The sequence below is a fragment of the Chitinophaga varians genome, assembly GCF_014529945.1.
GTDB classification, from domain to species: domain Bacteria; phylum Bacteroidota; class Bacteroidia; order Chitinophagales; family Chitinophagaceae; genus Chitinophaga; species Chitinophaga varians.
This window is the reverse complement of sequence record NZ_JACVFB010000004.1, coordinates 1-115,343: the sequence shown is the minus strand read 5'-3', so window position 1 is coordinate 115,343 and position 115,343 is coordinate 1. Positions and strand designations below refer to the sequence as shown.

Below are 115,343 nucleotides of genomic sequence, written 5' to 3'. Positions count from 1 at the left end.
TTCCTACGCTAAAAACTGGAAAAACGCCAACCTGTTGGGGAGCATTTACTTCCGCAATGTCAACAATATGATCTCCACCATCAGCACGCCGATTGGGGCAGATACGCTGCTCACCCAGTTTATCAACGCCAACAGAAGCAATTCCTATGGCGCAGAGATCACGCTGAAAAACCAGATCATCAAAGGCTGGGACCTTACTTCGAACCTGAATCTGTACCAGACAGACATGAAGGTGAACAGCAACGGCCAGAACTTCAACAACAGCGGTTTCAGCTGGCTTGCGAAGATCAATTCCGAAACCAAATTGCCCGCTAATTTCACGTTACAGGTAACCGGTTCCTATCAGGCGCCTACCATTGCATTACCGTCTTCCGGCGGTGGTGGTGGAGGTGGTGGCCGTGGCGGCGGTGGTGGTGGTTTTATGATGATCCCCACTTCTTCACAGGGTACCATCAAAGGCTTTAGCACCGTGGATGTGGCAGTACGCAAAGACTTCCTGAAAAACAAAGCAGCTTCGCTCACGCTTAGCCTGTCAGATGTTTTCAATACACGCCAGTATGAACTGAACCAGGCTACGCCCGCTTTCGCACAGGATTATATCCGCAAGCGCGAATCCCGTATCCTGAAACTCAACTTCAGCTACCGTTTCGGTAAGTTCGACGCGTCCCTGTTCAAAAAGAAAAGACAGAATAATAACAACGACACGCAGATGGGCGACCAGATGCAGAGTTTCTAGTTGATAAAGAGGGTGAATGCAAAACCACAGCCGGCAGGCAGCGCCTTGTGCCCCTGCCGGCTATCTTTTTGAATATACCATTCATCCCAATTAGTCAACATTTTAAGGACCGGCAGTTATTTTTATAGTCATAGATCAGCCAGAATAAAGGATGCTAACATTACGGATGCTAAGATTAATTGCAGGGGTAACCCTGCTGTTTGCTATTATGCCTAACGGCTACGCACAAACGCCGGAAGGCGCACCGGTAAAAATGACCGGTAAAGTAGCAGACGCCGTGACCGGCAAACCGGTGGAATATGCCTCAGTGGTATTGCTCCGCCAGGCCGACTCCTCCATGGTCACCGGTATGTACACCACGCCCGCAGGTACTTTCGCTTTTAATACAGTCGTTCCCGGTATTTATGTGCTGCGTGTAACTTTCATGGGTTATGAGAAACTGGAGAAAGCCGTGAAGGTCGCCGCCGGGAAACCCGCGTTCGCCGGTACCCTGCGCCTGCAGACAGCCGGCAAAGTGCTGAACGCAGTGGAAATCAAAGCGGAAAAACCCGCTTTCTCCATGCAGATAGACCGGCAGGTATTCGACGCCGGCAGCATGATCAATGCGGAAGGCGGCACCGGTACAGACATCCTGAAAAATATTCCCAGCGTAGATGTAGACATCGATGATAACGTGACCCTGCGCGGTAAAAGCGTCACCATCTATGTAGATGGTAAACCATCCCCCTTCGGAGATGCTAAAACAGCCCTGCAGATGATTCCCGCCGAAAGCATCGACCGGGTGGAAGTCATTAACAACCCTTCCGCCAAGTTTGAAGCACAAGGCGGCGGCGGTATCATCAACATCGTCCTGAAAAAAGATAAAGCGATCGGCTACAACGTGATGTTCAACGCCGGCGTGGCCACCCGCGGGCAGGTCAACGGCAGCGCCAATGCCAGTCTGCGTATGCGCCGCTTTAACTTCTTCGGTAACTACAACGCCCGCTACGAGTCCATCGGTGGCAGCGGCTACAGCTCCCGACAGAACCTCGTGCCCGACAGCAGCCATACCACCTTCTTCTCGCAGGACAGCCGCAACAACAACCGTAATGGCAACAATGGCGGCCGCTTCGGCTTCGACTATTTCCTCGATGACCACAACACCTTTACCGTCGCGGAAGGCCTTAACCATAATTTCAACCGGAATGAGGATGACATCTTCCTGAATTATCTCGATGAACAAAAACAAACCCTCCGCACCGGCGAACGGCATAACACCAGCCGCAATGACGGCTATAACAACAATACCAGCCTGAATTACAAACGCACTTTCAAAAAACAGAACCAGGAACTGACCGCCTATGTGAGCTACAGCGGCAACCGGTCCGGCAGCAACAGCGACTATCGCACCCAATACCAGAAACCAGGACTGGACACGCTTCCCAATCCCAACTGGCAAGAGAATACCGGCAAAAACGGAAACCGCTTCTGGAACCTGCAGTCCGACTATACCATGCCCCTCGGCAAAAAAGGAAAGCTGGAAGCAGGGGTGAAAAGCACTTTCCGGCATATCAGTAACGACTATACGGCCATGCTGTACAACTGGGACATAAAAGATTTCCGCAAAAGCAACCAGCTGTCCAACCAGTATGACTATGAAGAAGACATCCATGCGGGTTATCTCAACTTCGCCAATGCCATCGGTAATCTGGGCTATCAGATCGGCGTAAGGGCCGAGCAGTCTTTCCTGAAGGGCTATTCCTTTACCCGCGACACGACGGTGGACAACAGGTTCTTCAATCTCTTCCCCAGCGTGTTCCTGAAGTATAACCTGCCTAAAAACCAGAACCAAAGCCTGGTCTTCAACTACTCCACCCGTATCGACCGGCCCAACTTCGACCAGCTGCTGCCGTATATCAATAACTCCGACCCGCAGAATATCCGCATCGGCAACCCGGAGCTGAAGCCTGCGCTGTCGCATAAGTTTGAAACCAGTTATTCCGTCTATTATCCCAAATCCAATAATTATTTCAGCACCAGTACGTACTATGCGCAAACCAATGACAACATTGACCGTATCAGTACGCTGGACACCATAACGGGCGTTACCACCACCAAACCCATGAACCTGGCCACCCAGCAGAACATTGGCGGCAACGTGTCTTACAGCCTGAATATCTATAAATGGTGGAAAGTTAATGCCAACCTGAACCTGGAGTACAACCGGCTCACCAGTACCACGCTCAATAATGAGAATTTCAGCTATGGGCTGAACGCCAATACACAGTTCAGGCTGCCGTCCCGCATCAGCATAGAGCTGAGCGGACATTACCGCTCCCCCCGGATACAGCCGCAAGGCACCTTCCGGGCCATGAATGGCATTGACCTGGGTGTGCGCAAGGAAGTCCTTAAAAACAGGGCACTGGTGATAGCGCTGAATATTTCAGATCTGCTCAATACCCAGCAATTCAGCTCCCACTACGAAACACCGGTGTTTATTCAGGATTATGAGCGTAAACGTGCTACCCGCTTTATCCGTATCAACATAAGGTACCGTTTTGGCAAGATGGACCCTAATCTCTTTAAAAAGAAAAAACAACCAACGCAGGAAGAAGAAGAGAAGCCACAGGAGGAAGAGGAGAAGCCCAAAGAAAGAGGACGACTTTAGAATGACGAATTGGGGGTCCAATATCAGGCTTTAGTGCTGCACTATCGCTTCATATTGAACCCCCAATTCGTCATTCGTAATTCGTAATTTGTAATTTATTTTTTACCTGCCAACATCGGCACAAAAGAGAAGTTATCGAACAGCTCCTGCTCTGTTTCTGTATCACTGATTTTGGTGATACGCAGCATCCGCTGCACTTCCTGGCCACCTACAGGGATCACCATTTTACCACCGATTTTTAATTGCTGTACCAGCTTCTCGGGGATATGTGGTGCTGCCGCAGTCACCAGCACCTTATCAAACGGTGCATAGGAAGGCAGTCCTTCGTAGCCGTCGCCATAAAACAGGCGCAGGTTGGGGTATTTGCTTTTAAAAGGAAAGGCTTTTACCTGATCGAACAGGCGTTTCTGGCGTTCGATGGTGAAAACGTTCAGTTTCAGCTCCGCCAGCACGCATGCCTGATAGCCGCTGCCGGTACCGATCTCCAGTACCTTCTCAAACGGCCGGGGCTCCAGTAGCTGCGTCTGATAGGCTACCGTATAAGGCTGGGAAATCGTTTGCCCCTCTCCGATAGGAAAGGCCCTGTCATCATATGCAATGCTCTCGAAAGCCGTATCAAGGAAAAAATGCCGGGGGATATTGCCGATAGCCGCCAATACGTTTTCATCAGTAATCCCTTTCTGACGGATACTATCCACTAACTGTTTGCGTAATCCTTTTTGTTTATAAGTATCTTCATACCGCCTCATAGTGCAAAATTAACCATTACCTACGATTTTCAATGATTTTGACCAGGTGGAATTTCCCACATTCGTTTTTTTATTTTTACTTTACAGCCTGACCGGGCTATAAGGGCCCGGAAAAACAACACGATTATGGATATAAATATTCAAAACAAAGTATCGCAATGGCTCAACGGTAACTATGATGCTGAAACCATTGCCACACTTAAAAAGATGCAGGAAGGCAACCCCGACGACCTCAATGATGCTTTTTATCGTAATCTCGAGTTTGGTACCGGTGGATTGAGAGGAATTATGGGCGTAGGTACCAACCGGATGAATAAATATACCGTCGGCATGGCCACCCAGGGCTTTGCCAACTACCTGAAAAAGACTTTCGAAGGCGAAGTAAAAGTGGCCATCGCACACGACAGCCGCAACAATTCCCGTTTTTTTGCAGAAACCGTTGCCAACGTATTTGCAGCCAATGGCATTAAAGTATTTCTCTTTGAAAGCCTCCGCCCCACGCCGGAGCTCTCTTTCGCCATCCGCCACCTGCAATGCCAGGGCGGCGTGGTACTCACCGCCTCCCACAACCCGAAAGAATACAACGGTTATAAAGCTTACTGGAACGACGGCGCCCAGCTGGTGCCCCCTCACGATAAAAACGTGATCCGTGAAGTGGAAAACATCCTCTCCCCTGACGATGTGAAATGGAGCGGCGGCGAAGCCAATATTACCCTCATCGGTAAAGAAGTGGACGAGGCCTACCTGAAAGAACTGCAGGGACTGTCCATCAACCCGGAGATCAACAAACAACAGCACGACCTGAAAATTGTTTATACACCCATCCATGGCACCGGCATCACCATGGTACCGGAAATATTGCAACGTTTCGGCTTCACCAATGTGAACATCGTGGAAGAACAATCCACCCCTGACGGCAATTTCCCAACCGTGGTATATCCTAACCCGGAAGAGTCTGAAGCCCTGAGCCTGGCCCTGAAAAAAGCCAAAGAACTGGATGCCGACATCCTGCTGGGCACAGACCCTGACGCTGACCGTGTAGGCATCGCCGTGAAAGACCTGAAAGGTGAATGGGTACTGCTCAACGGTAACCAGACCGGCGTGCTCCTGTTCAACTACATCGTGGAAGGCCGCCGCAGAAAAGGGTTGCAAAAACCCAACGACTTTATCGCAAAGACCGTAGTGACTTCCGACCTCATCGATGTCTTTGCCGCGAAGAACGATATCAACTGCTACAATACCCTCACCGGCTTTAAATGGATAGCGGACCTGATCCGTCGCAAAGAACCACAGGAAACATTCATCTGTGGTGGAGAAGAATCATATGGTTATATGATCGGTAATAATATCCGCGACAAGGACGCCATCTCTTCTGTGGCCATGATCTGCGAAATGGCAGCTTATGCGCGCAGCCAGGGTAAGTCACTGTTTGAGTTGCTGGTGAACATCTACATCCAGTACGGTTATTACAACGAGTCCCTGATCTCCATCACTAAAAAAGGAATGAAAGGGGCAGATGAAATCGCTGACATGATGCGGGGCTACCGTGAAAATCCGCCGGCTACCATCAACGGCTCTCCCGTGGTCACACTGTACGACTATCAGCTGCAACAGGTGAAAGACATCAAAACCGGCGAAATCAAGCCACTGGATCTGCCAAAATCCAATGTATTGCAGTTTGTACTGGCCGATGGCAGCAAAATCTCTGCCCGTCCGTCCGGCACCGAGCCTAAAATCAAATTCTATTTCAGCGTGAACGCGCCACTGAACAGCGTGGCCGACTACAATGCTGTTACCGCCGATCTCGACAAAAAGATCGAAGGTATCATCTCTGATATGCACCTGAAATAATAAAACATACTCCCATCACAACATTCAAAGAGAATACTGCCCGGTTAGCCCTCCTCCCCCGCGGAGGAGGGGCCTTGGCAGGAATTCTTCTCGTGCTGATTTCCCTGACCACGCCTGCTCAACAGAAGGCGCCCTTCTTTTCGTTGCCCGACACCACTATCAAAGAAAGGGTATGGATACTCACCGGTACTACTGCCGCCGTTTATGGCAGCGGCCTCGCTGTACTCAGCACCGCCTGGTACAAAGGCTATCCGCGCTCTTCCTTCCACTTCTTCAATGACGCAGGTGAATGGAATCAGATGGATAAAGCAGGACATGTTTTTGCCGCTTACTTTGAAGGTAAGTACAGCCGGGAAATGTGGAGATGGTCCGGCCTGCCGCGTAAACAGCAGATCTGGATCGGCGGCCTCAGTGGCTTTGCCTATCAGTCAGTCATAGAAGTATTGGACGGATTCTCTGAAAAATGGGGATTCTCGTGGAGCGATATGGGAGCCAATGCTGTTGGCTCTGCCCTGCTGATCAGCCAGGAGCTGGCCTGGGACGAACAACGGATACAGCTTAAATTTTCTGCTCATCCTAAAAGTTATCCGGAAGGACCCGTCCGGGAAAAGACGGACCAGCTCTTTGGTCATACTTTCTGGGAAAGAACGCTGAAAGATTATAACGCCCAAACATACTGGTTATCGGTCAATCTCTATTCTTTCCACAAAAACGCCACCTGGCTGCCCCGCTGGCTGAACATTGCCGTAGGGTATGGCGCAGAAGGCATGTATGGAGGAGATGACAACACCTGGACAGATGCACATGGCCAATTCCACGACTACAGCCACGTTCGCCGTGTGCGGCAATTTTATCTGTCGCCCGATATTGACTTCACCAAAATCCGCAGCCGTAAAAAAGGCGTACGCGTATTGTTTCAGGTACTGAACATGATGAAGTTCCCCGCCCCTGCCCTCGAAATCAATTCACAGGGCAATGTAAAACTGCATCCTGTATATTTTTAAAGGAAAAGCTTATTCAAAATAAGCAGCGATGATGTCTTCTCCCTGCATCTCTACCAACACCATGTCCTGCAAGGTAGTGGCGAGGGAATAACCTACGAAGTCAACAGACAACGGGAAAGATTTGTGCCGGCGGTCTACCAGCACAGCTGTTTGTATTTTCTTCGGAAGATAAGCCAGCAGCGGCTTCAGGGCATAGAGCATGGTACGGCCGGAGTTGGCCACATCGTCTACCACGACGACCACTTTGTCATTGAAGTCAATGTCTTCAGAAACTTTTACTTCATCCGGACGTTGTTTATCCAGATGCAGGGATATGATCCTGGTTTTCAACGGAGAGATCTGTTCCAGCACAGCCGCTATCTTACGGGCCACCACCATGCCTCTGTCCCAGATACCGGCAAGGATGATTTCTGTGCCGTCGCTGTTCAGTTCATAGATCTCATAAGCGATCCGCTCAATTTTTTTCTGGATGATATCCTGTGTAAGAATAATGTTCCTGCTTTCCATAGGCGCAAATATAACGTTCATTTGGAAATTTGGCTATTTGGATATTGCGTTATTGAGTTATTTAATTGAGTCCCTGGTAGTAAAGATGCCACACTCAATCACTCAATAACGCAATATCCAAATAGCCAAATATCAAAATAATCTCCCCTTCAAAAGCCGGGAACCAAAAAAAACATAAATTAGGGAGTCAAATCTAAGATAATGCGAATTGTACAAGAGTTACTGTTTATTATTGCCTTCGGGATGGCAGTATACCTATTTTCCACGAAAGTGCGCCAGATAAGGCGGAATATCCTGCTGGGGCGCGACAAAGACCTCAATGACCACCCTGATCTGCGCTGGAAAAACGTATTGTTACTGGCTTTCGGCCAGAAAAAAATGTTCCGAAACCCGTTGGTGGCCGTGCTGCACTTTTTCGTCTACGCAGGCTTTATCATTATTAATCTGGAAATCCTCGAGATTATTCTGGACGGGATACTGGGCACACATCGTTTATTCGTTCCCGTATTAGGCGGACTGTATCCGGTGCTGATCAGTGCTTTTGAGGTGCTGGCCGTACTGGTAATGCTGGGCTGCGCCATCTTCCTCATTCGCAGGAACATCCTGAAGCTACGGCGGTTTATCAGCAAAGACCTGAACGGATGGCCGCGTTCCGACGCCAATTACATCCTCCTCACGGAGATCGTGCTGATGTTCCTGTTCCTGACCATGAACACGGCCGATCAACAGATGCAGTTGCGTGGCAGCGAACATTACATCGCTACCGGCAATTTCCTTATTACCGGCAGTCTGGCGTCTATATTCAACCACACGTCAGACGGCACCCTGATAGCGATCGAGCGTACCTGCTGGTGGCTGCATATACTGGGTATCCTCGCGTTCCTCAACTATCTGCCTTATTCCAAACATCTTCATATTATACTGGCCTTTCCCAATGCTTACTTCGCCAGTCTGGAGCCCGCAGGCGAAATGGAAAATATGCCTGCCGTACAGAGAGAAGTACAGCTCATGCTGCAACCTGAGCTGGCCGCTAACGAATCTGCTCCGGAAGGCATGCCTAAGTTCGGCGCCAAAGACGTGTTTGACCTTACCTGGAAAAACCTGCTGGACGCCTACAGCTGCACCGAATGCGGCCGTTGTAGCGCTGCCTGTCCGGCCAATATCACCGGTAAAGCCCTTTCTCCCCGTAAAATCATGATGGATACCCGTGACCGTGCAGAAGAAGTAGGCCGCAACATCAATAAGAACGGCGCTTTCACCGATGACAGCAAAACACTGCTGCGTGACTATATCACAGAAGAAGAGCTGCGCGCCTGCACCACCTGCAACGCCTGCGTACAGGAATGCCCGGTAAGCATCAGTCCTCTCGATATCATCCTGCAACTGCGCCGCCACCTGGTGATGGAAGAATCCAGCGCACCCGCCGAATGGACCGGCATGTTCAGCAATATCGAAAACAACATGGCCCCCTGGAAGTTCAGTATGGACGACCGCGACAAATGGGCTACCGAAATGAATCAATAACGAAAAGCTAAAAGCGAAGAGCTATGCAGATAAAGACAATGGCTACATATGCCGCCAACGGGGAAACACCGGAAATACTGTTTTGGGTAGGTTGCGCCGGCAGCTTCGACCAGCGTGCACAAAAGATCACCAAAGCATTTGCCACTATCCTCGATAAAACAGGCGTTCAGTTTGCCATCCTGGGCAAAGAAGAAAGCTGCACCGGCGATCCGGCCAGAAGAGCAGGCAACGAGTTTATCTTCCAGATGATGGCACAAAACAACATACAGTTGCTCAATATGTATGGGGTGAAAAAGATCGTCACCGCCTGCCCTCACTGCTTCAATATCCTGAAAAATGAATATCCTGCCCTTGGCGGTAATTATGAAGTGATACATCATACCACCTTCCTCCAGTCGCTGATCGATGAAGGAAAGATCAAAATGAAAGAAGGCGGTGTCTTCAAAGGCAAAAAAATCACCTATCACGATTCCTGTTACCTCGGCCGGGGTAATAATATCTATGAAGCGCCCCGCAAAGTACTCGAAACCCTCGATGCCGAGCTGGTGGAAATGAAACGCTGCCGCAGTAAAGGCCTTTGCTGTGGAGCCGGTGGCGCCCAGATGTTCAAGGAAGAAGAAAAAGGAACTACCCGCATCAACTTTGACAGAGGCCACGAAGCCGTGGATACCGGCGCTTCCGTGATTGCCGCCAATTGTCCTTTCTGCATGACTATGCTGACTGACGGCGTGAAAGAAACCGGAAAGGAAGACGAGGTGAAGGTGCTGGATATCGCAGAGCTGATTGCGATGAATATGGAATAAGCGCACATACGACGACTAATTGACTTAAATTTGCATCATGGATACAAAAGACATACATCTCCCTTCCGGGTTTTCTCCGGCTTCCAGGGTTTGGATATATCAGAGCAACAGGCCATTCAATGAGCAGGAGATCAGGGAAATCGACGAACAGCTGTTACAATTTACCGAACAGTGGAATGCCCACGGCGCGCCTGTAAAAGGCTGGGGCCGTGTGGTACTGGGCCAGGTGGTGATATTGATCGCAGACGAAACCGATACGACCGTTAGCGGTTGTAGCACCGATAGCTCTGTCAGAGTCATCAAAAGCATTGAAAAACAATACAATGTGAACATGTTTGACCGCCTGCTGCTCGGTTTTATTGTGAAAGACAAAGTGCAGTTGCTGCCGATGGCTCAGCTGGGTTATGCGATGGAACAGGGATTCATTGATGAAAACACCCTCTATCTCAATAATACCGTGCTCACCAAAGCTGATCTGGACACCAAATGGCTGATACCGCTGAAAGATAGCTGGCTGGCACACAAAGTGGCAAAAGCAAGCTAAGCACGCAAAGTAGCCAAGTGAGCTAAGCCCGCAAAGAAAGAGCTTGATAAGAGCGAAGACAATAGATTTTATAAACTATTGTCTTCGCTCTTATTACATATTATAAATTCAAAAATCAAAAATAATGGGTGATCCTTTGCGTCTTTGCTGCTTTGCATCTTTGCGTGAAAAAAACGTTGTGTGTGATCCTTTGCGCCCTTTTACAAATCCACAAATTCCTTTGCCCCCTTCGCGTGACAAAAACGTCGTACATGATCCTCTGCGCCCTTTTACAAAGCCACAAATTCCTTTGCCCCCTTTGCGTGACAAAAACGTCGTGCGTGATCCTTTGCGCCCTTTTACAAATCCACAAATTCCTTTGCCCCCTTCGCGTGATGACATAATGTCATTTTTTCCGTTTTAATCCTTATTTTTGCTCTCCAAAATTTTTGTCAGGAATGCTGGACCAGGTTACTAAAGTGCACGATGAGAGCCGTCAGGGTGAAGCTTTTGCTCCCGTGACGACCAATGACCAAACATATAGGAAAAAATTTTATATAGAAAGCTATGGCTGTGCAATGAATTTCAACGACAGTGAGATTGTTGCCTCCATATTAAATCAGGAAGGATTTGGCGCTACCCGGAATGTGGAAGAAGCCAATCTGATCCTGCTCAACACGTGTTCTATCCGTGAAAAAGCGGAACAGACCGTGCGTAAACGGCTGACGGAGTTTCGCCGTATCAAAAAAGAAACGCCCGGCCTGCTGATAGGCGTATTGGGCTGCATGGCAGAAAGGCTGAAAACGAAGTTGCTCGAAGAAGAGAAACTGGTGGATATGGTCGTAGGCCCGGATGCTTACCGTAGCCTCCCTACCCTGATCGCAGAAGCGGAAACAGGCCAGAAGTCAGTGAATGTATTACTGAGCCGCGAAGAAACGTATGGTGATATCAGTCCGGTAAGACTGGACAACAATGGCGTATCCTCTTTTGTGTCTATCATGCGGGGTTGTAATAATATGTGCACGTTCTGCGTAGTGCCTTTTACCCGCGGCCGTGAACGCAGCCGCGACGCGATTTCCATCGTAAAAGAAGCAGCAGAGCTGTTTGAAAACGGCTACCGCGAAGTAACCTTGTTAGGCCAGAACGTAGACTCCTACTACTGGACCAGCGACGACGGCAGTGAAACGGTGACTTTCGCCCAGCTGCTGGAGAAAGTGGCGCTGATCAATCCATTGCTGCGCGTACGTTTCAGCACTTCCCATCCTAAAGACATTACCGATGAGGTGCTCTTTACCATCGCAAGACACGAGAATATCTGCAATTATATCCACCTGCCGGTACAAAGCGGCAGCAACAGGATATTGCAGCTGATGAACCGCACGTATACCCGTGAATGGTATATGAAGAAAGTAGCGCGTATCCGTGAAATCCTTCCCGGCTGCGGCCTTTCAACAGATATCATCTGTGGTTTCTGCAGCGAAACAGAAGAAGAACATCAGGAAACCATGGACATCATGCGGTTTGCCGCTTATGACCTGGCGTACATGTACTTTTATTCCGAACGCCCTGGTACATTGGCACAGCGCCGTTATCAGGACGATATACCGGAAGACGTCAAAAAAAGAAGGCTTGCCGAAGTGGTGGAACTGCACCGGCAGCAATCAGAAAGAAGCATGAAAAACGATGTCGGCAAAACTTTCAAAGTGCTGGTAGAAGGCACTTCCAAACGTTCCGAAGAACACCTGTTCGGCCGCAATGACCAGAACAAGGTGATTGTTTTCCCCCGTGAAAACTTTAAAAAGGGCGAATACGTTATGGTGAAGGTAGATAGCTGCACATCAGGCACACTTATAGGAAATGCAGTACAGTAGCCTGCCCGCTGCTGCCTGCTCATTTTTGGACCATTAAACAATCGGGTTACCACTTATGGACATACAGGCTATCAAAAACAGGTTTGGCATTATCGGAAACAGTCCCGCATTGAACTACGCCCTGCAGGTGGCCGCACAGGTGGCCAATACCGACCTCACCGTACTGATTAACGGGGAGAGCGGCGTAGGTAAAGAAGTATTTTCCCAGATCATTCACGCGCTCAGCGCCCGTAAACATAATCCTTTCATCGCCGTCAACTGCGGCGCCATCCCTGAAGGCACGATCGACTCCGAACTGTTCGGTCACGAAAAAGGCTCCTTCACCGGCGCGGTAGACAGCCGTAAAGGTTATTTCGAAACCGTTAACGGCGGCACCATCTTCCTCGACGAAATCGGGGAAATGCCGCTGGGCACACAGGCCCGCCTGCTTCGCGTACTGGAAACCGGTGAATATATCCGCGTAGGTTCTTCCAAAGTACAGAAAACAGATGTTCGCGTGATCGCCGCTACCAACCGCGATCTGCTGGAACGCACCCAGCACGGCAAGTTCCGGGAAGACCTCTACTACCGCCTCAACACCGTGCCTATCCGCGTACCGGCACTGCGCGACCGCAAAGAAGACATCCCTTTGCTGTTCCGTAAATTCTCCGTCGATTTCTCCGAGAAATATAAAACACCTTCTATCCAGCTGGATGAAGAAGCCCGTCAGGTGCTGGTTAACTATCCCTGGCGTGGTAATGTGCGCGAACTGAAAAATATAGCGGAACAGATCTCCGTACTGTCGTCTGACAAACTGGTCACCGCCAACGACCTGAAAAGGTTCCTCCCGGAAATACCGGAAGTCAACAGACTCCCGATGCTGGCCGCTCCGCAGCAGCAGCCCGGCAGCGGCGGCGACTTCGCCTCAGAAAGAGACATCCTCTACAAGCTTTTCTTCGACATGAAAAAAGATGTAACAGAGGTCAAAAAAATGTTCTTCGACATCCTGCAAAATCCGAATGTTGCACACGCCACGGAATATCATCCGGAGAGCCATGTATTGCACAGCTATCCTGCCGGCAATGAAATGGCCGTACCTTCTTCCGGCATCAGCAATAACCAGCCGATCATTCTGGCCGACAATAAAATCGATCACCATGAGGAAGTGGAAGAAACCCTTTCCATTGCTGATAAGGAAAAAGAACTGATCGTAAAAGCACTGAAGAAACACAAAGGCAAACGTAAGGATGCCGCCCTCGATCTGGGCATTTCCGAAAGAACGCTTTACCGCAAACTGAAAGAATATAACATCGCCGAATAAACGAATTTTCAACAGCATGACCATTACCATCAGAACATTCATCGCCCTTGCCATGATAGCGCTATTCGGCGGTTGCAGTGTACACTATTCCACCACCGGCGCCAGCATCGACAATGAGGCCAAAACGGTGAACGTACGTTTTATTGAGAACAGGGCGCCTATCACCAACCCTACCCTCAGCCAGAAAATCACCCAGAAACTGCGTGATAAAGTCACTTCACAGACCAGGCTGACACAGGTGGGCGATAATGAGCCGCGTGCCGACTATGAGTTCCGTGGCGCTATTACCGGCTACTCCTTCTCCAACGCCGCTGTTACCAACGTAGACCAGGCCGCCACTTCCCGTCTGAATGTGACCATCAATATCACGTTCATCAAACGGGTAGGCGATAAAAAGGGCTTCACCCAGTCCTTTACCCGTTCTGCTGATTTCTCTGCCAACCAGCTCCCTTCCGTTGTGGAAAACGGCCTGCTGAATGACAATATCATCCCCGGCATCGTGGACGATATTTTCAACAGAGCTTTCGCTAACTGGTAATACTATTGGATTATTTTGTTATTTTTTTATTGGGTTATTGGATTTACGGATTTTGAAATGTTTTGATTTTGAAATTTGAGGACCGGAAAGATCACATCATGTCCTATAATGTTGATCGTTCGCTGGATTAAAAATGTGTATATCAAAAAATGCTACCATCCGTAAATCAAATAATGCAATGATCAAATGACCCAATAATAAAATTTACTACATTAGGACTATGATCGCAAACACAATCATCGCACACGTCTTTTTGCAGGCCAGCCTGCACCAGGTAGATGTGGCCGCCATGGACCAGCTGGTAGCGGAATATCCCTATTTTTCTGCCGCCCGGCTCCTGCTGGCCAGAAAGGTATATCACCAGCATGGCGACCTTCATGATCCCGCCATCAGGAAGGCAATGTTGTATAGCGGTCAGCCTCACCATTTTTATCATATCGTTACGCACGAACCCGTGCTGGAAACCGTGGAAGACCGCGTACCGCCGGCTATACCGGCTGATGCCCTCCCCGATGACCTGCCCGAAGTACAGGAAACTCCCGAAGCAACGGTAACAGCCCCTCCGGCTGAAGCCCATGTGGAACCTGCCGCTGCAGCCGCAGAGCAGTTCCCCGAACACCTGACGGAGATACCCGTTACCCGGACGGAAAACGAGCAGACGATCGCTGAAGCAGAGATGGAAACCGACCTACCGGTGACCGGAGAAGCAAAAGTGGAAGAAGAAAAAGAAGAAGTGCAAGAAGAACTTACAAGCGCAGCACCTGCTGCAATACCAGTGATGGAAGAAGAAACGCCCATCCCTGCTGTCATGGAAGCCACTGCTGAAATGCCTCCTGCGACGGTTAACGGTACAGACCATGAAGCAGCTACGCCGGACGCGATACCAGCAGAGATCCCGGACCCGGCTGACATGGTGGCAGCACCGGAAACAAACCATACGCTCCATCAGGAGGCAATAACGGAAGCAACCGATCAGACAAATACAGATATAGCAGACGAACGGCCGATTAAAATATTCCCGTTGGAGATCTCGGCAACAGAAGAGACCACCCTGACGTTCCAGCCGCTGTATACCGATGATTATTTCGCCTATAAACGGTTGAAAGACCCGGAACATGCAGACGAGCTCAGCGCACAAGGCGAAGCGGAAATGAAAAGCTTCACCTCCTGGCTGCGGCAGATCAAAGACAACTTCTCCGGCAGGACCAACAAGGACTGGTATCATCAGCAGCTCCACCGCCTGTACGGGGAAGACGAAGAACCGGAAGTGTCCGAAACCGTCGAAAAAATGGCCATGGACTCCATTACCTTCAATAACGACATTGTATCTGAAACACTGGCAGAAATATGGGTACGTCAACGACAGTACCAACAAGCGATCAGGATATATCAAAAATTAAGTTTGCTTAATCCCGACAAAAACGCTTATTTTGCGCAGAAGATACAAGAACTAAAATCTTTAATAGATAAAAGCAAACATTAATATTTATGTTAATCATTTTTGGTATCCTGATCATATTAGCCTGTGTGTTGTTGGGCTTTTTCGTGCTGATCCAGAACCCTAAAGGAGGCGGGCTGTCCGGTTCTTTTGGTGGTATTGGCAATCAGGTGATCGGGGTGCGTCAGACAACTGACGTTTTGGAAAAAGGTACCTGGATACTGGCAACTATCATTGCTGTACTCTGCCTCACCGCTCCTTTCTTTATCGGTAAATCCGGAAAGGTATCCAACTCCGCACCTACTGCCATTGAAAGAGCTGGTGGTGGTGCACCTGCTCCGGCTCCCGCACCTGCACAACTGCCAGGTACTCAGCCACAACAACCGGCGCCGAACACTCCGGCTCCAGGCTCCAAATAATATTTTTCTGAATAATATTTTATAAAACCTCGCCGTTAAAAGCGAGGTTTTTTTAATCACTACCCGTTACGAATGGCTAAGAAACGAAAACCTACCAACGTTTGGCTTAAACGCAGCCTCGTCATCGCCGGCTGCCTGGCCGCAGGTGTCCTCGTATATTTCTCCTACCGGGTGTTTGGGCCCAATACAAAAGCTTTCGGCGATTCCAAATACTTCTATGTCCGCACCGGCAGCACTTACGATGATGTGCTCGAAGGACTGGAAGACCAGGGCATCATCCGTAACCGCAACAGCTTCAACTGGGTAGCGAAAGAGCTGGGATACCCTTCCCGCGTAAAAGCCGGCCGCTACAAAATAGCCCACGGCATGAGCAACTTCGACATCGCGAAACTGCTCCGCTCCGGTAAACAATCGCCTGTGGTACTGGTGATCAATAAACTGCGTACCAAACAGGACCTGGTCCGGAAAGTAAGCAACAACCTGGAAGCCGATTCCAACGCGCTCCGCGCCCTGCTGTCTGATCAGGTATATCTTCGTCAGTTCAATCTCGACACTAATACCGCCATGTGCGCAGTGGTGCCCAATACATACGAGTTCTACTGGAATACCAACGCCGAAACCGTCTTCAAAAAACTGGAAAAAGAAAGAGAAGAGTTCTGGACCAGCGACCGCCGGGAGAAAGCGAAAGCACTGAATCTCACGCCTGTTCAGGTAACCATCCTGGCCTCTATCGTGGAGGAAGAGAGTAACAAACTGGACGAGAAACCCATCATTTCCAGCGTGTACCTGAACCGCTTCCGCAAAGGCATGCGCCTGCAGGCAGATCCCACAGTTAAATTCGCGCTCCAGGACTTTGGCCTGAAGAGAATACGCGAAGCACATACCCAGTTTGATTCTCCGTATAATACTTACCGTTATGAGGGCTTCCCCCCGGGGCCCATCTGCACGCCATCTGAAAAAACAATAAACGCCGTGCTGAACACACCGGAAACAGATTATTTGTACTTTTGCGCCAGGTCTGACTTTTCAGGCTACCATGCTTTTGCAGCTACATATGCGGAACATTTGATCAACGCCAGAAAATATCAGGCGGAGCTGAACAAACGTGGATTTTAATATTTAGTTATTTGGTTATTTTAGTATTGAGGTTGCATAATTTCATTACAGTAGGCGAATAATAAGATAACTAAATAGCCAAGACAGCCCTAAATAAGAAAATAACTAAATAACTAAATCTTCAAATAGTTTGGTTTTTAAACCCGAAAACATCATCTTCCGTTCACGTCCTTACCGTTGGTTGGTTAACAGGAGTAAAACCCTTATCCTGCCAGGTTTTGAAGGACTACCACTGTATGATGTGCTGAAATATTTCGGCCAGGAAACCAAAGCGAGAGGACTGGGAGACAGGGCCAGAGCTATTTCTTTCAACTTCCTGCTGGCTATTCCGCCCTTCTTTATCTTTCTGTTTACACTTGTTCCCTATGTGCCGGTAAAGAACATTGAGCCTACGCTCTATGATCTTGCCCAGGACCTCACGCCCAACTACAACACCTACATGATCGTACGGGAAATGATCCATGATTTCCTGTACACCCATCGCAATGGCTTGCTGTCAGTGGCTTTCCTGATGGGCTTCTTCTACTCTTCCAATGGCGTGATGGGCATTTTACGCTCCTTCAGTAAAATAGAAGGCGCCGGTTTCCGTAAGCGTAAATGGTGGCAAAACCGCCTGATTGCACTGCAACTGACACTGATACTGGTGGTGTTGTTGCTGGTGACCGTTGCCCTGATCATTATTCAGGGGGCTACCCTCCGCTGGTTGTTCAATCTTACCGGTGTGCAAAATGCGCGGCTGCTCAGCCTCATCGATGTCGCCCGCTGGGTGTTCATCGTATTCCTGTTTTATTCGGTGAATTCAGTGCTGTACCGTATTGGCGCCGCCACCACCAAAAAGTGGAAGTTCATCACCGCCGGTGCTACGGTGAGCACCATTTTTATGATCGTCGTGACCATCGGCTTTTCCTATTTTGTGAACCACTTCGGGAACTATAACAAGATCTATGGTTCTATCGGTACTATCCTGATCCTCATGTTGTGGGTCTTCTTCAACTCGTTCATCCTTCTGGTGGGCTTCGAGCTCAATGCCAGTATCCGCGCGCTCAGTGATGCGCGACAGGAAACGGAGCAGAAAGAGGAAAAGCCGGCCAGTAGCCCGTTACTCCGCTAATATCTTATCTGCCGAAAATTTTTATTTTAACTTTTTTTATTATATCTTTCTAAGAATTTCCTGTCAACTGTCAGGAAAATTACTGTCGCATTGATTATATTTATACTGGACACGAAATTCTCATAATATGATGAAGTCCGCTCTTTACCTTGCCTGTGCCCTCGTTTTTACCGCAGCCATCCCGGCTGTCGAGAATCCGCTTGAACCCGGCGCCGCTCTTCCCAAACCAGATCTGAAATGGATGGATGTTTCCGGAAAGGAAATTTCCCTGAATAGTGCCAAAGGCAGCAACGGCCTGCTGATCATCTTTAGCAGCAATCAGTGTCCGTATATGGTACGCAACCAGGAACGGCTGCACAACATCTGCGCTTTAGCACATAAGAACAATATCGGTGTGGTGATGGTGAATTCCAATGAGGCCAATCGTGCCGACGGGGATTCGTTTTCCGCCATGAAGGCCTATGCCACGCAGCATGCGTTTCAATGTTATTATATCCTGGATAAAAATGCGGAACTGGCAGATGCCTTCGACGCCAACCATACCCCGGAGTGTTATCTGTTCGACAAGAACAACCGTCTGGCTTACAAAGGGGCTATAGATGATAACCCCGGCAATGCAGATGCGGTAAAAGCCCGTCATCTGCAAAATGCCATTACGGAAATGCTGGCCGGCAAATCCGTTACCACCAGCACTTCCAGCACACTGGGCTGTAATATTAAAAGGAACCGCTGATTATTGTCCCACGAGGAACACCGCGTTACTGAACATCAGTTTACCATTTTCCCAGAAACTTCTGAACAGCGGATTATCGGCCAGGATAACCACCGAACCGTTGCCTATTTCTTTTACACCGAAGAGCAATCCGTCTTTCAGGCGATTACGGGTATCTGCTCCCACGAAGCCACTGAGATAATTATCTTTCTTTAAGACGCCCACATTCCAGCCGCTGTTGTCGATGAACTCATACAACCGGCTGTCCTGTTTGAGTGTATAATACACTCCCGGATAACCGAAAGCCAGCGGATGTGTGGTATCCAGCTGTACTTTAAAGATGGCGCCCGGAATGAACTGCCGCACACTTTCCCGCTCCCGGTTAGCATAAGGCTTCAGCGCATCATAAGAAGCATCTTCCAGTTGTTTGTTTTTTTCCGGTGTGCCTTCTTCTTTCTCTTTCTTCAGTTTAATGCCCCATTCGGCCTCGGACACCTGTTCCGCAGCGGTTTCAAGGGCAATTAATTTTCCTCCTTTACTGATCCATTCTTTCAGTCGTTCAGTGGCTGCCTTTTCAGTAAATGTTTTGTACTCGCCGTCTGCCAGGATCAATACATCTATCTGGTCCCACTTCACGTTATTCAGGTTTCGTTCATTCACCACCGTTATCGGGTAATCCAGCTGCTGCTCAAAGAAATGCCATATCTCGCCCACTCCCAGGGACGAAACATCGTCGCCCGTGACCAGCATCACTTTAGGGGCTTTGATATAACGGATCTTATCGGAGCCGAAATCCATCCCTTTTTCTACAAAGCCGGTTGCTACCGCATCGAGTGTGATCTTGTATTTATCCGCCTGAGAAGTAATATAGCTGTCGAATGATACGCCATTGTTATTATTGCCGGTACGGGTAATCACGAGTGTGCCGGCAGGGAATGTTTTACCACCGGAAGTAAAAGGCGCTTCTGTGAAACGTACTTTCATGCCACGTTTAAGCAGTGCTGACAGGAATTTCACATCGCGGACGCTGTTCCATTGTGCCAGGTAGGCATATGGATGTTGCGTTGCCAGGGCTGTATTGGCCGGAGCAGCCGGAGCGTCCGCGGCCGGTGTCAGCGGCTGTTTCACAGCGTAAGAGGTTAATCCGTACACATAAGGCATGGCCCATGCGGTGATATCGTATGTCACCGAATCAGTGAGGCGGGATGTTGGTTCAAACAGCACCCGCAGCATATTGGAGCGGGGCTGGTAAGCGTTGATCACCAGGTCTTCTTTAGTGATAGAGAAAGCCTCTGTTTTACCGGTGAAGTAGTTGAATCCACTGGCGTTGCCGGCGTTGGCGCCGTAGCCGAACGCAATATTATTTCTGCGCAGCAGGTCGGCCAGCCCGTTCAGTTTCTCCGGATTACCACCGGATTTCACTACATAAGATTTATAACCTCCCTGCGGATCTTTTTTAGCGGTTTCAAAGTACTGCACATATTCTTTCAGGATGCGGCCGGCTTGTTGGGAAGCCACTTCGATGGTAGACATGCCGGTGGTAAAGTGGTGCGCGATACGGTCGGTAAGGGTGAGCGTATCTCCGTCCCGCTTCAGTACCGCTACACCGGCGCGGCCACTGCCGCCCTGCTCGTAGGTCATACCGATAGCGCCATTATACATGGGATAGGTATCGCCATAGCTGGGATAGAAAAGATCGAAGCGTTCTTTGGTAAAATAGAGCCATCCTTCCTGATCGAAATATTTTGCATTGTTTTTACCGATCATCACCTGGACTTCGCGCTGCCAGGGGGTGATGGCGTCATGGAAAGGCTCTGCTGCCGGCGCAAAATAGTAGGGCGCTTCGATTTCCTGTTCATGGAAATCGACATGCAGCTGTGGCATCCATTGGTTGTAGCGGGTTACCCGCTGCTGTGATTCACGTTGCGTTTGCCAGGCCCAGTCACGGTTCAGGTCAAAATAGTAGTGGTTGGGCCTTCCGCCGGGCCAGGGTTCATTATGTTCGCGGGAGTAACGGTTCACGTCCGGTTGTACGCCGCGTACTGCGTTATAGAAATTGACATACCGCTCACGCCCGTCAGGGTTGAGGCAGGGGTCTATGACCACCACGGTATTCTGCAGCCATTGTTGCGTTTGTGCGTTGCCGTTATTCACCAGTTCATACAGCGTTTTCATGGCTGCTTCTGTAGAAACAGCCTCGTTGCCATGCACATTGTAGCTAAGCCATACGATCACGGGCTGGTCACCGGCCTGGCCGCCTTTGGCCATAGACATGTCGAGGCTTCTCTGCCGGATCTCGTCCAGCCGGCTGAAATTGGCCGGGGAAGCGATGGTAGCGGTAATCAGCGGACGACCTTCATAAGTGGTGCCATACTGTTCCACCTTCACATTTTTGGCTGTAGCCGCCACTTGTCGGAAGTAATCCAGTACACGGTAATGAGGAGTGAACTGACTACCCAGCGGGTAGCCCAAAAACTGGTCAGGCGTAGGGATCTGGGCCATAGCAGTGGTAAAGCCAAGCAACAGCAGTGCCAGAAGAAGGTGTTGGCGCATAGCAACAAATAGTTTGATACCGTAAGATAGGGATTGTTTTGTTAATTTACACGCAAACAGAAGTATCATGCGTTTCCTGATCATGTTGGGCCTGGCGGTAAGCTGTGGTTATACAGCCAGCGCTCAATCCCCGATTCAACAGCTCCAGCCTTATGATTATAAGATAGAGAAGAATATTACGGTACCGCATGGAGCGGTCGTGTCGGCCCATCCGCTGGCCAGCCGCGTAGGCGCCATGATATTGCAGCAGGGCGGCAATGCCGTAGATGCGGCCATCGCCACCCAGCTGGCACTGGCCGTAGTATATCCCGGCGCCGGCAACCTGGGCGGCGGCGGTTTTATGGTAGCCCGTCTCGCCAATGGCACACAGGTAGCGCTGGACTACCGGGAAACCGCTCCCGCCAAAGCCCGTAGGGATATGTACCTCGACAGTACCGGCAATCCGATCACCACGCTGAGCCTCGACGGTCATCTCGCTGCCGGTATTCCCGGTACCGTGGCAGGCGTGTTTGCCTCTATGAAATACGCCAGACTGCCTTTCGCTAAACTGATAGCTCCGGCCATTTTACTGGCAGAAAAAGGATTTGCCATCACCGCCTCCGAAGCGGCCAACCTCAACGCTTATAAAGCTGATTTCCAGCGACTGAACACCGCCCCTACCGCTTTTGTAAAAGAACAACCCTGGAAAGAAGGCGATACCCTGATACAAAAAGACCTCGCTCATACGCTGACGCTTATACGAAATAAAGGCGCCGCCGGCTTCTATGAAGGAGAAACAGCCGCTAATATTATAGCGGAGATGCAGCGGGGCCACGGCATCATGACGCTCGCCGACCTGAAAAACTATAAAGCACGCGAAAGAAAAGCCCTGTCTTTTAACTATAAAGGCTATACGATCGTGACCATGCCGCTGCCCTCCAGTGGCGGTATCTGCCTGCAACAGATGATGGGCATGATGGAAAAATATCCGGTGGCTGACTGGGGATTTCATTCTCCCAAAGCAGTACAGCTGATGATTGAAGTTGAAAGGAGAGCGTATGCCGACCGTGCACAGTTCCTCGGTGATCCTGATTTCGTGAAAGTACCGGTAGCACAGCTCACCAGTAAAAAATATCTCGCCGCCCGCATGGCTGATTTTGTGCCGGGTAAAGCCGGCAGCAGCGAAACCACCAAAGCCGGCACTTTCCCTGAAAGTGAGGAAACCACCCACCTCAGCATCATCGACGACAAAGGCAATGCTGTTGCTGTGACCACCACCCTCAACGGCCACTACGGCAGCCGCACCGTGGTGGGCAAAGCTGGTTTCCTGCTCAATAATGAAATGGACGACTTCAGCGTAAAACCCGGCGTACCCAACATGTACGGCCTGGTAGGCACCGAAGCCAATGCCATCGCTCCCGGTAAACGCATGCTCAGCTCTATGACGCCGACCATTGTATTACAGGGGCCACAACCGCTTTACGCCCTCGGTACTCCCGGAGGTTCCACCATTATCACTTCCGTTTTCCAGACGCTGATCAATACCCTCGAATTTGGCCTTTCTCCGGCAGATGCCATCAACAAACCCAAATTCCACCATCAGTGGCTGCCCGATGAAATAGCGGTGGAAAAAGATTTTCCCGAAGACGTGATCACTGCCCTGCAACAGATGGGCTACAAAGTAGTGAAACGTAATCCCATCGGCCGTTCTGAAATTATTAAACGGACACCCGGCACACATGCGCTCGACGCCGCAGGCGACAAACGCGGCGACGACAGTGCGGCAGGATTTTGATATTTAGTCATCTGATCATTTAATCAAATGACCATTGATTTAAATAGTCAGCTTTCGCTAACAAAACCCAATAATAAATACCCAAATAAAAAAATAACCAAATGAAATTATATCTCGACAGTGCCTTACAACGGTTCCGCTCCTACTATGATATGGGCACCAAAACCATTGAACGGCTGGATACCCACCAGCTGCACTGGCAGCCCCAGGGAGAACCCAACAGTATCGCGATGATCGTAAAACACCTGCGCGGCAATATGTTGTCCCGCTGGACCAACTTCCTCACCACCGACGGAGAGAAGCCTGACCGTCACCGTGACGAGGAATTTGAAGAAGACCAGGCATCCAAAGAAGCCATCCTGCAACGCTGGCATGAAGGGTGGGCCTGCCTGTTGAATGCTGTCGGCAGCATCACACCGGATGATCTCGAAAAAACCATCTACATCCGCGCAGAAGCCCATTCCGTACTCGATGCCATTAATCGGCAAATGACCCATGTACCCTACCATGTAGGACAAATGGTATATATCGGTAAAATGATCCTTGGCGAAAACTGGCAAAGCCTTTCTATTCCTAAAGGCCAGTCAGATGCCTTCAACAGGGAAAAATTCGGGAACAAATAATTTATGAAACTACGTACTCTCATTACCGTTATCCTGCCCGCAGTAGCGTTGTTCGCCTGCAACAGTGGCAGGACAGACGAACTGCTGAAGCACAAAAAATGGCGTGTATACGATGTAAAAGTGCCGCAGGGTGATCCTTATAACAACACCCAGCTCATTCAGGCCAAAGACCTGAAAGACGGCTACTACACCGATGTATACTACCAGTTTCTGGACAACAATGTATTTGTGGCCACCATCGCAGGCAAACCGGATTCGGGCAAATACTTCCTGCTCAGCAACGGCAAGGTGATCTCCGTCACCGCCTCCAACGGCTCCCGTTCGGCGGAAAATCTGGTCACCGTGGAAAAACTGGATGAATCCCACTTTGATATGAAAGTGAAATCCGGTGACTACCACTTTATTCTGCGTACCCGAAAAGAATAGCTACCTATGCTTCTACACACCGATATCACCCCGGGAAGGACCGTTACAGTTGACAATCGCAGCTGCCTGTTCTTCTCGGGCTTTTCCTATCTCGGTTTACATCAGCAACCTGCTTTTAAAACAGCCTTCACAGAAGGCATCCACCGTTATGGAACACTTTTCCCCTCTTCCAGAGCAGGCAACGTCCGACTGTCGCTTTTTGAAGAAATGGAACATGCCCTCTGCGCCCATCTGGACCAGCAAGCCGCTGTAGTGCTTTCCTCCGGCTATATGGCCGCGCAGGCAGCTATCCATTACGCCGCTACCCGCGGCCAGCTCTGTTATGCGCCGGGCGCCCATCCGGCATTATGGCTGGGCAATCCGCAACTACCGGCCGGTAACAGGGCACAATGGGAGCAGGATACTGTCGCCCTGGTGAACAGTCAGCCTGACCATCATTATGTAATCGTCTCCGATGCGCTGAATCCTATCACCGGAGAGGTATACACTTTCGACTGGCTCCGTCTGCTGCAACGCAAAGTGCTGGTGCTCATAGATGATTCTCATGGCATCGGTATCCTGGGCCCCCGGGGCCAGGGCAGCATTCATTTTCTGCCTCCCACCGATCAGGTGCGCTACCTCATTACCGCCTCGCTGGCCAAGGCCTATAGCGTAGAAGGTGGCGTAGTGGCCGGTCATGCAGCAGATATCGTTGCCCTCAAAAAGAACGGCTTCTTTACCGGCAGCACCCCCATGATGCCTGCCGGCGCCCATGCCTGGTTGCAGTCAGTCGACCTCGTCCGGCAACAGAGAATGCTGCTGCAACAGAATGTGGCTTACTTCCTGCACCTGGCCGCCAATTCCTCTATCCACAACCCACATGGACTGCCCGTGTTCATCCTCCCACAGCCGACAGAAAAACAACCATTGTTAAACTATCTGGCCGAACGAGATGTTATCATTTCCAGTTTCCCTTACCCGTTTCCCCACAGCCTACCGGTAAATAGGGCCATCATATCAGCACTGCATACCCAGCAGGATATCCTGACCCTTTACCAGTTCCTGAAAGAATATGGTTATTAACAACACAAAAAATTTTGGACAAATGTTACGCCTTCTGAAAACCCTCGGTCCCTTGCTGCTGGCGCTGCTGGTACAGCTCTCCGCCAATGCGCAGGGTAAATCCCTGTTATGGAAAGTAACCGGTAAAGGCCTCAGCGCCCCCTCTTACCTCTTTGGTACCATGCACCTGGTCTGTAAAAACGACCTGTCTTTTGCTCCTGCCGTCACCGATGCCTTGCAGGGCGCCCGAACCATGTGTATGGAGATAGACCTGATGTCTGACAACAAAGACAAAATGAAAGCCCTGATATTCAATCAGGACGACAACTACTCCCTGCGAAAATTGTTCGATTCCTCACAATACGCCATGGTAGACCGCTTCTTCCAGGATTCCCTGCATTTCAGCCTTGCCCCGCTCGATAAGGCAAAGCCGTTTATGCTGACCACCCTGCTGATGATGAAACAGGTACCCTGCGAAAATCAGGACATCGCCGCACCAGACAGGGAACTGGCCAACCTGGCCACCAATAAAAAGATACCCATCGCCACACTCGAAACAGTAGAATCACAGATGGCGTTGTTTGACAGCATCCCCGATAAAACAGAAGCAGAAATGATTGTGCGGCTGGTGAAGGATATTAAAAACAATGACAAAGAAGCCCGCATCATGCAGGACACCTGGAAACAACAAGACCTTGATAAACTGTACAAACTGATTGTACAATCCCCCGACCTGAAAGGTTATCAGGACCTGATGCTCTTCCGCCGTAATGCCGCATGGATACCACAACTCGAACAACTCATGTCGAAAGGCCCCGTGTTTGTTGCCGTAGGCGCCGCCCACCTGGCGGGCGACAAAGGGCTTATTATCCTGTTAAGGAAAGAAGGTTACAAAGTAGAAGCCGTCAATTGATTATTTAGCCATTTTGTTATTTGTTTATTTTGATAATTCAGGAGGCTGTAGAGCCCAGAGATACATAAATGACTAAATAACAAAATAACAAAATGGCTAAATAACCCCTATTTTTGCCGGATAAACTTTGCTGCCTGAAAAAAGTTCGGAAAATACTAACTATCATTTTACTGTGTTTGTTAGGCCTGATCATTCTGGTGGGAGTATTAATCAATATACCCGCAGTCCAGAACCTGCTGGTGAGGGAGGTGACATCGCGTTTGTCCGATCAGCTCCACACACGGGTCGAAATAAACCGCGTCACGTTACGGCTGTTCAACAGTATGCAGCTGGAAGGAGCACTCATCGAAGATCAGCATAAAGACACTCTCCTGTACGCGGGCAAATTGCAGGTGCGTATCACTGACTGGTTCTTTTTTCAGGACAAACCCGTTATCAAATTCGTTGGACTGGAAGATGCGCAGGTCAATCTGCTAAGGCCCCGCAACGATTCTGTCTGGAATTATCACTTTCTGGAAGAAGCCTTCTCCGGCCCTCCTCCTTCCAAACCACAGGCCCCGTCCAAAGGCATCTCCCTTGACCTGAAAAAAATAGACCTCCGCAATATCCGTATCAATCAGATTGATGCCTGGGTTGGTGAAGACATGCGCGGCTATGCCAAACGCATTTTCCTCGATGCCAAAAACCTCGACCTGCAAAAACATAATATCGACATACAGGAACTGTTTCTCGATAACCCCTATTTTATTATCAGCAGCTACTCCTCTTCCCCACTGCGGCACAAACGCCCGCACCTCACCGGCAACCCTGTCCCCGACAGTACGGCGCCAGGTGAGCTTCGCTGGAACTATGGCAACTGGAAGCTGTTACTGAAAGAACTGCATATCCGTAATGGCATGTTGGGCGTGGATATGCCGGACGACAGCACCAAAATAGAAGAGGGTTACTTCGCTCCTAACCATATCCGCTTTGGAGCGATCAACCTGTCACTCACCAATACCAGCCTGGTGAAAGACAGTATCATCGGCGACCTTACCCTCAGCACCAAAGAACGGTCCGGCTTTGAAGTGAAAAAGCTCACCAGCCGCTTCAAAATGTCCCCCGTGGAGATGGAGTTCTCCCGACTGGACCTGGAAACGAACCGAAGCCATATCGGTGACTACTATACGATGCAGTACTCCGATATCAGCGACATGAACGACTATGTGAACAACGTGTTCATGCAGGCCCGTTTCAAGGACTGCAGGCTGTCATCAGACGATATCGCTTTTTTTGCGCCACCACTGTCTACCTGGAAAAAAGAAATTACGCTGACCGGCAAGGCCCGTGGCCCGGTGAGCAACCTGAAAGCCTCCGACATAGAACTGGAAGCCGGCGCCACCACCCGCCTGAAAGGCAGCATCGAACTGCGTGGCCTGCCGGATATCTATGAAACTTTCATCGATTTTCATACAGAAGAACTGGTCACCACCGGCGCAGATGTAATGCAGATCATGCCGATCGTAAAAGACGTGAAGGCCATCCGCATGGATAAACTCACGTCTATCCGCTTTCAGGGAAGTTATACCGGCTTTATCAATGACTTCGTGGCCTATGGCCAGTTCCAGACCAACCTGGGCAAGCTCAGCTCCGACCTTAACTTCAAGACCAGCCGTGATGTGCCTGTTTACTCCGGAAGCCTTACCACTACCGGATTTGACGTAGGTACCCTTTTCGATAACAACAACCTGTCTACCCTCACGCTCAATGCCAAAGTAGACGGGGCCGGCTTCAACTTCAAAACGCTCAAAGCCAGTGTGGATGCTGATGTACAGGAAATGAGCCTATTCGGCTATACGTACCGCAACATCAAAACCAACGGTACCATGAGCCGCAAGTTCTTCAATGGCTCGCTGGCTTCCAGAGATCCCAATCTGGATATGGATTTCACCGGTACCATTGACTTCAACGAGGCGCTGCCCGTCTTTAACTTCCACTCAGACCTTCGCAAAGCAGACCTCAAAGCGCTGCATATCGTGGAGGACTCTGTTACGCTGCAAGCTACGATGGACCTCAATTTCGCCGGTAATACCATCGACAACTTCGATGGTACCGCCCGTATGCATGAGGTGTCTTTGTACAAAGACGGTAAACGGCTGGAGTTCGACTCTCTCCGTGTAGCCACCCATATGCAGGACAATCAGAAAGTGTTAAGCCTGAATGGCAGTGAGGTAAGCGGCTATGTAAAAGGGTCGTACAAACTCATGGAACTGCCGGATGCTTTCCAGCTGCTGTTATACAAATACTATCCCAGCTATTTCCTGGCCCCGCAGAACGCGGACATTCAGGAGAATTTCACCTTCGCCTTCCAGTTCGGAGAAGTGGAAAAACTGCTAAAAGGCTTTACCAATAAATTTACCGGCTTCGATAACACCTCCGTTCAGGGAGGCCTCAACACCATGAACGGCGGTAACCTGTCGCTCAACATCAATATCCCCGAAGCCGGGTATCTCGGATACCGGGTGCAGGACCTGCAGGTAAAGGGAGACGGTACTTTCAACAAAGTCAATATCAGTACCAGCATTGGTAAAGTATTGTCCGGCACCAACACCATCCTGCAAAACCCGTTGATACTGGCCAGTTCCGGTAACGACACCTCTTATCTGAAAGTAGATTTGCAGGCGCAGGACACCTCTTCACTGGATGGTTTCTATGCCCGCATCGTCACCGTCCGACAAGGTGTTAAAGTCAATTTCCTCAACAGTGCCTTTACCGTCAACGAGCGGCAATGGAACGTTACCCCCGGCAATGAAATATACTGGAGCAAGGACTTCCTCACCGTACACAATCTGCGCGTCACCCGCAATGATCAAAGCATCACGGTAGAGACCAACGAATTCAACCCGGACGAATCCCGGTTCATCGTTACGCTTAAAAACCTGAACCTCCCTGACGTGATCCCTTCCCAGCTGATCACCACCCGCATTGAGGGCATCACCGATGGCACCATTCACATCACTGACCCTACGCAGGACCTCGATGTGACAGCAGCGCTGCGTACACGGGAGCTGCGTATAGACAATGATTCTATCGGTACGCTTAATATCGATGGTAGCTACCTGCATCGCACCGGTACCGCTACCTTCCTCGTTAAATCTGACAACGAAGGCAAGAACTTCCTGGCACAGGGCAAGGTCGGACTTTCCGCTACCAATAAGGATATCGACGCCTCTGTGGATTTCAACGCCATGTCCATCAATTTGCTCAGCAAATACCTGACAGGATATGTTTCCGACCTCACCGGCGCCGTTACCGGAAAAGTAAATATCTCCGGTACCACCGACCTGCCTTCCATGCGGGGCAGCCTGCAGCTGGACACCGTAGCCGTGACCGTCGATTATCTGGGCACACGTTATAAAATCCCCCGGCTCAATGTCAATATTGACGATAACCTGATTGAATTCGGCAACTTCGCCGTTATTGATAAATACGGCAGCAAAGGCACTGCGAGCGGCTATATCAGTCACGATCATTTCAACAAACTGAATTTCGACTTTGACGTAACCGGCCGCAATTTCCTGTTCCTCAGCACCACTTCCGCCGACAGCGACCTGTTTTACGGAGACGTGCTGGCAGACGGAAAAGTCTATTTCTCAGGCCCCATCAACGATATGCAGATGCATATTCTGGCCCGGCCATTGAAAGGTACCCACTTCTATCTCCCCATGTCTGACAGTAAAGACATCGGTAAATATGATTATATCATCTTCAAAACCTACGGTACAGAAGTCAAGGAGAACAAACGGAAAAAAGATAATACCAAGCTGACCGTAAAGCTGGACATTGCCGCCAACCCCGATGCACAGATCGATGTGATCCTGGATGCCACCACCGGCGATATTATCTCCGCCAACGGTAGCGGTAACCTTCAGATCATTGCCAATACCGAAGGGGATTTCAGTATGTTCGGCAACTACGAGATCAACAACGGGTCTTATAATTTTACGTTCCAGCGCCTGACCAGCTGGAAGTTTGATATCGAAAAGAACAGTACTATTACCTGGAATGGCGATCCGCAGGAAGCTAAGGTGAACATCACCGCCAAATACTCATTGCCCAAAGTCAGTCTGTATAACCTGCTGGGACAAGCCGCCACCGTGAGCTCCAATGACAAACTGGCTACCCGCACAGAACGCGTGGACGTACTGATCAACCTGCGCGGCGCCCTGATGAAACCGGACATCTCCTATACCATTGAGCTGCCGGACGTAGGAAGCCTTTCTTATGAAAGCGGTGTGGCTGCCAAACTGAAAGAGATCAACAACGACCAGAACAAAGCATTGCTGCAGATGTACGGCCTGTTGCTGTTCAACCAGTTCCTGCCTGACGATGCCACCACCAATGCTGCCGCCAACGTAGGCATTACCGGCAAAAACAGCGTAGGCCAGGCCTTATCCGCCCAGGCATCCGCCATCCTCAACAATATCACCGGCGCCCTGCTTAAAGGCAGCGGTATCGGTGTCAATGTCAACTATCGTGCTTATAACGTAGGTGGTCCGGGCGGCCCTGCGGACAACAACTCCGTAGACCGTAACCAGGTAAGCGCCGGTATCACCAGTACCTTGTTCAATAACCGCTTCCGGTTATACGCCGGTGGCGATTATGACTGGGGCAAATCTTCCACCTCCGCCAATGCCAACCGTTTTGCCGGCGATTTCCGTATCGAATATCTGTTGACACCCGACGGGCGTTTCCGCATCAATGCGTTCAGTAAATCGGATTACGACGTATATAACCTCAACAACCGTACGAAATCAGGCGTGGGCATCTCCTATATCCGTGAGTTCAACCGCCTGGGAGAACTGTTCCACAGTCAGCGCCGTGGCCGTACTCCGCTCATGGATTCGCTTCGTAAGGCCGCTGCCCTGAAGCCTAAAGAGGATTCTACCGAAAAAAAATAATGCGCCGTTGAATATGCGTTTGAATTTGGAATGGCAACGGTTCACGCATTCCGAGGTTCCCAGGTTCCCAGGGCTGAAGCCCCGGGCTATGTTTGTTGTTCAAATCCTTTAAATGGTTAGGCTATAAATTTATTGGGGCACTGCCTTTTTAGGAACATTTAGTGAGGGTATGCGGCCCCTAACAAGGCTGCAGCTACGAAGAACGAGCAGAAGCAGTGAAGGTTGTTTGACTGGGGATTTGTTTGCCCGGATAAACACCTTGTTCATGGTAAAAAGCACGCTTTATTGTGAGGACCTGAAACACAACGTAGCCCAGGGCTTCAGCCCTGGGAAAAAAAATCCCGGAGCAGAGCGCTCCGGGATGAATGATATCTATATAATATTATATCAGTATGATCAGCCTTTCAGGATTTCGTGGCCCAGTTTATCCCTTTTGGTCCGCAGGTAATTTTCATTGTACGGGTTGGGATGTATTTCGATGGGCACGTTTTCCACTACTTCAAGGCCGTAGCCGCTGAGGCCAGCGCGTTTGCGCGGGTTGTTGGTGATGAGGCGCAGCTGGGTGATGTTGAGGTGCCGCAGGATCTGGGCGCCAACGCCGTAGTCGCGTTCATCCATTTTAAAGCCGAGTTCCAGGTTGGCTTCCACGGTGTCGAGGCCTTCTTCCTGTAGTTTATAGGCTTTGAGTTTGTTCATGAGACCGATACCCCGGCCTTCCTGGTTCATATAGAGGATAAGGCCTTTTCCTTCTTTTTCCACCATCTGCATGGCAGCGTGCAGCTGTTCGCCACAGTCGCAGCGCAGGGAGTGGAGGATATCGCCGGTGACGCAGGACGAGTGTACGCGTACCAGGACCGGTTCGTCTTTTGCCCAGTCGCCTTTTTTCAGTGCCATATGGATCTCGCCGGAATTGACCTGTTTGAAAGCGATAAGTTCGAAATTGCCGTATTTGGTAGGCATTTGAACCCTTACCCCTTCTTCAATCAGGGTTTCGGTGCTGAGCATATAGGAAATGAGGTCCTGAATGGAGATCAGTTTCAGGTCAAACTTATCGGCTATCTCCCGCAGTTGTGGCAGTCGGGCCATGGAGCCGTCTTCGTTCATGATCTCTACCAGTACGCCGGCGGGCTCAAAGCCTGCCAGTCGGGCCAGGTCTATCGTTGCTTCCGTATGGCCGGCACGACGTAAGACGCCGCCGGTTTTGGCTTTCAGTGGGAAGATGTGCCCGGGCTTGCCGAGTTCTTCCGGTCTGATGTTGGGGTCGATCAGCGCTTGTACTGTTTTGGCTCTATCGTGTGCGGAGATACCGGTAGTGCAGCCATGGCCGCGTAAATCTACCGATACAGTGAAGGGTGTCTGATGCAGGGCGGTATTGTCTCTCACCATCAGTTCCAGTCCCAGTTCTTCGCAGCGTTCTTCTGCCAGGGGAGCGCAGATCAGGCCACGGCCGTGTGTGCTCATAAAGTTGATGATCTCCGGCGTAACGTTACGCGCTGCGGTAATAAAGTCACCCTCATTCTCGCGGTCTTCATCATCTACTACGATTACCAGTTTGCCGTTCTTGATATCTTCTATTGCTGCTGCTATTGTATCTAACATATATTATCCCTCCGGGTCAATGTTGAATGACCGCAAAGTTACGACTTAAACACGGGAAATAGGCAAGGAAACATTCTGTTTGAAATCGGAGCAATTTCCTCTCGATTTGATAATTATACAGTTAGATTTTAACAAATAAGAAATTTGGCGAATAACTTAAGCGTGCAACAATCTGGAACACAATAAAGTTCAGTCTGGATAACGCTTTTATGCATTAGCAAATAGCCCGATTTGAGGATTCATAATTTTTTTTGAAATTCCTGAACAAACATCCGGCAAATGTGAGTTAACCTGTTAAGATATCAAAAAAATTTATCGAGGTTTATGTGTTCTTCCACGACTTAACAATTTGTTAATTCGGCGTTAAAATTTTCCCAAAGTTTTTTGGCACCTTTGCGCCATGAAACAAACTTCTCTAATCATGGGATTTAGAAAATTACTCTTTACCTTTTCCTTATTACTCACAACGATCTTAACCTATGCACAGGTAACCACCAGTAGCATGGTCGGTGTTGTAACGGATTCCAAAGGCGAAGGCCTGATCGGCGCCACCGTAAAGGCAATTCACACGCCATCCGGTACAGTTTATGGAACCACCACCCGTAACGGTGGCGAATTCACCATCCCCAACATGCGTGTGGGTGGTCCTTACAAAGTGGAGGTATCTTTTATCAGCTACGGCACGGAAACTTTCAACAACATTTTCCTGCAGCTGGGTACTCCTCAGAAATTGAACGTAAAATTGACTGAAGGCTCTACCACCCTTCAGGAAATCAATATCACTGCTACCAAAGCGGTAACACAGGGTAACGGCGGTACTGCACTGAACGTTAGCCGTACTCAGATCGACAATATCCCTACTGTAAACAGAAGCGTACAGGATTTCGTGAAACTGAGCCCTCAGGCTTCCGTTTCCACCAGAGGTAGCGATGGTGCACCACTGGGTATCTCCTTCGGCGGCGCCAGCAACAAATACAACCAGTTTGCGGTGGACGGTGCCGTTACCAACGACGTATTCGGTCTGTCTGCTTCCGGTACCAACGGTGGCCAGGCTGGTGCTAACCCGATCTCCATCGAAACAATCGATCAGCTGCAAATCGTTTTAAACCCATACGATGTTAAGCAAAGCGGCTTTACAGGCGGCGGTATCAACGCCATCACCAAAAGCGGTACCAACGATTTCCACGGTTCTGCTTACCTGTACCTCCAGAACAAAAGCTTCGTAGGTAAATCTCCGGACACTGCTCACACGGCGTACGGCGACTTCAACAGCAAAATCTATGGTGCAAGCCTCGGTGGTCCGATCATCAAAAACAAACTGTTCTTCTTCGCTAACGTAGAAAGAACGGAACGTACCAACCCGGTTGACTTCAACCCCGGCACTAAATCCAACGGTGTTACCGTAGACGAACTTTCCCGTATCTACGACTTCGTTAAAAACAAATATAACGTAGACCTCGGCGGTTATACAGACCAGGAGCGTAAAAAGACAGCAACTACTATCTTCGGCCGTATTGACTGGAACATCAATAACATTCACAAACTGACAGTTCGCCACAACTACCTGGACGCTACCGATATCAATACCGGTGGCCGTACTCCCACAGCTGCATCCTTCTACAATAACTATTACTCCTTCCCTTCCAAAAGTAACTCCAGCGTAATTGAGCTGAACTCCAGCTTCTCCAACAAGCTGAGTAACGAATTGAGAGTGGGATATAATAGCGTACAAGACAGAAGATCTTACCTCGGTCAGCCTTTCCCTACTGTTACTATCGTTGACAACAGCAGGACCATTAACCTGGGCAGCGAATTCTCTTCCACAGCCAACGCGCTGGACCAGAAAATCTGGACATTTACAGATAACCTGACCATGTACAAAGGCAAACACACCATCACTGTAGGTGCTAACGCTGAACTGTACAACATCAAAAACACCTTTATCCAGGGTGCATTCGGTTCCTACTCCTACGATTCCATCAACGGATTCCTCCAGGGCCTGAAACCGAAACAATACCAGATCAACTACACTACTGCTGACTCCACCCTTCGTGAAGGCATCGGTTTCAAAGCTGCACAGGTAGGTATCTATGTACAGGATGAATGGAATGTCCGCAGAAACTTCACCCTGACCGCTGGTGTAAGGGTAGACATGCCATTCTTCCCAACTACTCCTCCGGACAACGTGAACTTTAATAAAGATGCTGACTTCGCGGGATACTCTACTACCACCATTCCTAAATCCAGACTGATGTTCGCTCCAAGAGTGGGCTTCAACTGGGATCTGACCAATGATGGTCAAACCATTATCCGCGGTGGTGCAGGTATCTTCACCGGACGCGTTCCGTTCGTGTGGATTTCCAACCAGTACAACACTTCCGGTAACATCTACACCAACATCAGCCTCTCCGGAAAAGATCTGCCTAACGGTGTTTCTTTCCAATATGACCCCAACAGTCCCTTCTATGGTCAGTATTCTGCTACCATGCTGGCGGCCATGGGTGCTAACGTAAGCCCGAAATCCGGCGCTAACATCAACCTGAGCGACAAAAATTTCAAATTCCCGCAGGTGTTCAAAACCAACCTGGCTGTGGAAAGACAACTGCCATGGGGTATGAAGGCAATCGTTGAAGGTAACTTCTCTAAAACCATCAACAATGCCGTTTGGAACAACCTGAACATCATTCCTACCGGTGACAGCGTAGCATTGGGCGGTGGTATCAAACGTCCTGCCTACAAACAGAAATCTGCTGCCTGGGGCAACCAGGTACTGCTGTTGCAGAACACCAGCGAAGGTTATACCTATAACATCTCCGGTGAGCTGACCAAAGTAACCAACAACGGTCTGTTCGTGAAAGTAGGTTACTCTTATGGTGATGCTTATTCCGTGAATGACGGTACTTCTTCTACCGCCAGCTCCAACTGGAGATTTACGCCTAACATCAATGGCCTGAACAACCTGGACCTGGGTCGCGCTAACTACGCTATGGGTCACCGTGTAATGGGTGTAATTGCCAAAACCTTCAAATATGGCAAACAAAAGAACTTCGCTACTACTGTGAGCCTGTTCTACAACGGTCAATCCGGTACTCCTTACACCTGGGTATACTTCAACTCTGTTGATCCTACCGGTGATGACAGACTGGCCAACGGTAACAACGACATGCTTTACATCCCAACTACTGCTGAAGTATCTGCTATGCGGTTTGACATTATCCAGCAGAAAAACGCTGCCGGTACTGTTATCTACCAACGTACAGAAGCAGAGCAGCGTTCAGATCTGGAAAGCCTGATCAGCAACGATAAATACCTGAGCAAACACCGCGGCGAGAACGCGAAGAAAAACGCTTCCCGCACGCCGTTCGAAAACATCTTCGACTTTAAACTGGCTCAGGTACTGCCTATCTGGAAAAACCACAAAGTCGAAATTACTTTCGACATCCTGAACGTGGGTAACCTGCTGAACAAAGACTGGGGAAGAACCTACTTTATCAACAACCAGGTGGCTACACCGCTCACCTTCAGAAAATTCGATGCTACTACCAACGCTCCTGTATTCCAGTATGACTACAAGAGAATCGTAAATGGCGACGGCGACGTAACTCCTTACTTCATCAACAACTTCACTTCTCGCTGGAGAGGTCAGATTGGTGTTCGTTACAGCTTCTAAGCTAATCACCTTACAATAAAAGAGAAGGGCTGACCAAATGGTCAGCCCTTCTCTTTTTTACATAAAAAACTTCGATCCCAAAAACACTGCCATCGCCTTTCCCCACGTCTCTTTATCATGCTGCCCACCGGCGATTTCCAGATATGTAATATCTTCCGGCTCACGGTAACCTCTCTGCTTCAGTTCCGCTATCAGATCCAGCGTATCATCAATACTGTCGATCACACCATTACCATTGCGGTCGGCCGTTTCATCCGCCGTGCCGCATTCAAAAAAGAACTGTAGCCCGGGCTTGTAGGCGCTTTCCCGGATACGCCGGTGCATGATACGGTCGCGTGCTTCCTGATAATGATCATCCAGCGACCGGCTACGCCACCAGAGCGCACCGGAAAACACACCGGCCATGCTGAAGTGTTGCGGGTATTGCCATACGATGTCCAATGCCGACAGCCCTCCCAGCGAAAACCCTGCGAAGGCCCGTTTTACTCCGGCCAGAGCGGGGTACTGATGTTCCAGAAAGGGCAATAATTCCTTTATCACAAACTGGCCGTATACCGCTGCCCGGGAACCATCCCCCTGGTAGTCGGTGACGCCTGCCACCCCATACTCCTGGCGGCGCTGTGGTCCGGCATGAACAGCGACCACCCATACGCCCAACGGCAGCGCGGCAGGCAACGCCGGCAGGTCCTGTCCATCATTCACCAGTAATAAAATACGGGGTAGTCCATCCTGTTTATATACGTCCAGCGTGACTTCCCGTTGCAGTCTGACAGCAGGGAACGTCAGTCGATCCATTTGCATTCCAACAATTTACCGATAAACCAATAATCTTTTTTAAATTTAACTAAACACTTTCCCATGACTGAAAACTACTATAAATGGCATTCGCCCAACCTGGGAAAGGAATTTGAGATGCTGGTATTCGGTGACAGCGGATACCCGTTACTACTCTTCCCGACTTCCATGGGCCGCTACTATGAAAGCAAAGACCGTGGCCTGATAGACGCTATCAAATGGTTTATTGATGAAGGACGCGTCAAAGTGTATTGCCCCGATAGTATTGATGCTGCCAGTTGGTACAATAAGAGCATCGCTCCCCAGTACCGGGCGTATAATCATACCTGTTATGATAAAATGCTGGTGGAGGAAGTGTTGCCGCGCATAGAAGCAGAGACAGGCCGGCAGCGGATTGTAGCCGCCGGATGCAGCTTTGGCGGTTATCACGCAGCTAATTTCGCGTTCCGCTATCCCGGCCGGGTATCCTATCTTTTCAGCCTCAGCGGTATCTTCGATATTAAATCCAGGATGGACGGCTATTACGACGATCAGGTGTATTACCACAATCCGGCCGACTTTATGCCGGACAATCAGGACCCTGATCTGTGGCGGATGGGCATTGTGCTCGGCGCCGCGGAAACCGACGTCGCCCGCCCGCAGAATGAACAATTTTCGCAGCTGCTGGCCGCAAAAAATATTACGCACTGGCTCGACATCCGGCCGCATACCCTGCACGACTGGCCCGTATGGCGCGAAATGTTGCCACACTATCTGTCACTCATCAAGTAAACATATGAAAAAGATCGGCATTTTATTCGGACAGGAAAACTCGTTCCCGCAAGCGTTCGTAGACCGCGTTAACCGCATCAATCCTCCCGGCATCTTCGCGGAGTTTGTAACGATCGATAAAGTGCTGCAGGGCGCCGACAGCGGATATGCCGTCATCGTAGACCGTATCTCCCAGGATGTGCCTTTCTACCGCGCCTTCCTGAAAAATGCCGCCACCGCCGGCTGCGCCGTCATCAACAACCCCTTCTGGTGGAGCGCAGACGATAAGTTCTTTAACAACGCCCTGGCACAAAAGATAGGCGTTACCGTGCCCCGCACCGTGCTGCTGCCCTCCTATTCACTGCCGGACAATACCACCGATAAATCGTTCAGAAACCTTATCTATCCGTTCGACTGGAACACCATCTTCGACTATATCGGATTTCCGGCATACATGAAACCCTTCGCCGGCGGCGGCTGGAAACACGTGTACCATGTGGAAGACAAAGAGGATTTTTTCCGGCAGCATGGAGAAACCGGTCAACTGGTAATGATGCTCCAGGAAGAGATAGACTTTACACAATACTACCGCTGCTTCTGTATCGGCGGCAACCAGGTGCGGATAATGGCCTATAATCCGAAAAACGCGCCCCATCAGCGCTACCAGTCCGACTTTAAAGGCAGCGATGCGCTAATGCAACAGATCACGGAACAGGTGATCGCACTCAATCAATACCTGGGCTACGACTTCAATACCGTGGAAATAGCCGTCAGAGGAGAAGTCCCCTATGCGATCGATTTCTGCAACCCCGCACCAGACGCGGACATCAATGCCATCGGAGAGGAACACTTTGAATGGGTGGTGGAAACCTCCGCCCGTTACGCCATTGAGCGGGCCATCGCACAAAGACCGGGGAAAGACAATCTTACCTGGGGCCGGTTTGTCCGGGACACCGGCAAAAAAGCGGCCACCACGAAAACGGCCAAAGCAACACCCGTAAAAGAGAAAGCCATAAAAGAGAAGAAAGCCGCTGCCAAAAAAACAGCCGCCAAAAAAAACAGCAAAACACCTACCTCTACCCCTAAACGAAAAGCAAAGGGAAACGAGTAACCCATTTCCCCAAGTTATCCTGCCTGTAAAATGACAAGATAATATTAATAATATTTATTATCTTTCAGATGATCCCTGAAGATGCCCGACCGTTGAAGACGTAGTAACCATTGTCATCATATGCACCATATACCGGCACACCTATATTTTTACCTATGAACCTAAACATCATGAAAAAACCTGTTTTATTTCTCCTGCTACTTTTATGTAGTGGTATTGCTTCAGCACAGTACATTATTGATTATAGTCTATTCTCCAGCGATAAATGTAATGTATTCGCCAACGGAGTCGAGGTAAAATATGGCTATGGAACAGATTTTACCCATACCATGTTGCATACCACGGTCCTCGGCAAGCCGACATTCAGTTCCATAGACAAAGGCATTGGCCTATACGCCTTTTACGACGCCAACCTTTCAACATTTTACGGTACGGAATACCGGATTAATTTCAGCTTCAAACAGTTTTACAAATATAAAATCGTCATCACCGCGGCTGGACCGGGGGGCCAATTGCGTGTATATCCCAACAACGGGTATGGGGGCGAAGATGCGTCATGTACCGGACCGAAACCAATTGACGTCACCCTGAATAATAACCTGGTAAAAATAAATAACGTTGCCAGCGATATCTTTCAGGATTATACATTCACCTACGGCACTATTGCCGGAGGACTTCCGTTGCTGAATATTGCTCACCTCCCGGTGACCTCGGGAGGCGCAGGACAGAGTATTATAATCAGAAAGATCACGATTATAGAAGATAATCCGGACCCTACGTTTGAGGTTCTTCCGAAAATAGCAAGCATTCCATGCGGTGCTACCACCCCTCAGACATTCACAGTACGTAATATGTTTAATCATCAGGGGACTACCGGGTACAAATGGACATTCCCGGCCAATTCGGGCTGGACGTATAATGGCGCTCCTGTTCCGACAGAAATACAAACAACGACCAACACCCTCACGCTCGCCCCTGTATGTGGTGTCACTCCGCTCCCATTCCAGGTGGCGGTGACAATCAATGGTACAGTGAAGAACGCTATTCCCAATACAATCACTGTAAGCACACCGGCATATACCATAAATGGCACCGCTATGATCTGCAGCGGACCTGAAACCTACACCCTGTCTCCCGGGCTGTGTAACAGCAACGTTCAATGGTCGGCCACTCCCACAGGAAACGTAACGCTGGCCCCTGCCGGCAACAGCGTTACTGTGACTAAAGTTGCTTCAGGTGTAGTAAATCTTACCGCAACATTTACCAACTGCGCCGGTCAGCAACAAAATATCTCCAAAACGCTCAATGTCGGTATGCCCGTGATTACCAATCTGCTGTTCACCAATCCCAATGGCCAGGACGGGTTTCTCTGCTCCAATGCCGCCGGAAATGTGCTGACGATTGAGACAGACTACAACATACTGGGAGCGGTGTATGATGGAGTGATCAAGTCGTGGCCCAGTATGCAGGTAATCAAAACAATGTCTTTGATGGGACAGGGAGGCGGTATGTACTACGACGCACTGAAACCAGGATGGTACGTGACAACGGTCAGACCCTCCTTTTTAAATTGCGCCAGTGAGTGGTATGAAACAGAATTTGAGGTGAAAGACTGCAGCATTATGGGCATGCAGCAAAATGCGGCCTTTAATGTGGCCCTGTCTCCCAACCCTGCAGCGAATCATATAAATGTTCAGATCAATCATCAGACAGATGCTATGAAGAAAGAAAGTGGTCCTATGAAAGCGAGCCTCTACGATTTTTACACCAATAAGCTGGTAAAAGAGTGGAGTTTACCGGGTGATGCCACCACCGGCAACCTGAATGTACAAGCCGTAAAAGACGGTCACTACATTCTACAGCTGAAAAAAGGACATTTTCAGGAAAGTAAACATCTCATTATTCAACACTAATTTATTTGCCCGGCCGGTATAGGAAGAGCTGCTCTGTTGGGCAGCTCTTTTTTGTTTTTATCAACCAGACTGATCAAAAACAATCTTCTTAATAAATCATCAACCTACATTTCATAATGTGTAATTCGTATTTTCGGGAAAATTTTAATCATGTTCAAAGCGTTTACGCTGGGTATAGAAGAAGAATACATGGTGATGGACCCCACCACAAGGGAGCTCCGGTCCCATGAGCAAAAGATTGTGGAGCAGGCCCACAAAGTGATCCGTGACCAGGTAAAAGCTGAATTTCATCAGGCGGTAGTGGAAGTAGGCACACAGATATGCGCCAATATTGAGGAAGCACGCGAAGATGTAGCCCTGCTGCGCCGTACCATCACCCAGATAGCCGGCGACCTCGGTTTCAGCATCGGCGCCTCTGGTACCCACCCATTCAGTAAGTGGGAAAAACAAATGATCACTGACCATCCCCGTTATTTTGAGATTGTCAACGAAATGCAGGACGCCGCCAGATCTAACCTGATCTTCGGCCTGCATGTGCATGTAGGCATGGAAAACCGGGAAATGGCCCTGCATATTGCTAACTCCGTCCGTTATTTTCTGCCGCATATTTTTGCGCTCAGTACCAACTCTCCTTTCTGGGAAGGTCGTAACACCGGCTTTAAATCCTTCCGTACCAAGGTCTTCGATAAATTCCCCCGTACCGGCATCCCCGATTATTTTGCCAGCATTGAAGAATATGACAACTATATCAAACTGCTGGTCAAAACGAATTGTATCGACAACGCCAAAAAGGTATGGTGGGACCTGCGGGTGCATCCGTTCTTCAATACCGTGGAATTTCGTATCTGCGATGTGCCGCTAACGATAGATGACACCATCACGCTGGCGGCGCTCTTTCAGGCTGTCTGCGCCAAGATCTACAAACTGCGGATGCAGAACCTGAACTTCATTATCTATAACCGCGCACTCGTCAATGAAAACAAATGGCGTGCTTCCCGCTATGGTATTGATGGTAACCTTATCGACTTTGGTAAAGAGATAGAAGTCAACACACGGTCACTCATATACGAACTACTGGATTTTATCGACGACGTAGTGGACGATCTGGGCAGCCGCGATGTGATCAGAGCTACCGGCCATATCCTTGAAAACGGTACCGGCGCTGACAGACAGCTGAAAGTATATGAAGCAACCAAAGACCTCGTAGCAGTAACTGACTACATTCACCACCAGTTTCTACAGAACTGCTGAGCCGGAATGAATGATTACCCGGACGTAATTCGTAATTTTGCAGTATGCATCCAATCAAAAACAAGTGGAAAGTAGCAGTGCTGGATATGTATGAGGGCGTGGCCAATGAGGGAATGCGCTGTATCCGGGAAATACTGGTGCAATATGCAGCGATGCACGCACTGGACCTGCAATTCGATGAATTTGAAGTCCGACTGCAACAACAGGTGCCCGATACCTCCTACGATATCTATATCTCTACCGGCGGCCCCGGCAGCCCGGTAGACAGCGAAGGCAGCGTGTGGGAAGAAAAATATTTTTCCCTGATAGAAGATCTCCTCGCATGGAATCGCACGCAGGAACAGAAGAAACCAGCCTTTTTTATCTGCCACTCCTACCAGATCATGTGCCGGTATTACCAGATCGGCAACGTATGTAAACGTAAGTCACCGGCCTTTGGGGTTTTCCCGGTACATAAAACCGCCGCAGGCCTTACAGAGAAGGTATTTACCGCACTGCCTGATCCGTTCTATATCGTAGATAGCCGCAACTGGCAAGTGATTGAACTGAACCATGAACGGTTGTATGCCATGGGCGGCCAGGTGCTGGCACTGGAAAAAGAAAGGCCACATGTGCCGCTGGAACGCGCCACGATGGCCATCCGCTTCAATGATCACTTCATCGGCACCCAGTTCCATCCCGAAGCCGATGCCGATGGTATGCATATGTACCTCCGTCAGGAAGAAAAGAAAAAACAAGTGGTGGACCATCACGGTATCGAAAAATACAACAGCATGCTGGAGCAACTCACCGATCCGGATAAAATTATGCTGACACACGACCGGCTGATCACGGCATTCCTTGACTACGCCGTTTACGGGCAATTGACCGACAGGCTGGCTGCCATTGAGCATCTGGATGGCGTTCCTGCCCACAACGATGATGAAAACACCTTTTTCTAATCCGTTTATTCCAATATTATGATACCCGAAGTCAGAAAGGCATATAATCAACAGTTTACAGACGACCGCTACCAGGCTTTCCTGGAAGGTATTGCGCAGGATGCCGGCATTGCGCCCGCTTTCCGAGTGGCAGAAACACCGGTGTTTGTACCCGCCGACCTGACCAGCAAGTTGATACAGGCCTGTGAAGAGATTGTCAACGTGATCCTGCGGCCTGACTTTAAAACGATCACACAGGACGCTATCCCGGCCGACCTGAAAGTGCCGCATGAAAATGAACATCCGCACTTTATTGTAATAGACTTTGCCGTATGCCGCGATGAAGCAGGCGCTTATACACCACAGCTCATCGAGCTGCAGGGCTTTCCCACCATGTACGCCTTTCAGGATGTGATGGCCCGCCAGTTTAAAAACCACTTCCCTATTCCGGAACAGCTGAACAACTTTTTCAACGGCATCGATGAAAAAGCCTACTATCAGCTGCTTCGGGAAATGATCGTTGGCCATCTGCCGCCGGAAGAAGTAGTGCTGCTGGAAATAAAACCGGAGGAACAAAAAACACGCATCGATTTTTACAGCACCGAAAAATATATCGGCATCCGCACGGTATGCCTCACTAAACTGATACAGGAAGGCAAAAAACTTTTCTACATGCGTGATGGCGTTAAAACGCCCATCCAGCGCATCTATAACCGAATCATTTTCGATGACCTGCAAAAGCAGGCCGGTCATCTGGAACCACATGTGAATCTGTTCCAGGACCTCGATGTGGAATGGATCACGCATCCCAACTGGTTTTACCGGATCAGCAAATACACCATGCCTTTTATACACAGTGAATTCGTGCCTAAAAGCTGGTTCCTGCATGAATTGCCGGTGCTCCCTACTGATCTGGAAAATTATGTGCTGAAGCCACTGTTTTCGTTTGCGGGCCAGGGCGTGGTAATAGATGTTACCCAGGAAGACATCGACAATATCAAAGATCCGGAGAACTGGATACTGCAACACAAAGTGAAATACGCACCGGCCATACAAACGCCTACCGGTCCGGCTATCTGTGAAATCAGGATGATGTACATCTGGCCAGACAGCTCTCCACGGCCGGTTTTAGTGCATAATCTGTCAAGAATCAGTAAGGGGAAGATGATCGGAGTAGGTTTTAACAGTACTGACACCTGGGTGGGCGGCAGTTGCTGTTTTTTTGAGTTTGCGCCGTAGGGTTTTTATTGGAGATTTATTTAACCACCCCATTTATTTGCGTTAAAATATCCTTTTGCCACCGGCTTCGTTCTTCGGCATCCGAAAACCCTTTCCCGTCTGTTGATGCCACAATACTTTCCAGCACCTGTTGAGTGTGTTTCAGGCCAAAATAGGCTCCGATATGAAGAATATCATCGTCGGGTATTTCATATTCCCACCATCTCAAAATTTCCCGGCAAAAAACACCGTCCCAGGTCAGGCACTCGCTGTCTGCTTCCACGTTGCTTTCTATGTCGTAGGTAATGAAACCTCCCAGCTGTGTATCGTAGGCAAAAATGGTGGCATGCGCGTAAGCTAAAACGGGTTTGTAACGGTCAATGTTATACGAATCCTGTTGGTATTTCTTCAGATCGAGAATACTGTATGGATACGTATAATCCTTATCAAGCCGGTGCTGTTGCATGACGGCATCATGGCAGGTTTCATCGAATAACTCCATGACGTTGCCCGGCAAATTCAGGTGTATCAATAATGCCCGGATGTCTTCTTTGGTGACTCTTTCTTTATCCGCCTCTATTTCCTGTTGCCATTCCCTGTTGGATTTTTCTGCATCCTGTTTTTGATACGCGTCGCTTCGTCTTCTTTTCTTCCGGAACATCCACCAAAAGAGCAGCATCACAGTGAGTAGTACCCAAAGAAACGGGTAAATAGATTTTCCGTCCATAGCTAATGATAAACTTATATACAACAGCCTGCATAAAGCAGGCTGTTGTATGTTCATTGGTAAAAGCCTTTCTTAAAAAAACTGCTTACCTACAATAATGCCATACAGTGACAGCACAAAGAGAATGGCTACTGCCAACAGGTAAAAAGGTTTATACCTGAACTCGATACCTTTTTTCTTTGCGTATTTGTAATAAAGAAAAGTGCCGCCCAGATACAGACTGGTAAATCCTAATACGAGATAATTAACTCCCATGGTTTTGTTTGGTTTATGGTTTTATACTGGTTTTTGATTGATTTTACTTAATTAGCCTGCTGTTCCACTGTCGCGATTCTTTTTTGCAGGTCGATGATATACAGGGTAAGTTCCACTTCCCCATTTATAATCTGAACGCCCCCACAGGGTTAGCCAGCAACTTAGCAATTGAAGAATTTTCCTAAGTACGTCGTTTAACAGAATATTTAATACTTGAGCAGACAAGGTTAACATGCATTCTTTGAACGCCACGAAGTAGCATAAAAAATCAAACTCCCACCATCACACAAAAGTTGTATTTGCAAAAATACACCTGCACACAAATACACTGCGTTGCCCTATTCTATCTTTAGGATAAATATTTAACTTTATAGTTATATGTCAACTAATCAAGTATCCTATGTTTAGTAATCTTGCCATAGATGTGGCACTGGGGCTGATATTCATTTATTTGCTCTACAGTTTGTTGGCCTCCATTGTTCAGGAAATGGCCGCGCGGCTGTTCAACGCCCGGGCGCGGGTATTGACCAAAGCGCTGCGGCGTTTGCTGGAAGATGATGATCGAAGCGGGGACCTCGGCGTTTTCGGCCGGTTCACCTTTTTCAACTGGTTTTACGAACTGGGATGGAGCGTGGTCCACTTTTTCACCCCTTTTCAGAACAGCCCTTTCCTGAAGAAATTTTATCAGTCGCCCTCTATTCGTTATCTCGGGGAAAACAGCGCCTCTGCCAGGCCAGCGTATATCAGTCCACAGATATTTTCGCAGACAATGGTGCACCTGCTGCGCGGAACGCTGGAAGACAATCAGTCGGAGACTGCTGCCATCCAAAACAGCCTGACGCATAATACCCTTCAATTGGCGCCGGATACGATCACCCATCTGCGGAATCTTTTTGAAGACGCTCATCACGACGTGCCGCAGTTCCGGACCAATATGGAAACCTGGTTCAATGAAACCATGACCCGCGCCAGTGGCTGGTACCGGCGTCAAACACAGGTGTGGCTGCTGATACTGGGCCTGGGCCTCGCGGCCATATTTAACGTGGACACCATTGCTATTGCGCGTATCCTGATGAAAGACAAAAATGTGCGGGAACAGATGGTACGGCTGGTAGCCAGTCGCGAACCCTCCTATACGGCCGTTACGGACACGCTTACACGAAAAAACATGCTGCATCGGGACAGCAGCTATTTCAGGCAGGACACGTCTGTAAGCATGATGTTAAAAGATACCGCGCTCATTGGGGTATATGCTATTCTCCGGCAGGATGCCGGCGATGCTAAAAATGTGCTGGGCATCAGCCGTGATTGCGTCACTGACACCACCGGTGGTAAAAAGGAGCTCCACTGTGGCTTTACCCACCCTTATCAGAAAAATGGCTGGCTGGTACTGGCAGGATGGTGCATTACGGCCCTGGCCATCTCCCTGGGCGCGCCTTTCTGGTTCGATCTGCTGGGCCGAGTGGTGAAATTCCGTAACCTGCCGCCACAGCAGTCGGCCGCTAATAATGGGGTATGACAAACCGGCACTGTATCATAGCAGGGAAAACACGGCGCACAAAATACAGGTAACCAATGCCTTTTAAGCGTACTTTTGAACCGTCTTCTTATCCTTCTTCAAAACACAATTTATGAAACGCACCCTTTATTCTTCCGGCGCACAATGGGAAAACAAAGTGGGATATTCCCGCGCAGTACGGATAGGTAATACCGTTGAAGTGTCAGGTACGGTAGCGGTAGATAATGATAAAGTAGTAGCGGAAGGCGATGCCTATGAGCAGACCCGTTTTGTACTGGCTAAAATAGAATCTGTGCTCATCTCTGCAGGCGCCACGCTACACGACGTAGTCAGGACCCGCATGTTCGTGACCGACATTTCCCGTTGGGAAGAGTATGGCCGGGCGCACGGTGAATTTTTCAAAGCCATCAAACCCGCCACCACCATGGTAGAGGTGAGCAAACTGATAGATCCCCGTTATCTGGTGGAGATAGAAGCAACGGCGATCATCAGCGGAGAATAATAAAGTGATATCCATATAAAAGCGCGAAGCTTAGCAGGGACACGGTAAAACATATTACCCCTGCTAAGCTTCGCGCTTTTATATGGCTTCGCTTATTCTGCCTGCCAGTTGAGCATACCGCCAGTCAGGTTCTTCACGTTGGTGAAGCCCATGGTTTCGAGGAGCATGCATGCCTGGCCGCTACGGTTGCCGCTGCGGCAGTAAACGATTACTTCTTCATCTTTCAGGTGTTCAATTTCATCCACCTGCATGGCCTGTACGAGGCCCAGCGGAATATGAAAGCCACCGATATTAAATTCAGCGCGCTCGTGGGGTTCGCGAACATCGAGGATATTCAGTGCCTCACCGTTGTCGATACGCTGTTTCAGTTCTTCTTGAGTGATATTCTGCATGATACTAAGTTTAAGTTCAGTTAAAAATGGTGGTTTTGATGCTTGTTATGGTTGTTGTACCGGTACCTGCGTGGAATCTTTCACCGGTTTGGAGGCAGACAGCCACAGGTCGATGCTTTCGCCTGCCCTTACCATGTTGAAATCGCCGATTTCATTTCTGCGGGTAGGTACCTGCTTGATGATAAACGCATTAGCCGTGTCCGTTACGCCCGGATCGATGATAATGGTACCTGCGCTCAGATTGTTGGCGTTCAGCATTTCACGGGCTTCCGCAAAGGTCAGGCCTACAAAATCGGGCACCGGGTTTTCGATGCTGCCGGTACCACTGCTGATGATCAGTGTAATGTTACTGCCTTCAGCGACGGGTGTCCCTGGTTTGACACGTTTGCCATTGAGCAGCTGCTGCAATATGGTGTTGGTGGCGAAGTCCGGTTTATAGATGGTATCCCCTACATTCAGGCGCACGCTTTTCAGCACCATTTCCGCACTACGGAAGGTCAGCCCTTCCAGGTCCGGCATTTTCACCATGGGGGCCACCACTTTGTTTACTGTCAGGTAGATCGTTCTGCCGACTTTTACCCGCGCGCCTTTATCCGGAGTTTGTACCCATACAGACAAAGGAGGGATGCTGTCTATGTAGATAGAATCTCTTACATCGGCTTCAAATCCTGCCTTTTCCAGGATGGCCATGGCTTCTTTCACACTTTTCCCCCGCACGTCCGGAACGGTCAGCTCTTCATTATGCCGGGTAATGACACCCAACAGGGAGAAAAACAACAGTGCCAGTCCAAAAAAGAACGCTATTACGATCAACAGGTTAATTCCGAAAGAGCGTTTGGTAATAAAGTCGAACACGATAATGATTTGTTTTAAAATTACGAATTACGAACTACGAATTACGAATTAAAAATCCGAAGTTAAGCGTCCGCTTATGTCCGTAATTCGTAATTCGTAATTCGCAATTTATTTTTTCATGCATTCTTCCAGTACTTCGCCGTAAAACGCCTGCAGGGTTTTACCGGCAGCCCTTACCTGTTGCGGCACGAGGCTGTTTTCAGACTGGCCGGGCATCGTATTGGCTTCCAGGAAGTACAGTTTGCCGGTAGCTTCTTCATAGATAAAGTCAATCCGGGTGATCCCTTTACAATTCAGCTGATTATACAGGGTGGAAGCTGTTTTTTGTACCAGTGCCGTAATATCTTCTGACACCGGCGCCGGGGTGATCTCGTTGGACACGCCCGGGGTATATTTTGCTTCGTAGTCGAAGAATTCCTTGCTGCTCACCACTTCTGTGATCGGCAGTACATTCAGGGTGCCGTTGGCCTTATACAGGCCGATGGTCAGTTCCCTGCCTTTGATAAACTCTTCGATGAGCACCTGATTGTCTTCTTTAAACGCTTTTTCGATGGCCGCCGGCAGTTCTGCTGCTGTTTTTACCTTAGACATGCCGATGCTGCTGCCTCCTTCTGCCGGTTTCACGAAAACGGGCAAACGCAGTTGCTGCAGAATAGCGGCAGGATCGTGTGGCTGGTCACGGAAAATATGCACGGATTTGGAGACGTTCACCACATTAAGGGCCGCCACCACTTTATTACAATAGCTCTTATTAAAGGTCAGCGCCGAGGTCACCATGCCGCAGCTGGTATATGGGATACCCAGCATTTCGAAGTAGCCCTGTAGACGGCCATCTTCACCAGGCGTACCATGAATACCGATAAACACCGCATCGAACTTTATCTTGTTACCGCCTATAGTCAGGGAGAAGTCGTTTTTATCAATTTCATACACCGCACCGTCAGTGGCAGTATGACGCCAGCCCTCACGGGTAACGATGATTTTGTAAACAGCGTACTGGCTGCTGTCCAGGTTTTTCTCTATAGTTTCAGCGCTCTGCACGGATATTACATATTCTCCGGAATATCCACCGGCTACCAAGGCGATGTTCTTCTTCATAAGATAAATTACTATAAGCGGGTAAAGTTAAAGGTTATTTGTTAATTGTCAACAGCGGGTCAGCCGGCGTTTTCATTAATTTCCGGTTGCCGGCGGGAGCTGAGCGCCCAAGGTATAAAAAAGCCGTCCGGAAACTACCGGACGGCTTTTAATAAGGTGGCTCGCATATATTAGAGGTGCAGTCTGTCTTTCTTAGCCATCAGCTCATCTACTGTTTCCTGGTACATTTCGTCCGGAACACAGCAGTCTACCGGGCAAACAGCAGCACATTGCGGTTCTTCGTGGAAACCCTGGCATTCTGTACACTTATTAGGCACAATATAGTACGTATCTACACTGATCGGGGCATTACGCTGATCGGCGTCCATCTGGCTGCCATCCATCAGGGTATAAGAGCCTTTTACGGTAGTACCATCGGCCAGCGCCCATTCTACACCACCTTCATAGATGGCATTATTGGGGCATTCCGGTTCACAAGCGCCACAATTTATACATTCATCTGTTATCTTAATTGCCATAGAGTAAACTTTTTTAGTAGTAAGCCATTAATTTTGTGGACAAAAATAAAAATTCCCGGTTTAATTAAGTCAAATATTTATAACAGTTTCATGAACATAGCGGAAAAAGAAGCAGCATTGGTACGCCTGGGCCAGTATTTGGCCGGCAACAGTACGGAGTTGACAGCAGTAAAGGAACGTGCTTACTTGGCCAATGGCTGGTTCACCCCTGAATTTATTGATAAGTCCATTGACAGCATCTGCCGGTACTATCTGGAACCAGCAGCGCTGCAAGCCTGGCTGCAGCAGTATCCTGCCACAGGTGGGGAGCGGACGCCCAAAAAGGTGGGCATCGTCGTGGCCGGCAATATCCCCCTCGTCGGGTTCCACGATTGGCTTTGCGGATTCATCAGCGGCCATCACATCAAAATGAAGCTCTCCTCTAAAGACGAGGTGCTGATGCGTCATATCCTGGACAAAATGACCGAATGGTACCCGGAACTGGCTGAACAGACGGAAATACTGGAAATCCTGAAAAACTGCGACGCCTACATCGCCACCGGCAGCAACAATTCCGCGCGGTACTTCCACTACTACTTTTCCAAATACCCGCATATCATTCGGCATAACCGCACCTCTGCCGCCATCCTGACCGGTCAGGAAAGTGCTGCCGAACTGGAGGCGCTGGCAGATGATGTCATGCTCTATTTCGGCCTGGGATGCCGCAACGTCACCAAGGTAATGGTGCCTGAAGGGTATGACTTCGAGCCGCTGCTCAAAGCCCTTGGCAAATATGACTACCTGGCCGACCATCACAAGTACAAAAACAACTACGATTATAACCTGGCGCTGTTCCTGCTCAATAACAGCGCCTATCTGACCAACGGCAGCATCCTGCTTCATGAGGCAGCTTCCCTGTTCTCTCCTCTCAGCGTGCTGCATTACGGTTATTACAAAGACATACAGCAGCTCCGGGAAGATATGGCCACCCAGGCTGACCTGCAATGTCTGGTAGGACAACAGTTTACCCCCTTCGGTAAGGCACAGCAGCCTTCCCTGTCGGACTATGCTGATGGCGTAGACACGCTGGCTTTCCTGCTGGAACTGTAGTCACGCAAAGACACAAAGCAGCAAAGACCGCAAAGAAAATAGACAAGAAAACAAGAAAGCCAAGGGGCGGAGACCAAATTTGGTTTCCGCCCCTTTTTGTTGCTTTATTTTTCTTATTGATCTTCAAAATCTTTGCGCGCTTTGCTGCTTTGTGTCTTTGCGTGACTAACTTTTTGTCTCTCTTTTTTGTTATATTGTCATTGCCCTGTGTTATCCTGTCAGCCTGTTTTTAGCAGTATTTAACGATTGATATAAAAATCTGTTAAAGTAAATATGCCTTTGTACGTTTCATTCGCTACCGCTACTAAATTTGTATCAAGGGCATATAAATTGATCTTATCTACGTTATTAAAAATATACATTATTTAGTATCACAACGCTAAACACACTATAATATGAAATTCAAGCAAATTGTTACGACAGTGTTGATCAGTGCTGTTACTGCCGTTGCTGCCATATTTGTGTATGGCAAATACTTTGAAGGCAGACGCCCGGGCATTTTTCAAAACGGTTCCAATGACATCCCCGTAAACTATGCAAGGTATAACATGCCCGGTACCGACGGCAAGACGAATGCCGTTCCTCCCTCCGATTTTGTGACTGCCGCCAGAACGGCCGTTCCCGGCGTAGTCCATATCAAAACTAAAATCAATCCCCGACAGGTAACCAACGGACTTCAGAAAAGACGCAGCATCCTGCAGGACCTCTTCGGTGACGAATTTTTTGGCGATGAATTCAACGGAGGCGGAGATGGCCGCCGCTACTATGTCCCCGGCCAGATGGCTTCCGGCTCCGGCGTATTGATCTCCGACGATGGCTATATCGTGACCAACAATCACGTGATCGCTGATGCGGATGAAATCACCGTTTCCCTGGCCAATGAAAATAAAACTTTCAAGGCCAAACTGATTGGCACTGACCCCAGCACCGACCTCGCCGTGATCAAGATCCCGGCTAAGAACCTGCCCTACATGCTGTATGGCAATTCTGACAACGTAGACATCGGTCAATGGGTACTGGCAGTCGGTTACCCGCTGAACCTCGATGCGACCGTTACCGCCGGTATCGTCAGCGCGAAGTCGCGCTCTATCGGCATCAATAAAAGCGGTGGCAGAATCAACAACTCCATCGAATCTTTTATACAGACCGATGCTGCGGTGAACCAGGGTAACAGTGGCGGCGCACTGGTAAACACCGCTGGTGAACTGGTGGGCATCAACTCCGCCATCGCCTCTCCTACCGGCTCCTATGCAGGTTATTCTTACGCTATCCCGGTAAACCTTGTGCGGAAAGTGGTAAACGATATCCTGAAATATGGCAGCGTACAACGGGCTTACCTCGGTGTTAAATACGCTTCCCCGGCCGCCATTGCTGCGATGACCGATGACCAGCTGCGGGAAATCGGGGTTAAACGGGATGTGACCGGCGTTCAGATCACAGAAGTGATGGACAACAGCTCCGCTGCCTCCGCCGGCCTGCGTCAGGGCGATATCATCACTAAAATCAATGGGGTGAACATTGCCGGCTCCTCTCAGATGAGTGAGCAGGTGGCCCGCTACAAACCAGGCGACAAGATCAGCATCACCTACCTGCGTGGCGATAAGGAATTCACCAGCAGCAACGTGACGCTCCGCAATCTGCAGGGCAATACCGATGTGGTACGGATCACCAGCATCGACAGACTGGGTGCGGACCTTTCCGAACTGACGAAAGAAGAGGCCACCAGCATCGGCGTAAAAGGAGGTGTCAGGGTAAATGATATCAGTACCGGTATCCTGAAAAAACAGACCAGCATGGTCCCCGGCTTCGTTATCCTGAAGGCTGGCAATACAGCGGTTACCTCTGTCAATACGCTCAGCTCCATCCTGGACAAAGAGAAAAATATACAGTTGGTAGGTTTCTATCCGCAGCGAGGTGGTAATATCTACTACTACAACATTAATACTGCCGGTGCAGGCGCAGAGAACCTGTAATCTTCCGGAACCTTTTTAAAAGAAAGCCCCGTTTCAATCGAAACGGGGCTTTTCTTTTAAAAAAGTACAAGTAAAGTCTGGACAAACTAACAAGTAATAGCTAGATCTATGAAAACCCATAATGAAAATAAGATAAGTATATGAGGTTCGGTTACATGACCTCGTGAACAGTATATTCCATACAGGGAACGCACAAAAAAGCCGGTTAAGCGCAAGGCCACCGGCTTAAAATCTTCAGTGCAGACAGGCTTACAGGTTAATCACCCCTTTGAGCTGGGTGAAGAACTCATCTTTTTTGCGGGAAGAAATCGGAATATTTTTCTGGTCGCTCATCACCACCGCGGTGCCCAATCCTTTGATAATCTTCACAATATGGTGAATATTGATCAGGAAGGATTTGTGTACCCGATAGAATCCCTTGTCTGATAACATTTCCTCGTATTCTTTCAGGGATTTGGAGATCAGATGAGACACATTGTTGATCAGCTGTATTTTGGTATAGCTGTCGAATGCTTCACAGTAGATAATATCTTTCAGGTCGATGACGTTATACCCGTCATTCACCGGGATGACGATCTTGGAGAAGGCGTTGTCGTTGTTTTTAACGTAGTCTTTCAGAATAGAAGCCAGTTCGTTCAGTCTTCCTTTCTTACTTTTCTTCACTTTTTCCAATGCATCTTCCACCTCGCTTACCTTGATCGGTTTCAGCAGGTAGTCTAATGCCGCAAATTTGATGGCTTGTAAAGCGTATTCCTGGAAGGCAGTGATAAAAATAACCTCAAAGTTCAGCACAGGGAACATTTCCAGCAGCTGGAAACCATTATGCGGAGGCATCTCAATGTCCAGGAACAGTACGTCAATGGGGTTGTTTTTAATCATTTCTGCCGCCTCATTGATATTCTGCGCTTCCCCGACTACCGTAACATCTTTACAATAGTTTTCCAGAATATTGCGCAAAATATGAATGTTGCGGACTTCATCGTCTACAATGGCAGCTTTTATATTACTCATAACATCTTAACAATGGGAATCAGAATTTCAACTAAGGTACCTTCCTTATTGCCGAAACCAGATTTAAATTTATCAATAATTTCTAACTTTCCAACACTTCCATTAAAAGATTTTATAATCTGCAACCTTTCCTTTATCACGCTCAGTGCGGTAGATTCGTGTTTTATCAGCCGCGAGCTTTTGATACTATTGGACTTGTCCCAGCCTATTCCGTCGTCGTCGACAGAGCAATAGAGCAGATCATCCACCATTTCTATCCGGATTTCGAGGTAACCAGCGCTGTTTTTGGGCGCCAGCCCGTGTTTAATGGCATTTTCCACAATTGGCTGTATAATCATGGGCGGAATATAGATGGTGTAATCTTTCAGGGAGTCCTCCATGATGAAATGGTAGGTAAAGGAGTGGGCAAACCGGATTTTCTCCAACTCGAGATAACGGGTCAGGAAAGCGATTTCCTCTTCCAGGGAAATATAGGATTTCCGGGAATTGTTGAGCATCTGACGCATCAGGGTGGCAAAGTCCGCGAGGAAGTTGAGCGCCTGTTTCTCCTCTTTTTCCAGGATCAGGTGCTGTACCGAGTTGAGCGAGTTGAAGATGAAATGCGGGTTCATCTGGTTGGTCAGCGCTTTGGCCTCCAGTTCCGCAATACGGCGATTGTACTCCGTTTTCCGCTTTTCCGCCTGTTTGATCCGTTTCACGATAAAACGCAGCACCACCAGAATAGCGAGTAATCCCGCCAGCAGGAGAATACCGCGGGCCCACCATTGCTGGTACCATTGCGGCAGAATATTGACGTTCAGGGTGAGCGACCTGGACCAGTCGCTTTTGTATTTACGGGCCCTGACCATCAGCCTGTAATTGCCGGGCTGCAGATCGGGGAACGGAATAATATTGGACATGGTGGTCACCCATCCGTTGGTCGTATCGCCGGAGAAATTGTACTGGTATTCCACCAGTTCCGGCAGGTCAAATACGATGGTACCGAATTCCGCCTCAAAAGAGGCTTTCCGCTTATACAGATGTACGAAGTTTTCTCCCGGCAGATAGGTACTGTCGCCATACCGGATGTTGCTGAGATAAATCACCGGTGGCACCGTATCTACCGGCAGATGGTCGCCCTTGAAATAACAGAGGCCGTTGGAGGTAGCGATATACAGCATACCGTCATCTGCATAAACACCCCGGATATCATCAGACATGAGGCCATCGTTGGAGGTGATATTGCGGGTAATGTGTTGTTCTTTCACATTAATCACCGAAACGCCTTTGTTGGTGGCCACGTAGAGGTTCTGGTGACCATCATAATATAGTTGCTGACAGATGTCGCTGGCGAGGTTATTGGCAGATGACAGGTGTTTGATGACCGTGTCGCCATGCATGACGTAGATTCCCTGGTCGCTGGTGCCTATCCACAGGTAACCATCAATCCACTTCAGGTCTTTGATGCTGAGTTTACGCAAAGAGTCGTTGGTAGCGGGTTTCAGTTTGCGGGTACCGTCCGTGCAGGTAAACAGGCCGTTGCTGGTGCCCACAAAATACAGGGAGTCGTTGACGCTGGCAATAGAGGTAACGATCATGTCCAGGTCGCCGATCACATAATCATCCAGTGCGATGACCTGATTTTTGGCTGCTATCCTGATTTTCCCCGCGGGGGAGATGTCCACGTCTTTCAGCATTTTTACCGCCTTCAGCTGAGAAGCTTTCTGGGAGGCGGTATTAAACAGCACCAATCCGTTGTCGGTCCCGATCAGGACTTCATTTTCCTTGTAGGGTAAAATGGAGAGCAGGCTGTTGCGGCCGCTGGCCGTATCGAGCATAAATTGCCGGGTGACACCGTTACTGCTGATGGTATTGAGGATGCCTGCATTTTGCCCGATCAGCAGCATATCTGTTTTTTTGTCTTTACCGATGCTGAAGATGGAGTGGGAATACAGGCCGTTGGTATTGTCGAGGTAGCTGAAATAGAAATTTTTGTAAGGGATGTTATAGACGCCGTCACCGAAGGTGGTGATCCAGATGTTACCGTCCCGGTCTTTCAGCAGGGAGGTAATATTGTGGTTATCGAGCAGTTTGATAATTTTTTTCTCTCCCTTAAAAAACCCTTTCATATAGTATAACGCGCGCTGGGTGCCTACCCAGAGGTTATCGTTATCGATACAAAGGTTGCTGATTTCGTCTTTAATGCCCCAGTCGGCACCGTTGAAGAAGCAGCTGATTTTCTGGGGAGCGTAGGTGTACAGGGAGTTACGGACCATCAATATCGGTCCGTTTCGGACCGCATCAGCATTTTCGCTGTCAAACGGGTACGGACATACGGAGTATATTTCCTGTGTGGGGTTTGTCGGATCACGCAGGTTCTCTACATGAAAGCCTTTTTGCAGCGGGCGGTATACTTTGCCATTGCGGAGCAGGTAGAGAAAATTCGTTTCGATGTCCCGTTTATCGTATTCGGTGCTTTTGCCGTTATAGGTGACAATACGGTTATTGGAATTGAAGAAATACACAAAGCGGGCATCGCCTTCAAAGGCATATTGCATGTAATGGCTTCGGCCATTAAATTTCAGGGAAGAATCATTGTCCTCGTTGTGGATATAGGTATGATCGTAAAAAGAGAGTTTTCCGTTGAGCGTAAAGAACCATAGTCTTCCTTGTGAGTCAGCGGCTAGCTTGACCACATCATTATCAGGGAGGCCGTCCTTCTTAGCGTAGTTTCGAAAACGTTTGCCATCGAATTTGCTGACACCGGTGGGTGTAGCAAACCAGATAAATCCGTCTTTATCCTGTACGGCGGCATAAACAGTAGCGTTAGCTAACCCATCTTTTACATTGTAGTTGCGGATCATCAGGCCCTGGGCCCGTGCGTTGTAACCTGTGCAAAAGATGACCAGCCACCATAACAGTATGAAACGGGTAATGGACATCAATGATGAATTACGAATGACGAATGACGAATTACGAATGTGGGCTGCTAATGACAGCGTGTTCATTAACAGTGGGTCATTTGTAATTCCATTAACTACAAATTACGAACTACGCATTACAAACGGCTTCGCATTCGTAATTCGTAATTCGTAATCCGTAATTGATTTTAGTATGCTCTGGCAAACAATACCCGTTCTTTGGACGGTTTTCCCGAGAAAACGCAGGTACCTGCTTCCTGAGGGTTGTCCAGTGGTATACAACGGATAGTTGCTTTGGTCAGTTCTTTGATTTTCTCTTCTGTTTCAGGCGTACCGTCCCAGTGGGCAGATACGAAGCCTGTTTTTTCGTCCAGTACTTTCTGGAATTCCCCGAAGGTATCCACGCGGGTGATGTGTTCATCCCGGTAAGTTTGGGCTTTGGTGAAGAGTTGCTGTTGGATTTCCTCCAGCAGGTCGCTGATACGGCCGGCCAGTCCATCGAGGGAGAGGCTCATTTTTTCTTTCGTATCGCGGCGTGCTACTTCAGCCACGTTGTTTTCGAGGTCTCTCGCGCCGATGGCTATACGAACGGGCACGCCTTTCATTTCGTATTCCGCGAATTTCCAGCCCGGGCGGTTATTATCGGAGTCGTCGTATTTCACGCGGATACCGGCTTTTTTCAGTTCCGCCACGATCACGTTAACTTTTTCGTCGAGTGCCGTTTTCTGGTCGGCTCCCTTATAGATGGGAACGATCACCACCTGGAGGGGTGCGATGCGGGGAGGCAGTACCAGGCCCTGATCGTCGCTGTGTACCATGATGAGGCCACCGATCAGGCGGGTAGAAACGCCCCAGGAGGTAGCCCATACGTAGTCCAGTTTATTTTCCTTGTTGGAGAACTGTACGTCGAAAGCTTTGGCGAAGTTCTGGCCGAGGAAGTGGGAAGTACCGGCCTGCAGGGCTTTACCGTCCTGCATGAGCGCTTCCACGCAATAGGTGTTGACAGCGCCGGCAAATCTTTCGCTGGCAGTTTTAACGCCACGGATTACCGGTACCGCCATGTATTGTTCCGCGAAGTCGGCATATATGTGCAGCATCTGTTCTGTTTCCGCGATCGCTTCTTCCGCTGTAGCGTGGGCGGTGTGGCCTTCCTGCCAGAGGAATTCGGCTGTGCGGAGGAACAGGCGGGTGCGCATTTCCCAGCGTACCACGTTGGCCCACTGGTTGATCAGCAGGGGGAGGTCACGATAAGATTGGATCCAGTCCTTATAAGTGTTCCAGATGATGGTTTCAGAAGTGGGTCGAACGATCAGTTCCTCTTCCAGTTTAGCTGCCGGGTCTACTACTACCCCACCGCCGTCGGGGTCGTTTTTCAGGCGGTAGTGGGTTACCACGGCGCATTCCTTGGCGAAGCCTTCCACGTGGGCGGCTTCTTTGCTGAGGAAGCTTTTGGGGATAAACAGCGGGAAATAAGCGTTCTGATGACCGGTTTCCTTGAATTTGCTGTCCAGGACATCGCGCATGGCTTCCCAGATCGCGAAGCCATATGGTTTGATCACCATACAACCTCTAACGGCAGAGTAATCTGCCAGACCGCCTTTCACTACCAGGTCATTGTACCATTGTGAATAATCTTCCGAACGGGCTGTGATCTCTTTACTCATAAATAAAAATACTAATTTATATTCCTTTATCTTTTAGCAAAAAATTATCAAATTTGTCTAGTCAAAATTATCTTCCGGCTAACCGGAGGAAGGGCTCAAACTGGCTTAGTTTTTGCCTCAAATATTTAAAAAGAAAATGTTACAAACCTACATGAAAATCATAAAGGTGCAAATAGTCCGGCCAAAATAAAATAACCCGTACTGTAATTGTAACTTTGTTCCCTAATATCCGTTATAAAATTGTAAATTTACTATATAAATCACGCTAAAAATATATTTCAAATGAAACCTATACTATACATTGCACTGGCTGGTTCGTTCGCTCTGGGCGCATGTTCCAGCACATACAAGACGGCCCAGACACCGGACGATGTATATTATTCACCGCGTCAGCAACAGCGTACCTATGCTTCCAACAATGGTTCCAACGGTAATTCTGTACAGGATGAGAACGGCAGATATACGGATGCGCCCGATGATGGTGGCACTTATGTGACATATGACGATGATCAGGGTGATTATCAACGCCGGATCAACCGTTTTGGCAGCAACGCCGGTACTTACAACGGCGGTTACTGGGATGGTTATAATGCAGCCAGCAACCTGTACATGGGCAGTGGCTTCGGTTATGGCTATGGTCCTTACAGCAGCTTTGGCTACAGCAGCCTGTGGGGTCCTTCTATCAGCATGGGCTTCGGCTGGGGTTATGGTGGATTCTACCGTCCCTGGAGCTATGGCTTAGGCTTTGGCTGGGGTGGTTATCCTTACTACGGTTCTTACTGGCCTTATGGCGGCTACTACGGTGGCTACTATGGCCATTACTACCCATACTATGCAGGTGGTTACTATGGCGGCGGCCATTACGGCGGTGGTTATTATACCCGTCCTGCCAACTCCTACGGACCGGTTAGAAATAACAACGAACGTGTTTCCCGCACCAACTACACCAATAACAGCGGTGGCAACGCCGGTGGAGGTGGTTATTACCGTCCTTCCAGAGGTGCTACAGCACCTGTAGGCGGCGGTGGCAACGGAAACTATGCGCCGTCCAACACCGACCGTCCACGTCGTGTGTTCCAGCAGTCCAGCTCAGAAAGACCCGTTATCTCCCGTCCTTCCTATGACAATGGCGGTGGTAACTATAACAATAATGGTGGCAACTATTCCCGTCCTTCCCGTGTGGAATATTCCCGTCCTTCTATGCCGTCTCCTTCCCCCAGCTACTCTGCACCGAGTGGCGGCGGACGTAGTAACACCGGCGGTGGTGGCGGTGGCGGAGGCTACAGCCGTCCTTCCAGAGGCGGACGTTAATACAAACGAATTCAAGATAAGCGTAGCAAAAAAACTACGCTTATCTTTTTATAGGACATAAGTTTTGCCTGTTTGTGAACGTTATATCTGTCGCAGCACGTTATTCAGCAACATTCTGCCAAATACATCTCAATTTTTAAGTCTATAGAATTATGATTAAAAGAATTTACCCTCTTTTAGGAGGACTCTTTTTATCCGTTACCGCAATGGCGCAGAGCTCGAATGACGCCCTGCTCTACTCCCCGAACCAACCATTCGGGACGGCAAGAGCACAGTCACTGGGAGGCGCAGGCATAGGCCTGGGCGGCGACTACTCCTCTGCACACTCTAACCCGGCCGGTATCGGCATGTTCAAAACCGGCGAATTCCTCATCTCCGCAGGTTTAGGTCTCACTAACAACTCCTCCAATTACCTCGGTAATAACCAACTGGACAACAAAGGCAACAAGACCAATTTCCAGATGCCCAGCATCGGCGTGATCTTCGCGTCCAACAAAGGCACCGGCGAACATGCGTGGAACAACGTCAGCTTCTCCCTTGGTTATACCCGTATGGCCAACTATAACAACAAAATAGCCGTAGCGGGTTATAATGATAAATCTTCTTTCTCCGACAGCTGGGTAGATCAGATGTGGTACGACAATGTGGAGGCCATCAAAAACAACTATCCACTGGGTGGCAGCCTCGGCTACCGCGCCGGTCTGATAGACCTCTTCAAACATACCAACGGGACAGAAGAAGTGATGAGCAATGCCTCTCCGCAACGTCCTACCAACAGTCCTACCGACTACCTCACCGCCGTTCAGCAACGCGGTATCGTGGAAACACGGGGAGGCCTGAACGAATTTGCCTTCGCGGTAGCCGGCAACTACGGTAACCGTTTATACATTGGTGGTAGCCTCAACGTTCCGAGCGTGAACTACCGTGAGGACTTCACTGTGATGGAAGACGACGCCACCGACAACGGCGGCAACCGTCCCAATAACGATTTTGGATACTTCGACTACCGCCAGTTCCTGAAAAGGACCGGTCTCGGTATCGGCGCTAAAATAGGCGTGCTCTATAAAGCTACTCCCCGCTTCCGTCTGGGTGGCGCTTTCCACACTCCTACCTACTACAGCCTGCATGACAGCTATACCGCAGACATCGAGGTGAACACAGAGAACTACATGGGCAAACAGTACGTTCACTCCAATGACGTGACCAACGGTTATCCTGTAGAATACGACTACAACTATGTTACGCCACTCCGTGCCATGGCCGGTGTGACCTATTTCTTCGGCGATATCACCCACGTGAGCAATACACAGGGCTTCATCACCGCCGATTATGAATATGTGAACCAGTCCTCCGGCAAATTCAAAATGAGCAATGCCCGTAACGACGAAAAAGTACTGAACGAAAATATCAGCGCTATCTACAAAGCCGTTTCCAACGTGCGCGTAGGCGCCGAACTGAAGTTCGCCACCCTCTACGCCGTAAGGGCAGGTTTTGCCTGGTATGGCAACCCGTACAGCAACGACGCTTACAACGCCAATACAGACGCCTCCCGTAAAGTATACAGCGCCGGTTTCGGATACCGTAACAAAGGCCTGTATGCCGACCTGGCTTACAGCTACTCACAGGGCAACGACCGTTACCGCTTATATACCAGCAACGTTCCTGCCTTAACACCTGCCGCCGCCACGCTGGATTACACCAGAAGCAACGTGGTGCTGACAATGGGATTGAAATTTTAATTTTTCGATTTGAGCGATATATCCTCCAGTCCCAGGGCTAAAGCCCTGGGCTACGATGTTGTTCAAATCCTAAAGGGTGCCAGGGTTTTGAAGTTAGAGATGATGACATTCGATTAAGCGAATGAAGCAAAAATCCCGGATTGAAGCCTGGCGATGATATTAAATAGAAATGAGTGCAGGGCAGAGTCCTGTACTACGAAATGATAAAAAAAGCTGGTCTTACAGACCAGCTTTTTTTATATGATGACATAATTTGATTTGCTTTTTTATTGATGCCGACAGGGATTTACGTTAGTGATGATCAGGGTTGCAGCTGTTGTTGCAGCCAGTTCTCCACTACTTCGGGGTGGCGCGGATCAAACCAGTGGTAATCTGTATCCTTGCGGAACCAGGTCAGTTGTCTTTTGGCGTATTGCCGTGTATGCGTTTTAATATCTTCCACTGCCTTTTCGAGGGGCAGCCTACCATCGAAGTAGTCAAATATCTCCTGATAGCCTACTGTGCGCAAAGCGTTATGTTGCCGGTAGGGCACCACACGCTCCACTTCAGCCAGCAGACCGGCGTCCATCATGAGGTCTACCCGTTTGTGGATATTTTCATGCAGTAGTTCCTTGGGCAGGCTGGTCCCTATTTTGATCACGCGAAAATCCCGCTGCGCTTTGGTGGCGGTGCGGAAAGTGGTGATAGAATGGCCGGTAGCTTCCAGTACTTCCAGCGCCCGGATGAGCCGTTGCGGATTTTGTGTTTCCGCGGTCGCGTAAAATGCCGGGTCGCGCAGCAGCAGCTGTTGTTGTAGCCAGGGCAGGCCATATTCTTCGTATTGGGCATTGAGCTGTTCGCGGATACCGGGCGGGATGGCCGGCATATCATCGATTCCTTCACAGAAGGCGCGGATATACAGGCCGGTACCACCGCACATAATGGCCACGTCGTTGTCCCGGAAAATTTCGCGGGCGTATTGCAGGGCCAGTTGTTCGTAGATGCCGGCATTTACTTCTTCCCGGATGGAGTGGGAATCAATAAAGTAGTGCGGGACAGCCGCCAGTTCCTCCGGGGTAGGTTTAGCCGTACCGATGCTGATTTCCCGGTAACATTGCCTGGAATCGGCAGAGATCACCGAGGTGTGGTACAATTGCGCCAACCGTATAGCCAGCGCCGTTTTACCGGAGGCCGTGGGGCCTGCTATGATAATGACTGTTTTCAGGTTAGATCAGTTGCTAGAAATTATTTTCATCTTCTGCGCCGCCGCCAAATTCATCCGCGCCGTCGTTGGTTTCTTCTTCGCCTTCTTCGCCGAAGCCGTCTTCGTCCATGCCCTCTTTGTTGAGGTCATATTTTTCTTCCATTTCCACGAGTTTATCACCGACGAGGCCTTTGGTGCCGTACTGGCTGGGGGCCAGGCCTTCCTTGCGTACACATACAGGATAGGTCAGTTTAGCGTTCTCATCTTTGGAAACGCCGATCAGTTCCACGAGGAAAGACCAGTTTTTGGCGAAGTCGTAGAGGTAGATGAATTTTTGGTTGGGTGCTTTCACCGCGGCAGCGATCGTCGTTTCTGACATGAGCAGCGGCTCCACCTTGCGGGGCTGTTTATCTTCCTGCAGGATGATTTCCCGGCCGCGTTGCCAGTTGTCGTTACTGCGGAAGAAGGTAGCTCCATGTTTGGTATCAAATTCAAAAGCCTGCAAAATGGCCGTATGTAATGCTAAAAAAGTCTGATTCGGCTTAATGGAAATGTCTCTGTAAACACTTTCATCTTCTTCCCAGTATACTCTGAATTTCAAAACCGGCATGACAATTTGGTTATAAGTTAGATAAATATATTAATTCCCAACGCACGGTCAAGGGCGCTGATAACAATTAATCGTTTCTTAATTCTGGTTATGTAAAATTACCAATTTTATTTAACTGGGGTAAGGTCCAGGGCTTTTGCTTTTTCCAGCATAAAAGCGTAGGCAGCTTCGTAGGTGTTAGCTATTTCACCGTCGAGGATAGCCTCCCGGATGGCGTTTTTGAGGTCGCCCACAACCCGGCCCGGTTTCAAATCAAACGTCTCCATGATCATTTCGCCGGTAACAGGTGGTTGCCAGTTGCGGATACGATCGCTTTCTTCCACTTCCTTCAGCCTTTTGCGCACCAGTTCAAAATTCTCCAGATAACGTTTCACCTTGGATTTGTTTTTGGAGGTGATATCGGCCTCACACAGCATCATGAGTGCTTCGATATCATCGCCGGCATCGAACAGCAGCCTGCGGATAGCCGAGTCCGTTATATTTTCCTTGGTGAGGCTGATCGGGCGCAGGTGGAGTTCCACCAGCTTTTTGACCAGCTTCATTTTATCATGCAGGGGTAATTTGAATTTGGTAAAGATACGGGTCACCATCTTCCCTCCCACCGCATCGTGTCCGTGGAAAGTCCAGCCGTGGCCCGGTTCAAATTTTTTGGTGGCCGGCTTACCGATATCATGCAGCAGGGCTGCCCATCGGAGCCAGAGGTCGCGGGTGTTCACGGAGATATTGTCCACCACCTGCAGGGTATGATAGAAGTTGTCCTTGTGTCCTTTGCCCTCATACATTTCTACCCCTACCATGTCGATCATCTGGGGGAAGATGATTTTAAGCAGACCGGCTTTATAGAGCAGATCGAGCCCCACAGAGGGTTTGGGGGAGAGCATGATTTTATTGAATTCGTCGGATATCCGTTCCTGTGTGATGATACGGATACGTTCCGCATTTTCCTGGATGGCTTTAAACGCCTCGTCAGTGATGGTGAACTGCAGCTGGGAGGCGAAGCGGATCGCGCGCATCATGCGCAGGGGGTCATCACTGAAAGTCTGGGCCGGTTCGAGGGGGGTACGGATCAGTTTTTTCTCCAGATCGGCCATTCCTTCGAACGGATCGATGAGGGCGCCGTAGTCTGCCTCTCTGAGGCTGACAGCCAGTGCGTTGATGGTAAAATCGCGGCGGTTCTGGTCATCTTCGAGTGAGCCGGCCACTACTTCGGGGTTTCTGGATTCCCGGCGGTAGCTTTCTTTGCGGGCGCCTACGAATTCGATTTCAAATTCGTGCCATTTCACCTGAGCGGTACCGTAGGTTTTGAAGAAGCTCACGGGGATATTATCGCCGAGGGCTTCCGCCACCTTATGTGCCAGGGTGATGCCGTCGCCCACGCACACGATATCCATGTCTTTCGTTCTTCTTCCCAGTATTTTATCGCGTACGAAGCCTCCGATCAGATAGGCGGGCACGCCCAGTTCGTGGGCTGCCAGCGCAATCTTCTCCAACACTTTCCGTTCCTGCAGGGAGCAGGGAATGTCTAATGGCTTGCTGCTGATCATATTAGTTTTTTGTTCCTTTCGCCGAAATTCAGGGCGCAAATGTAATAAATAATGGCGTTTAATCCCGGATTATGGCTATTGAACCGTCTTTTCCTATCCTGATAATTCTGGAAGCCACGCCGGTAGCGGCTTCTTCCTGTCGGTATTTTACCACATAATCCACGCCGTTCACGATAGCGGGCGACACTTCCCGGAAACTGGCCGGTGATGGTTGGCCGCTGATATTGGCGGAGGTGGACACCAGTGGTTTACGCAATCGTTTCAGCAGGTGGCGGCAGAAAGTATCCTGTACGATACGGATGGCCACCGTCTGATCATCGCTGATAGCGTTGGCTGCGAGGCCGAGGGCGCCTTCATAGATGACCGTGGTGGGGCGGTTGAAGCCGGCGAGCACCTCCGCCATGTCCGGCCGGGGGTTGGACACGTACTGTAACAAGTCCCGCACGTCCGGCAGCAGTATCACGAGGCTTTTGCTTTCGCTGCGTTGTTTCAGTTCATATACTTTTTTGACGGCTGCTTCATTGGTCGCATCACAGCCGATTCCCCAGATGGTGTCTGTAGGGTATAAAATGAGGCCGCCACTGCGCAGTACCGGCAATGCGGCGTTGATATCCTGTTCAAAATCCATTACTGTTCATTTATTTTTCCAGGTCCACATACACTTTCATCATATCGGCGGCACATTGTTCCGGTGTGAACTTCCGGGCATGTATCCATCCTTTGTCGCGCATATCCTGTACCAGCGAAGGTTCTGCCAGTACGCGGCGCATAGCGCCGGCGATGTCCGTGGCGCTCAGCGGGTCTATATATAAGGCCGCGTCTCCGCCTGTCTCCCCAAAACAAGAGCCGTGGGAGGTGATCACCGGCGTGCCACTCCACAGCGCCTCCAGAATAGGGATGCCAAAGCCTTCAAAAAGCGAAGGATATAAGAGTGCCACGGCGCCCTGATAGAGCAGCGGCAACGCACTGTTGGGCAGCCTTTCCTGCTCATTGAGCCATATCACCTGTTGTGTGAGGCCGTTGGCCGCGAGGTATTCCTTTACTTTCTTTTTATAGCTACTGCCGTTACCCAGTACCACCAGTGGCACATTGACCGCGCCTTTCAGTGTATTCATGGCCGTTACTATGCCCAGCAGGTTTTTCCTTTCAATGACCGAGCCAACATACAGGAAATACTGTTCAGGCAGGCGGTAACGAGCGCGGAACTCCTGTATTTCCCCATCCGTATGCGGTACCGCAAACGCGGGGTCGCAGCTCTGGTATACCACTGCTATTTTGTCCGGGTCGGTATGGTAATAAGTGATGAGGTCCTGCCGGGTCTGTTCGCTGATAGCGACCACTTTATCGGCCATATCGCAGGCGTAGCGGGCTTTGCGGCGGTAGGTAAAAACATCGATGGGGTTGTATTGTTTCGGGTACCGTTCAAAGATCAGGTCGTGCATGGTGACGACCGATTTCACGCCGCTGCCGGGGATACCGAAGGGGATTTCATGGCTGAGGCCATGGTATAGATCAATACCGTACCGCTGCAGGTCTTTTACCACATAGCGGCTCCGCCAGGCCGATTTAAACCAGCGGTGCCAGGCTTTTTCAGGTAATACCACCGGGATGCCCGGTGCATTGTACATATCCGTTTGTTTGGGAGCGAACAGAAAATACTGGTGCTCCGGGAAGCCTGCCGCCAGGGAAGAGATCAGGGTGCGACTATAATTGCCCAGTCCCGTATCATTCTGGAAAGCACGCTTGGCATCAAAACCAATCTTCATATGTTGCGAAAATACGAAGTCCCACGAAAGAAATTCGTTATTCGTTATTTCATTTATTAGATATTACTTTTGCGAAAAAAGCACAAATGGATTTACAACAACAAATACAGGCTGCCTGGGCTGACAGAAGCCTGTTACAGGAAACGCAGTATACCGACGCCGTAAAAGCAGTGATAGAAGCAGTGGACAAGGGTCATCTGAGAGTGGCGCAGCCGACAGAGAACGGATGGGTAGTTAATGAATGGGTAAAGCAGGCTATCCTGATGTATTTCACCATTCAACCGATGGAAACCATGTCGCTTCCTCCTTTCGAGTTCTATGATAAGATGAAGCTGAAGACCAACTATAAAGATCTGGGTGTACGTGTAGTACCGCATGCTATTGCCCGTTACGGCGCCTATATCTCCAAAGGTTGTATCCTGATGCCGTCTTATGTGAACATCGGCGCGTATGTAGACGAAGGGACCATGGTAGACACCTGGGCTACCGTAGGCTCCTGTGCGCAGATTGGTAAACATGTGCACCTGAGCGGTGGCGTAGGTATCGGTGGCGTACTGGAACCACTGCAGGCCAGCCCGGTGATCATCGAAGATGGTTGTTTCCTGGGTTCCCGTTGCATTGTAGTAGAAGGCGTACATGTAGAAAAAGAAGCCGTGCTCGGTGCTAACGTGGTACTGACACAGTCTACCAAAATCATTGACGTGAGCGGTCCTGAGCCGATCGAATACAAAGGCCGTGTACCAGCCCGCAGCGTGGTGATTCCGGGTACTTATCCGAAGAAATTCCCTGCAGGCGAATATCAGGTCAACTGTGCCCTGATTATTGGTCAGCGTAAAGCTTCCACCGATCTGAAGACCAGCCTGAACGACACCCTGCGTGAGTTCAACGTGGCCGTTTAATATATTAAGAAGCAATAAGGCAGCGGGTTTCCGCCGTTTTATTGCTTTTTTTTAAAATAAATTTGGTTGGTAATATAAAAAACCTACCTTTGCAATCCCTTTAACGAGGGACACAGCCCTGCCCAGATGGCGAAATTGGTAGACGCACTGTGTTCAGGTCGCAGCGCCCGCAAGGGTGTGCTGGTTCGAATCCAGTTCTGGGCACAAAAATCCTGCAAGTTTTACTTGCAGGATTTTTTGTTTTTGGGCATGCGTATCCATCCTGCAAACGCCTCCTGCTTAGAAGAGACTTTCGCTCAGTAAGGTGTCTATACAATACAGATACACAACGCGCAACACAACGTATTACCAATATGCCTATCCAGTGAAGGCCTACACTTTATTTTACGTCTCCATATTACCTCAAATTGAATGGTCAATATCCGGATTGTTGCCTATTGTATATTGTGTGGGTTGTCAATCATACAACGCCATATTCCATCTGTTCCTTTACGAACCACATCTGTTGATGTTCCGGAATATTTCGCAGGGTTTCCTTCTTCATCTGTATAGTCTACTGCCCAGTCAAGGACCAGCAGGGCGATATCTTCATTTATTAAGGTGTGCCTTGTTGCGCCGGATATTTTTCCATTCAGGGCAAAATACGGTTCCAAGGCATTTTTTAGTGTTGTTCCCTGTGCCGCCTTGCCCGGACTGGCAGCAATAACAGCATTCTTCTCATAATATGCGTCTATCAAATTATCGATATTACCCTGATTAAAGTAATAGATGAATACCTCCGTTGTTTTATCCGGAGTTGTTGCTTTTGGCGCTTCCTGTGTCATTGTATTTTTGTTATTTGTGAATAGATTTGTAAGATCAAAACTACCTACTTTTACTTTACAAAAGATAGTAGTTTCCCAAAGTATAGTGACCTTTACAATTAAAATTGAAACAAGTGAAAAAAGCGTCAATAGAAGAATGTGCCCGCTCCATCCTTCCCATCCGGGATGTGCTGGATATCTTAAGTGGCAAATGGAAGTTGCAAATTATCATGCTATTGATGTTTGAAAAAAGAAGATTTAAAGATTTACAAAATCTTATTCATGGCATTACTCCTAAAATGCTTACCAAGGAATTACGCCAGCTGGAAATAAACCAACTGGTAAGCCGTACCGTGTATGATGGGTCGCCTGTTTATATTGAATATGCTATAACGCCTTATGGAAGGACGCTTAAAAAAATAATTCTTGAAATGGAGGATTGGGGAAAGAAACACCGGAAAAGGATAATGGCGAAGCCGGTGTAGCCAACACGATATATTAATCATTACAAAAAGCAGTGTTGCCGGGAAAAGAACAGCTGTTCTTTTTCACGTTCCTATATCGTCAATTAAGTTTCCATTCCTAACCAAAAAAATTAACACGCATTGCAATCGTTTTCCAGAGAAGTAAATTTTTTTTCTTTCAACTGACTTCCTATCTTAGCACCAACAGCTAAAACAGTGGATTCATTTTCTTGTGTCATGTGATTTATTTTAGTGCACGTTACCTCAAAACATCATCCCCGTATTTGCTATTCGTTACCTCAAAACTTTTCTCTGTCGCTATTGCTATTCAATGCTAGCAGCAGTGGGAAATTGTAATGCCTATTAATTGTTCTTTCATATTGTTCACCATCAAAGGAAGCATTTATGGCAAACCTCAAAATCACTGATCTCATTGCCGATCTCGCAAAGACCCAAAATCGCTGGAAGGCAAGGGAAACAGCTGTTTCTCAGTTATCAGAAGATCAACAAAGCGCCCTGCTCGGCGTAGTAGTTAACACTGCTGAACTGGCATCCGTCATGAAACCTGTTGCCGGTGCCGCTCCGGTGGCCAATTACGCCAGCGCGGTAGACTGGCGTAATCGCAACGGCAATCACATTACCCCTGTAAAAGATCAGGGCGGATGTGGTTCCTGCGTATCATTTTGCACTACCTCCGTTACCGAGGCGATGGCGTCTATCGAACATGGACAGTTATTAGATCTCTCTGAAGCGGATCTGCACTTCTGTTCCAACCATGGCGCCAATTGCGGCGGTTGGTGGCCTACCGATGCTTTTAACCAGATTAAAACACGCGGTATTCCTGATGAACCTTGTTTTCCTTACGCCACGGCTTTTCCGGACAATAACATCTGGAAGCAACCTCCTCACTGCACTGTTGGTCCCAACAGAGATGCCAGAGCCGTAAAGATCACCAATTCTACTACCCTGGCCAATGTGGTTGACCGTAAAAATTACATCTCCGCCAATGGTCCGGTTTCTGCCGTGATGCATGTATACGAAGATTTCTTTGCCTACGCTGATGGTGTATATAGCCATGTAACCGGCGCAGACAAAGGATTACACTGCGTTACCGTTATTGGTTACTCCGAAGCGGAACATTGCTGGATCTGCAAAAACTCCTGGGGAACAGGATGGGGACAGGGCGGATTTTTCAAAATCGCCTATGGACAAGCAGGCATTGATACTGAATTCCCATTCTGGACAGCCAGCGGCGTCGTATTACCACAACAACAGCATGCGTGGTATGGCTACGAAAACCTCGGCGGCCTGTTATCTTCCAGACCCAATGCGGTGTCATGGTCGGCCAACAGAATTGATGTGGTCGTAAGAGGTATGGATTCTTCCGTATACCATAAATGGTGGAATGGCACTTCCTGGCAGGGCTGGGAGTCTCTCGGCGGACAAATTCAGGGAGCGCCAGCTATCTGCTCCTGGCAGAATGGCCGCCTCGACGTATTTGCCGTAGGCCTCAACCATCACCTGTGGCATAGATACTACCAGGGAGGATGGAGCAACTGGGAAGATCTCGGCGGTATGCTTTCTTCCGAACCGGCCTGCGTAAGCTGGGGTCCTAACCGGATCGACATCTTTGCCCGTGGCATGAACTCTTCCATGTGGCATTTATGGTTTGATGGCACATGGCATGGCTGGGAAGATCTCGGCGGCGTTATTACCTCCGCCCCTGCTGTATCTTCCTGGGCATCCGGCAGGCTCGACTGCTTCGCCCGCGGCACAGATAATAAACTGTGGCATAAATGGTTCGACAAAGGATGGAGCAACTGGGAAAATCTGCAGTCAGAAATGTTTGACAGCCCGGCTGCCGTATCCTGGGGGCCCAACAGGATTGATGTATTCTTCCCTGGTCAACAATATAACATGATGCATAAATGGTGGGACGGCAAAGCCTGGAGCGGAGATGAAAACCTCGGTGGTATTTTGTCTTCTGCCGTAGGGGTATCCTCCTGGCAGGCAGGCCGCCTCGACTGCTTCGTTGAAGGCACCGATTCCGCGATGTATCATAAATGGTACGTATAATAATACATTACGGGGCACAGCCCCTATCCTGTTACACAAAAAATGAAGCGCCTGGTTAAACAGGCGCTTCATTTTTTGTGTTTACTATCTTGTAACTTAACAAAATCAGCATATGGACATCATCGTAAAAACAATAAAAACCGGGAACTCCGTCCCCGTCATTTTACCCGGCATGGGAACCGCAGGTTTCCAATGGTTTTATTCAACAGAAAACGGCGACTGTATTGAAATAAAACCCTATGACTATACACAGGACTCCCTTGTACGGGATGCCGGGACAAGCAATGATGAAGTATTTATGATCACGGGCGTATTACCAGGCCATGCGAAGGTTACATTTGAGCAGCGGAGAGGCTGGGAAAAAAACGGACAGATCATCAATACCCAGACCTTTGATATTACGGTTACCCAGTGATCTTCCTTTTTTATGCTATCACCTATTGCTGCGCTGCTATCGCCTCCTTCAAATTATCTATCGGTGGCCGGTTCATCTCATACCCTGAATAACCGAAATTCTGGTTCAGCCGTCCTTCCCTGTTAGCGTCAATATCTGATTGCGGCACCGGCCATAATATATGATAGGGACTTGCCGTGAATACGGCGCCGTACACGGTTTTTACGCCTTTATTGTAAAAGTTGTTATACCTGCTCACGCGCTCATACCAGTAGCTGCTTCTGGAAAGGTCTTCCACGGTATATGTCTTGCCAAACTCGTCAGCTTTATGGGTTTGTGCGAAGATGTAGGATACGCGGGAAAGTTCCATATGCCGCAGCTCTTCATAGAAAAGTTCCCTGGCTCTTTCGTCCATGATCGTTCCCATGGTTATCTCTCCTGCGGAATACATCTTCGTACAATGTGCCCTGCGGCGAATGGTATTCACATCTTCCGCTGCCAGTCCGAGATCACCTTTCCAGAAATATGCTTCTGCCCGCAGCAGGTAAGTTTCCGCCAATCTGTATATGTACCAGTCGCTGGCGCCGCCGTTATAGCTATCCACGGTTTCATTTCTGGGTGATTCGATCCATAGTTTATAGTGGGGCCAATCAAACCATGTTCTGATAGTATCCGTTACCAATAGTTTGCCGGCGCTGTTATACTTCTGTAGCGGCTTGCCGTAGTAAGGATCTTTGTCTGTAAGCAACGCGGGATTATTATAGACCATGTCTTCCATGCGCATCCAGTTACCGGTACCGGTACTGTGACGGAGGTCTTCCGGATCATCCCAGATGGCATTGGAACTGTACCAGGTAGGTCTTGTAATGGCCACTCCCCTGCCATAGGTTTTGCGCAGGTCTATCTTATCACGCGTCAGCGTATAGCTGGTACTCATGCCTGGTTTACCGGAGGGAGTGCTGATCAGCTGGTTGCCGGAGCCGGAGATAAAAGGAACTGCATTTCTCATGCTGCCGATGTCGATCCGGCTGTTGGCCAACTCTTCCCGGCTAATGATATTAAAGATAGTTTCTTTGTTGGTGGCAATGGACTTATTGGGGCCGCGATGCAAATCCCATATCACGTTCCTGGTAATATTATGAATCGCCGGCATCGGATTGACAAATGTACCGAAAGGCGCTGTCATCAAAGAATACCCGGAGCTGTTAATGAGGGTGTTGGCCACTGCTATCGCGTTGTCGAACTGCCCGGCAGCCAGGTAACATTTGATCAGCAGCTGCTGACACGCACCTTTATTGACCATCCCGTAATCAGCATTGGCTGGCACGTACTTCACAGCGAACTCCATGTCTGCGATGAGCTGCTGCAATATTACTTCCCGTTTGGTAGAACGGAAATTGAACTTGGGGGCAGTGATTTCTCTGGTCAGCAAGGGAATGTCCCCGAAATCAAATATCAGCCAGAGATAGCGGAAAGACCGGTGGAAATAAGCCATTCCCATCATCTGGTTACGCAAGGTAGAATCCAGTCCGGGCACCCTGTCGAGGTTAGACACGATGGTATTGGCGTATTTAATGCCTTTATATCCTTCAAACCAAAAAAAGTTGATTCTATTGGTATTAACGTCATTGTTATTGGAGATGGGGGTGATCATTGCGTTCAGGTCCTGCGCCGGTCCTGATTTGTCTGTAGTACCGTTCACCGCCACCTCTGAAAAAAGCAGGTCCGTGAGTATGGGCGCACCATCTCCGGTCCATACGTAGTTCAGATTTCTGTTGCAGCTGCTGATAGCCGCCTGCAGCCCTTCTTTGGAGGTAAACGTAATAGAGGGCTCATAAAAGGAGAGCGGATCGGGTTTCAACCAGTCTTTTTTGCAGCTTAAAGGTATTTGTAAAGCGACTCCCAGCAAGAGGATACTTACAGCTTTATGAAAAGTGATCTTCATCGTAAAAAAGTTTAATCATTTTAGAAAGTAGCAGTAAGACCTACTGTATAATATCTTGGCATCAGGGAGGTGGTTTCCGGGTCCCAATACTCCCATTCCTTCGCCCATACAGCCACGTTACGCACGCCTGCATATATCTTAAACTGGCTCATGTCCAGCCTTCTTGCTATATGCGCAGGCAGCGAATAAGATACCGCAATGTTATCCAGGCGGATATAAGTTTTATCAATTACCCGTGGCGGCGTTATATTCTGCACGTTGGTAGAATTCAGGCGGGCATATTTATCGGACGGGTTTTCCGGCGTCCAGTATTTTCTGACATAGGAGTTGGTGCGGTCCGTACCGGCGCCAAAATTATTCAGATAGTCGGTAGAGGCTTGTTTATGACCCCAATTCGAATATATATTGAAGGAGAAATCGAAATTTCTGAAAAGGGTGAAATCATTGCGCAGCGTCCAGCGGAAGCGGGGCGTGGTGGAGCCCAGGAACTGCTTGTCCGCATTGGTATATTTCCCATCGTTGTTAACGTCCTGTACTTTCACATCACCGGGTATTTCCCCATAGCGGGCAGCCTGGTCCCTTTCGCTTTCCTGCCATATGCCCAATACACGATAGTTCCAGATAGAACTGATATCATGACCAATGAACCAGCCGTTTGATATGTCGCTGATTTCTTTGGAGCCGACTACTTTACCATCTTCGTTGAGTACATCCTCGTAAGTGTAATAAAGGTGCCGGACCTCATTTCTGTTGAAGAAAAAGCCGAAGGTGGTGGACCATTCGAAATTTTTCCGCTGCATATTGAGCGAGGTAAGACCGAGTTCAAAACCTCTGTTGATGACTTCACCCAGATTAGTGGTAACGGTGCTGAAGCCGGTAAAGTCGGGCAGGGATTGATTCATCAGCAGGTCTGTAGTAGGCATATAATATACTTCCATGTTACCGGTGATACGATTGTTCAGGAAACCGAAGTCCAGCCCCACATTCCAGGAGGAGGTAGCCTCCCACTTCAGGTCATAGTTGGCCATCCGGTCTACGTATAGCTGTGACAGTTCGTATACCGTGCCATTCGTTTGTACGTAGGCGTAACGTCCGGCGCCGGTAGTAAGGTTCGACAGCGCCTGATATATGCCGATAGAGCGATTGCCGTTCATTCCCCAGGACAGCCGTAATTTGCCGGTACTCATGGGTTTCCAGTGGAAGAAGTTTTCGTCTGCAAAGTTCCAGGCAAATGCCAGTGCCGGAAAGGTGGCCCGTGGATTGGACACACCGAAGGCGGAATATCCATCTCTGCGGACGGAGGCCGTCAGCATATATTTGTTATCATAGGAATAGAATACGCGGGCCATCAACGCATCTCCGGTGCTTCGCTGGTCATTGCTGCTGATGGTGGTTTTTAATGGATTGGCGGCGCCGATATTGTGAAAGCCCAATGCATCAGTAGGAGAAAAGTCCCGCGCAGTAACGCTTTCATTCCAGGATTTATGTTCTTCTGCATTCTGTAGCAGCGTTACCTTCACATTATGCTTCTGCGCGAAGGTGTGGTCCCATGAAATAATATTATCTATCTGCCAGTCAAAATTTTTCGTGTTTTCCCGGACCACCTTTCCGTTATCTGACCAAAGGGGATTCTGCGATGACTCATGATACCTGTTATAGAACCATTGCATGCGCGGGGAAAAGTTCAGCTGATACGTAATTTTAAAAGGCAGTTTGATCGTTTGATAGAGGGTGGTGTTTAAAACAGTATATCCTTTTTCCAGTTTCTTGTACTGATTACTGAATGCAGAGTTGACACCCTGACTGACGCTGGCTCCCATGGGATAGGGGTCCAGCTTTCCGTTCTCATCAAAAGGCAGGGCAAAGGGCGAGTTATTGATGATCTGTCCGCCCCAGTCTACTGCGAAGTTACCATCAGAGCGGTCCTGGAAATTGATGTTCACGCCGGTATGCATCCATTTGTTGATTTTTCCGTCCATTTTGATATTGGCCCTGTAGGCGCGGTATTTATCTCCCACCACAATACTTTCGTTGTTCAGGTATCCCAGCGACAAATAGTAATTGAGGACATCCTTGTTTCTGCCGGAAAAGCTGACATTGTAGTCCTGTTGCACTCCGTGTTGAAAAGAGCCATCAAACCAGTCGTAGGTTTGGCCTTTGGCATAGTTCTGTCGTTCTTTATCGAACAGGCCGATGCGGCGCAGCCATATATCATCGGGATCGCCTGTTAATGCGTCATAGGCGCGCCAGTCGGCCATGGAGATTCCATACTTTGCCAGGTTGGCCTCCGTAGGCCGTGTATACTTTGCGGGCGTGGCCCATCTTGTGGTGCTGTTGAAAAGGTCGGTACGATAGTTCAGGTAGCCTTCTGCGTCATACACCTCCCGTTTGCGGCCCTGTGTAGCGATGCCGGTGTTGGCGCTAAAGCGGATGGCGGGTTTGTCGGTAGTGCCTTTTTTGGTGGTAATGATCACTACGCCGTTGGCAGATTTTGCGCCATAAATCGCCGCAGCCGATGCATCTTTCAGCACATCAAAATGTTCAATATCCTGTGGATTGATTTCTGACAGTTCTCCAAAGAAGATGACACCATCGAGTACGATAAGTGGATCATTACTGGCGTTTAAAGACCGTTGCCCTCTTATGAGCATGTCTCCTCCTCCTTTCGCTGAGGTGTTCTGTCCCACGTACAATCCTGGTACGCCGCTTCTCAACAGGTCCTGTACCGAGCGGGGACTTTCTTTTTCCAATCTGGCCGTTCTGAGCTGGCTGATGGAGCCTGTCAGGTCTTTTTTCCGCATAGAGCCATATCCTACCACTACTACTTCGCTGATCCGCTGTTCCCGGCTTTTCAGTGTCACCAGCAGGGAGAAGTCGGCGCCGGGTTTCAGGTTATAGCCGCTCAGTGTTTGGTTTTCAAACCCCACATAAGAAAAGGAAAAAGAGTACCCTGTGCCGGATGGCAATCGATTGAAATTAAAGACACCAATACTGTCTGTTTGTACAGAGGCCGAAAAATTGTTTGTGGCATTTTTAACGGTAACGCTCACCCCCCAGAGGGGTTGCCCTGTTGTTTCATTTTTAACGATACCTGTTACGTCTGCACGTTTTTGCGCATGAAGCCACAGAGGGGAAAGGCAAAGCAGTGCCGCTATGCCCAGCGAGGCATACGTGGAAGTCCATTTTTTCATTGTTGAAAGACTGTCTTATATTAGGCAATAAAGAACCCTTCGTTGCATGAAGCAACGCTACGGAAAATTGATGTCTGTATTATTTTGGTTAATTTTTCTTTCTGATGATATAGCTGCCTTCTTTTTTCTCTATTGTAAGATGGTTGAGCAATGCTATATCGTTTAATATCGTTTCCAGTGAATCGGTTTTATGTAGTCTTCCTGAGAAGTATTTATGTTGTAAGTCAGCAGGATAATAATAAATATCTACCTGATAATAGCTGCTAAGCTGATCAAAAACTTCGGACAGCAACGACGCGTCAAAGGTATACCAGTCGGGCCGATGCACCGTGTAGGCGTTACTGTTGGCAGGACCTGCCTTTACCAAATGCCCGGCAGGCGCATTGCGTTTTAAGCTTGCCAACATCGTGGCCTTATTATAAGTCAACACGTCACCGGGTAACAGCACCACCTTGCTTTTCCATTTAGCATGCAGGGAATCTGCTGCCGCCGCCTGCACCTTTCCTTCATGCAATGTCAATGTGATCACCTTACTTTCAGCAAACGACTGCACTGTAAAAGAGGTACCCAGCACCGTTGTAGCCAGCTTATCTGCATACACCACGAATGGCCGGTCTTTATCTCCCGTTACCTTAAACAGCGCTTCTCCTGACAGGTATATGATCCTTCCCTTATCTGCAACAAAAGGTTCATAAAACCGGATGCTGCTATGGGGCGACAACGTTACCACTGAGCTATCAGCCAGCAGGATGCTCATCGGCCTATTGGAGGTATTCTTCCTTTCCGTCATCTGCTGCGCTGTGCCTGGAAGGGCTCCACGTTTTGCCATCAGCGGCACTGGACCGGGCCGGTATATCCACAACAGCCCTATCAGCAGTCCCGCTACTGCAGCAGCTGCCAGCCAGGCGACTGGCATTTTCCGGCTTTTCCTGAGCGTTTTGCTGCTGACAGCTTTAAACATCTTTTCAGAAAGTGCCGGATCTACCTCCTGGCTGACGACGAAATTGTCCCAGTCTTCTTCGGTCATGTACCTGTTCCACTCCGCGGGACTATCCCGAAAATATTCCAGCACCCGCTTCCTTTCATCGTCACTGCATTCATTCCTGAAATATCTGTCAATTAGTTCCCTTTGTATCATTTCAGCTTGGATAATGAAGAGCCTTCTACCATATATCGTTTGAAAGAAGCGCATCCCCTAATGAGAAGATAAATATTTTTTAGCGCAGGAATAAGAGGATCAACAGTAGCAGAGATTTTCTTAAATGCTTGATAGCAAGCGTCATATGATTTTCTACCGTCTTAACAGACAACGAAAGTAATGCTGCAATTTCTTTATAGGATTTAAATTCATACCGACTGAGCTCAAACACTCTTCTTCTGACAGGGGGCATATTTCCCACAACATCCTTTATTCGTTGCTGCAGTTCTTTGATCTCCACCTCATCGGAGATATGCCATGTATCGTTTTCCACTGGTTTTTCCAGCTTTAGCATCCTTTCCCTCACCGCATCTTTTCTGAACAGATCAATACAGGTGGCCCGGGCAATATGGAATATTAACTTACCCACCTGCTCCGATTCGTGCAGCTGTTGCCGGTAGTTCCATAATTTAATGAAGGTGATTTGCGTGGTTTCTTCGGCGATATATTGGGAATTCGTTTTGGACAGGACATACAGATATACCTTCCGGTGGTATTCGTCGAATAGTTCTCTGAAAACGGAAGTATCCCCTTCTTTCAATGCAAGGATCGTATTGAACGTGGACATGATAGGAAATCAGTATTTCCTATCTAATGTACAAAAAAAGGGATGCGGGCGACAATATTTTTTTTCGGGGCATAAAAAAAGGCCTGTAAGTAATAACTTACAAGCCTTTCCTATTCACCAGGTGAATAATCAGTTCATCATTCTTTCAGGGCAGACAATCCCCTGCTTATATTATTTTCCACCTCACCTACCATCGCCTGATCAACGGTATCATTGGCGATGATGATAAAGCCCAGTTGTTTTTCCGGATAAAAAAGGCACAGCGTATTAAATCCAATCCGTACGCTCCCGTCGTGATAGATATAACGCGCGCCGGTAGTATCGGTATCTATCATCCAGGACAATCCTGAACCGAAGCCGTCAGGCTTGCCAAAGGTCAACTGATGTGTCAATTTCACTGCCGGATCTTTCTCTGTCAGATTGGCTTCCAGGAATTTCAGCATATCCCGGACGGTAGAGTTCATAGACGGTCCGATATAAAAACCTTCCAGGTTCACGAATGGCTGCGGATTACCTGCTTTGTCGTATCCCTGCGCTGCGCGTTTCATATCAGCGGCAGACAATACCTGCCTGGTATCTTTCATGTGGAGGTGTTTATGCAAAAAGTTCGTCAGCAGTTGATTATAGGGCTGATGATACACCCGTTCCAGGATCACCATGAGCAGCATCATACCGTGGCTACTGTAACGGTAACGCGTACCCGGTATGGTATCTGGTTTTACATGATGCAGATCGGCCAGTAAGCTGTCCTGGTTGTAGGCAGCAAAGAAGTCTACCTGTTGCTGCATGGGCAGCTTCTTCCAGTTTTCCCGGAGCGCTTCCGGAATTTCCTTCTTCGGCTGGGGGAGCGCGGCGGTATGGTTCGCCAGGTCCACCAGTTGCACCGCTCTGCCATGATATTCAAGATTGGGATAGTTTCCCGGCAGATACTTCCTGATATCATCTTCCGGCTTTACTTTTCCTTCCACGATAGCCTGTGCGAGCATGGTACCGACAAACGTTTTGGCTACTGAACCGATATTGCAGAAGTTATCCGGTGAAGGAAGTTTTCCGCTTCCTTTTTTTACTTCTCCGTAATTGTAGGTAAGAAAGCGGCCTTTTCTATAAATGCCGATACTCAGTCCCACCGTATTTTTATGACTCATGTAAATGCCGGCAGCGTGGTCCACCACCGAATCTATCGGCGTAAGCAGTTTGTTATCTGTCAACAAGGGCTTCTTCATTTGTGCTACTGACCTCCCTGTATACATGCCTGATAAGAGCAGCGTTGCCGCCGCTCTTACTAATAAATTTCTGGTTGTCATACTTCTGCAACAATTCACATGCGTTAAAATTATTCCGTCTTCAGCCCCTTCACCGTATTTATTCTCACTGCCTTAATCACCTGGAAACTGATGGTAGCCAGCGCAATGAGTATAGAACCCAGTCCGGCTACCGCAAATACTACCCAGTTGATGCTGGTATGGTAAGCAAATCCCTGCAGCCACCTGTACATGAAGAACCATGCTACCGGGAATGCAATCAGTAAAGCGACCAGCACCAGCGATAAAAACTCTTTAGACAGTAATCCGAACAGGGAAGTGGCGGTAGCGCCGAGGGCCTTCCGGATACCTATTTCTTTTGTACGTCTTTCTACTGTAAAGATCGTGAGCCCCAGCAAGCCAAGGCAGGATATCAATATTCCCAGCAGCGCAAACCAGTTGGCCAGTTTGCCGATAATATTTTCGCTTCTGTATAAGTTGTTATACTCTTCATCCGAAAACTGATAGGTGAACGGAAATTTAGGATTCAACTCCCGGGCAAGCGTTTCGAGAGAAGCCAGCGCCTCTTTCGTTTTCCCTGGCTGTGTTTTTATCAGGATCTTACCCCCATCTTCTCCTTCACCAAGATACATCACAAAAGGATTTACCGGCACATACAATGAATTAAAGTGGAAATCTTTCACCACACCGATGATAATGCCCTGTTGGTTCCATAATTTAAACGGTTTGCCTATCGGGTCCGTATAGCCCGTTTTGGCTACCGCCTCTTCATTCAGGATAAAGGCACCGGAGTCTGTTGCAAATTCTTTTGAAAACTCCCGTCCTGCCACCATCTGCATATTCATGGTTTTAACAAAATCATATCCCACGCCGGCATCTCCAAAGGAAATCTTCGTATTCGGATCTTTGCCCTGCCAATCCACATTGGAAGTACTGCTTTTGATATCAGTAGGTATGACGTTGATCCGGGAAACATACTTAATACCCGGCATTTTTAACGCTTCCTCCCGGAAAGTATTGTATTTAGTGGCCAGTTCCCCTTCCACCGGAATATAAATCAGATTGTCCCTGTCGAACCCGAGATTTTTTGTCTGAATATAATTTACCTGTCTTGATACGACAATGGTGCCGATGGTAATGGTAACCGACAAAAAGAACTGAAAGATGACCAGGCCCTTACGGAACACTCTGCTACCTGCGTTCATTTTAAAAGCGCCTCTCAATACTTTCACCGGATCAAAAGAAGACAGGAACAGTGCCGGATAGCTCCCGGATATCAGTCCGGTAATGAGGGTAATGCCTAATACCGACAACCAGAAATCACCATTGAGGAAAGGGAAGCCGATACTTTTTTGTGTGAGGGTGTTGAAGCTATGCAGCAGACAGGCGACCAGTATCATGGCGATGATCATAGATGCCACGGACAGGAAGAGGGCTTCACCCATAAACTGGTAAATCAGCGTCAGGCGCGTTGCGCCAACGGTTTTACGCACACCTATTTCACGGGCGCGCCGGATAGAACGCGCTGTGGTAAGGTTCATAAAATTAATACACGCAATGACCAGAATAAATATGGCTACGATACTAAAAAGCCACACATACTCGATCCTGCCTCCTTCAATTTTTCCTTCTTTGTTGAAGCTGGAATGCAGGTACATCTCATCGAATCGCTGTATGCCCAGTTCCACTCTGTAATTCTCATCGTATTTGTTATAGCTGGCCAGGAAGTTGGTCATTTTGTGTTCAAAACCGGCGGCGTTCACATTTTCTTTCAGCGTAAAAAACGTACGTACGGCGGTGTTACCCCAGTTTTTCAACACCGGGTACTGCCGCATGAGGGCGTCCCAGTTGACCAGGTAGTCAAACTTGATAGAGCTGTTGCGGGAGGGCACCTCAAACACGCCGGTAATCTCAAAATTCACCGTGTCTTCGAAATTGACCGTTTTCCCGAGGGCATTGGCAGCGCTTCCGAAGAAGTCTTCCGCCATTGCTTTTGAGATGCAGATGTTGTCGGGCCCGGCCAGGGCATCACTTCTGTCTCCGGCCAATAGTTTATAGCTGAAGATACTGAAGAAGTCTTTGCCGGCGTATCCGCCTTCTTTTTTAAATATCCTGTCTCCCACGCGGAAGGTATGCATTTCATTCATCGTAAAGCCGCTGGCCAACGCCACTTCTGGCATGACCCGCTTCATTTCCTCTGCCAGCACACCGGGCGTGTTGTATTTCGCTGTTATTTTATCTCCGGCATACTGTCTCGCATATACGCCGTAGATACGATCAGAATGCTCGTTAAAGCTGTCTGTTTTTTTCTCGTCGTTTATCCAAAGAAATACCAGCAGGCTACAGGCGAGACCCAGCGAAAGTCCTGAAATATTAATAAAGGAAAATGCTTTATTCCGGGCGATATTCCGGAGGGTAGTCAGGATATAATTTTTAAACATCTGCTTATTTTTGAGATATTAACAAGCCGCCAGACGTGCGCCTACGGTGGTTAACTTATGATAGAATAACAAAATAACTAAATTGTCTGATAAATACAAATGCTCACACGGGCTGCGCAACGAGCTCCGGTGTTTTCATTTTGCTGCGGATAAAATCCAGCAGCATAGCTGCAGTATAGTCACTGCAGGGCAACTGCGTGTAGCTGTTTCGTTCTTCCGTGGTGAGGCTGCTGAGCACTGTAATCTCTTTCTTATTGTTCTTCTCTTTTAACAGCAGGCAATTCATCAACGGAGAACTGCCCCACCAATAGTTAGCATTTCCTTCTCTTTTAACATATTGTCCGGTGTAGGTGATCAGCAACGGAATATCTTTCGGCGAAGCGCCATTATTCAGGTAGTGGTTATAGATACCAGAAGCACAATGCAGCAAACCCGTGCAGGGACCCAATACCAGCCTGGTGTGCCGCGATGCCAGCAAACACAGGTCTTCCCTGAATGAAAGGCTTTCCGAGAAAATCATTTTCTTCATATTTTCTTCTCCTAACCATTCTTTGTAAAATGCCCGTTTTCCAATACTTCTTTCATCGAAGACGAGCACCTTTACATTGTCAGCTTCCAGTAATCCCATCAACAGATCGAAATAGACGTTCATACTAATCAGCTTACTTCTTCTGGTAGTGGAATCCAGCAGAATGTAAAGTTTGTCTGTAGCTTTCATCCCTTTCGCCGCCAGCCATCCATCGGCCCAGTCCCGCTCTTCTTCAGAAACGTATATCTCGCGCGGTTTACCGGCCACCTTTGTGGTGATAAACTCCATCAGTGCTTCATTTACCGGGAAAACGATCCGGGCGTCCACCCTTACCTGCTGAATGAAATTGGAAATAGAGAATACCGCCAGGTTGTAATCGCTACACGGGTCATATTTTTCGTGTAGTATCTTCAACAGTATTTCTTCATCATTGGCCGCGCAAATCACCGCATCATATTGTGTGTAATCAATCTCATTCCAATCCGAAAAATGGATATTATCCAGGTTGGGATTATTTTTTAACAACGCGTTGTACATCGTGGCATTCTGCTTGTTGATCAGATTAATATCGATCACAGCATGGTGGAAAAACGCCCTGATCCCGCGGATTTCATTGAGATCAATAAAAGTATCTCCAATAAAAAAAGCTTTTTCCTGATACACGATCAGCAACCGCTGAACATTGTCCCTGTTTATTTTCACGTTGTTGTTTAACGTGGCTTCCATGATTAACTGATAGTTTTGCATTGTCGTGGATTTAAAGGATGTGGAATTTTATTCTTGCTTCGTGCTATTTTCTGCTACTTATTTTGGACTAACATGACGCGCTTATAACAGCTTTTGATTGTATTCGCAATTTTTTCGGGATGGTCATGAATAAAGAAATGGCCACCTTCGAATATTTCAGAAGAAAACCGCGACAGCGTAAATCGGCCCCAGTTGGATATTTGCTCTACCTTTGGCTCTTCGCTTCCCATCATGGCGAACAAGGGCGCCCTGACAGGCGCTTCAGCCCCTGTCATACCGGTACGTTCGGCAATTTCAAAGTCAGCCCTTAAAATGGGATCAAAAAACTCGAACAACTCATCGTTCCCGATAAATTCAGGAGGGATGCCGCCCAGGATTTCCAGTTCCCGGATAAAATCCTCCTTACCCATCAAATACCTGTTTTTTACACTCTCCGCGCCCGGTCCTGCATTACCGCTGACGATCACATAAGCCGGGTATTTACCGGACTGCTCCAACATAGAGGCCACACGAAGCGCCAGGGAGGCGCCCATGCTGTGTCCGTATATCAGAAATACGGGAGAAGAAAGTTTCTGCATAATCTGTTTATGCAGATCAGCCGCTGCCAGATTGAAGTCTTTCAGCAGCTCCTCCTGAATCCTTCTTCCTCTTCCCGGCAACTCCAGCGGCACGACGTCAAAGTCACGCAGCAGCGACACCATAAACTGAAAGGAGTATACATTCCCGCCTGCAAAATGCAATAAGAATAACTGTGGTTTAATCATACGACTACCTGTTAATTTTTTTTTGATTCAATCACTTTTCACCAGCGCTTCCATTTCATAAAATAATTCTTTTTCTCCAAACAGGCGTTCAGAAACAATACCCCGCGATTGGCATTCTGCGATCAGTTTATTGGACTGGATAATGGGATTGGACTCGTCCGTATATTTGATGGAACTGATAAATTCCAGCCAGGGCTCCATCCCCATCGCATATACGTAGAGCTCCCGGGGTTTAAAAACATTGACCATCGCCCTTCCCCTTTCGTAGTTGGAGCCTGCCAGTCTGCGGGAGCCGTCCATGTCCTTGGGCATGTCTTGCGTCAGCAGCGGGCCATACAGCCATGACAGCGGTGCGCCGTCACATTCCATTCCCAGAAAGAGACTATCTACCGGCCCGGTAATTTTATATACCTGCTCGTAGATCCGGGGCTCTATATTGCAGGAGTCGGCGGCGAACATCAGCTTATACTGCCCTATTTTCACATGGTAGCACAATTTAGACCGGATGTCCAGGTCCGAATGCTCGCCCATAAAAGGGATGCCTGTAATCCTGCAGTTCGCATGCCCTACCGTATCAAATTCACCGGCTTCTGTAACGTTATCAAATCCGATGGCGTTGAACATCAGCTTTAGGTCAGGGTCCTGCAGAGATCCTGCACCCGATTTCGGGACAACGATCGTTCCGATGCGGTGCCTCAGCGACAGCAGTGTTTCGAACAGAATATGGTCCTGGTGATTGTGGGTTATCAGTACATAATCTATTTTGTCCGGCAGATGGGCCTCGGAATATCTGGTAACATCCGTAGAATAGCCGTGGTAGCTAATGACAGGATCTACCAGTACGCTCACCTCTTTTGTTTCCACCAGTATGCAGGCATGACCGAAATAGCGCATCCGGATTTTGTCGCCGGTATAAGGTTCGTACGCCACAGGAGGCTCCTGCGTAAAGAAGGTATCAAAAAGCGGCATGTCTTTTTCCGCGATGCCCATGGCCGCTGCCAGTTCATCTTTATTACCGGGTGTGCGTCTCATCTCGCCCAGCATATCGATGGCAGCATGCCTGAAAGGTATATTCACATGGACCACACCGGGTTCTTCCAGCCTGGGCGTACTCAGTACAAACGGGCGCTCATCGTTATTCGTGATCCATAACGCGATGCTCTGCGATGCCTCCCGGTAATATTCACTATGGTACAACAGCTTTTCAAATATCCGGAAGGTAGGTTTGTTGTTCAGGTCATATACCAGCTCCACAAATCCCCTGAGCGCGTCCGGCACCAGGCTGTACAGCTGGTCCATCGCATAGCCTCTGGCAGATTTGTCCAGCAGGGCATTCAGCTCTGCCACTGCGGCGGCGAAATTTATCTGGCTGGCTTTTTCCTGCATGGTCACCTCCCGCAGTTGTTTTATCTCCGCAACCCTGTTCCGGTCAAAATCCACGAAAGGCCCGCCTTTCATTTTCGGGTTTTTAGCGGCGGCCATGTGCACCTGCGGATTCTGAATATAGGAGTTCAATATCTTCAGATGCCTGTTTGTTACGTTCATGGCTGAAGTAGCAGGGGAAATGAGGTGCGACCATGCATACCATCTGTCGAAAAGTGGCTCCAGCACCAGGTTGGGCTTTACATACCAGCTATTTTTATTCATGATTCGGCTTTTTTAGATGATGATATCAGAAGGCTACAGCAGTCGTTTCGTGTACCCCATCCCGTTTGTACAATATTTCTTTTTCACCAAACAGCCGTTCTGCCACCATTCCTCTGCTGGTACATTCTTCCACCAGCCTGTTGGATTGAATAATAGGGTTGGATTCATCTGTATATTTCAGACTGCTGATAAACTCCAGCCAGGGTTCCTGTCCCATGGCATATACGTAGATTTCTTTCGGATGGAAGATGTTCACCAGCGACATCCCCTTGCCGCAGTCAGATCCTGCCAGTCGCCGGCTGTTATCCTGTTCCCGGGAGAGTTTTTTTACCATCAGCGGGCCATACAACCAGGAGAGCGGCGCCCCGTCACATTCCATACCGAGGAAGATCACATCTACCTTACCGATCGCTTCAGCCACATGGCGGTACAATGCTGGTTCCATGATCCTTGAATCCGCCATAAAGAGCAGACCGAAACGATCTACCTGAACGTGGTAGCATAATTTCGACTGGATGTTCAGGTCGCAGTGCTCTCCGGTAAAAGGAACACCGGTAATCACCGTGTCGGCAAACCGGATGGTTTCCAGTTCATCCAGCTCGATGACATTATTGAACCCGATGTTTGTCAACATTAATTTCAGTTCAGGGTCTTCTATCCTTCCTCCGCGGGTGCGTGGCACGATGAGGTTTTTAATTTTATGTCTGAGGGGTAATAAGGTCTCAAACAGTATATGGTCCTGATGATTGTGGGTAATAATGGCGTAATCGATGGTATCCGGCAGGTCTACATCGGAGAAGTGTTCCACATCGGAGTGATAGCCATAGTAGCTGATCAGCGGATCGAGCAGGATGCTGACATCTTTTGTTTCTACCAGGATACAGGCGTGACCGAAATAACGCATCCGGATCTTATCGCCGGTGTATTTATTGTAGGTAGCAGGTACTTCGCTGGTAAAGAACGTTTCAAACAAGGGCGCCTGTTCCGGCGTAATGCCCAGCGCCTCTTTAATATAGGAAATTGTTTGTGGCTGCCGTTTCATTTTGGCCAGCTCGTCGATGCCTTTGTGGCTAAACGGAATATTGAGCCGCAGCACATTATCGTCTTCCAGTCTCGGCGTGCTCAGGCAAAACGGCCGATGGTCGTTATTCGTAATCCAGAGGGCTATGCTCTGGGAGGCTGTCCTGTTGTATTTGCTTTTATATAACAGGGATTCGAAGAAACGATAGGAAGCATTATTATTCAGGTCGTAGTACAATTCCACATACCCTTTCAGTATTTCCGGCACCTGCTCATACAATGTTTCCAGAGAGCTTCCTTTTGCGTTGGTCTGCAGCATGTTGTTCAGTGCTTTGATGGCCTTTGCCAGTTCAATCATGTCTGCTCTCTCTTCCAGTGTTTTGTCCATCAGTGCTTTCACCTCCTCCAGTTTTCCGCCGCCGAAATCCATAAAGGGGCCGCCCAGCATCTTAGGATTCAACACCGCCTGTGCATGTGCTTCGGGGTTGGCAAGATACGACTCGAAAATATCGAGATGCCTTTTAACGATGTTTAACGCAGCGGTAGCCGGCGATATCAGATGAGGCCATGCATACCAGGAATCTATCAATGGTTCTACCACAACGTTGGGCTTCAGAAATACCAGTTCGTTATTCATAATGGGAAATTTTTATCGTTTTTATGTAATCATTCAATTCAGGAGCAAATCATGGCCGATGGCTTTTACTTCGGAAAGAAGTCCTGCATCCATTTTATACAGTCTGTCTGCATATTGATAGTAGTGGTCGTCGTGCGTAATAGCGATGACGGTAAATCCTTCCTGTTTCATCACGCCTAATATTTCCTTGTAGAATTTCTTCTTAAAATGCGGGTCCTGATCTGCCGCAAATTCATCGAGCACCAGTATTGGTTTTTTCTCCAGCATCGCATAAATGAGCGCCAGCCTTTTCCGCTGGCCGGTAGAAATATTGATGTTCAGGAGCTTACCTTCTTCGATGGTCACTTTGTGATCAATTTCGAATAGTTCCAGGTATCTGGCCGCTTTTTCCACATCGAGATCGGGCATACCGTAAAACTCATCGAAGAGGTGAAAGTCGCTGAACACCGGCGCAAACAACGACCGGTAGCTTTCCATGTGTGCCGGCAGTACCGCGTGGCCATTGGCTTTGATCACGCCTTCGTCCTGGGCTATCAGTCCCACCAGGATATTGATAAACGTGGTTTTTCCGCTACCGTTGCCACCACTGATAAAAATCACTTCCCCTGCTTTTATCTGCAGATCGATCGGGCCTATACGAAAAGGGATGGCAGCAGCGCCGTCTGTTTCGGACAGGTACCGGAAACCGATATTGCCAAGCTGCAGTCCTTCAAATGGCGCGATCGGCAATGCTTCCGCTATCACCGTTTCTTTTCCCGTGATCAGCCGCTCCAGCTCATTCACCCGGCCGATAGAGGCTTTCGCCTGCAACAGATTGGGCACCAGCAATATCACTGTTTCAATGGGGCTCCATATGTAAAGGATCAGAAATACGAACTTCACCACTACTGCCCTTTCCACCGCGAAAACACCGCCCAGTCCCAGCATTATCAGGCCGATGAACACATAAAAAGCTACCTGCCCGATAATGCGGTTATTCAGAAAACTGATCTGTGCTTTCTGATTCAGCAGCGCGCCGTCACCGATGGCTTTATGGATATGTTTACCGGAAATTTCGGCGCCCTTTACCGGGGCAATACTGATCTCCTTAAAGCCAGCCAGTATTTCATTGAGGTATTTGATAAAGACGTCGTTTTTGGCCAGGGCCAGTCTAAAAAAATGCCCGGCCCTTTTTACACAGAGATAGTAGATCCCCAGTGTGAACAACATCAGCCCCAGCATGCAAAGCAGCAGCTTCCAGGAGAGCGTGCCCATATAGGCAAAACAAATCAGTATAACGATGGTGTTGGTCAACACATCCACGACGCTGACCGACGCATTCACGATGTTATTGGTATCATTGGTGAGTGCGGCAAATACCCGGTTTCTGTTTTTCACCAATACGGTAAAAGGAGATCCCAGCACCATTTTCAACACCGTGATGCGTGTCGTATACAGTAGCTGTTGTGTAAATTTGATGATTCCCAGGGCCACCATCCACCGGCAGACGATAAACAATACCAGGGAGCCGGCGAACAGCATCAGGTAGGTGCGTGGCAATACCGCTGCTGCGGTAAAATAATCGCCTATGATGCGGTTAATGGTATATACCACGCCCATATTCCCCAACGCAGCCATAATGCTGAGAAAGGTAAAATAGATATACTTTTTCCAATCCTTCTTGCTGAAATTCATAAGACGTATCTATTTTGTGAAGTTGAGTATGTCTGTTTTATCAGGCCTGTTGGCATCTTCCTTGTTGCCGTTCTCCAGGATGAGATCAATGATGTGGTTGATCTGCCGGAGATAATATTCGCCGGCCAGCCTTTCTCCCATCTGCTGCGGCATGCAACGCGTTTCCCATTCCAGCACGAGCGCATCGGCAAACTCAAAACATCTCACCGGCAGGGTGGCGGAAGCCGCTCTTTTGGTGGTGACGCCTTCGCCGCCGGCTTTCGTATAGCGGGTATAGTGTGCGGGCAGCGCCATTTCCCCTGATTCATTCACGTGGTTGATGTGATACCGGGTTACGCTATCGAGGGGGAAATGATACTTTTCCTTAAACAGCCGCCGGATATAAACGGATGGCACTTCCTGGCTGGCGCGTGCCGCCATGTAAGTACGCTGGATGTCCTGCATCGCTTCTTTCGTATAGCCATTGTCGCTATGGGAGCATTTGAGCGGCAGCGTGCCGGTAAACAATCCTGTTACCTGTTCGGGACTAAACCCGGGCAGGTCCATATCCTGGCCGTTCACCACGGTCTCTATGATAAACTCTTCCCCGGCAGTACCTTCCTGACAGGCCAGATGATAGAACACGCTTAATATGAATGTGCTCATGAACACGTTCTCCCGTCTGCAATACTGACTTACCCGTACAAATCTTTCTCCGCCGACGATTTCCCGGTTGGCGATAATCTGACTGCCGTTGGCCGCCTCATAAGGTATGCCTTTCAACAGCAGGCTTTGCAGCTGTTCTTCCCAGAAAGTGATTTTGGGTTGGGCATCGGGCGACTGTAAATATTGTTGTTGCAGGAAAATGAAGTCCTGGTACGTATACAGGGGCGCCGGTGTTGATATTTCCGTGCCTTCGAAGTAGCTGATCAGGCGGTGTTTGATGAGGGCATTAGAGGCATTGTCTGTAGCCAGGTGGTGAATAGCTACCAGCACGTAGGCATCGTCGCCGTCACCCAACACGGCGCATTTTATCACCTGGCCGCTGTAGATATCAAACGGTTCATTCAGAAACTCTTCGATGAGCATGCTGATGCTATGCTCGCTGAGGCCCGCCGCTTCTTTCCCGATGAATTTTATCTGGTACCTCATCTCGTCCGGTGGTACTACTTCCTGTAGTATTTTACCCTGATGACGCGAGAATTTCAATCGCAGCACCTCATATTCATTGATCACTTTCACATAGCTGTCGATAAACCGCTGTTTGTCGAATCCTTTCAGGTGGAACCGGAAGTGACCATAGGCATGTGCCGCCACGCCATCGTGGTAATACAGCTGCTGATTGAGCGACAGCTCATAACTACCGGTGGGTCGCACTTTGTCCGCTACCCCCAGGGTGCTGTCCTGACCGGCATCCGTGGTTGTTTTCAGCGCCAGCAGTTCCAATACAGGATATCTCAGCACATCGTCAATTTTCACGGTATACCCCTGTTGCTTCAGTTTATTGATCAGTGAAATGGCTTTCAGGCTGTTACCGCCCAGTTCGAAGAAGTTGTCTTTTATACCGATGGGATCTGCCGTATCAAACAGCTGGCTCACGACTGCCACCAGCATTTTTTCCGCATCGGTGCGGGGAGGCATGTAGCCGGCCTTTCTATCCATATCTGCCGATGCAGGATCGGGCAGCGCTTTTCTGTCGACCTTGCCGTTGCTGGTCAACGGTAACATCTCCAGCTGCATAAATCTTGATGGCACCATATAAGCCGGGAGATACGCGAGCAGCCGTTGTCTCAGGGTAACGTCCGTTTGTTCTTCCCTGCTGACTACATATGCCATCAGGTATTCCATCTCCTGCGCATCTTTTACCGGCACCACACAGGCTGCGGAGATCCCGTCCAGCTTCAGGAGCGCCTGTTCCACCTCACCGGTTTCAATGCGGTAGCCATGGATTTTCACCTGATCGCCTGCCCTGCCTATGTACTCCATGCTACCGTCCGGCAGCCATTTGGCCATATCGCCGGTGCGATATACCCGCTGCCCCGGTTTAAACGGATGGGCGATAAATCGTTCCGCGTCCAGGTCCGGCCGGTTCAGGTAACCTTTTGCCAGTTGCGTGCCGCCTATATACAGCTCACCGGTAAGGCCTGTTGCCATCAGTTGTTTTTCTTCATCTAATATGAAGACTTCAATATTGGGTGTTGGTTTACCAATGAGGATATTACCTTTCGTATCGGTATCTGTTCTTTCCAGCGTTTCGGTAATACAGCCTACCGTTGCTTCCGTAGGGCCGTATTCGTTATAGATTTTCATATCGGGGTTGAGTGAGCGCAGGAAATCTACCTGCGACCATCTCAGTTCCTCTCCGCCTAATATCAATACCGCTGCTGCCGTAGCTGCCGGCGCCGCCTCTTTCAGCAATTCAATATGCGAAGGCGTACATTTCACGAAATTGATATGGGCTTCTCCGAAGAAAACATCCTCCAGGATTTCGCTGACAGCCGATTCCTGGGGATAGATGAACAGTTGCCCGCCCTGTAGCAACGGACAGAAAATACTGGTAACTGTCAGATCAAAAGATAACGAAGTGAACAGCGGTACTTTATAGATGGTGCCCGGATCATTCATATATTTTCCGAGGCTGTATTGCAAATAGTTATACAGGCTGCCATGCTGTATCATCACGCCTTTGGGATTGCCGGTAGACCCTGAGGTATAGATAATATACGCCAGGTCTTCTTTATCCACCACCGTGGCCACCGGTGCAATTGTTTCCATTTCAAAGGCAATCCTGTCGCGGTTCATAAATATGCGGGCGCCGGCCGGCATGTCTTCGAACAATTCCCTGTAACTGGTGTCTGATACGATAAAAGCAGCTTTTGTATCCGCCAGCATATAAGCGATACGCTCCTGCGGATAGGCCGGATCGATGGGCACATAAGCAGCTCCCGCTTTCATGATGCCCAGGATACCCACTATCATATCGAAAGAGCGGTCCAGGCAAAGCGGTATCAGCATGCCCTTTTGCACGCCTTTCTTTTGGAGGAAATGTGCAAACTGATTGCTCTGTTCGTCCAGTTCCTGGTAACTCATCGTTTCACCCTGATAATAGAGCGCGATATGATCGGGCGTTAAGGCCGCCTGCTTCCTGAACAGGTCGGTGGTGACTAACCCTTCCGGATATACGGTTGCGGTGTCATTGAAGTCATGCAACAACGTTTCCTGTTCGCGGGCTGATAAATATTGTAGCCGGGATATGGGTTGTGCGGGGCTGTCTGCAGCCGACAGCAACAGATTTTTAAAGTGTCCGATCAAACCGGCGATCGTCTCTTTGTCGAAGATGTCGGTGTTGTACTGCACGTTCATATGCAGGCCGTCTGCTTTTGGCGCAAAGGAGATATGCAGGTCTGTTTTCAGCGAACAGTTGCCCGCCTCTCTGATACCGTATGCTTCCGGGTCCGGGTTAAACGCTTCTTCTGTGAAATCATGCTGGTTCTGGAAGGCCATGATCACATTGAAGATAGCCGAATGGCTGACATCGCGGCGGACGTTCAGTTCTTCCACCAGTTTATCAAACGGATATGCCTGATGTGAATAGGCAGCCAGGGCCACGCTTCTGATTTTATCCAGTAGTCCGGCCACCGTGTCAGCACCGGAGAGTTGCGTACGCATCACCAGGGTGTTGACATACAGGCCGATCTGATCTTCCAGCGCGGCGTGTTCCCTTCCTGCCACGGGGCAGCCGATGATAATATCTTCCTGCCCGGAGTAGCGGAACAACAATGTTTTCATGACCGCCAGCAAGCCCATAAACAGCGTGGCATCATTATCACGGCACAGTGCCAATAACCGGTCGGTAGTAGTATGCGCTATCACCGTAGCCAGTTCGAAGCCGTTATGTCCCATCACTGCGGGCCGTGGCCTGTTGAGCGGCAGGGAGAGTACCGGCAGCGTGCCTGACAGCTGTTGTTTCCAGTAAGCGCGGTGCGTATCAAAAGCTTCACCGGACAGCTGCTGCTGTTGCCAGGAAGCGTAATCCTTATATTGAATTTTCAACGGTTGCACCTCCGGTATCGCTCCGTTTTCAAAGATCCTGTAATAGGCCATCAGCTCCTCTTTCAGCAAATCCATGGACCATCCGTCGCTGATAATATGGTGCATATTAAAATGCAGGAGGTACTTCTCCGCATCGAGTCGTATCAATCCCACCCTTAACAGCGGTCCTTTTTCCAGATCGAAGTCCAGGGCATCATTCATGTTCAGATACGCTCTGATGACTTCTTCCTGCATACCTTCCATGTCTTTATAGCGGAAGAGGGGTGGGAATGTGTCAAACGGATGGACCACCTGCCGTAAGGCGCCTTCTTTATTTTCCCTGAAAGTAGTACGGAGAATTTCATGACGGGCGACTACACAATTCAGTGCTTTTTCCAGCGCCGGTACATCATATTTTCCTTCGAGGTAAAATTTACCCAGTATATAATAAGCGCGGGAGCTGGCTTCAAACTGGCTCAGCACCCACATTCTGTGCTGTGAAGAAGAAACCGGGTAATCATCCTGTAAGTCTACCGGCCTGATATCCACGAAAGCACCGGGCGTCGCGTTGGTGATAAAGTTGGCCTGTTCTTCGAGACTTGTCATAGAGAACAGGGCCTTCAGGGGGATTTTTATCCCAAATTCTTTATTGACAATACTTGCCAGACGGGTGATTTTTATACTATGACCACCGCATTCAAAGAAATTATGTTTTACACCAATGCCCGTTCTGCCCAGCACGCTCTCCCATATTTTCACCAGCTTCTCCTCTACCGCATTGCGGGGTGCTATATAGCTGACATTTGTTTCCAGTGCGATGCCGTCCGGATCGGGTAAACTCTTTTTATCTGTTTTACCGTTGGAGGTCAGTGGCATTTTCTTCAGCTGCACAAAATAATCGGGGAGCATATACTGCGGCAACTCTTTTGACAATAATGTTCTCAACTCCGCCGGGTCTATGCTCCTCTCTGCCACCAGATAGGCTACCAGGCACATTTCCCCGTTCCTGTCCGGCCGTGCTGTTACCACTGCGTCTTTAATACCGCTGATATTGTTCAGCGTATAGGCGATTTCACCCAGTTCTATTCTGTAGCCGCGTATTTTCACCTGATCGTCTATACGTCCGCTGTATTCCAACTCTCCGTTGTCCAGCAACCGGGCGCGGTCGCCGGAGCGATAAAGCCGTTCTGCGCTGTTATACGGATTGGGGATAAAACGCTGACTGGTCAGTTCCGGTCTGTTGAGATAGCCATTACAAACCCCTTCTCCGCCCACGCACAGTTCACCGGACATACCGATGGGCAACAGTTGCTGATACTCATCCATCACGTAACAGCTGAGCGTGGGGATGGCCACCCCGATGCTGGCGCTGTTGGCGGCTATCTCCGTTGCGGTGACCAGCTTATAGGTAACGTGCACCGTTGTTTCCGTGATGCCGTACATATTGATCAGTTTTGTGTCGGGATAACGTTGGTGCCATTCCGTTAGTTTCGCCGGGCTCAAGGCCTCACCGCCAAAAATTACGTACCTGAGATTCAGCTGTGCCGTATCGTTTTCCAGCTCGTGCCGTATCAGGTTATAAAAAGCAGAGGGCGTCTGGTTCAGAATGGTCACGGCTTCCTTTATCATCAGCGAACGGAAAGCAGCAGGGTCTTTGGCCACGTCTGACGGGACCATCACCAGTTTGCCGCCGAAGAGCAGGGCGCCGTACATTTCCCATACGGAGAAGTCGAAGCCATAGGAGTGGAACATGGTCCACACATCGTCAGCCGAGAAATCGTACAGCGGCTTTTCCGTAATCATGAGCCGCACCACATTGTTGTGCGTCAACAGCGCGCCTTTGGGCTTGCCGGACGTACCGGACGTGTAGATCACGTAGGCCAGGTCCTGCGGCTGATTAACCCACGGAAGATTACTGTCCGGACAGGCCGCTATTTCCTGGCTACATGCTGTCAGCATGTCTTCGTCAATCACTACTTTGCAATTGCTGTCCGTAGCGATGTAGGTGATACGCTCTTCCGGATAGGCGGGATCGATCGGCACGTAAGCACCGCCCGCTTTTATGATTGCTATGATGGCCACCGCCATCTCTATTCCTTTGTCCAGCGTAATGCCTACCAGGTCCTGCGGTGCGATGTGGTAGCGCATGCGCAGATAAGCCGCCAGTTTGTTGGCCCTGCTGTTGAGCAGTTCATAGCTGATCGTATCCTCACCAGACACCACCGCGATGTGGTGCGGGTATTTCTCCACCTGTTCTTCAAACAGTTGTACAATTGTTTTATCTGTTGGATAGTCCACATACAGGTCGTTCTGAACGCTCAGCAAATGTTGCTTTTCAGCGTCGGGCAGGTATGCTATGGTAGCAAGCGGCTGATACGGTTTTTCCAGTATTGCAGTAAGGAGGTGGGCATAATGACCGGTCATCCGCTCTATTCTGGCAATATGATAATACTGCTGGTTAAACAACACCTGTATTTCAAACCGGCCATCCTGTTGACTGATCAACAGGTTCAGGTCTGCAGCCGGGCCATTTTCCACAGCGATGGCCGCCGGCGATGCCGTTTGAAAATCTACCAGGATATCGAAGTATTCGTGCGCTGATGTAATATTCAGTTCCGGTATTTCTTCCAGCGGCATCCATCCCAGGGCTGTTGCATTGCGGTAATCCACCACTACCTGTTCCAGCAGCCCGGTAAAGAGGAGCGCCGGTGTGAGGTCATTTTTCAGGATAACACGGCTGGTTTCCTTTCCGGCCGTATTCCTGCAAACCAGGCCGGTAACAATTTCAGGGGTCCGGCTGTAGCGGTATAATAATGCGTTGAAAGCCGTCAGCAGCAACATGTTGGCGGTAGTGCCCAGCTCGTCGGCGCATTGGGTGATCCGGTCTGACAGCTCTCTGCTGAACTGATAAAGTGATACCCGGGCCTGGTAGGGTTGCTGCCCCTGTAGTTTTTCTTTGTCGCCTTCCAGACGGAAAGGCGCTGTGTTTTTCAGCTTCTGGTTCCAGTAGTAAGATAATTCCTGCTGGTTATTATTCGACGGCTGCCGCAGGTCGGCCAGTTTGCAGACCGGCATGAGCGGCCGCTCCACCATCTGTTTCAGTATCTCCAGGAACAGTTTACCAGCTTTATCGGCACTGAAGCCGGGCAAGGTTTGCCGTGCAATGCTCATGGACAGTTTGTAGCTGCCACCGGTAAGGCTAACGGTTGTTGTAAAGAAGTTGTTGTTGCGTCCGTATCCGCTGATCGCCATTGCCGGCAAGGCCGACTGTTTGCTGTCGGAGGCGGTATCTTCCATCATGGAATCATAGGCGTGGAAGTCAACAAAATTAAAAATCATGTCAAAGAAAGGATTCTTGTAGTCTGCCTGTTTTCCGTGCAGCTGCAATATTTCCAGGGTGCTCAGGTGCTCATACTCTTTCAGTGTCACGCATTTCTCATGTATCCTGGTGATAAACGCTGATACAGACTCACTTCCTCCCGTCGTCATTCTGAATGGCAGTGTATTGAGGAAACAGCCGAGTATTTTATCGCCATCTTCACAATCGGGGCGATTGTTGGTCACCACGCCGGCCATTACTTCCCTTTCATAACTCAATAATCCCAGCATCTCCAGATAGGCGCTCAACGATACTACTTTCACGGTAGTACGTAATGACGATGCCAGTTTTTCGATCTTCTGGTAGAACGCTGGTTCCAGGTATTGGGAGAAAGTATCGAAATGGAGCTTGTCCGCAAACAGTTCCAGGCGACGGGCGCCAGAGAGTTCATCCCGCCAGAACTGCCGGATGTGCTCATCCTGCCGGTCCATTTCGTGCCTGATAATAAAATCCCGGTAGGCGGATTTCAAACGGGCAGGCTTATAGTCAACGTCTGTTTTCAGATGCCGGTAGATATTGTGCAGCTCTGTGCTAAAGGAGGCATCACTCCACCCATCGATGATAGCATGATGCGCCTGGAAAAGGAATATCATTTCATCGTTGCCGAAGTTAAAGGCATGTATTCTCCAGAGCGGGGCCACAGCGGGCACGAAAGGGTCTTTGCGCTCATCATTTACAAATTGCTGTACGTGTTGTTCCTGCGCTGTTCTTGGCATACCGGACAAATCTTTATAGCCGGTACGCGGACTTATTTTCCGGTGAACGATCTGTATTTCGGTGTCGTAATCGCTGAGGTTAAAACTGGTGCGGAGGATCTCATGTTTTTCCGCCATCAGCTCCACCGCTTTACTGAACAGGTTAAAATCAAAATCTATCATCACCTTTCTTTGTATGATCTGATCATGATAGATACTTAATTTTTCATTCAGCAGGGATTCGTACACCATTCCTTTCTCGATGTCGCTCATGGGATAGATATCTTCCACATTCGCGGCCACCTCCTGCGGGAGGGATGCCAGCACCTGTGCTTTCAGGTGTTCTATTTTTTCTCTCACAGCAGTTTCCAGCGCGGCTTTCTCTTCGTTTCTTCCGCTGGTGCCGTTCTGTGCCATTACATGGCTAATGATGTTTTCAATGGTATTGTGTTTATAGATATCGCTGATCTGAATATTCAGGTCCAGTTCTTTCCGCAGCTCGGTCATCACGCGCAGTATTTTGATGGAGTCTCCACCCAGTTCAAAAAAGCTGCTTCTGATGCCTACTTCCCGGATGCCCAGCACGCGGCCCCATATATCTGCCATTATCCGCTCTGTTTCCGTTACCGGCGCCACATAGGCAGCCATGGTTGCCTGTGATCTGTCTTCCGGGTCAGGCAATGCTTTCCTGTCTATTTTTCCATTGGGCGTCATCGGGAATTTGTCCAGCCGGATAAAGTGATGCGGCAGCATGTAATCGGGCAGGCTGGCTGAGAGCCAGTTGCGTAATGCCGCCATGTCCAGCGGCTCTTCTGCCTGTAGGTAGGCCAGTAATTCCTGGCGACCATTGGCATCCGGCCGGGCCATCACGAGGCAAACATCGACCCCGTCAAAACCCAGCAGCACATTTTCTATTTCTCCTGGTTCAATCCTGTAACCGCGCACCTTCACCTGATCGTCTGCCCTGCCGAGGTATTCCACGTTTCCATCCGGTAACCAACGGGCTACGTCGCCGGAGCGGTACAGCCTTTCTCCCGGAATAAAAGGATGTGGAATAAATCTTTCCGCCGTCAGGTCTTCCCGTTTAAAGTAGCCGTGTGCCAGCTGGCAACCGCCGATATACAGTTCGCCGGCTACGCCTACCGGAAGCAGGCACAGATGCTCATCGAGTATATACAGCGACATGTTCTGCAGCGGCTTACCAATGGTGGTCCTGTTATGCCCCCATACCGGGTTGGCAGACATGCTGGCGCAGACGGTTGTTTCCGTAGGCCCGTAACCGTTTACTAATCTAACGCCTTTTGAAGTGACCATTTTCGCCAGCTCCGCTGTCAAAGGCTCCCCGGCAGAAATCACCAGCCTCAGTTTACCGATAATATCTCCGATCTCCGCAATGAAAGAGGGCGGGAATATAGCCACCTCTATCCGGTGCTCGTCTATCAGGCCAGACAGGTAATCTGCCGACAGCAGCGATTCTTTTACCGGTATCACCAGCAACCCGCCGCTTAATAAAGCAGAGAATATCTCCGCACAGGACGCATCGAAGCTGAAAGAGGCAAACTGCAGGATGGCCACCCCCGCTTTCAGTCCCAGGTCTGCTGTATAGCTCAGCCCCAGGTTCACCACACCCCGATGATGGAGCATTACCCCTTTGGGTTTGCCCGTAGATCCGGAGGTAAAGATCATATATGCCAGCTGATCTGGCGCTATTGTCACCTCGGGGCTGCCGTCAGGCTCCATTTCTACCGCCAGCCAGTCACGATCTACGTATAACTTAAATGCATCCTGGTCTTCCAGTATATCTTTATAAAAAGTATGGGAGATAATAAAAGAAGCAGCGACTTCATTCAGCATATAATCGATCCTGTCCTGCGGGTAGGAAGGATCTATCGGCACATAGGCGCAACCCGTCTTGAGTATGGCCAGGATGCTGATGATCATCTCGGCCGACCGGTCAATACAAATAGGGATAAAGCCGCCGGGTTTTACCCCTTTTCTGATTAAATACTTTGCCAGCTTATTACTTTTCTCCTCCAGTTCATCATAGGTGATGGTTTCCCCTTCGAAAGCCACCGCCGGCATCTGCCCGTTTTCTTTCACCCTTTGCCGGAAAATATCGATGATACTTTTATCGTCGGGGAAAGCTGTTTGGGTATCGTTAAAGTCAGTCAGCAGTTGTTGGCGTTCTTCTGTGGAAATATATTCCAGCGTATGCAGCGGCATTTCCGGCTGTAAGATCACCTGCGTCAGCAGATTCACGTAATGGTGAATAAAGCGGACCATGCTTTCCCTGTCGTAGATATCGCTGTTGAACTGCACGCCCATATGCATTGCGCCTTCCCTTTCCAAAAACGAAATATGGAGGTCTAGTTTCACCGCACGTTTTCCGCCGTCGATAATAAAGCCGCCTTGCCTGGTGTCCAGGTCTTTCAGGTCTCTTTTATCGAACTGATTTTGCAGTACCATCACAATATCACAGATAGGCGACCTGCTCATATCGCGGCGTACCTGGAGGTCTTCCACCAGGCTATCGAAAGGATATAGCTGATGGCTGTATGCCGAGAGCGTTACCTCCCTCACTTTCCGCAGCACTTCCGAAAAGCTGTCGCTACCGTTGACGCCTGTACGTAATGCAATGGTGTTGATATAAAATCCGATCTGGTCCTGTAGGTCGGCGTGATCTCTGCCCGCAACGGGACAGCCCACAATGATGTCTTGCTGTCCGGTGTAGCGGAACAGCAACATTTTTAATACCGACATCAGGCCCATAAAGAGTGTTCCCTGTTGCAGCTGGCAAAGTTCGCGCAGCTTTGCTGCCAGATCGTTGCTGATGCGGGCCGACAGTTCATAGCCGTTAGCCGTCATCATAGCGGGCCGCTGCCGGTAGGAAGGCAAGGTGAGTCCCGGCAATTCTCCCTGAAGCTGTTGCATCCAGTAAGCGCGGTGTTCCGCAAACAGGGCGCCCGACAGCTGCTCCTGTTGCCATACGGCATAGTCTTTATACTGGATAGGCAGCGGGGCCAGGTCCGGCGTTGTCCCTTTGGTATATTGATCGTAATAGTAGGCCACATCCTTGAGCAATACGTTCATAGACCAGCCATCGCTGATGATATGATGCATATTGTAATACAGGAGAAACTCTTCTGCCGCCAGTTGCATGAGTATGACCCGGAAAAGCGGTCCTGTCTTCAGATCGAAAGGGTGCTGCATATCTTCGTCGATGATGCCTTGCGCCGCTTTCCTGGCATCGGGGACATCACTCAGATTTACATATCTGAGCGGTATGCTGAATTCTTCGGCAGGAATAATCCACTGACGCACATCTCCCTCTTTTTCCCTGAAAACGGTACGTAATATTTCATGGCGCTTCACTACCGCAGCAATGGCCAGTTCATACCTGGCGGGATCTGTGGCTCCCGGCAGCGGTAACACCGCCGGCATATTGTAGGCTACAGACGCATTGCTGACCGCATCAATGATATATAGTCTCTTCTGGGATGAAGACAATGGATAAGATGTCTGTTCCGGGGCCACCGGAATATGTTGTTGTTGGGACACCTGCATTTCAAGGCTGCGCAGGTAGGTCATCAGGTTTTCTCTTTTCTCTTTGATTTGTTGGATGACATCTTCCGTCAATACACCTTTGGGGGCAACGATATCCAGTTTACCGTCTTCATCTATGCGGAAAGAGATATTTAGCTTTCTGAAATTTTCCAGGAAATGTTTCATACGCGTCATATAAGGGTTAAAAGATCATGTCCGGAGAGATGATCAGAAGATATGTTTACACTAACCTCGCCGCCTGGCTTGTTTTTACAGGATGTAATACAGGGCTTACGCGGATAATACGGAGCGACCAGAGTTCTTTGATCTCTTCAGCGAGGGCTTCAGGGTCCACGGCGCCACTGTCTATCTCATCAGCCAGCAGGGAGTAGAAGGAACTTTGCCCGTCACAATTATTCAGGGCATTATACAATTCATAGGAAAGTGCGTATTTCTTCTCGTTGTAAGTATTTCCGGCCACGAACTGCTGCATCCCGCCTTGTTCTGTTGTATAGAGTTTGATAAAAGCGGGCACCTCCGGATATAAAGAAAGAATTTTCTCTGCCGTGATCTCTTTCTTCTCCAATATCAGATCATGGATAACAAGACATTCCAGGTCTGTTGTCAGGAAGCAGTTGATGGCCTGCTCCGGCGTGTCCACGATGGGTTCAGCGTTATTGTTGAACGACGTGTTCAGCACAACGGGCACGCCGGTGATGGCGGCGAAGTTTTCAATCAATTGGTGATAAGCAGGATTTATTTCTCTGGCGACGGTATGCAACCGGGCGGTGCCATCCACATGGGTGGTAGCGCCCAGTATAGGCCGGTACGCTTCTTTTACCCGCAGGATGAAGCTCATAAACGGATATTCCCGGCCACTGTCCGGTAGTTCGAAGATATCTTCTACTCTTTCTGCCAGCAGCGACGGGGCAAAAGGACGGAACCCTTCCCGCATCTTCACCTTCATATTAATCAGGTCTTTGTTGCCTGCCGGCCTGGGATCTGCCAGGATGCTGCGATTGCCCAGTGCCCGCGGACCAAACTCCGAAGCGCCCTGAAACCATCCGATCACATTACCATGGGCGATCAGCTTCGCCGCTTCGCTGCAAATATCTTTACTGTAACGTACCGTTACAAAATCCCGCCAGCTGTTTACCGTAGCTTCGCAGGCATCTTTATCCGGGCATTCGCTGCCCAGGTAGAGATGTTGCATTTTATGCCGTGCCGCGCGGGGAACCAGCTGATAAAAAACCGCTAAGGCGGCTCCCAGCGGGATGCCGCCATCATGAGATGCCGGCTGTACGAATATATCGTCGAAAATACCGGCGTAGCGCAGCCTGCCTGTCATGGTGCAGTTAAGCGCTACCCCGCCGGCCAGGCACAGGTGCGTAGCACCCGTCATAGCCTTGTAATGCTGCAGCACATGAAACGTAATATTTTCGATCGCTTCCTGTACAGCGGCCGCAATATCTTTATGGTCCTGCGTCATCGGCTCCCGGGCTGTTCTGGCGGGCAGCAGCACTTTCAGTTTCTTCACCTCCGCCCAGTCGATATGAAACTGCCCTTCCGGCAACAAGGAATACACCCCGTTGAAAATGTCTCTGTATTTAGCACTGTCGCCATAAGGTGCCAGTCCCATGACCTTGTATTCATCGAAATTGCTGAAGCCGAGCAACCGGGTTACTTCCAGGTACAGGTGGCCTATGGAATGGTCTTTCGAGAATGTGGTCAGTTTCTCTATCTCATTGTTTGCGGCCTGATATACGCCACCGGAGAGATTATCGCCCATGCCATCGATGGTGAGGACAAGGCTTTGGTCGAAACCGGAAAGATAATAGCTGCTGGCCGCATGTGCCAGGTGATGATTGACGAAGGAGAATTTTTCGGGGGAAACATCTTCCTGAAAATACTGTCTGAACACATGACTTAAAAAGTCTCTGGCAGAAGCATGGGCAAAGGAAGCGTCGATGCGGCGGTAACTGGCGATGAGCGCATCAAAATTCGTTTCTTCCATGGGGATGGCGAAGGCATCTACCTGTGAAGCAGTGATACCGCATTTGTCCAGGCAGGCTTTAATGGCCAGCAGCGGCAGTTTGTTACTATGTTTAATCCGGTTTAATCTCTCTTCTTCAAAAGCTGCCACTATCTTCCCGTCTTTCAGCAGCACGGCCGCCGAGTCATGGAATTCACCATAACTTATATTAAACCTGTTTTCATTGATGAGGGATAAGCTCCCGTTAATACCCAATACGAACATTGCGAACCATTTTTAACGTCAAAGAGATGAATTAAAGGGAGTGGCTTTCTGTATCATAGGCCGCCTCCATAATAGCGGTAGCAATGGTGCGGTCCCCTTTGTACGGATTACGCCCATGTGCTGCCAGCATATTGTCCAGGAAGATGATATCTCCTTTCTGATAAGGGAATACCACCAGGTTCTTTTTATAGGCATTGCCAATTTCCTGGTACTCTTCAAAGGATATTTCGGTGCCATCACCAAAAAAGGTATCTGAGGTAAGGTATTCTGAGGGAAGAAAATCGTCTGCTTCCAGTCCTAGCTCCTCGTAGCGGGAATATTTATTAAAAAAGTAGACATGGTTAAACCAGGTCTCATCACCGGAAACAGGGTGATTATATACAGCGGGTTTAGTCCATTCTATGATCATCTGGTCCTGTTCAGGAAATTCATAGCTGATCTTATTTTTGTGGCAGATTTCTTTGGCCACTTCAATATCATTTGTCTGAAACACTTCCTGCCAGGGCATGCCAAGGTCCGGAAACAGGTTTCTCCGGTACTTCACCCCTTTCGCCCTGAATTTCGCTACCAGCGCGGGACTGATATCGGCGAGCACCCGGCGGGAGTCTGCAATGGGTGTTTCTCCTCCTTCCTGTGCGGGCACCAGGCAACAGAAAACAATTTTTCTGCCCCATACACGGCTATACGAAGATTCGTTATGCATGTTGATGGTCCGCTCATTGGGGTAAATGGTGGAAGTATAGATGTTCCTGATATTTTCGTTGAGCTCAGAACGGGGAGATGATCTGAACATATATGGTAGCGGGTCGGTGTTAAAGCATTTGGTGAACTGGCTGAATTTCTCCACGGTATCTACGCCGAAGCCTCTGAACAGGATGCCGCCATGTTTGACCAGCTCCTCTTCAAACTGTTCTTTGTGTGTGCTGATCCATGCCGCCAGGTCAACGTTTTCACCGGCAGGCGTTACCAGTAGCGGCAATACCTGACCGCTCTTTTCAGAGAATGGCGCTTTGCGTATAGATTGCTCCCTGCCGGAAGCCATGGCTTCCTCCGGTGTATGTAAGCCGGCTGGTTCATTTTTCATATAGCAGATTTTTTTGGTGAGATCATTGGTTAAAAGATGACGGGATCAGAGTTTGATATTTTCACTTTCTTCTCCGCCGCTATTGGCGGCTCCTTTGGCGAACCAGGTGGCATTGAGGATTTCGCTGGCGATGCTTTCAATCCTTGGGTCTTCAAACATTTTCCGGATGCTGATGCTAACGCCGAATTCTTTGGACACCCTGGCCAATATTCTGATGGCCATCATACTCTCGCCTCCCAATTCGAAATAATTGTCTTTTATGCCGATATCGATGTTGGTGCGGAATACCTCTTTCCAGATGGCGACGAGTTTTTCTTCTACCTCATTGCGTGGCGCTACATATTCAGTGCCGCCGGAAATCGCCAGTCCTTCAGGGTTGGGAAGGGCTTTGCGGTCTACCTTTCTGTTGGCCGTCAGCGGCAGGTTTTCGAGCTGTACAAAAAATCCGGGCACCATATATTCCGGAATACGTTCCAGCAGTTGTTTTCTGACCAGCTGCGCATTTACCACGCCTTCACTGACCACATAGGCCACGAGGAATTTGTATCCGCTTTCATTCTCCCATGCCTGTACACTGGCGGAGCGGATCGTTCCCAGGCTCAGCAGGGCATGCTCCACCTCTCCCAGTTCTATACGATAGCCTCGTACCTTTACCTGATCATCATTCCTGCCGATGTACTCAATAGTGCCGTCCGCCAGGAAGCGGGCCTGGTCGCCGGTGCGATATAATCTTTCACCGGGCCTGAAAGGATTCGCCATAAAACGTTCCGCCGTCAGTTCTTCTCTGTTGAAATAACCACGGGCCAGCTGTACGCCGCCTATATATAATTCTCCGGTAACACCTTTCGCCACCAGCCGCTGCTGGCGGTCCAGGATGTAAGCCGATGAGTTATGAAACGGTTTACCGATGGTGACAGTGCCTTGTTTTTTCAGTTCAGCGGCCGTTACCCAGATCGTTGTTTCGGTGGGGCCATAGAGGTTCCAGCACTTGTTGTCTCCGAGCGACAGCAACTGGTCTCTCAGGTTCCGCTTCAGTGCTTCGCCGCCGGTGAGTATCACCAGGCCTTCATCGTTCTTCCAGCCGCTTTCTACCAGCATCTGCCAGGTAGAGGGTGTTGCCTGCATATGGGTAGGCTGATATTGTTCCAGCTGTTGTATCAGTAAGTTGGCATCTGTCACCTTGGCCCTGGGAGATAATATCACGGTACCGCCTTTGAGCAGTAAAAGATATAATTCCAGATACGCGATATCGAAGCTGTAGGTGGTCACTGCCAGGATGCTGGATGTTTCGTTCACTTCCAGTAAACTGTCTACCGACAAGAGGAAATTCAGCAGCGAATGGTGTTCAATGAGCACGCCTTTAGGTTTTCCGGTGGAGCCGGAAGTATAGATGGCATACGCCAGGTGATTGGGCGCAGGATGCTCCTCCGGCGCGGATTCCGGCAGTGTCATGATATAATGGCTGTCGTTGTCCAGCATCAGTAGTAAATCATACTGATCTATAGTGAACAGCTCTTCATGATGACTGTAAGTCAGTACCATCTCCGCATGCAGGTCGTCGATCACATAAGCGATCCAGTCTTTCGGATAGGAAGGGTCCAGCGGCACATAAGCGGCGCCGGCTTTTAAAATGCCGAGCAACACAATGGGCATCTCCAGTGACCGGTCTATGCAAACCGGTACCAGCGCGTCTTTCTTCACGCCTTTCTCTCTTAGATAATGCGCCAGCTGGTTGCTTCTGTTGTCGAGTTCCGCGTACGTGAGTTTATCGCCTTCAAATACGATGGCGGTATTGTGGGGGGTCAGCGCAGCCTGCCGACGGAAGAGGTCTACGAATGTTTTATCTGTCGGGAAGTCTGCCCGGGTATTGTTGAATTTCTTCAGTTGTTCCTCCTCCTCGGCAGTAGAGAGGTATCGCTGTGCCGCGATGCTTTCTTGCGGCTGTTCTGCCACGAGCCTCAGCAGCCGTTTGTAATGTTCGATGAAACGGACAATCGTTGCTTTTTCATATACGTCTGTATTGAATTGCACCGCCATATGCAAGCCATTCCCTCTCTCGGTAAATTCAATGCTCATATCGAATTTAACCACCGCAGGGCCGTTGTCCACTACGCGCTCGCCAAACAATACCTGTGGCTGATCTTCCGAAACGGTCCTGTCGTGCTGGTTCTGCAACATCACCATGATATCAAATACAGGTGAGCGGCTCATATCACGGCGGACATTCAGATTTTCCAGCAAAGTATCGAAGGGATACACCTGATGCTCGTAAGCTGCCAACGTTGTCTCTTTTACTTTGTTGAGCAGCACTTCGAAACTATCGGTGCCTTCAAAGCGGGTGCGCAGCGCTATCGTATTCAGATACAGGCCGATCTGATTTTCCAGGTCGGGATGTTCACGGTTCACTACCGGGCTGCCGATAATAATATCTTCCTGTCCGGTATAACGGTACAGTAAGCCATTCATGACCGCCATCAGCCCCATAAAGAGCGTAGCCTGATGTCCCTGGCATACCGCATTGAACTGAGCGATCACGTCCGGATTGATCACCGTGTACAGGTTATGTCCGTTTTCGGTGAACATGGCGGGGCGCGACTTATAAGCCGGCAGCGATAATACGGGCAGCTCTCCGGACAGCTGTTCCAGCCAGTAGCTGCGATGCGCCCTGAACTCCTCGCTGGCGAGGCGTTCCTGTTGCCATCCCGCATAGTCCTTGTACTGGATTGCCAATGGTTCGAGATCGGGCACCAGTCCTTTTACATAACATTCGTAAAAATAAGTAAGGTCGTCTGCCAGTATCTTCATGGACCAGCCATCGCCGATGATATGATGGATGTTGAAATACAACAGGTATTCTTCATCTTCCAGCTGTATCATCCTGATCCTGAATAGCGGCGCCTGACCGAGGTCGTAGGGCCGCAGGCGATCTTCCCGGATCATCAGCTGCGCCGTCTTCCGTTTATCGGCATCCATCCGCAGGTCGGTGTATATCATGCCATGATCAAAGTCTTCCGCAGGAATCACCCATTGGGTCACCTCTCCTTCTACTTCCCGGAATACCGTCCGCAGAATTTCATGGCGATGGGTAAGTGCCCGGATCGCCTGTGCGTATTTATCCGGATAGTAGATGCCCTGCAACGGAATCACGCTGGGCATATTATATGCTGTGGATTCCTTGTTCAGTGCATTGATCACCCATAAACGGCGCTGAGACGATGATAACGGATAAGAGGTACTTTCCGCCACTTTGGGAATACCGGTACTTCTTTCCGCCGAGGTACTCTGAATGGCTGCCTGTATTTTAACTGCGAGGCTTCTGATGGTCGCCTCTTCAAATACTTTCTGCACGCTGAGGATAACACCGAACTGTTTACTGATACGCGACAGCAGTTTGATCACTTTGATACTGTGGCCTCCCAATTCAAAGAAGTTATCCACTACTCCTATAGGGCCCGGCACTGTCAACACTTCTGTCCATATTTTGACAAGCTTCTCTTCTATATCGTTCTGCGGCGCTATATATTCTTTCACCTTTGCGGCACTCTTCAACGGCCTTGCCGCCAGTTCCCGGCGATCTACCTTACCATTCGACAACAGCGGAAATTCCGGCACTTCTATAATAGCCGCCGGCATCATATAGGCCGGTAATTTATCCTGCAGATAAGCTGTCAGTCCGCCGACATCTACTTTCCCGGTCACATACAATACCAGTTCCTTTTCCTCCTCCTGCGACGTGGTAATGACCGCCACGCCTTTTTCCACGCCTGGCGCCTCCTGCAACGCATGCTCTATCTCTCCCGGTTCTATGCGGTAGCCGCGAATTTTCACCTGGTCGTCTGCCCTGCCCAGAAATACGATTTCACCGTCAGGCAGCTGTTTCACGAGATCGCCTGTTTTATAGATCCGTGAACCGACATTGGTAAAAGGATCGGGGATAAAAAATTCCGCCGTCAGTTTATCATTTTCCCAATAACCCGCAGCCAGGCCCTTTCCGCCGATATACAATTCGCCGGCTATGCCTTTGGGAACTACCTGCATGTTTTTAGAGAGTATGTAGATGGTGCTGTTGGTAAATGGCTTACCAATAGGGATAACGGTATCGTAGGATTTGTTTTTACCCGCCACATGCAACAGCTTACCCACCGTGGTTTCCGTAGGCCCGTAGTGATTTACCACCATGCAGGATGGTTTGGTGGCATATATCCGCTGTGGGATCTCCGCATACAGTGTTTCACCTCCAAAGATCAACAACCTCTCCGGCAGCAGCATTTTGTCATTTGTTGACAATGCCTGCCAGTGGGCGGGTACAATTTTCACACAATCGATCCGGTGCTCTTCGAAATACTGACAGAGCGCAAACCCGTTGTTCAACCTATCTTTTGAAAACAGGTGCAGGCATCCGCCGGACAACAAAGAACCATACAGTACGGTATTTCCCAGGTCGGTGAAAATACCGGATACCAGCGCAAAAGATTTACACTGCACCATCGGCAGGTTGTCGAACAGCCCATCGATATAATCCAACATGTTGGCGTGACTGATCATTACCCCTTTGGGCTTGCCGGTTGAACCGGAGGTATAGATGATATACAGCAGTTCATCCGCACGTAATGGCAGCCCGATATTATCTGTTGAACCTTTACTGATGGCGGCATGATCGGTATCCATGGCCACCACTTCCCTCGCCCCGGCGAGCAGGCCACGGTAACATTCCTGGCTCACCGCTATTTCCGCATGAACATCGTCCAGGATGTAGTTGATACGGTCTTGCGGGAAGGAAGGATCAATAGGCGCGTAGGCTGCACCGGCTTTAAGGATGCCCATGATGCCTACGATAGCGTCCGGTGAACTATCGATGCAAAGCGGAATCACCGCTCCGCGTTTCACGCCTTTCTGCCGAAGATAACGTGCCAGTTGATTAGCGCGTTCATTCAGTTCGCCCCAGGTCAGCTCCTGCCCTTCGTATATCAGCGCCATGGTATGCGGCCGGCGCAACGCTTTCTCTTCAAAACGTGTCACCACGGTATCTTCCGGTTCGGATTCAATATTGGTCTCCATCAAGGCCTGTTGATCGGAAGAAGGCAATAAGGTAATGCTGTCCAGCTCTGTATCCACACCGGCCATAAATCCATCGATCACATTCCGGAAGTGAACGAGTATTTCATCCACTGACTCCTTGCTATAAACAGAATCACGATATATAATGGTGATCTTCAGCACATCGCGTATCGGCGCAATCTGCAGCGTAAAATCATAGTTGGATTCGATGTAGCCTGATGTAGACAACACGTCCAGCTTATCCAGTCCCTGCGCACCATTCAGCTCTTCATTGATGATTTCCTGCACAGGGAAATTTTCGTAGACGAAGATATTATCAAACAGTTCCCGTTGTTGTTTTCCGGCCTGTATGTCTGCGAGGCTCAGGAAGTGGTGCGACAGGGAATGAATGGCCTCCTGTTGCACAGACCATAAAAGGTCTTTCACCTGACTACCCTCTTCATACCTTACCCGCACGGGAATGGTGTTACTGAAAAGCCCGATCATATGCTCGATGCCCACCACTTCTTCCGAACGACCTGACACCACCGCACCAAATACCACGTCGTTGCTGTTGTTGTATCTTCCGAGGAGGTATGACCAGCAACTGCGGAAGAAAACATTTTCCGTGATGCCCTGGTCTTTGCACAGGTTATGCAGTTCATCCATGAAAGCGCTGTCCAGTTCAATCGTGGTCTTATTCATCCGGTAAGACTCATCTGCCGCCGCCTTCTTCTTAAACGGCATCTCCGTGGCATGGACGTATCCATCGAGGTAGGCGTTCCAGTAGGCGTGGCTCTCCGCAGTATTCAGGGAAGACAGCCATTTGATATAGTTCACGTAAGAATTGACATTCACCGGCTCCGGTTCACGATTATTGATGATTTCGCGATAGATACCATAAAACTCCCGGATCAATAAACTGCTGCTCCAGCCATCCATCAGGATGTGGTGGTGCGTCCAGATAAACTCGTACTGGCTGTTGCCCAGCTCAAATATGGTCAGCCGCATCTGGGACCCATTGTTCAGATCGAAGCCTTGCAGCCGGTCGCGTTGTTTGAGCGCATCTACCTGCTGGTCTTTATCGCCACCCGCCGCATCGTAGAACACGTGTTTAAAATCGGGCGACACTTTTTTCCGCACCACCTGTATATTTTCGGTGCCGTACTCATGATGGAAAGTGCTGCGCAGGATAGCATGCCGGTTGGTGAGGCAATCGAAGCTTTTTTCCAGGGCAGACACGTCCAGTTTTCCCTGCACGCGGTAGGACGACTGGATCACATAGGCCGTGGTAGCCGGATTGGTGACCCAGTGGTAATAGATGCCTTCCTGTAGCGGAGACAATCGGTATACATCTTCCAGATTGTTGTCTTTGTTTAATGCGCTTATTTCATCCATGGTAAGTCCTTTAAACGTGAGGTCACTCGGAGTCAGATAGATATCATGGGTATCGGATAAAGTAGTGATGAGCGCTTTCAGGTAATTTTCATAGTTATCAGAAAGGCTTTTCATTTGTGCGTCCATGTATTTATTGGCGTTATAGCTGATATTCATGATCAACCGTCCTTCTACGATCATACCGGTAACCGTTAGTCCGCGGTCCACAATATTCCGGCTGCTGATATCCTGCCCTTTGTATTCACCGGAATAGCTGAACAGGCTGTTATCCTGTCCGGAGGTAACGCCAAAGCCAAAATCGCCCAGATAGTTGAAAGTGATATCTGTGTCTCCCAGCGGCGCGAGGATTTCTTTTTTATCGTCCCGGAGATAGCGTAATATGCCATAACCAATTCCTTTATCCGGAACGGTCCGCAGCTGTTCTTTTACCGTGATGAGATAATCCACGCTGTTGCGGATATCTTTTGTTTGTAGCAGCAACGGATAGATGCTGGTGAACCAGCCTACCGTGCGGCCGATATTGACACCGTCCAGTATTTCCTCTCTGCCATGTGCTTCCAGGGCGATCAGCACTTCCGTCCAGGACAAAGCAGCGCCGATACTACAGCCCAGTGCTGCCAGCAACACGTCGTTGATTTCAGTACGCCACGCTTTGTTGGTCCGGGTGAGCAGCAAGGTGGTATCTGCGGTGTCCAGTCCGAAGGAAACGGACTTTTTAAGCGTGGTCGTTTCGGCTGCTGGCGTATCACGGCGACGCTTACCCGAAAACTCCGCTGCCGTATTTTCCCAATAGGCCATTTCTGACAAGGCAGCGTCACTGTTGGCGTATTGCTGTAATTTTTCGGCCCATTGCTGGAAGGAATCGCTTTTAAGCGGCAGTTGAGGAGTCTCTCCGTTTAACAGCATATGGTAGAGGGTCGACAAATCTTCCAGCAGAATGCGCCAGCTGACGCCGTCCACTACGAGGTGGTGAATAATGATTAATAACCGGTCGCCGTCGGGTAAATGGAACAGCCCCAGTTTCACCAGCGGGCCTTCCGTGAGGTTGATACTTTCCTGCAAGTGGTCGCAATGGGAACGCATCTCCTGCGGATCTACCGCTGGTCCGTATTCTTGTATGTCGAATAGATCAGCCGCATATATTTTCCCTTTGTTATACTGTGTCCATCCGCCGTTTTCTTTTCTGTATACCATCCGCAGCGCATCGTGGTGTTCCAGCAAGGCGGTGAAACATTTTCTCAGCAGTTGCACGTTGATCACTTCTTTGCTGTACAGCAGCACAGATTGATTGTAATGATGCATGGCCGGATATTCCTTTTCCATAAAGAGCCGTTGTATCGGCGTCAATGCCACGTTACCTTCAATATTATCCGGCTGTTCTGTTTGTTGCGCGATACCTACCCTGACCGCCAGTTGCTCTACCGTAGGATACTTTAGTATCTCTCCGATCTTAATGGAGTATCCCTGTTGCTTTAATTTGCTGGCCAGCAGTATCGCTTTGATGGAGTCGCCGCCCAGATCGATAAAGCCGTCCCGGATGCCGATGCCTTGTTTTCTGAAGATGCTTTCAAAAATCTCCACCAGCTTTTCTTCCACGCTGTTACGGGGAGCGGCATAGGTGGTGCCGGTGGCCGCAGCGTTGCTGCTGTGTTCCGGCAAGGCTCTTTTATCGATCTTACCGTTGGCCGTCAGCGGTAATGCAGGCAGCTGCACAAAATGGGCCGGTATCATATGTTCCGGTAATCTCTCCTGTAGCTGCTGGCGTAGTGTTGTTACATTCAACGGCTCCCTGCTGACCATATATCCGACAAGGACTTTTTGTCCGTCAGCTTCTTCTTTCACCTGCACCGTTGCGGCGGAAATATTGTTGATGGCCACCAGCGCATGTTCTATCTCACCCAGTTCAATACGGTAGCCGCGAATCTTTACCTGGTCATCTATTCTGCCCTGGTACTCGATGTTGCCATCGGGCAGCCAACAGGCCAGGTCGCCGCTGCGATAGATCTTTTCGCCTTTGATGAATGGATCAGCAATGAACCTGTCGGCGGTGAGGTCCGGTCTGTTGAAATATCCGCGTGCCAGTTGTACCCCGCCGATATACAGTTCACCGGTAATGCCTACAGGGCACAATCTCCGGTTGGTATCCAATATGTATATACGGCTATTGGTCACCGGCTTACCGATGGGGATGCTTCTGCCGGATGCAGGTGTTGTTCCCGGAACGAGTGGGTTAACAATACAGCCTACGGTTGCTTCCGTTGGGCCATATTCATTAAAGATCCGCATTTCCTGATTGACAGACCGCAGCAGGGACACGTGCGTGTGTTTCAGTTCCTCTCCTCCGATGATGATGCCTTCGATAGCGGAAGGGCGTAAGGTAGCCGCTCCCAGGATATCTATGTGCGAAGGTGTACATTTCAGGAAGTTGATATTTTTTGTACCGAAGAAAATATCCTCCATAATATCACTGACAGCATCTTCCTGCGGATAGATGACCAGCTCTCCGCCGTTCAGCAACGAACAGAAAAGGCTGGGCACTGTGAGGTCGAATGAAACAGAGGTGAACAACGGAATTTTATAGCGTTGTTCTTTTTCCGGCATAAACACGCTGAGGCAGTAGCAGAGGTGGTTGTACAGCCCCGCATGTTCTATCTGCACGCCTTTGGGGCGACCGGTAGATCCGGAGGTATAGATCACATAGGCCAGTTGCTGAGGCGCTATTGCCGGCAGCACAGGGGTGGCCTGTTTATCTTCCTGTAGCGCAGCCTGTATTTGTGGCAGCACTGTTTCATCAATAATCAATTTGCTGCCGCTATCTTCTATTATAAAATCAATTCTGTCCTGTGGATAATTCACGTCTACCGGCGCATAAGCTGCTCCTGCTTTCAGGATACCCAGGATGGTCACCATCATCCATTCGCTCCGGGAGAGCTTCAGGACGATAATATCATCCCGATGGATGTGATACTGTTCTTTCAGATAGCAGGCCATGCGGTCTGACAGATCATCCAGTTCCCTGAAGGTCAGCTGTTGGTCTTTATAACTGATCGCAATATCATTGGCGTGTTCTTTTACGGTAGTCGCAAAGAGATCGAGTATATTTTTGTTTGCGCCATAGTCTGCCGGTGTATCATTGAAAGTATGCAACAGCTGCTGTTGTTCTGCGTCAGACAGGTACGCGATGCTGCTGACAGGCATTTCAGGGTTAGCGGTAACCTGGTGTATCATCCGGCGGAAATGTTCCATCAGGCGCACGACGGTGTCCTGTTCAAAGACATCGCTGTTGAACTGCAGGTCCATATGCAACCCATCGGTTTTTTCCACGAAGGAAATATGCATGTCCAGTTTCACCGCACAGGGGCCGTTATCGATAATTGTTTCGATGGGCGCCGCATCGGTATCTGCCTGCATGCTGTTGCCAAACTGACTTTGCAGCACCAGTACAATATCGAATAGCGGGTAGCGGCTCATATCACGGCGCAGGTCGAGATCTTCCACGAGCCTGTCGAACGGATACTGCTGATGATCATAGGCAGACAGGGTTACCTCCCGTACCCCGTCCAGCAGCACGGCAAACGCGGCGTTTCCATCAAAACGGGTACGGAGCGCCATGGTGTTTACATAAAACCCGATCTGGTCTTCCAGTTCAGTATGCGCTCTTCCCGCTACGGGGCTGCCGATGATAATATCTTCCTGGCCGGTATAACGGTACAGTAGTCCTTTGAGTACGCTCAGCAGTCCCATAAACAGCGTATCCTGGTAACGGGCACAAACTGCCTGGAAATCGGCAATGGTGCGCTGCCCGATGACGGTGGACAAACAACGGCCTGTATGCGTCAGGATGGCCGGCCGCGGCTTTTTAGCGGGCAATGCCAGCACCGGCAGTTCGCCAGACAGCTGCCGCTGCCAGTAATTACGATGATGTACGAACCCGTCGCTGGCCAGCTGTCGCTGCTGCCAGGCGGCATAATCTTTATACTGAATGCGCAAAGGCGCCGTCACCGGTTCTTCTCCACGCGCGTAACTATTGTAATATTCCAGTAGTTCCCGGCTTAGCAATTCGAGTGACCAGCCATCGCTGATAATATGATGCATGTTAAAATGCAGGATGTAATGTGTTTCATCCCTGCGTATCAGTCCCGCGCGCAGCAACGGTCCGTTGGCCAGATCAAATGGCGATTCCTGCTGTTGCTGTAAAAACGCCGCCAGTTCTTCCGCCGTATAGGCCGTCGCATCTGTGAAGGTGAAATGAAACGGCGATGCTGCTACCGGCAATACCACCTGGCGCAATTCTCCTTCCGCGTTTTCACGGAAAACCGTGCGCAGTATTTCATGGCGGGCCATCGCATAATTAATGGCCTGCTCAAAAGGGAGGGGTGTATAAACGCCTTCCAGCATGATCACCTCTGGTAAATGATACGCCTGTGAGGTGCCATCAAACTGGCTGGACGACCATAACCGCCGCTGACCAGCAGACACTGCATAGTCTTCAGCCGCCGGTATTTGTGCTATTTCTTCATAGGCGGATGTTGTTCTGGATGTTAACAGCAGCGCCTGTGCCGCAATGGTGGTATGGGTAAATAATTCCTGTACGGTTACCTTGATATGCAGCTGCTGACGATATACATTCACCAGTCGCATCACACGCAGACTATGCCCGCCTGTGCGGAAGAAATCT

The 115,343-nt window shown here is 49.2% G+C and carries 74 protein-coding genes and 1 tRNA gene (1 of these 75 running past the window's edge); 39 read left to right on the top strand and 36 right to left on the bottom strand.

What is annotated here, in order from left to right:
• A protein-coding gene (locus ICL55_RS20605; RefSeq protein WP_188100835.1) for a TonB-dependent receptor crosses the window boundary here: on the top strand, positions 1-736 show its final stretch. It extends 1,847 nt beyond the left edge of the window; only the last 736 of its 2,583 coding nucleotides appear in the window; its start codon lies off the left edge, out of view; its stop codon occupies positions 734-736.
• A gap of 166 nt (positions 737-902) precedes the next feature.
• Positions 903-3,383, top strand: a complete 2,481-nt coding sequence (locus tag ICL55_RS20600) for a TonB-dependent receptor (RefSeq protein ID WP_188100833.1) — start codon at positions 903-905, stop codon at positions 3,381-3,383.
• 95 nt (positions 3,384-3,478) lie between these two features.
• Here ICL55_RS20600 and ICL55_RS20595 read toward each other — a convergent pair whose 3' ends face one another.
• Positions 3,479-4,132 (bottom strand): protein-L-isoaspartate(D-aspartate) O-methyltransferase, encoded by a 654-nt coding sequence (locus ICL55_RS20595; protein WP_188100831.1) that lies wholly within the window; start codon positions 4,130-4,132, stop codon positions 3,479-3,481.
• A gap of 126 nt (positions 4,133-4,258) precedes the next feature.
• On the opposite strand from ICL55_RS20595, the gene ICL55_RS20590 reads away from it, so the two are divergent.
• Entirely contained in the window at positions 4,259-5,983 is a 1,725-nt protein-coding gene (locus ICL55_RS20590) for a phospho-sugar mutase (protein ID WP_188100829.1), read from the top strand.
• Between the two features lie 74 nt (positions 5,984-6,057).
• Positions 6,058-6,987 carry a DUF2279 domain-containing protein gene (locus ICL55_RS20585; protein WP_188100828.1) on the top strand — a complete coding sequence of 310 codons (930 nt, stop codon included), beginning with the start codon at positions 6,058-6,060 and terminating at the stop codon, positions 6,985-6,987.
• Positions 6,988-6,996: 9 nt separating this feature from the next.
• On the opposite strand, the gene ICL55_RS20580 is transcribed toward ICL55_RS20585, so the two are convergent.
• A complete protein-coding gene (locus ICL55_RS20580) occupies positions 6,997-7,494 on the bottom strand; it encodes a phosphoribosyltransferase family protein (RefSeq protein WP_188101958.1) in 498 nt (165 codons plus the stop codon).
• A gap of 201 nt (positions 7,495-7,695) precedes the next feature.
• Between ICL55_RS20580 and ICL55_RS20575 the strand changes: the two genes are divergently transcribed.
• From ICL55_RS20575 to ICL55_RS20565, 3 genes are read left to right on the top strand one after another with little or no spacing between them, the layout of a single operon-like run.
• Entirely contained in the window at positions 7,696-9,018 is a 1,323-nt protein-coding gene (locus ICL55_RS20575) for a 4Fe-4S dicluster domain-containing protein (RefSeq protein WP_188100826.1), read from the top strand.
• 23 nt (positions 9,019-9,041) lie between these two features.
• Complete coding sequence (locus ICL55_RS20570; RefSeq protein ID WP_169225006.1) at positions 9,042-9,821, top strand: (Fe-S)-binding protein; 780 nt, start codon at positions 9,042-9,044, stop codon at positions 9,819-9,821.
• A 37-nt stretch (positions 9,822-9,858) separates the two neighbouring features.
• Positions 9,859-10,365, top strand: coding sequence for a hypothetical protein (locus ICL55_RS20565; protein WP_188100824.1), 507 nt, complete (start codon positions 9,859-9,861; stop codon positions 10,363-10,365).
• Between the two features lie 108 nt (positions 10,366-10,473).
• On the opposite strand, the gene ICL55_RS20560 is transcribed toward ICL55_RS20565, so the two are convergent.
• On the bottom strand, positions 10,474-10,746 hold the full coding sequence (locus tag ICL55_RS20560) for a hypothetical protein (protein WP_188100822.1): 273 nt from the start codon (positions 10,744-10,746) through the stop codon (positions 10,474-10,476).
• A gap of 56 nt (positions 10,747-10,802) precedes the next feature.
• On the opposite strand from ICL55_RS20560, the gene miaB reads away from it, so the two are divergent.
• The 8 genes from miaB (at position 10,803) to ICL55_RS20520 (ending at position 18,870) form a co-directional block, all read left to right on the top strand.
• Positions 10,803-12,215 carry a tRNA (N6-isopentenyl adenosine(37)-C2)-methylthiotransferase MiaB gene (miaB, locus tag ICL55_RS20555; RefSeq protein ID WP_188100820.1) on the top strand — a complete coding sequence of 471 codons (1,413 nt, stop codon included), beginning with the start codon at positions 10,803-10,805 and terminating at the stop codon, positions 12,213-12,215.
• 55 nt (positions 12,216-12,270) lie between these two features.
• Complete coding sequence (locus tag ICL55_RS20550) at positions 12,271-13,515, top strand: sigma-54 interaction domain-containing protein (protein ID WP_188100817.1); 1,245 nt, start codon at positions 12,271-12,273, stop codon at positions 13,513-13,515.
• A 16-nt stretch (positions 13,516-13,531) separates the two neighbouring features.
• Positions 13,532-14,053: an LPS assembly lipoprotein LptE gene (gene lptE, locus ICL55_RS20545; protein WP_188100815.1), complete on the top strand. Its 522-nt coding sequence runs from the start codon at positions 13,532-13,534 to the stop codon at positions 14,051-14,053.
• 220 nt (positions 14,054-14,273) lie between these two features.
• Positions 14,274-15,536, top strand: coding sequence for a hypothetical protein (locus tag ICL55_RS20540; RefSeq protein ID WP_188100813.1), 1,263 nt, complete (start codon positions 14,274-14,276; stop codon positions 15,534-15,536).
• Between the two features lie 5 nt (positions 15,537-15,541).
• Positions 15,542-15,910 (top strand): preprotein translocase subunit SecG, encoded by a 369-nt coding sequence (secG, locus tag ICL55_RS20535; RefSeq protein WP_188100811.1) that lies wholly within the window; start codon positions 15,542-15,544, stop codon positions 15,908-15,910.
• 72 nt (positions 15,911-15,982) lie between these two features.
• On the top strand, positions 15,983-17,026 hold the full coding sequence (gene mltG, locus ICL55_RS20530) for an endolytic transglycosylase MltG (protein ID WP_188100809.1): 1,044 nt from the start codon (positions 15,983-15,985) through the stop codon (positions 17,024-17,026).
• 130 nt (positions 17,027-17,156) lie between these two features.
• Positions 17,157-18,137, top strand: coding sequence for a YihY/virulence factor BrkB family protein (locus tag ICL55_RS20525; RefSeq protein WP_188100807.1), 981 nt, complete (start codon positions 17,157-17,159; stop codon positions 18,135-18,137).
• A gap of 127 nt (positions 18,138-18,264) precedes the next feature.
• Positions 18,265-18,870 carry a redoxin family protein gene (locus tag ICL55_RS20520; RefSeq protein WP_246496467.1) on the top strand — a complete coding sequence of 202 codons (606 nt, stop codon included), beginning with the start codon at positions 18,265-18,267 and terminating at the stop codon, positions 18,868-18,870.
• On the opposite strand, the gene ICL55_RS20515 is transcribed toward ICL55_RS20520, so the two are convergent.
• Positions 18,871-21,402, bottom strand: a complete 2,532-nt coding sequence (locus ICL55_RS20515) for a M14 metallopeptidase family protein (RefSeq protein ID WP_188100805.1) — start codon at positions 21,400-21,402, stop codon at positions 18,871-18,873. It abuts the gene before it with no gap.
• Positions 21,403-21,469: 67 nt separating this feature from the next.
• Here ICL55_RS20515 and ggt point away from each other — a divergent pair, with 67 nt between their 5' ends.
• The 6 genes from ggt (at position 21,470) to ICL55_RS20485 (ending at position 31,119) form a co-directional block, all read left to right on the top strand.
• Positions 21,470-23,176, top strand: a complete 1,707-nt coding sequence (gene ggt / locus ICL55_RS20510; RefSeq protein WP_188100803.1) for a gamma-glutamyltransferase — start codon at positions 21,470-21,472, stop codon at positions 23,174-23,176.
• 101 nt (positions 23,177-23,277) lie between these two features.
• A complete protein-coding gene (locus tag ICL55_RS20505) occupies positions 23,278-23,799 on the top strand; it encodes a DUF1572 family protein (RefSeq protein WP_188100801.1) in 522 nt (173 codons plus the stop codon).
• Positions 23,800-23,802: 3 nt separating this feature from the next.
• The gene (locus tag ICL55_RS20500; RefSeq protein WP_188100799.1) at positions 23,803-24,225 is read left to right on the top strand and encodes a hypothetical protein; all 423 of its coding nucleotides are present in this window, start codon (positions 23,803-23,805) and stop codon (positions 24,223-24,225) included.
• A 6-nt stretch (positions 24,226-24,231) separates the two neighbouring features.
• On the top strand, positions 24,232-25,287 hold the full coding sequence (locus tag ICL55_RS20495; protein ID WP_188100796.1) for an aminotransferase class I/II-fold pyridoxal phosphate-dependent enzyme: 1,056 nt from the start codon (positions 24,232-24,234) through the stop codon (positions 25,285-25,287).
• Positions 25,288-25,309: 22 nt separating this feature from the next.
• Positions 25,310-26,179, top strand: a complete 870-nt coding sequence (locus tag ICL55_RS20490; protein ID WP_188100794.1) for a TraB/GumN family protein — start codon at positions 25,310-25,312, stop codon at positions 26,177-26,179.
• Positions 26,180-26,355: 176 nt separating this feature from the next.
• Positions 26,356-31,119, top strand: coding sequence for a translocation/assembly module TamB domain-containing protein (locus ICL55_RS20485; protein ID WP_188100792.1), 4,764 nt, complete (start codon positions 26,356-26,358; stop codon positions 31,117-31,119).
• Positions 31,120-31,515: 396 nt separating this feature from the next.
• Here ICL55_RS20485 and ICL55_RS20480 read toward each other — a convergent pair whose 3' ends face one another.
• Positions 31,516-32,718 (bottom strand): bifunctional 3,4-dihydroxy-2-butanone-4-phosphate synthase/GTP cyclohydrolase II, encoded by a 1,203-nt coding sequence (locus ICL55_RS20480; protein ID WP_188100790.1) that lies wholly within the window; start codon positions 32,716-32,718, stop codon positions 31,516-31,518.
• A 421-nt stretch (positions 32,719-33,139) separates the two neighbouring features.
• Here ICL55_RS20480 and ICL55_RS20475 point away from each other — a divergent pair, with 421 nt between their 5' ends.
• On the top strand, positions 33,140-36,388 hold the full coding sequence (locus ICL55_RS20475) for a TonB-dependent receptor (RefSeq protein WP_188100787.1): 3,249 nt from the start codon (positions 33,140-33,142) through the stop codon (positions 36,386-36,388).
• A gap of 57 nt (positions 36,389-36,445) precedes the next feature.
• Here the strand turns inward: ICL55_RS20475 and ICL55_RS20470 are convergent, their stop codons facing one another.
• Positions 36,446-37,189 (bottom strand): alpha/beta hydrolase, encoded by a 744-nt coding sequence (locus ICL55_RS20470; RefSeq protein ID WP_188100785.1) that lies wholly within the window; start codon positions 37,187-37,189, stop codon positions 36,446-36,448.
• Between the two features lie 57 nt (positions 37,190-37,246).
• Here ICL55_RS20470 and ICL55_RS20465 point away from each other — a divergent pair, with 57 nt between their 5' ends.
• The 6 genes from ICL55_RS20465 to ICL55_RS20440 all read left to right on the top strand — a co-directional run bounded on the left by ICL55_RS20465 (position 37,247) and on the right by ICL55_RS20440 (position 44,367).
• Entirely contained in the window at positions 37,247-37,954 is a 708-nt protein-coding gene (locus ICL55_RS20465; RefSeq protein WP_188100783.1) for an esterase family protein, read from the top strand.
• A 4-nt stretch (positions 37,955-37,958) separates the two neighbouring features.
• A complete protein-coding gene (locus ICL55_RS20460; protein WP_188100781.1) occupies positions 37,959-39,044 on the top strand; it encodes an ATP-grasp domain-containing protein in 1,086 nt (361 codons plus the stop codon).
• A 170-nt stretch (positions 39,045-39,214) separates the two neighbouring features.
• On the top strand, positions 39,215-40,957 hold the full coding sequence (locus tag ICL55_RS20455) for a T9SS type A sorting domain-containing protein (RefSeq protein ID WP_188100779.1): 1,743 nt from the start codon (positions 39,215-39,217) through the stop codon (positions 40,955-40,957).
• 150 nt (positions 40,958-41,107) lie between these two features.
• Positions 41,108-42,208 carry a carboxylate-amine ligase gene (locus ICL55_RS20450; protein ID WP_188100777.1) on the top strand — a complete coding sequence of 367 codons (1,101 nt, stop codon included), beginning with the start codon at positions 41,108-41,110 and terminating at the stop codon, positions 42,206-42,208.
• A 44-nt stretch (positions 42,209-42,252) separates the two neighbouring features.
• Positions 42,253-43,149: a type 1 glutamine amidotransferase gene (locus ICL55_RS20445; protein ID WP_188100775.1), complete on the top strand. Its 897-nt coding sequence runs from the start codon at positions 42,253-42,255 to the stop codon at positions 43,147-43,149.
• An 18-nt stretch (positions 43,150-43,167) separates the two neighbouring features.
• The gene (locus tag ICL55_RS20440; RefSeq protein ID WP_188100773.1) at positions 43,168-44,367 is read left to right on the top strand and encodes a hypothetical protein; all 1,200 of its coding nucleotides are present in this window, start codon (positions 43,168-43,170) and stop codon (positions 44,365-44,367) included.
• A 16-nt stretch (positions 44,368-44,383) separates the two neighbouring features.
• On the opposite strand, the gene ICL55_RS20435 is transcribed toward ICL55_RS20440, so the two are convergent.
• Entirely contained in the window at positions 44,384-45,073 is a 690-nt protein-coding gene (locus tag ICL55_RS20435) for a hypothetical protein (RefSeq protein WP_188100771.1), read from the bottom strand.
• A 72-nt stretch (positions 45,074-45,145) separates the two neighbouring features.
• Positions 45,146-45,328: a hypothetical protein gene (locus tag ICL55_RS20430; protein WP_188100769.1), complete on the bottom strand. Its 183-nt coding sequence runs from the start codon at positions 45,326-45,328 to the stop codon at positions 45,146-45,148.
• Positions 45,329-45,728: 400 nt separating this feature from the next.
• Here ICL55_RS20430 and ICL55_RS20425 point away from each other — a divergent pair, with 400 nt between their 5' ends.
• Positions 45,729-46,847, top strand: a complete 1,119-nt coding sequence (locus ICL55_RS20425; RefSeq protein WP_188100767.1) for a hypothetical protein — start codon at positions 45,729-45,731, stop codon at positions 46,845-46,847.
• 112 nt (positions 46,848-46,959) lie between these two features.
• Positions 46,960-47,349, top strand: a complete 390-nt coding sequence (locus tag ICL55_RS20420) for a RidA family protein (protein ID WP_188100764.1) — start codon at positions 46,960-46,962, stop codon at positions 47,347-47,349.
• 92 nt (positions 47,350-47,441) lie between these two features.
• Here ICL55_RS20420 and ICL55_RS20415 read toward each other — a convergent pair whose 3' ends face one another.
• From ICL55_RS20415 to ICL55_RS20400, 4 genes are all read right to left on the bottom strand, one after another.
• A complete protein-coding gene (locus tag ICL55_RS20415) occupies positions 47,442-47,741 on the bottom strand; it encodes a rhodanese-like domain-containing protein (protein ID WP_188100762.1) in 300 nt (99 codons plus the stop codon).
• A gap of 45 nt (positions 47,742-47,786) precedes the next feature.
• A complete protein-coding gene (locus ICL55_RS20410; RefSeq protein WP_188100760.1) occupies positions 47,787-48,596 on the bottom strand; it encodes a PASTA domain-containing protein in 810 nt (269 codons plus the stop codon).
• A gap of 108 nt (positions 48,597-48,704) precedes the next feature.
• Positions 48,705-49,694, bottom strand: a complete 990-nt coding sequence (locus tag ICL55_RS20405; RefSeq protein WP_188100758.1) for a D-alanine--D-alanine ligase — start codon at positions 49,692-49,694, stop codon at positions 48,705-48,707.
• Between the two features lie 170 nt (positions 49,695-49,864).
• Positions 49,865-50,212, bottom strand: a complete 348-nt coding sequence (locus tag ICL55_RS20400; protein ID WP_168869259.1) for a 4Fe-4S dicluster domain-containing protein — start codon at positions 50,210-50,212, stop codon at positions 49,865-49,867.
• 90 nt (positions 50,213-50,302) lie between these two features.
• Between ICL55_RS20400 and ICL55_RS20395 the strand changes: the two genes are divergently transcribed.
• On the top strand, positions 50,303-51,301 hold the full coding sequence (locus ICL55_RS20395) for an acyl-CoA reductase (protein ID WP_188100755.1): 999 nt from the start codon (positions 50,303-50,305) through the stop codon (positions 51,299-51,301).
• Positions 51,302-51,696: 395 nt separating this feature from the next.
• Positions 51,697-53,274: a trypsin-like peptidase domain-containing protein gene (locus ICL55_RS20390; protein WP_188100753.1), complete on the top strand. Its 1,578-nt coding sequence runs from the start codon at positions 51,697-51,699 to the stop codon at positions 53,272-53,274.
• A 249-nt stretch (positions 53,275-53,523) separates the two neighbouring features.
• Here the strand turns inward: ICL55_RS20390 and ICL55_RS20385 are convergent, their stop codons facing one another.
• The 3 genes from ICL55_RS20385 to proS form a co-directional block, all read right to left on the bottom strand.
• Positions 53,524-54,285, bottom strand: coding sequence for a LytR/AlgR family response regulator transcription factor (locus ICL55_RS20385; protein WP_078672331.1), 762 nt, complete (start codon positions 54,283-54,285; stop codon positions 53,524-53,526).
• Positions 54,282-57,206, bottom strand: coding sequence for a sensor histidine kinase (locus ICL55_RS20380; RefSeq protein ID WP_188100751.1), 2,925 nt, complete (start codon positions 57,204-57,206; stop codon positions 54,282-54,284). The genes ICL55_RS20385 and ICL55_RS20380 overlap by 4 nt, the downstream gene beginning before the upstream one ends.
• Before the next feature lie 167 nt (positions 57,207-57,373).
• A complete protein-coding gene (proS, locus tag ICL55_RS20375; protein WP_188100749.1) occupies positions 57,374-58,849 on the bottom strand; it encodes a proline--tRNA ligase in 1,476 nt (491 codons plus the stop codon).
• A 282-nt stretch (positions 58,850-59,131) separates the two neighbouring features.
• Between proS and ICL55_RS20370 the strand changes: the two genes are divergently transcribed.
• Both ICL55_RS20370 and ICL55_RS20365 read left to right on the top strand, forming a co-directional pair.
• Positions 59,132-60,160 carry a hypothetical protein gene (locus ICL55_RS20370; RefSeq protein WP_188100747.1) on the top strand — a complete coding sequence of 343 codons (1,029 nt, stop codon included), beginning with the start codon at positions 59,132-59,134 and terminating at the stop codon, positions 60,158-60,160.
• 206 nt (positions 60,161-60,366) lie between these two features.
• A complete protein-coding gene (locus ICL55_RS20365) occupies positions 60,367-61,899 on the top strand; it encodes an OmpP1/FadL family transporter (RefSeq protein ID WP_188100745.1) in 1,533 nt (510 codons plus the stop codon).
• 301 nt (positions 61,900-62,200) lie between these two features.
• Here ICL55_RS20365 and miaA read toward each other — a convergent pair whose 3' ends face one another.
• The 5 genes from miaA to ICL55_RS20340 form a co-directional block, all read right to left on the bottom strand.
• Positions 62,201-63,085, bottom strand: a complete 885-nt coding sequence (miaA, locus tag ICL55_RS20360) for a tRNA (adenosine(37)-N6)-dimethylallyltransferase MiaA (RefSeq protein WP_343067856.1) — start codon at positions 63,083-63,085, stop codon at positions 62,201-62,203.
• Positions 63,086-63,116: 31 nt separating this feature from the next.
• Positions 63,117-63,692, bottom strand: coding sequence for an IS1096 element passenger TnpR family protein (locus tag ICL55_RS20355; protein ID WP_188100743.1), 576 nt, complete (start codon positions 63,690-63,692; stop codon positions 63,117-63,119).
• A 107-nt stretch (positions 63,693-63,799) separates the two neighbouring features.
• The gene (locus tag ICL55_RS20350) at positions 63,800-65,236 is read right to left on the bottom strand and encodes a CCA tRNA nucleotidyltransferase (protein ID WP_188100741.1); all 1,437 of its coding nucleotides are present in this window, start codon (positions 65,234-65,236) and stop codon (positions 63,800-63,802) included.
• Positions 65,237-65,294: 58 nt separating this feature from the next.
• A complete protein-coding gene (locus tag ICL55_RS20345; protein ID WP_188100739.1) occupies positions 65,295-65,864 on the bottom strand; it encodes an L-threonylcarbamoyladenylate synthase in 570 nt (189 codons plus the stop codon).
• Positions 65,865-65,874: 10 nt separating this feature from the next.
• Entirely contained in the window at positions 65,875-67,002 is a 1,128-nt protein-coding gene (locus ICL55_RS20340; protein WP_188100738.1) for a glycosyltransferase family 4 protein, read from the bottom strand.
• Between the two features lie 86 nt (positions 67,003-67,088).
• On the opposite strand from ICL55_RS20340, the gene ICL55_RS20335 reads away from it, so the two are divergent.
• The gene (locus ICL55_RS20335; protein WP_188100736.1) at positions 67,089-67,901 is read left to right on the top strand and encodes a 2,3,4,5-tetrahydropyridine-2,6-dicarboxylate N-succinyltransferase; all 813 of its coding nucleotides are present in this window, start codon (positions 67,089-67,091) and stop codon (positions 67,899-67,901) included.
• Positions 67,902-68,021: 120 nt separating this feature from the next.
• Positions 68,022-68,105, top strand: a tRNA-Leu gene (locus tag ICL55_RS20330).
• 230 nt (positions 68,106-68,335) lie between these two features.
• On the opposite strand, the gene ICL55_RS20325 is transcribed toward ICL55_RS20330, so the two are convergent.
• Positions 68,336-68,725, bottom strand: a complete 390-nt coding sequence (locus ICL55_RS20325) for a YybH family protein (protein ID WP_188100733.1) — start codon at positions 68,723-68,725, stop codon at positions 68,336-68,338.
• A gap of 113 nt (positions 68,726-68,838) precedes the next feature.
• Between ICL55_RS20325 and ICL55_RS20320 the strand changes: the two genes are divergently transcribed.
• The 3 genes from ICL55_RS20320 (at position 68,839) to ICL55_RS20310 (ending at position 71,659) form a co-directional block, all read left to right on the top strand.
• Positions 68,839-69,189 carry a winged helix-turn-helix transcriptional regulator gene (locus ICL55_RS20320; RefSeq protein ID WP_188100731.1) on the top strand — a complete coding sequence of 117 codons (351 nt, stop codon included), beginning with the start codon at positions 68,839-68,841 and terminating at the stop codon, positions 69,187-69,189.
• 384 nt (positions 69,190-69,573) lie between these two features.
• The gene (locus ICL55_RS20315; RefSeq protein ID WP_188100729.1) at positions 69,574-71,244 is read left to right on the top strand and encodes a DUF8189 domain-containing protein; all 1,671 of its coding nucleotides are present in this window, start codon (positions 69,574-69,576) and stop codon (positions 71,242-71,244) included.
• A gap of 112 nt (positions 71,245-71,356) precedes the next feature.
• Entirely contained in the window at positions 71,357-71,659 is a 303-nt protein-coding gene (locus ICL55_RS20310; protein ID WP_188100727.1) for a protease inhibitor I42 family protein, read from the top strand.
• Between the two features lie 22 nt (positions 71,660-71,681).
• On the opposite strand, the gene ICL55_RS20305 is transcribed toward ICL55_RS20310, so the two are convergent.
• The 15 genes from ICL55_RS20305 to ICL55_RS20235 form a co-directional block, all read right to left on the bottom strand.
• Positions 71,682-73,583: a RagB/SusD family nutrient uptake outer membrane protein gene (locus ICL55_RS20305; RefSeq protein ID WP_188100725.1), complete on the bottom strand. Its 1,902-nt coding sequence runs from the start codon at positions 73,581-73,583 to the stop codon at positions 71,682-71,684.
• Positions 73,584-73,603: 20 nt separating this feature from the next.
• Positions 73,604-76,774: a SusC/RagA family TonB-linked outer membrane protein gene (locus ICL55_RS20300; RefSeq protein WP_188100723.1), complete on the bottom strand. Its 3,171-nt coding sequence runs from the start codon at positions 76,772-76,774 to the stop codon at positions 73,604-73,606.
• A gap of 88 nt (positions 76,775-76,862) precedes the next feature.
• Complete coding sequence (locus ICL55_RS20295) at positions 76,863-77,912, bottom strand: FecR family protein (RefSeq protein WP_188100720.1); 1,050 nt, start codon at positions 77,910-77,912, stop codon at positions 76,863-76,865.
• A gap of 79 nt (positions 77,913-77,991) precedes the next feature.
• Positions 77,992-78,540, bottom strand: coding sequence for an RNA polymerase sigma-70 factor (locus tag ICL55_RS20290; RefSeq protein WP_188100718.1), 549 nt, complete (start codon positions 78,538-78,540; stop codon positions 77,992-77,994).
• A 137-nt stretch (positions 78,541-78,677) separates the two neighbouring features.
• Positions 78,678-79,844 (bottom strand): serine hydrolase domain-containing protein, encoded by a 1,167-nt coding sequence (locus tag ICL55_RS20285; RefSeq protein WP_188100716.1) that lies wholly within the window; start codon positions 79,842-79,844, stop codon positions 78,678-78,680.
• A 29-nt stretch (positions 79,845-79,873) separates the two neighbouring features.
• Positions 79,874-82,243: an ABC transporter permease gene (locus tag ICL55_RS20280; RefSeq protein ID WP_188100714.1), complete on the bottom strand. Its 2,370-nt coding sequence runs from the start codon at positions 82,241-82,243 to the stop codon at positions 79,874-79,876.
• A gap of 103 nt (positions 82,244-82,346) precedes the next feature.
• Positions 82,347-83,498: a hypothetical protein gene (locus tag ICL55_RS20275; RefSeq protein WP_188100712.1), complete on the bottom strand. Its 1,152-nt coding sequence runs from the start codon at positions 83,496-83,498 to the stop codon at positions 82,347-82,349.
• Positions 83,499-83,572: 74 nt separating this feature from the next.
• Positions 83,573-84,283 (bottom strand): thioesterase II family protein, encoded by a 711-nt coding sequence (locus ICL55_RS20270; protein ID WP_188100710.1) that lies wholly within the window; start codon positions 84,281-84,283, stop codon positions 83,573-83,575.
• A 27-nt stretch (positions 84,284-84,310) separates the two neighbouring features.
• Positions 84,311-85,930, bottom strand: coding sequence for an MBL fold metallo-hydrolase (locus tag ICL55_RS20265; protein WP_188100707.1), 1,620 nt, complete (start codon positions 85,928-85,930; stop codon positions 84,311-84,313).
• A 25-nt stretch (positions 85,931-85,955) separates the two neighbouring features.
• Positions 85,956-87,587 carry an MBL fold metallo-hydrolase gene (locus ICL55_RS20260; protein ID WP_188100704.1) on the bottom strand — a complete coding sequence of 544 codons (1,632 nt, stop codon included), beginning with the start codon at positions 87,585-87,587 and terminating at the stop codon, positions 85,956-85,958.
• Between the two features lie 33 nt (positions 87,588-87,620).
• Positions 87,621-89,261 (bottom strand): cyclic peptide export ABC transporter, encoded by a 1,641-nt coding sequence (locus ICL55_RS20255; protein WP_188100702.1) that lies wholly within the window; start codon positions 89,259-89,261, stop codon positions 87,621-87,623.
• 9 nt (positions 89,262-89,270) lie between these two features.
• Entirely contained in the window at positions 89,271-101,075 is an 11,805-nt protein-coding gene (locus ICL55_RS20250; protein WP_188100699.1) for a non-ribosomal peptide synthetase, read from the bottom strand.
• A 55-nt stretch (positions 101,076-101,130) separates the two neighbouring features.
• Complete coding sequence (locus ICL55_RS20245) at positions 101,131-103,146, bottom strand: carbamoyltransferase family protein (RefSeq protein WP_188100697.1); 2,016 nt, start codon at positions 103,144-103,146, stop codon at positions 101,131-101,133.
• A gap of 31 nt (positions 103,147-103,177) precedes the next feature.
• Positions 103,178-104,230, bottom strand: coding sequence for a TauD/TfdA family dioxygenase (locus ICL55_RS20240; protein WP_188100694.1), 1,053 nt, complete (start codon positions 104,228-104,230; stop codon positions 103,178-103,180).
• A 45-nt stretch (positions 104,231-104,275) separates the two neighbouring features.
• Positions 104,276-115,343: non-ribosomal peptide synthetase (locus ICL55_RS20235; protein WP_188100691.1), on the bottom strand; the 11,068-nt coding region annotated here is incomplete at its 5' end.

What these genes read in the sequence shown, in the direction of transcription:
- ICL55_RS20600 (WP_188100833.1), top strand. Translation starts at nt 903, where the DNA reads ATGCTAAGATTAATTGCAGGGGTAACCCTGCTGTTTGCTATTATGCCT.
- ICL55_RS20595 (WP_188100831.1), bottom strand. Translation starts at nt 4,132, where the DNA reads ATGAGGCGGTATGAAGATACTTATAAACAAAAAGGATTACGCAAACAG.
- ICL55_RS20590 (WP_188100829.1), top strand. Translation starts at nt 4,259, where the DNA reads ATGGATATAAATATTCAAAACAAAGTATCGCAATGGCTCAACGGTAAC.
- ICL55_RS20580 (WP_188101958.1), bottom strand. Translation starts at nt 7,494, where the DNA reads ATGGAAAGCAGGAACATTATTCTTACACAGGATATCATCCAGAAAAAA.
- ICL55_RS20575 (WP_188100826.1), top strand. Translation starts at nt 7,696, where the DNA reads ATGCGAATTGTACAAGAGTTACTGTTTATTATTGCCTTCGGGATGGCA.
- ICL55_RS20570 (WP_169225006.1), top strand. Translation starts at nt 9,042, where the DNA reads ATGCAGATAAAGACAATGGCTACATATGCCGCCAACGGGGAAACACCG.
- ICL55_RS20565 (WP_188100824.1), top strand. Translation starts at nt 9,859, where the DNA reads ATGGATACAAAAGACATACATCTCCCTTCCGGGTTTTCTCCGGCTTCC.
- ICL55_RS20560 (WP_188100822.1), bottom strand. Translation starts at nt 10,746, where the DNA reads ATGTCATCACGCGAAGGGGGCAAAGGAATTTGTGGATTTGTAAAAGGG.
- miaB (WP_188100820.1), top strand. Translation starts at nt 10,803, where the DNA reads ATGCTGGACCAGGTTACTAAAGTGCACGATGAGAGCCGTCAGGGTGAA.
- ICL55_RS20550 (WP_188100817.1), top strand. Translation starts at nt 12,271, where the DNA reads ATGGACATACAGGCTATCAAAAACAGGTTTGGCATTATCGGAAACAGT.
- lptE (WP_188100815.1), top strand. Translation starts at nt 13,532, where the DNA reads ATGACCATTACCATCAGAACATTCATCGCCCTTGCCATGATAGCGCTA.
- ICL55_RS20540 (WP_188100813.1), top strand. Translation starts at nt 14,274, where the DNA reads ATGATCGCAAACACAATCATCGCACACGTCTTTTTGCAGGCCAGCCTG.
- secG (WP_188100811.1), top strand. Translation starts at nt 15,542, where the DNA reads ATGTTAATCATTTTTGGTATCCTGATCATATTAGCCTGTGTGTTGTTG.
- mltG (WP_188100809.1), top strand. Translation starts at nt 15,983, where the DNA reads ATGGCTAAGAAACGAAAACCTACCAACGTTTGGCTTAAACGCAGCCTC.
- ICL55_RS20520 (WP_246496467.1), top strand. Translation starts at nt 18,265, where the DNA reads ATGATGAAGTCCGCTCTTTACCTTGCCTGTGCCCTCGTTTTTACCGCA.
- ICL55_RS20515 (WP_188100805.1), bottom strand. Translation starts at nt 21,402, where the DNA reads ATGCGCCAACACCTTCTTCTGGCACTGCTGTTGCTTGGCTTTACCACT.
- ggt (WP_188100803.1), top strand. Translation starts at nt 21,470, where the DNA reads ATGCGTTTCCTGATCATGTTGGGCCTGGCGGTAAGCTGTGGTTATACA.
- ICL55_RS20505 (WP_188100801.1), top strand. Translation starts at nt 23,278, where the DNA reads ATGAAATTATATCTCGACAGTGCCTTACAACGGTTCCGCTCCTACTAT.
- ICL55_RS20500 (WP_188100799.1), top strand. Translation starts at nt 23,803, where the DNA reads ATGAAACTACGTACTCTCATTACCGTTATCCTGCCCGCAGTAGCGTTG.
- ICL55_RS20495 (WP_188100796.1), top strand. Translation starts at nt 24,232, where the DNA reads ATGCTTCTACACACCGATATCACCCCGGGAAGGACCGTTACAGTTGAC.
- ICL55_RS20490 (WP_188100794.1), top strand. Translation starts at nt 25,310, where the DNA reads ATGTTACGCCTTCTGAAAACCCTCGGTCCCTTGCTGCTGGCGCTGCTG.
- ICL55_RS20480 (WP_188100790.1), bottom strand. Translation starts at nt 32,718, where the DNA reads ATGTTAGATACAATAGCAGCAGCAATAGAAGATATCAAGAACGGCAAA.
- ICL55_RS20475 (WP_188100787.1), top strand. Translation starts at nt 33,140, where the DNA reads ATGGGATTTAGAAAATTACTCTTTACCTTTTCCTTATTACTCACAACG.
- ICL55_RS20470 (WP_188100785.1), bottom strand. Translation starts at nt 37,189, where the DNA reads ATGCAAATGGATCGACTGACGTTCCCTGCTGTCAGACTGCAACGGGAA.
- ICL55_RS20465 (WP_188100783.1), top strand. Translation starts at nt 37,247, where the DNA reads ATGACTGAAAACTACTATAAATGGCATTCGCCCAACCTGGGAAAGGAA.
- ICL55_RS20460 (WP_188100781.1), top strand. Translation starts at nt 37,959, where the DNA reads ATGAAAAAGATCGGCATTTTATTCGGACAGGAAAACTCGTTCCCGCAA.
- ICL55_RS20455 (WP_188100779.1), top strand. Translation starts at nt 39,215, where the DNA reads ATGAAAAAACCTGTTTTATTTCTCCTGCTACTTTTATGTAGTGGTATT.
- ICL55_RS20450 (WP_188100777.1), top strand. Translation starts at nt 41,108, where the DNA reads ATGTTCAAAGCGTTTACGCTGGGTATAGAAGAAGAATACATGGTGATG.
- ICL55_RS20445 (WP_188100775.1), top strand. Translation starts at nt 42,253, where the DNA reads ATGCATCCAATCAAAAACAAGTGGAAAGTAGCAGTGCTGGATATGTAT.
- ICL55_RS20440 (WP_188100773.1), top strand. Translation starts at nt 43,168, where the DNA reads ATGATACCCGAAGTCAGAAAGGCATATAATCAACAGTTTACAGACGAC.
- ICL55_RS20435 (WP_188100771.1), bottom strand. Translation starts at nt 45,073, where the DNA reads ATGGACGGAAAATCTATTTACCCGTTTCTTTGGGTACTACTCACTGTG.
- ICL55_RS20430 (WP_188100769.1), bottom strand. Translation starts at nt 45,328, where the DNA reads ATGGGAGTTAATTATCTCGTATTAGGATTTACCAGTCTGTATCTGGGC.
- ICL55_RS20425 (WP_188100767.1), top strand. Translation starts at nt 45,729, where the DNA reads ATGTTTAGTAATCTTGCCATAGATGTGGCACTGGGGCTGATATTCATT.
- ICL55_RS20420 (WP_188100764.1), top strand. Translation starts at nt 46,960, where the DNA reads ATGAAACGCACCCTTTATTCTTCCGGCGCACAATGGGAAAACAAAGTG.
- ICL55_RS20415 (WP_188100762.1), bottom strand. Translation starts at nt 47,741, where the DNA reads ATGCAGAATATCACTCAAGAAGAACTGAAACAGCGTATCGACAACGGT.
- ICL55_RS20405 (WP_188100758.1), bottom strand. Translation starts at nt 49,694, where the DNA reads ATGAAGAAGAACATCGCCTTGGTAGCCGGTGGATATTCCGGAGAATAT.
- ICL55_RS20400 (WP_168869259.1), bottom strand. Translation starts at nt 50,212, where the DNA reads ATGGCAATTAAGATAACAGATGAATGTATAAATTGTGGCGCTTGTGAA.
- ICL55_RS20395 (WP_188100755.1), top strand. Translation starts at nt 50,303, where the DNA reads ATGAACATAGCGGAAAAAGAAGCAGCATTGGTACGCCTGGGCCAGTAT.
- ICL55_RS20390 (WP_188100753.1), top strand. Translation starts at nt 51,697, where the DNA reads ATGAAATTCAAGCAAATTGTTACGACAGTGTTGATCAGTGCTGTTACT.
- ICL55_RS20385 (WP_078672331.1), bottom strand. Translation starts at nt 54,285, where the DNA reads ATGAGTAATATAAAAGCTGCCATTGTAGACGATGAAGTCCGCAACATT.
- ICL55_RS20380 (WP_188100751.1), bottom strand. Translation starts at nt 57,206, where the DNA reads ATGTCCATTACCCGTTTCATACTGTTATGGTGGCTGGTCATCTTTTGC.
- proS (WP_188100749.1), bottom strand. Translation starts at nt 58,849, where the DNA reads ATGAGTAAAGAGATCACAGCCCGTTCGGAAGATTATTCACAATGGTAC.
- ICL55_RS20370 (WP_188100747.1), top strand. Translation starts at nt 59,132, where the DNA reads ATGAAACCTATACTATACATTGCACTGGCTGGTTCGTTCGCTCTGGGC.
- ICL55_RS20365 (WP_188100745.1), top strand. Translation starts at nt 60,367, where the DNA reads ATGGCGCAGAGCTCGAATGACGCCCTGCTCTACTCCCCGAACCAACCA.
- ICL55_RS20355 (WP_188100743.1), bottom strand. Translation starts at nt 63,692, where the DNA reads ATGCCGGTTTTGAAATTCAGAGTATACTGGGAAGAAGATGAAAGTGTT.
- ICL55_RS20350 (WP_188100741.1), bottom strand. Translation starts at nt 65,236, where the DNA reads ATGATCAGCAGCAAGCCATTAGACATTCCCTGCTCCCTGCAGGAACGG.
- ICL55_RS20345 (WP_188100739.1), bottom strand. Translation starts at nt 65,864, where the DNA reads ATGGATTTTGAACAGGATATCAACGCCGCATTGCCGGTACTGCGCAGT.
- ICL55_RS20340 (WP_188100738.1), bottom strand. Translation starts at nt 67,002, where the DNA reads ATGAAGATTGGTTTTGATGCCAAGCGTGCTTTCCAGAATGATACGGGA.
- ICL55_RS20335 (WP_188100736.1), top strand. Translation starts at nt 67,089, where the DNA reads ATGGATTTACAACAACAAATACAGGCTGCCTGGGCTGACAGAAGCCTG.
- ICL55_RS20325 (WP_188100733.1), bottom strand. Translation starts at nt 68,725, where the DNA reads ATGACACAGGAAGCGCCAAAAGCAACAACTCCGGATAAAACAACGGAG.
- ICL55_RS20315 (WP_188100729.1), top strand. Translation starts at nt 69,574, where the DNA reads ATGGCAAACCTCAAAATCACTGATCTCATTGCCGATCTCGCAAAGACC.
- ICL55_RS20310 (WP_188100727.1), top strand. Translation starts at nt 71,357, where the DNA reads ATGGACATCATCGTAAAAACAATAAAAACCGGGAACTCCGTCCCCGTC.
- ICL55_RS20305 (WP_188100725.1), bottom strand. Translation starts at nt 73,583, where the DNA reads ATGAAGATCACTTTTCATAAAGCTGTAAGTATCCTCTTGCTGGGAGTC.
- ICL55_RS20300 (WP_188100723.1), bottom strand. Translation starts at nt 76,774, where the DNA reads ATGAAAAAATGGACTTCCACGTATGCCTCGCTGGGCATAGCGGCACTG.
- ICL55_RS20295 (WP_188100720.1), bottom strand. Translation starts at nt 77,912, where the DNA reads ATGATACAAAGGGAACTAATTGACAGATATTTCAGGAATGAATGCAGT.
- ICL55_RS20290 (WP_188100718.1), bottom strand. Translation starts at nt 78,540, where the DNA reads ATGTCCACGTTCAATACGATCCTTGCATTGAAAGAAGGGGATACTTCC.
- ICL55_RS20285 (WP_188100716.1), bottom strand. Translation starts at nt 79,844, where the DNA reads ATGACAACCAGAAATTTATTAGTAAGAGCGGCGGCAACGCTGCTCTTA.
- ICL55_RS20280 (WP_188100714.1), bottom strand. Translation starts at nt 82,243, where the DNA reads ATGTTTAAAAATTATATCCTGACTACCCTCCGGAATATCGCCCGGAAT.
- ICL55_RS20275 (WP_188100712.1), bottom strand. Translation starts at nt 83,498, where the DNA reads ATGGAAGCCACGTTAAACAACAACGTGAAAATAAACAGGGACAATGTT.
- ICL55_RS20270 (WP_188100710.1), bottom strand. Translation starts at nt 84,283, where the DNA reads ATGATTAAACCACAGTTATTCTTATTGCATTTTGCAGGCGGGAATGTA.
- ICL55_RS20265 (WP_188100707.1), bottom strand. Translation starts at nt 85,930, where the DNA reads ATGAATAAAAATAGCTGGTATGTAAAGCCCAACCTGGTGCTGGAGCCA.
- ICL55_RS20260 (WP_188100704.1), bottom strand. Translation starts at nt 87,587, where the DNA reads ATGAATAACGAACTGGTATTTCTGAAGCCCAACGTTGTGGTAGAACCA.
- ICL55_RS20255 (WP_188100702.1), bottom strand. Translation starts at nt 89,261, where the DNA reads ATGAATTTCAGCAAGAAGGATTGGAAAAAGTATATCTATTTTACCTTT.
- ICL55_RS20250 (WP_188100699.1), bottom strand. Translation starts at nt 101,075, where the DNA reads ATGAAACATTTCCTGGAAAATTTCAGAAAGCTAAATATCTCTTTCCGC.
- ICL55_RS20245 (WP_188100697.1), bottom strand. Translation starts at nt 103,146, where the DNA reads ATGTTCGTATTGGGTATTAACGGGAGCTTATCCCTCATCAATGAAAAC.
- ICL55_RS20240 (WP_188100694.1), bottom strand. Translation starts at nt 104,230, where the DNA reads ATGAAAAATGAACCAGCCGGCTTACATACACCGGAGGAAGCCATGGCT.